General features: G+C 66.0%; 95 protein-coding genes, 1 tRNA gene and 1 other RNA gene (1 of these 97 cut by a window edge). 53 read left to right on the forward strand and 44 right to left on the reverse strand.

Going from position 1 to position 108,657, the window contains the following annotated elements; genetic code table 11:
- On the forward strand, window positions 1-1,248 hold the 3' portion of the coding sequence (locus tag AC1KVE_RS10060; RefSeq protein ID WP_024938907.1) for a DHA2 family efflux MFS transporter permease subunit. The gene continues 333 nt to the left of window position 1, outside the view; 1,248 of the gene's 1,581 nt are visible here — the last part of the coding sequence; its start codon lies beyond the left edge, outside the window; the stop codon is at window positions 1,246-1,248.
- Window positions 1,249-1,530: 282 nt separating this feature from the next.
- The gene (locus tag AC1KVE_RS10065) at window positions 1,531-1,707 is read left to right on the forward strand and encodes a hypothetical protein (protein ID WP_481092665.1); all 177 of its coding nucleotides are present in this window, start codon (window positions 1,531-1,533) and stop codon (window positions 1,705-1,707) included.
- Window positions 1,708-1,728: 21 nt separating this feature from the next.
- Here the strand turns inward: AC1KVE_RS10065 and AC1KVE_RS10070 are convergent, their stop codons facing one another.
- The 4 genes from AC1KVE_RS10070 to AC1KVE_RS10085 all read right to left on the reverse strand — a co-directional run bounded on the left by AC1KVE_RS10070 (window position 1,729) and on the right by AC1KVE_RS10085 (window position 7,160).
- Entirely contained in the window at window positions 1,729-2,634 is a 906-nt protein-coding gene (locus AC1KVE_RS10070) for a DUF2884 family protein (RefSeq protein ID WP_481092666.1), read from the reverse strand.
- A 167-nt stretch (window positions 2,635-2,801) separates the two neighbouring features.
- Window positions 2,802-2,888, reverse strand: a tRNA-Leu gene (locus AC1KVE_RS10075).
- 142 nt (window positions 2,889-3,030) lie between these two features.
- A complete protein-coding gene (locus tag AC1KVE_RS10080; RefSeq protein WP_481092667.1) occupies window positions 3,031-5,268 on the reverse strand; it encodes a beta-glucosidase family protein in 2,238 nt (745 codons plus the stop codon).
- Between the two features lie 122 nt (window positions 5,269-5,390).
- On the reverse strand, window positions 5,391-7,160 hold the full coding sequence (locus AC1KVE_RS10085) for a M14 family metallopeptidase (RefSeq protein ID WP_481092668.1): 1,770 nt from the start codon (window positions 7,158-7,160) through the stop codon (window positions 5,391-5,393).
- Between the two features lie 291 nt (window positions 7,161-7,451).
- Here AC1KVE_RS10085 and AC1KVE_RS10090 point away from each other — a divergent pair, with 291 nt between their 5' ends.
- Together AC1KVE_RS10090 and AC1KVE_RS10095 are read left to right on the forward strand one after the other, a co-directional pair.
- On the forward strand, window positions 7,452-9,017 hold the full coding sequence (locus tag AC1KVE_RS10090) for a POT-type proton-dependent oligopeptide transporter (RefSeq protein ID WP_184455491.1): 1,566 nt from the start codon (window positions 7,452-7,454) through the stop codon (window positions 9,015-9,017).
- A gap of 7 nt (window positions 9,018-9,024) precedes the next feature.
- Window positions 9,025-9,633 (forward strand): rhomboid family intramembrane serine protease, encoded by a 609-nt coding sequence (locus AC1KVE_RS10095; RefSeq protein WP_046342189.1) that lies wholly within the window; start codon window positions 9,025-9,027, stop codon window positions 9,631-9,633.
- Window positions 9,634-9,776: 143 nt separating this feature from the next.
- On the opposite strand, the gene AC1KVE_RS10100 is transcribed toward AC1KVE_RS10095, so the two are convergent.
- The gene (locus AC1KVE_RS10100; RefSeq protein ID WP_046342190.1) at window positions 9,777-9,977 is read right to left on the reverse strand and encodes a hypothetical protein; all 201 of its coding nucleotides are present in this window, start codon (window positions 9,975-9,977) and stop codon (window positions 9,777-9,779) included.
- Window positions 9,978-10,193: 216 nt separating this feature from the next.
- Here AC1KVE_RS10100 and AC1KVE_RS10105 point away from each other — a divergent pair, with 216 nt between their 5' ends.
- The 3 genes from AC1KVE_RS10105 to AC1KVE_RS10115 all read left to right on the forward strand — a co-directional run bounded on the left by AC1KVE_RS10105 (window position 10,194) and on the right by AC1KVE_RS10115 (window position 11,939).
- Window positions 10,194-10,478, forward strand: coding sequence for a GNAT family N-acetyltransferase (locus tag AC1KVE_RS10105; protein ID WP_024938914.1), 285 nt, complete (start codon window positions 10,194-10,196; stop codon window positions 10,476-10,478).
- A 48-nt stretch (window positions 10,479-10,526) separates the two neighbouring features.
- Complete coding sequence (locus AC1KVE_RS10110) at window positions 10,527-11,372, forward strand: DUF3298 and DUF4163 domain-containing protein (protein ID WP_160954880.1); 846 nt, start codon at window positions 10,527-10,529, stop codon at window positions 11,370-11,372.
- A gap of 66 nt (window positions 11,373-11,438) precedes the next feature.
- Window positions 11,439-11,939 (forward strand): MarR family winged helix-turn-helix transcriptional regulator, encoded by a 501-nt coding sequence (locus AC1KVE_RS10115; RefSeq protein WP_024938916.1) that lies wholly within the window; start codon window positions 11,439-11,441, stop codon window positions 11,937-11,939.
- A 97-nt stretch (window positions 11,940-12,036) separates the two neighbouring features.
- On the opposite strand, the gene AC1KVE_RS10120 is transcribed toward AC1KVE_RS10115, so the two are convergent.
- Window positions 12,037-14,235 carry a M3 family metallopeptidase gene (locus AC1KVE_RS10120; RefSeq protein WP_172837930.1) on the reverse strand — a complete coding sequence of 733 codons (2,199 nt, stop codon included), beginning with the start codon at window positions 14,233-14,235 and terminating at the stop codon, window positions 12,037-12,039.
- Window positions 14,236-14,665: 430 nt separating this feature from the next.
- On the opposite strand from AC1KVE_RS10120, the gene AC1KVE_RS10125 reads away from it, so the two are divergent.
- Window positions 14,666-15,154: a glutathione peroxidase gene (locus AC1KVE_RS10125; RefSeq protein ID WP_184455493.1), complete on the forward strand. Its 489-nt coding sequence runs from the start codon at window positions 14,666-14,668 to the stop codon at window positions 15,152-15,154.
- 131 nt (window positions 15,155-15,285) lie between these two features.
- Here the strand turns inward: AC1KVE_RS10125 and AC1KVE_RS10130 are convergent, their stop codons facing one another.
- Window positions 15,286-16,065 (reverse strand): ferredoxin--NADP reductase, encoded by a 780-nt coding sequence (locus AC1KVE_RS10130; protein WP_024938919.1) that lies wholly within the window; start codon window positions 16,063-16,065, stop codon window positions 15,286-15,288.
- A 201-nt stretch (window positions 16,066-16,266) separates the two neighbouring features.
- The gene (locus AC1KVE_RS10135) at window positions 16,267-18,147 is read right to left on the reverse strand and encodes an ABC transporter ATP-binding protein (RefSeq protein WP_184379994.1); all 1,881 of its coding nucleotides are present in this window, start codon (window positions 18,145-18,147) and stop codon (window positions 16,267-16,269) included.
- 251 nt (window positions 18,148-18,398) lie between these two features.
- Between AC1KVE_RS10135 and AC1KVE_RS10140 the strand changes: the two genes are divergently transcribed.
- The 3 genes from AC1KVE_RS10140 (at window position 18,399) to AC1KVE_RS10150 (ending at window position 21,640) form a co-directional block, all read left to right on the forward strand.
- A complete protein-coding gene (locus tag AC1KVE_RS10140) occupies window positions 18,399-19,916 on the forward strand; it encodes a fumarate hydratase (RefSeq protein WP_039809645.1) in 1,518 nt (505 codons plus the stop codon).
- Between the two features lie 262 nt (window positions 19,917-20,178).
- Window positions 20,179-20,814 carry a glutathione S-transferase family protein gene (locus tag AC1KVE_RS10145; protein ID WP_024938922.1) on the forward strand — a complete coding sequence of 212 codons (636 nt, stop codon included), beginning with the start codon at window positions 20,179-20,181 and terminating at the stop codon, window positions 20,812-20,814.
- 187 nt (window positions 20,815-21,001) lie between these two features.
- Window positions 21,002-21,640, forward strand: a complete 639-nt coding sequence (locus AC1KVE_RS10150; RefSeq protein ID WP_180969661.1) for a carbonic anhydrase — start codon at window positions 21,002-21,004, stop codon at window positions 21,638-21,640.
- A gap of 337 nt (window positions 21,641-21,977) precedes the next feature.
- On the opposite strand, the gene AC1KVE_RS10155 is transcribed toward AC1KVE_RS10150, so the two are convergent.
- Both AC1KVE_RS10155 and AC1KVE_RS10160 read right to left on the reverse strand, forming a co-directional pair.
- Entirely contained in the window at window positions 21,978-23,111 is a 1,134-nt protein-coding gene (locus AC1KVE_RS10155) for a phospholipase A (protein WP_016902704.1), read from the reverse strand.
- Window positions 23,112-23,317: 206 nt separating this feature from the next.
- The gene (locus AC1KVE_RS10160) at window positions 23,318-23,803 is read right to left on the reverse strand and encodes a DUF456 domain-containing protein (RefSeq protein WP_184455495.1); all 486 of its coding nucleotides are present in this window, start codon (window positions 23,801-23,803) and stop codon (window positions 23,318-23,320) included.
- A 227-nt stretch (window positions 23,804-24,030) separates the two neighbouring features.
- On the opposite strand from AC1KVE_RS10160, the gene AC1KVE_RS10165 reads away from it, so the two are divergent.
- Window positions 24,031-24,246 carry a cold-shock protein gene (locus AC1KVE_RS10165; protein WP_003483561.1) on the forward strand — a complete coding sequence of 72 codons (216 nt, stop codon included), beginning with the start codon at window positions 24,031-24,033 and terminating at the stop codon, window positions 24,244-24,246.
- A gap of 221 nt (window positions 24,247-24,467) precedes the next feature.
- Here the strand turns inward: AC1KVE_RS10165 and AC1KVE_RS10170 are convergent, their stop codons facing one another.
- Both AC1KVE_RS10170 and AC1KVE_RS10175 read right to left on the reverse strand, forming a co-directional pair.
- Window positions 24,468-24,950 carry a glycine zipper 2TM domain-containing protein gene (locus AC1KVE_RS10170; protein WP_016902706.1) on the reverse strand — a complete coding sequence of 161 codons (483 nt, stop codon included), beginning with the start codon at window positions 24,948-24,950 and terminating at the stop codon, window positions 24,468-24,470.
- A gap of 167 nt (window positions 24,951-25,117) precedes the next feature.
- Complete coding sequence (locus AC1KVE_RS10175; RefSeq protein WP_166771125.1) at window positions 25,118-25,546, reverse strand: cytochrome c; 429 nt, start codon at window positions 25,544-25,546, stop codon at window positions 25,118-25,120.
- 74 nt (window positions 25,547-25,620) lie between these two features.
- On the opposite strand from AC1KVE_RS10175, the gene AC1KVE_RS10180 reads away from it, so the two are divergent.
- Entirely contained in the window at window positions 25,621-26,451 is an 831-nt protein-coding gene (locus AC1KVE_RS10180) for a tRNA threonylcarbamoyladenosine dehydratase (protein WP_104570554.1), read from the forward strand.
- Window positions 26,452-26,491: 40 nt separating this feature from the next.
- Here the strand turns inward: AC1KVE_RS10180 and AC1KVE_RS10185 are convergent, their stop codons facing one another.
- Together AC1KVE_RS10185 and AC1KVE_RS10190 are read right to left on the reverse strand one after the other, a co-directional pair.
- The gene (locus tag AC1KVE_RS10185; protein ID WP_184455498.1) at window positions 26,492-27,259 is read right to left on the reverse strand and encodes a TatD family hydrolase; all 768 of its coding nucleotides are present in this window, start codon (window positions 27,257-27,259) and stop codon (window positions 26,492-26,494) included.
- The gene (locus AC1KVE_RS10190; protein ID WP_024938927.1) at window positions 27,259-27,474 is read right to left on the reverse strand and encodes a DUF6116 family protein; all 216 of its coding nucleotides are present in this window, start codon (window positions 27,472-27,474) and stop codon (window positions 27,259-27,261) included. Before AC1KVE_RS10190 ends, AC1KVE_RS10185 begins: the two co-directional genes overlap by 1 nt.
- Before the next feature lie 145 nt (window positions 27,475-27,619).
- Between AC1KVE_RS10190 and AC1KVE_RS10195 the strand changes: the two genes are divergently transcribed.
- The 9 genes from AC1KVE_RS10195 to AC1KVE_RS10235 all read left to right on the forward strand — a co-directional run bounded on the left by AC1KVE_RS10195 (window position 27,620) and on the right by AC1KVE_RS10235 (window position 39,937).
- The gene (locus tag AC1KVE_RS10195; RefSeq protein ID WP_006451921.1) at window positions 27,620-28,411 is read left to right on the forward strand and encodes a glycine zipper 2TM domain-containing protein; all 792 of its coding nucleotides are present in this window, start codon (window positions 27,620-27,622) and stop codon (window positions 28,409-28,411) included.
- Window positions 28,412-28,570: 159 nt separating this feature from the next.
- Complete coding sequence (locus AC1KVE_RS10200; protein WP_481092669.1) at window positions 28,571-29,746, forward strand: acyl-CoA dehydrogenase family protein; 1,176 nt, start codon at window positions 28,571-28,573, stop codon at window positions 29,744-29,746.
- Window positions 29,747-29,804: 58 nt separating this feature from the next.
- A complete protein-coding gene (locus tag AC1KVE_RS10205; RefSeq protein WP_184456467.1) occupies window positions 29,805-32,375 on the forward strand; it encodes a DUF3857 domain-containing transglutaminase family protein in 2,571 nt (856 codons plus the stop codon).
- A gap of 134 nt (window positions 32,376-32,509) precedes the next feature.
- Window positions 32,510-33,154 (forward strand): glutathione S-transferase family protein, encoded by a 645-nt coding sequence (locus AC1KVE_RS10210; protein WP_184455502.1) that lies wholly within the window; start codon window positions 32,510-32,512, stop codon window positions 33,152-33,154.
- A 31-nt stretch (window positions 33,155-33,185) separates the two neighbouring features.
- Window positions 33,186-35,126: an asparagine synthase (glutamine-hydrolyzing) gene (gene asnB, locus AC1KVE_RS10215; RefSeq protein ID WP_024938930.1), complete on the forward strand. Its 1,941-nt coding sequence runs from the start codon at window positions 33,186-33,188 to the stop codon at window positions 35,124-35,126.
- Between the two features lie 76 nt (window positions 35,127-35,202).
- Window positions 35,203-35,757, forward strand: coding sequence for an NADPH-dependent FMN reductase (locus AC1KVE_RS10220; RefSeq protein ID WP_054591582.1), 555 nt, complete (start codon window positions 35,203-35,205; stop codon window positions 35,755-35,757).
- Window positions 35,758-35,979: 222 nt separating this feature from the next.
- Window positions 35,980-37,410 carry a replicative DNA helicase gene (locus AC1KVE_RS10225; protein ID WP_047130779.1) on the forward strand — a complete coding sequence of 477 codons (1,431 nt, stop codon included), beginning with the start codon at window positions 35,980-35,982 and terminating at the stop codon, window positions 37,408-37,410.
- Window positions 37,411-37,512: 102 nt separating this feature from the next.
- Window positions 37,513-38,931: a cryptochrome/photolyase family protein gene (locus tag AC1KVE_RS10230; RefSeq protein ID WP_184455504.1), complete on the forward strand. Its 1,419-nt coding sequence runs from the start codon at window positions 37,513-37,515 to the stop codon at window positions 38,929-38,931.
- Between the two features lie 280 nt (window positions 38,932-39,211).
- Window positions 39,212-39,937: a YiaD family glycine zipper/OmpA-like lipoprotein gene (locus AC1KVE_RS10235; RefSeq protein ID WP_184455506.1), complete on the forward strand. Its 726-nt coding sequence runs from the start codon at window positions 39,212-39,214 to the stop codon at window positions 39,935-39,937.
- A gap of 904 nt (window positions 39,938-40,841) precedes the next feature.
- On the opposite strand, the gene AC1KVE_RS10240 is transcribed toward AC1KVE_RS10235, so the two are convergent.
- Window positions 40,842-41,876, reverse strand: coding sequence for an XC_2801 family transcriptional regulator (locus AC1KVE_RS10240; RefSeq protein ID WP_054592674.1), 1,035 nt, complete (start codon window positions 41,874-41,876; stop codon window positions 40,842-40,844).
- Window positions 41,877-42,005: 129 nt separating this feature from the next.
- Here AC1KVE_RS10240 and AC1KVE_RS10245 point away from each other — a divergent pair, with 129 nt between their 5' ends.
- The 6 genes from AC1KVE_RS10245 to AC1KVE_RS10270 all read left to right on the forward strand — a co-directional run bounded on the left by AC1KVE_RS10245 (window position 42,006) and on the right by AC1KVE_RS10270 (window position 49,659).
- A complete protein-coding gene (locus tag AC1KVE_RS10245) occupies window positions 42,006-42,233 on the forward strand; it encodes a hypothetical protein (RefSeq protein WP_080960786.1) in 228 nt (75 codons plus the stop codon).
- On the forward strand, window positions 42,230-43,003 hold the full coding sequence (locus AC1KVE_RS10250) for an SDR family NAD(P)-dependent oxidoreductase (protein ID WP_046342206.1): 774 nt from the start codon (window positions 42,230-42,232) through the stop codon (window positions 43,001-43,003). The genes AC1KVE_RS10245 and AC1KVE_RS10250 overlap by 4 nt, the downstream gene beginning before the upstream one ends.
- Complete coding sequence (locus tag AC1KVE_RS10255; RefSeq protein ID WP_184455508.1) at window positions 43,000-44,190, forward strand: efflux RND transporter periplasmic adaptor subunit; 1,191 nt, start codon at window positions 43,000-43,002, stop codon at window positions 44,188-44,190. Before AC1KVE_RS10250 ends, AC1KVE_RS10255 begins: the two co-directional genes overlap by 4 nt.
- Window positions 44,191-44,295: 105 nt before the next feature.
- Entirely contained in the window at window positions 44,296-47,466 is a 3,171-nt protein-coding gene (locus tag AC1KVE_RS10260) for an efflux RND transporter permease subunit (protein WP_184455510.1), read from the forward strand.
- Window positions 47,467-47,509: 43 nt separating this feature from the next.
- Entirely contained in the window at window positions 47,510-48,241 is a 732-nt protein-coding gene (locus AC1KVE_RS10265) for an SDR family oxidoreductase (RefSeq protein WP_016904913.1), read from the forward strand.
- Window positions 48,235-49,659 carry an efflux transporter outer membrane subunit gene (locus tag AC1KVE_RS10270; protein ID WP_481092670.1) on the forward strand — a complete coding sequence of 475 codons (1,425 nt, stop codon included), beginning with the start codon at window positions 48,235-48,237 and terminating at the stop codon, window positions 49,657-49,659. The genes AC1KVE_RS10265 and AC1KVE_RS10270 overlap by 7 nt, the downstream gene beginning before the upstream one ends.
- A 136-nt stretch (window positions 49,660-49,795) precedes the next feature.
- On the opposite strand, the gene AC1KVE_RS10275 is transcribed toward AC1KVE_RS10270, so the two are convergent.
- Complete coding sequence (locus tag AC1KVE_RS10275; RefSeq protein ID WP_065032447.1) at window positions 49,796-50,770, reverse strand: GGDEF domain-containing protein; 975 nt, start codon at window positions 50,768-50,770, stop codon at window positions 49,796-49,798.
- A 94-nt stretch (window positions 50,771-50,864) separates the two neighbouring features.
- Here AC1KVE_RS10275 and AC1KVE_RS10280 point away from each other — a divergent pair, with 94 nt between their 5' ends.
- Window positions 50,865-51,170 (forward strand): hypothetical protein, encoded by a 306-nt coding sequence (locus AC1KVE_RS10280; RefSeq protein WP_167708712.1) that lies wholly within the window; start codon window positions 50,865-50,867, stop codon window positions 51,168-51,170.
- Between the two features lie 97 nt (window positions 51,171-51,267).
- Here the strand turns inward: AC1KVE_RS10280 and AC1KVE_RS10285 are convergent, their stop codons facing one another.
- Window positions 51,268-52,965 carry a sensor domain-containing diguanylate cyclase gene (locus tag AC1KVE_RS10285; RefSeq protein WP_184610911.1) on the reverse strand — a complete coding sequence of 566 codons (1,698 nt, stop codon included), beginning with the start codon at window positions 52,963-52,965 and terminating at the stop codon, window positions 51,268-51,270.
- A gap of 155 nt (window positions 52,966-53,120) precedes the next feature.
- On the opposite strand from AC1KVE_RS10285, the gene AC1KVE_RS10290 reads away from it, so the two are divergent.
- Together AC1KVE_RS10290 and AC1KVE_RS10295 are read left to right on the forward strand one after the other, a co-directional pair.
- Window positions 53,121-53,369, forward strand: coding sequence for a hypothetical protein (locus AC1KVE_RS10290; protein ID WP_065032450.1), 249 nt, complete (start codon window positions 53,121-53,123; stop codon window positions 53,367-53,369).
- 107 nt (window positions 53,370-53,476) lie between these two features.
- On the forward strand, window positions 53,477-53,647 hold the full coding sequence (locus AC1KVE_RS10295; RefSeq protein ID WP_166771132.1) for a hypothetical protein: 171 nt from the start codon (window positions 53,477-53,479) through the stop codon (window positions 53,645-53,647).
- Between the two features lie 187 nt (window positions 53,648-53,834).
- On the opposite strand, the gene ssrA is transcribed toward AC1KVE_RS10295, so the two are convergent.
- Window positions 53,835-54,231: a transfer-messenger RNA gene (ssrA, locus tag AC1KVE_RS10300) on the reverse strand.
- A gap of 133 nt (window positions 54,232-54,364) precedes the next feature.
- On the opposite strand from ssrA, the gene AC1KVE_RS10305 reads away from it, so the two are divergent.
- Entirely contained in the window at window positions 54,365-56,821 is a 2,457-nt protein-coding gene (locus tag AC1KVE_RS10305) for a S8 family peptidase (RefSeq protein ID WP_481092722.1), read from the forward strand.
- 142 nt (window positions 56,822-56,963) lie between these two features.
- Here AC1KVE_RS10305 and smpB read toward each other — a convergent pair whose 3' ends face one another.
- Complete coding sequence (gene smpB, locus AC1KVE_RS10310) at window positions 56,964-57,467, reverse strand: SsrA-binding protein SmpB (protein ID WP_006449452.1); 504 nt, start codon at window positions 57,465-57,467, stop codon at window positions 56,964-56,966.
- A 60-nt stretch (window positions 57,468-57,527) separates the two neighbouring features.
- Between smpB and AC1KVE_RS10315 the strand changes: the two genes are divergently transcribed.
- Both AC1KVE_RS10315 and AC1KVE_RS10320 read left to right on the forward strand, forming a co-directional pair.
- Entirely contained in the window at window positions 57,528-57,959 is a 432-nt protein-coding gene (locus AC1KVE_RS10315; protein ID WP_481092723.1) for a type II toxin-antitoxin system RatA family toxin, read from the forward strand.
- A gap of 2 nt (window positions 57,960-57,961) precedes the next feature.
- On the forward strand, window positions 57,962-58,237 hold the full coding sequence (locus AC1KVE_RS10320; protein WP_481092724.1) for an RnfH family protein: 276 nt from the start codon (window positions 57,962-57,964) through the stop codon (window positions 58,235-58,237).
- A gap of 276 nt (window positions 58,238-58,513) precedes the next feature.
- Here AC1KVE_RS10320 and AC1KVE_RS10325 read toward each other — a convergent pair whose 3' ends face one another.
- The gene (locus AC1KVE_RS10325; protein ID WP_039528130.1) at window positions 58,514-58,909 is read right to left on the reverse strand and encodes an outer membrane protein assembly factor BamE; all 396 of its coding nucleotides are present in this window, start codon (window positions 58,907-58,909) and stop codon (window positions 58,514-58,516) included.
- 104 nt (window positions 58,910-59,013) lie between these two features.
- Between AC1KVE_RS10325 and fur the strand changes: the two genes are divergently transcribed.
- Complete coding sequence (gene fur / locus AC1KVE_RS10330; protein ID WP_016901564.1) at window positions 59,014-59,424, forward strand: ferric iron uptake transcriptional regulator; 411 nt, start codon at window positions 59,014-59,016, stop codon at window positions 59,422-59,424.
- A gap of 112 nt (window positions 59,425-59,536) precedes the next feature.
- On the opposite strand, the gene recN is transcribed toward fur, so the two are convergent.
- A complete protein-coding gene (gene recN / locus AC1KVE_RS10335) occupies window positions 59,537-61,201 on the reverse strand; it encodes a DNA repair protein RecN (RefSeq protein ID WP_039528123.1) in 1,665 nt (554 codons plus the stop codon).
- A gap of 116 nt (window positions 61,202-61,317) precedes the next feature.
- Between recN and hrcA the strand changes: the two genes are divergently transcribed.
- The 6 genes from hrcA to AC1KVE_RS10365 all read left to right on the forward strand — a co-directional run bounded on the left by hrcA (window position 61,318) and on the right by AC1KVE_RS10365 (window position 68,716).
- Window positions 61,318-62,370 (forward strand): heat-inducible transcriptional repressor HrcA, encoded by a 1,053-nt coding sequence (gene hrcA / locus AC1KVE_RS10340; protein ID WP_024939315.1) that lies wholly within the window; start codon window positions 61,318-61,320, stop codon window positions 62,368-62,370.
- A gap of 99 nt (window positions 62,371-62,469) precedes the next feature.
- Window positions 62,470-62,988: a nucleotide exchange factor GrpE gene (gene grpE, locus AC1KVE_RS10345; RefSeq protein ID WP_010366360.1), complete on the forward strand. Its 519-nt coding sequence runs from the start codon at window positions 62,470-62,472 to the stop codon at window positions 62,986-62,988.
- Between the two features lie 142 nt (window positions 62,989-63,130).
- Window positions 63,131-65,056 carry a molecular chaperone DnaK gene (gene dnaK, locus AC1KVE_RS10350; protein WP_016901561.1) on the forward strand — a complete coding sequence of 642 codons (1,926 nt, stop codon included), beginning with the start codon at window positions 63,131-63,133 and terminating at the stop codon, window positions 65,054-65,056.
- Between the two features lie 159 nt (window positions 65,057-65,215).
- The gene (gene dnaJ, locus AC1KVE_RS10355) at window positions 65,216-66,343 is read left to right on the forward strand and encodes a molecular chaperone DnaJ (RefSeq protein WP_024939317.1); all 1,128 of its coding nucleotides are present in this window, start codon (window positions 65,216-65,218) and stop codon (window positions 66,341-66,343) included.
- A gap of 340 nt (window positions 66,344-66,683) precedes the next feature.
- The gene (gene pdxY / locus AC1KVE_RS10360; protein WP_481092725.1) at window positions 66,684-67,592 is read left to right on the forward strand and encodes a pyridoxal kinase; all 909 of its coding nucleotides are present in this window, start codon (window positions 66,684-66,686) and stop codon (window positions 67,590-67,592) included.
- Window positions 67,589-68,716: a prephenate dehydrogenase gene (locus AC1KVE_RS10365; RefSeq protein WP_102580989.1), complete on the forward strand. Its 1,128-nt coding sequence runs from the start codon at window positions 67,589-67,591 to the stop codon at window positions 68,714-68,716. Before pdxY ends, AC1KVE_RS10365 begins: the two co-directional genes overlap by 4 nt.
- 270 nt (window positions 68,717-68,986) lie before the next feature.
- Here AC1KVE_RS10365 and AC1KVE_RS10370 read toward each other — a convergent pair whose 3' ends face one another.
- The 16 genes from AC1KVE_RS10370 to AC1KVE_RS10445 all read right to left on the reverse strand — a co-directional run bounded on the left by AC1KVE_RS10370 (window position 68,987) and on the right by AC1KVE_RS10445 (window position 89,996).
- Window positions 68,987-69,199: a hypothetical protein gene (locus tag AC1KVE_RS10370; RefSeq protein ID WP_024939320.1), complete on the reverse strand. Its 213-nt coding sequence runs from the start codon at window positions 69,197-69,199 to the stop codon at window positions 68,987-68,989.
- A gap of 152 nt (window positions 69,200-69,351) precedes the next feature.
- Window positions 69,352-70,755 carry a TolC family protein gene (locus tag AC1KVE_RS10375; protein WP_481092726.1) on the reverse strand — a complete coding sequence of 468 codons (1,404 nt, stop codon included), beginning with the start codon at window positions 70,753-70,755 and terminating at the stop codon, window positions 69,352-69,354.
- Window positions 70,752-71,837: an HlyD family secretion protein gene (locus AC1KVE_RS10380; RefSeq protein ID WP_024939322.1), complete on the reverse strand. Its 1,086-nt coding sequence runs from the start codon at window positions 71,835-71,837 to the stop codon at window positions 70,752-70,754. Before AC1KVE_RS10380 ends, AC1KVE_RS10375 begins: the two co-directional genes overlap by 4 nt.
- Window positions 71,821-73,509 carry an ATP-binding cassette domain-containing protein gene (locus AC1KVE_RS10385; RefSeq protein WP_104543065.1) on the reverse strand — a complete coding sequence of 563 codons (1,689 nt, stop codon included), beginning with the start codon at window positions 73,507-73,509 and terminating at the stop codon, window positions 71,821-71,823. The genes AC1KVE_RS10380 and AC1KVE_RS10385 overlap by 17 nt, the downstream gene beginning before the upstream one ends.
- Before the next feature lie 88 nt (window positions 73,510-73,597).
- Window positions 73,598-74,497, reverse strand: a complete 900-nt coding sequence (locus tag AC1KVE_RS10390) for a hydrogen peroxide-inducible genes activator (protein WP_481092727.1) — start codon at window positions 74,495-74,497, stop codon at window positions 73,598-73,600.
- A gap of 100 nt (window positions 74,498-74,597) precedes the next feature.
- On the reverse strand, window positions 74,598-76,367 hold the full coding sequence (locus tag AC1KVE_RS10395; RefSeq protein ID WP_481092728.1) for an ABC transporter transmembrane domain-containing protein: 1,770 nt from the start codon (window positions 76,365-76,367) through the stop codon (window positions 74,598-74,600).
- Window positions 76,364-76,966 (reverse strand): IMPACT family protein, encoded by a 603-nt coding sequence (locus AC1KVE_RS10400; RefSeq protein WP_024939326.1) that lies wholly within the window; start codon window positions 76,964-76,966, stop codon window positions 76,364-76,366. Before AC1KVE_RS10400 ends, AC1KVE_RS10395 begins: the two co-directional genes overlap by 4 nt.
- A 376-nt stretch (window positions 76,967-77,342) precedes the next feature.
- The gene (locus tag AC1KVE_RS10405) at window positions 77,343-77,936 is read right to left on the reverse strand and encodes an LOG family protein (RefSeq protein WP_184434101.1); all 594 of its coding nucleotides are present in this window, start codon (window positions 77,934-77,936) and stop codon (window positions 77,343-77,345) included.
- A gap of 216 nt (window positions 77,937-78,152) precedes the next feature.
- A complete protein-coding gene (lpdA, locus tag AC1KVE_RS10410; protein WP_104608029.1) occupies window positions 78,153-79,595 on the reverse strand; it encodes a dihydrolipoyl dehydrogenase in 1,443 nt (480 codons plus the stop codon).
- Between the two features lie 111 nt (window positions 79,596-79,706).
- Window positions 79,707-80,921, reverse strand: coding sequence for a dihydrolipoyllysine-residue succinyltransferase (gene sucB / locus AC1KVE_RS10415; protein ID WP_065048889.1), 1,215 nt, complete (start codon window positions 80,919-80,921; stop codon window positions 79,707-79,709).
- A gap of 42 nt (window positions 80,922-80,963) precedes the next feature.
- Window positions 80,964-83,792 (reverse strand): 2-oxoglutarate dehydrogenase E1 component, encoded by a 2,829-nt coding sequence (locus AC1KVE_RS10420; protein ID WP_049818127.1) that lies wholly within the window; start codon window positions 83,790-83,792, stop codon window positions 80,964-80,966.
- A 180-nt stretch (window positions 83,793-83,972) separates the two neighbouring features.
- Window positions 83,973-84,902, reverse strand: coding sequence for a GNAT family N-acetyltransferase (locus AC1KVE_RS10425; protein ID WP_166771146.1), 930 nt, complete (start codon window positions 84,900-84,902; stop codon window positions 83,973-83,975).
- Window positions 84,899-86,386: a ribosomal protein uL16 3-hydroxylase gene (locus tag AC1KVE_RS10430; RefSeq protein ID WP_481092732.1), complete on the reverse strand. Its 1,488-nt coding sequence runs from the start codon at window positions 86,384-86,386 to the stop codon at window positions 84,899-84,901. Before AC1KVE_RS10430 ends, AC1KVE_RS10425 begins: the two co-directional genes overlap by 4 nt.
- 192 nt (window positions 86,387-86,578) lie before the next feature.
- On the reverse strand, window positions 86,579-87,211 hold the full coding sequence (locus AC1KVE_RS10435) for a DUF3060 domain-containing protein (RefSeq protein WP_481092729.1): 633 nt from the start codon (window positions 87,209-87,211) through the stop codon (window positions 86,579-86,581).
- 58 nt (window positions 87,212-87,269) lie between these two features.
- The gene (gene purB, locus AC1KVE_RS10440) at window positions 87,270-88,637 is read right to left on the reverse strand and encodes an adenylosuccinate lyase (RefSeq protein WP_104593500.1); all 1,368 of its coding nucleotides are present in this window, start codon (window positions 88,635-88,637) and stop codon (window positions 87,270-87,272) included.
- A 36-nt stretch (window positions 88,638-88,673) separates the two neighbouring features.
- The gene (locus AC1KVE_RS10445; protein ID WP_481092730.1) at window positions 88,674-89,996 is read right to left on the reverse strand and encodes a hemolysin family protein; all 1,323 of its coding nucleotides are present in this window, start codon (window positions 89,994-89,996) and stop codon (window positions 88,674-88,676) included.
- 289 nt (window positions 89,997-90,285) lie between these two features.
- Here AC1KVE_RS10445 and AC1KVE_RS10450 point away from each other — a divergent pair, with 289 nt between their 5' ends.
- The gene (locus tag AC1KVE_RS10450; protein WP_046342251.1) at window positions 90,286-91,692 is read left to right on the forward strand and encodes a class II fumarate hydratase; all 1,407 of its coding nucleotides are present in this window, start codon (window positions 90,286-90,288) and stop codon (window positions 91,690-91,692) included.
- A 120-nt stretch (window positions 91,693-91,812) separates the two neighbouring features.
- On the opposite strand, the gene AC1KVE_RS10455 is transcribed toward AC1KVE_RS10450, so the two are convergent.
- The 7 genes from AC1KVE_RS10455 to AC1KVE_RS10485 form a co-directional block, all read right to left on the reverse strand.
- Window positions 91,813-92,235 (reverse strand): hypothetical protein, encoded by a 423-nt coding sequence (locus tag AC1KVE_RS10455; RefSeq protein WP_016901538.1) that lies wholly within the window; start codon window positions 92,233-92,235, stop codon window positions 91,813-91,815.
- 196 nt (window positions 92,236-92,431) lie between these two features.
- Complete coding sequence (locus AC1KVE_RS10460) at window positions 92,432-92,962, reverse strand: DUF2884 family protein (protein ID WP_115043276.1); 531 nt, start codon at window positions 92,960-92,962, stop codon at window positions 92,432-92,434.
- Window positions 92,963-92,996: 34 nt separating this feature from the next.
- Window positions 92,997-93,821 carry a GIN domain-containing protein gene (locus AC1KVE_RS10465; RefSeq protein ID WP_065032429.1) on the reverse strand — a complete coding sequence of 275 codons (825 nt, stop codon included), beginning with the start codon at window positions 93,819-93,821 and terminating at the stop codon, window positions 92,997-92,999.
- Between the two features lie 10 nt (window positions 93,822-93,831).
- Window positions 93,832-94,818: a hypothetical protein gene (locus AC1KVE_RS10470; protein ID WP_024939339.1), complete on the reverse strand. Its 987-nt coding sequence runs from the start codon at window positions 94,816-94,818 to the stop codon at window positions 93,832-93,834.
- Window positions 94,815-95,690 (reverse strand): ABC transporter ATP-binding protein, encoded by an 876-nt coding sequence (locus AC1KVE_RS10475; protein WP_046342254.1) that lies wholly within the window; start codon window positions 95,688-95,690, stop codon window positions 94,815-94,817. Before AC1KVE_RS10475 ends, AC1KVE_RS10470 begins: the two co-directional genes overlap by 4 nt.
- A complete protein-coding gene (locus AC1KVE_RS10480) occupies window positions 95,687-96,049 on the reverse strand; it encodes a GntR family transcriptional regulator (RefSeq protein WP_003483692.1) in 363 nt (120 codons plus the stop codon). Before AC1KVE_RS10480 ends, AC1KVE_RS10475 begins: the two co-directional genes overlap by 4 nt.
- A gap of 2 nt (window positions 96,050-96,051) precedes the next feature.
- Window positions 96,052-96,300: a hypothetical protein gene (locus AC1KVE_RS10485; RefSeq protein WP_024939341.1), complete on the reverse strand. Its 249-nt coding sequence runs from the start codon at window positions 96,298-96,300 to the stop codon at window positions 96,052-96,054.
- Between the two features lie 135 nt (window positions 96,301-96,435).
- Between AC1KVE_RS10485 and AC1KVE_RS10490 the strand changes: the two genes are divergently transcribed.
- The 11 genes from AC1KVE_RS10490 to AC1KVE_RS10540 all read left to right on the forward strand — a co-directional run bounded on the left by AC1KVE_RS10490 (window position 96,436) and on the right by AC1KVE_RS10540 (window position 108,510).
- A complete protein-coding gene (locus AC1KVE_RS10490; RefSeq protein WP_024939342.1) occupies window positions 96,436-96,993 on the forward strand; it encodes a glutathione peroxidase in 558 nt (185 codons plus the stop codon).
- 90 nt (window positions 96,994-97,083) lie between these two features.
- Complete coding sequence (locus AC1KVE_RS10495) at window positions 97,084-98,055, forward strand: FKBP-type peptidyl-prolyl cis-trans isomerase (RefSeq protein WP_016901531.1); 972 nt, start codon at window positions 97,084-97,086, stop codon at window positions 98,053-98,055.
- A gap of 24 nt (window positions 98,056-98,079) precedes the next feature.
- The gene (locus tag AC1KVE_RS10500) at window positions 98,080-99,429 is read left to right on the forward strand and encodes a UDP-glucose dehydrogenase family protein (RefSeq protein WP_024939343.1); all 1,350 of its coding nucleotides are present in this window, start codon (window positions 98,080-98,082) and stop codon (window positions 99,427-99,429) included.
- Window positions 99,422-99,658 carry a SlyX family protein gene (locus AC1KVE_RS10505; protein ID WP_024939344.1) on the forward strand — a complete coding sequence of 79 codons (237 nt, stop codon included), beginning with the start codon at window positions 99,422-99,424 and terminating at the stop codon, window positions 99,656-99,658. The genes AC1KVE_RS10500 and AC1KVE_RS10505 overlap by 8 nt, the downstream gene beginning before the upstream one ends.
- Before the next feature lie 18 nt (window positions 99,659-99,676).
- Entirely contained in the window at window positions 99,677-100,414 is a 738-nt protein-coding gene (locus AC1KVE_RS10510; protein WP_323808440.1) for a DUF2058 domain-containing protein, read from the forward strand.
- Window positions 100,415-100,642: 228 nt separating this feature from the next.
- On the forward strand, window positions 100,643-102,739 hold the full coding sequence (locus tag AC1KVE_RS10515; protein ID WP_481092731.1) for an acyltransferase family protein: 2,097 nt from the start codon (window positions 100,643-100,645) through the stop codon (window positions 102,737-102,739).
- Window positions 102,740-102,874: 135 nt separating this feature from the next.
- Window positions 102,875-103,720 carry a transporter gene (locus AC1KVE_RS10520; protein ID WP_126965575.1) on the forward strand — a complete coding sequence of 282 codons (846 nt, stop codon included), beginning with the start codon at window positions 102,875-102,877 and terminating at the stop codon, window positions 103,718-103,720.
- A 108-nt stretch (window positions 103,721-103,828) separates the two neighbouring features.
- Complete coding sequence (locus tag AC1KVE_RS10525; RefSeq protein ID WP_184576920.1) at window positions 103,829-105,001, forward strand: LacI family DNA-binding transcriptional regulator; 1,173 nt, start codon at window positions 103,829-103,831, stop codon at window positions 104,999-105,001.
- Between the two features lie 13 nt (window positions 105,002-105,014).
- Window positions 105,015-106,325: an L-fucose:H+ symporter permease gene (fucP, locus tag AC1KVE_RS10530; protein WP_039812780.1), complete on the forward strand. Its 1,311-nt coding sequence runs from the start codon at window positions 105,015-105,017 to the stop codon at window positions 106,323-106,325.
- The gene (locus AC1KVE_RS10535) at window positions 106,322-107,308 is read left to right on the forward strand and encodes a carbohydrate kinase family protein (RefSeq protein ID WP_184576809.1); all 987 of its coding nucleotides are present in this window, start codon (window positions 106,322-106,324) and stop codon (window positions 107,306-107,308) included. Before fucP ends, AC1KVE_RS10535 begins: the two co-directional genes overlap by 4 nt.
- Complete coding sequence (locus AC1KVE_RS10540; protein ID WP_184627294.1) at window positions 107,305-108,510, forward strand: AGE family epimerase/isomerase; 1,206 nt, start codon at window positions 107,305-107,307, stop codon at window positions 108,508-108,510. Before AC1KVE_RS10535 ends, AC1KVE_RS10540 begins: the two co-directional genes overlap by 4 nt.
- Window positions 108,511-108,657: the final 147 nt, after the last annotated feature.

Here is a 108,657-nt window from a genome sequence, read left to right on the forward strand (position 1 = left end):
CTGGCCCAGAGCATGGGCATGCTGGTAGTGTCGCGCGCGCTGCAGGGGTTTGTTGCCGGGCCGATGTACCCGATCACCCAGAGCCTGCTGGTGTCGATCTACCCGCGCGAAAAACGCGGGCAGGCGCTCGCCTTGCTGGCGATGATCACCGTGGTGGCGCCGATCGCCGGGCCGATCCTGGGTGGCTGGATCACCGACAACTACAGCTGGGAATGGATATTCCTGATCAATGTGCCGTTGGGCATCATCGCCAGCAGTATTGTCGGTTCGCAGTTGCGCCATCGCCCCGAGCAGCTGGAAAAGCCGCGCATGGACTACATCGGCCTGATCCTGCTGGTGGTCGGCGTCGGTGCGCTGCAGCTGGTGCTGGACCTGGGCAACGACGAGGACTGGTTCTCTTCCGACAAGATCGTGGTGCTGGCCTGCGTCGCTGCCGTGGCGCTGGTGGTGTTCGTGATCTGGGAACTCACCGACAAGGATCCCATCGTCGATCTCAAGCTGTTCCGGCATCGCAACTTCCGCGCCGGCACGCTGGCGATGGTGGTGGCCTATGCGGCGTTTTTCAGCGTGAGCCTGCTGATCCCGCAATGGCTGCAACGCGACATGGGCTACACCGCGATCTGGGCCGGCCTTGCCACCGCGCCGATCGGCATCCTGCCGGTGCTGATGACGCCATTCGTGGGCAAGTACGCGCTGCGTTTCGACCTGCGCATGCTCGCCACCGTCGCCTTCATCTTCCTGTCGTTCACCAGCTTCCTGCGCTCCAACTTCAACCTGCAGGTGGACTTCAGCCATGTGGCCACCGTGCAATTGGTGATGGGCGTGGGTGTGGCCTTGTTCTTCATGCCGGTGCTGCAGATTCTGCTCTCGGACCTGGACGGTCGCGAGATCGCCGCAGGTTCCGGCCTGGCCACCTTCCTGCGCACCCTAGGCGGCAGCTTCGCCGCATCGCTGACCACCTATCTGTGGGCACGCCGCACCCAGGTGCACCACGCGCACATCACCGAACACATCTCGGTCTACACCCCGGGCATGCAGGAGCAGGTCACCGCGATGGGGCAGGGCGACCTGCAACGCGGCGCGGCCTCGCTCAACAACATGATCAATCACCAGGCCTCGCAGATGGGCTTCAACGACATCTTCTACCTGCTCGGCTGGACCTTCCTGGCGATCATCTTCTTCCTGTGGCTGGCCAAACCGCCGTTCGGTGCGGGCGCAGGTGGCGCAGCGGCGGCGGGTGGGCATTAGGCGCCGGCTGTGAAGGCGCGCGGCTGTACTACGAGCGGCGAAGACAACGACTTCATTCCGGTCTAGTGCAGAGCGGGTGATCTGCGACTTGGCTGCAGGGCCCTTGCCCGCCCACCCTCGCAGGACACGCCGCAAGTACGTTCTTGTAGGCGCTTATGCGGCATCCATGCCGCGTAAGGTCCCGCGACGGTGGGCGGGCAAGAGCCAGTCAATATGGTCGGTGTGCGTAGCGCTTCGCAGAGCAACCAGTAAACCGTTTGGAGCGGTGAGGGCGCTGCAGCCTTGACCGACGCAGATGCGGCGATTCGTGTGTTCGCGCTCAATGTGTTGCTGTTTCCGGCGTCCCGCAATGCGCTGAACAGTCTTGCCGAGGCGTATGAGGTAAGCGGAGATCTCGCCCGTTCGAGCGCCATCCGGCAGGGCATCAAGGACATGCCCGCCCCGCCCGGGAAACAATGATCCGACCGAGGGCGTGAGGCCTCAGCTGTTTGTTGCTGGTTGCAGCCCGACTGCGCGGTTCGGTGGTGCGTCGCCGTTGTGGGGCTTCGGTTCGGCCTGTTCGGTGTCTTGGCGCGGCGTGTCGTCCTGCAGGGGCGCGAGCAGTTGCAGCGGCTTGCCCTGGTAGCGGAACTCGAGGGCGCCCTCTAACTGACGCAGTGCCTGCACCTGGGTGCACAGCGCGTTGGCGCTGGCCTCGATGGTGGACGCCTGGGCATCCAGCCTTGCATCCAGTTGGCCCTCCATCTGTTGGGCGCGTTTGTCGATTCCGTCCGAACGCCCGGTGACGATCTGCCAGAGCATGTGGCGCGCGATGCTGCCCTTGAATTGCTCGGCTTCGTCTTCGACGTAGTTTGCGAAGTTGCCGTCGAAGGCCTTCTGCTCCCAACGCCCCTTGCCCAGGGTGCCGTCGACATATGCGCGTGCGCGTTTGCGCAGCCGTTCGATCTTGCGGGCGTTGAGCGCACTGCCGGTCATGACCTCGATGACACCACCGAGCGCGTCGTAACTGAGGTCGATCACCTGATAGGCAATGCCGGCAACCTGCGGCATCAGTGCGCGGGTGCGCTGTTCCATCTCCCCAAGGCGTCGTGCATCGGCCGTGCTGGTCTGCTGCAGCTTGTGGTCGATGCTCAGTTCGCCGCCGTGGAAGAAAATTTCGCGTGGCCAATCGCTATCGCGATAAAGCCAGATGCCGCCGCTGTCGGCGAGCACGTTGAACGGCGTGCCGAGACCGCATTGCTGCGAAGACACCTGCGCGCGATGGCGCGGGGCATCGTGTTTGTCGGTCTGCTGTGCCCGTGCATGCGGACTGACAACGGCCGGCAGCAGGGCAAGCCAGAGGAGGATGCGCATGGAGCGTGCTGCCGTCGTGGAGGCGTTGCGCATGGTCGCTACAGCGGCAACAGCTGGTCGCGTGTCGAAAGTCATTGGCGCCGCACCCTTGCGACGCTGCCGATCTGCAGACATCACCGATGCCGACCATCGTGCAATCGCATGGCCCAGACGCAAAAAACCCCGCCTGAGCGGGGTTTTTTACGATCTACCGTGAGTCGTGGTGCCCAGGAGAGGACTCGAACCTCCACGAAGTTGCCCCCGCTAGCACCTGAAGCTAGTGCGTCTACCAATTCCGCCACCTGGGCGACTCAGGACGCGAATTGTGCAAGTTGCGCGCGACGCTGTCAACGCATCCGGCACAAATTTTTCGTGGTGGCCGGTGTCTGCTGGCGAAAGGAGAAGACGGCGTGGCGGACATGCGCACTGCATGCCCGCCACCACACCGGATTACGGCAGCTGCGCCGCCTGCAAGCTGACCTCTGCACTCTGCACCGGTTCGCCTGCCGAGCGTGCCAGCTGCACGCGATAGGTGCCGGCGGCAATCGTCCAGTGACGCGCCTTGGCATCGAAGTCGGCCAGCGTCTTGGGTTCGGCGATCACCTGCACGGCGCGTTTTTCGCCAGGCTTGAGCGTGAGCTTCTGCCAGCCGATCAGGCGCAGCGGGGTGGCATGGCCGTCGGGCAGGGTGACGTAGAGCTGCGGCACGGCGGCGCCTTCGCGCTGGCCGATGTTTTCCACCTCGAAGTTCGCCGTGAGCTGGCTGCCGTTGGCTTCCACGCGCAGCCCGCCCATGCGGAACTGCGTGTACGACAGGCCATGGCCGAATGGATAACGCGGGGTCAGCTTGCGGGCGGCAAACCACTTGTAGCCGACGTTGGCGCCCTCGATGGCGTAGTCGATGCTGTCTTCGCCCGGCTTGGCCGGCTTGAAGCCCAGGCCCGGGATCGAGGGACGCGGCAGCTGCGATTCGTCCACCGGCCAGGTCACCGGCAGATGGCCGGACGGGTTCACCGCGCCGGTCAGCAGGTTGGCGATCGCCTCACCGCCGCCGATACCGGGATACCACGCCTGCAATACCGCCGGCACGCGCTCGGCCCAGGGCATGCGCACCGGGCCGTTGGTTTCCAGCACCACGGTGGTCTTGGGGTTGGCCTTGGCCACCGCCTCGATCAAGGCGTCCTGGTTGTCGGGCAATTGCATGTCCGGCAGGTCCACCGATTCGGCCGACCATTGGGTGGCGAACACGATCGCCACATCGGCGGCCTTGGCCGCGCGTGCCGCGGCAGCGCGGTCCTTGCCGTCGACATAATCGATCTGCACGTTCGGCAACGCGGCGCGCAGTGCCTGCAGCGGCGAGGACGGATGGATGATCACCGGGCCGGGCCAGGTGGTCGGATTGAGGCCGGGTACGGCGTTACCACCGTTGATGGTGTAGTCCACACGCGAGGAACCACCGCCGGACATCACGCCCTTGTCGGCATACCCACCGATCACCGCGATGCGGCGCACCTCCTTCGATAGCGGCAAGGTGGCCTGCTCGTTACGCAGCAGCACGCTGCCTTCCTCGGCAACATGCTGCGCGGACAGCTGCCCGGCCTTGCCATCGATCGGCTGGCGCTGGGTGGGATGATCGAACGCGCCATGCGCGAACAGGCTGCGCAGCACGCGCTTGACCATGTCGTCAAAGCGCGCGCGCGGCACCACGCCGGCCGACACCGCCATGCGCAACGGTGCGTCGAAGAACACCGCCGCGTCGAACACTTCGCCAGCCGATTGCTGATCGAGTCCGGCCAGGGCCGCCTTGGAGCCGCTGTGCACGCCGCCCCAGTCGGACATCACGTAGCCGGGGTATTTCCATTCCTGCTTGAGCACCTGGTTGAGCAGGTAATCGTGCTCGCAGCCGTAGATGCCGTTGATCTTGTTGTAGGAGCACATCACCGAGGCCGGGTCGCCGATCTTCAAGGCGATCTCGAATGCCAGCAGGTCCGATTCGTGCATCGCCTGCTCGCCGATCTCGGCGCTGTGGAAATTGCGGCGCGTCTCCATGTCGTTGAGCGCGTAGTGCTTCATCGTCGACAGCACGTGCTCGCTCTGCACGCCGCGGATCGACTCGCCGACCATGGTGCCGGCCAGCAGCGGGTCTTCGCCGGCATATTCGAAATTGCGTCCGTTGCGCGGGTCGCGCTGCAGGTTGACGCTGCCAGCCAGCAGCACATTGAAGCCCTGCTGCCAGGATTCACGGCCCATGGTCTTGCCGCCGGCATAGGCCAGCTGTGGATTCCAGCTCGACGCGGTCGAGGGGCCGGACGGCATCGCGGTGGCGAAGTCGCCCTTGCGGATGCCGCCGGGATTGGTCACGCCCACGCCGGCATCGGCCAGTTGCTGCGCCGGGATGCCCAGCCGTGGGACGCCGGGGACATAGCCGGCCGAGCCCAGCGCGCCCTCGGGCTTGGGAATCTTGTCGGTGCCCAGGCCGAAGTAGCTGCGCAGCATCTGGAATTTTTCGTCCTCGCTCATCTGCGCGAGCAGACGGTCGGCGCGCTGGTCCGCGGTCAGCGCGGTGTCCATCCACGGCTGCGCTGCGGCGGCGGTCTGTGCGCCGAGCGGGGCGGCAAACGCGGTGCTGACGCCAAGGGCGATGGCCAACGCAAGACGGCGTGGACTGGTGGGTGTAAACGGTTTCATATCGAGATGTGGCACGGGTGGTCCTTGTGGTGCGGTTGCAATCAGGGAGGGCACCGCGGTGCCCGGGTTCGAAAGGCGCGCGTGCGCGCCGAATCAGGTGCTTGCCGGAAGCGGGCGCCGGCTCAGAACTGGGTCTGTGCCGTGCGTAGCACTGGATACAGGCGGTAGCGCTCGTCCCAGGAGGCGTGCAGGCGCGCGAAGAATTCCAGGCGTGCTTTCGGGTCGGCCGCGAAGGCCGCATCGCTGGCCAGGCGCTGTTCGAATTGCGCCTTCACTGCCGGGTCGCGTTCGAGCATGTCGCGCGCAACCTCTTCGGCGACGTAGTCCTCCATGTATTCCTTGCGCTCGAATGCGGTGTTGAACAGGCCCCACTGCAGCAGCGAATCCGGCGCCTGCGGTTCCAGCATCGCCATCACCAGGCGCGACCTGGCCTGGGCGATCGGAACGAACAAGGAGCCGGCCGGCAAGGTGCGGGTTTCATCGCGCCATTGCCCGGTGATCTCCAGGTTCTGGTGGCCTTCGTTGGAACGCGCGGCAAACGTTGCCTTGTCGGCACGGAAGCTCTGCACCGGATGGGCGGCAGTGGTGGCGATGGTGTCGAAGGCGATGCCGTGCAGGCGCAGTTTCTCCGCCACCAGCGCCGCTTGCGCGGCAGGCACCAGGTAGCCGCCGCGTGGCGCATCGACCACCACGTCCGGCTTGATCTGATCGCGTAACGGCACCTTCCAGAGTTGTGGCCTGGTCTCGTCGTAGCGCGTCATCAACGCGCCGGAAATCGGCGAGGGCGTACGCGTGTAGGCGTAACCACGGAAGGCCACGGTGCGTGCGGCCGGGCCGGCAGCGAAGCTCAACGGCTCCATCTCGCCGGCCAGCCTGGTGGCGCGTTGATCGGCCGCCAGCGCATCGGCGCGCCAGCGGGCGCCGTTGCGCGCGGCCTGCTGCAGCACCGACACGATGGCGTTGCGGGTGACGCGTACGCGCACCGGGTAGGTCTTCCACGAGTGCGTTTCCACCAACATGCCGAAGCGGTTGCGCAGCAGGAAATAGCCATGCGAAAACCGCGGCGGCGACACGTCGTCGGCAAAGCCCGAGGTCGGGTCGTCCTCGTGCACGAACGAGGGGTAATACGGCAGCGGCAGCGAGCCCTGTCTGGACAGGTCGGCAATCACCGCATCGCGCCAGCGCGTGCCGTCGCGTTGCAGCGTGGCATCGCCGGCGTGCACGGGCTCCACCTGCACCGATACGTCGTGCTCGAACTTGGCACCATCGGTGACGTGCAGGTCCACGTACATCAACGGATCCCACTGCTGCACCAGTCGCAGCATCGCCTGCATTTCCGGCGCGTCGGCCTTGAGGTAGTCGCGATTGAGATTGAGGTTCTGCGCAGTGGTGCGCCAGCCCATCTGCTCGGGGCCGCGCTGATTGGGTCGGTTCCAGGCGCCGAAGCGCTCATGGCCGTCGACGTTGAACACCGGCACGAACACCCAGACCAGTTTGTCGAGCACGCCTTTGCCGGTTTTGCCGTCCAGCAATTCGCGCAGGGCCAGAAAGCCCGCGTCCTTGCCGTCGATCTCGCCGGCATGGATGCCGCCTTGCACCAGCACCACCGGTAACTTGCGCTGCGCAGCGCTGTCGGCATCCAGTGCGCCGCTGGTGGAGACGATCAGCGCCTTCATCGGCCGGCCTTCCGGGGTGGTACCGAATTCGATGCAGCGCACCGCCTTCGGGTAGCGCTGCGCAAAGGCATCGCAGAGCGCGATGACTTCATCGTAGCGTCCGGTTTGCACAAACCCGCTGCGCTCGGCCTGGGTGGTCAGCGGTTCGGCGGCCAGTGCGGCAGGGGCGGTGGTCAGCAGCAACAGGCTCAGGGCCAGGCGGGTGAAGCGGGGCATCCAGCGGTCCAGTGTTCCAGGAAAACGTTTGCAATGTAGCCGAGCCGGCGCAGCAGGCCAATCTGCACTGCGTCATGACTTGCGTGTGATCGGCGTGGTTGCGGCGTACCGACAGGTTTTTTTGGCACGCCTGGGCCGGACGACGTGTCAGGCGCACCGCAACGGCGGCAACGAGCGCAGCGGCGTCGATGCATGCAGCGCGCATCCAAGGCCTTATCCCATGGTCGCGATGGCGGCCAACCGGCGGCCGCCGGTACGATAGCGCGTGTTTTCTGCTCGACCGGACTGCCCTTGACCACTTCCACCTTGCCGGGCCCCACTGCCGGTGCGCGGCTGCCGCGCCAGATACCCTTCATCATCGGCAACGAAGCCTGCGAGCGTTTCAGCTTCTACGGGATGCGCAACATCCTGGTGCAGTTCCTGATCACCTCGCTGCTGTTGCAGGAGGTCAGCGGACCCGGCCGCGAGGCCGAGGCCAAGCACATCCTGCACAGCTTCATGATCGGGGTGTTTTTCTTCCCGTTGCTCGGCGGTTGGCTGGCCGATCGCTTCTTCGGCAAATACAACACCATCCTGTGGTTCAGCCTGGTGTATTGCGCCGGGCATGCCTGCCTGGCGCTGTTCGAAGGCAGCCGCAACGGCTTCTTCCTCGGGCTGGGCCTGATCGCGCTGGGTGCGGGCGGCATCAAGCCGTTGGTGGCCTCGTTCATGGGCGACCAGTTCGACCAGTCCAACAAGCACCTGGCCAAGGTGGTGTTCGACGGCTTCTACTGGATCATCAACTTCGGCTCGTTGTTCGCCTCGTTGTTGATCCCGCTGGCGCTGAAGAACCTGGGCCCGGCGTGGGCATTTGGCATTCCCGGCATCCTGATGTTCGTGGCCACGCTGGTGTTCTGGCTGGGCCGCAGGCGCTATGTGCGGGTGCCGTTGCCGCCGAAGGACCCGCACGGCTTCGGTGCGGTGGTGCGCACCGCACTGCTGACACAGGCGCCGGGGCAGGGCCGCCCGGGGCTGATGCTGGCAGTGCTGTCGGTACTGCTGGCGCTGGCCTGCTTTGCGCTGGTCGACCAGCTCGGCATCGTCATCTGCCTGTGCATGGCGCTGGTGCTGTTGCTGGCCGGCATCGGCGGCGGCACCTGGTGGCAGCTGGAGCGCGCGCGCGGCATCCATCCCGATACCGCGGTCGAAGGCGTGCGCGCGCTGCTGCGGGTGCTGGTGATCTTCGCGCTGGTGACGCCGTTCTTTTCACTGTTCGACCAGAAGGCCTCGACCTGGGTCCTGCAGGGGCGCGAGATGACGATGCCGGCCTGGTTCACCGCCTCGCAGATGCAGGCGCTCAATCCGCTGCTGGTGATGCTGCTGATCCCGTTCAACAATCTGGTGTTGTATCCGCTGCTGCGGCGTGGCGGTTGGGAGCCGACCGCGCTGCGCCGCATGACCTGCGGCATCGCCTTCGGCGGCCTGGCCTGGATCGCGGTCGGCGCCATCCAGATCAGCATGGACGGCGGCGAGCCGATGCATATCGCCTGGCAGATCCTGCCCTATGCGCTGCTGACCTTCGGCGAGGTGCTGGTGTCGGCCACCGGGATCGAGTTCGCCTACAGCCAGGCGCCGCCGTCCATGAAGGGCGTGGTGATGAGCTTCTGGTATCTGACCACCACGGTGGGCAATCTATGGGTGCTGCTGTCGAACGTGGCAGTGCGCAACGCCACGGTGACCTCCCACATCGCCGATACTGGGCTCAGCGAAGCGGCATTTTTGATGTTCTTCTTCGCGGCCTTCGCGTTCCTGGCGGCACTGGCCTTCGGCCTGTACGCGCGCGGGTATCGCATGGTCGACAATTACCGTTCTGCCTGAGGTCCGCATGATTACCCTGATCCTGATCGCCATCACCGGCATCGTCTCGTGGATGGCGTTCAACAACCGCAAGCTGGCCGACCGCCTGATCCTGTGGCCGCCGGCGCTGGACAAGCACAAGCAGTACGACCGCCTGGTCACCTACGGTTTCATCCATGCCGACCTGGGCCACCTGGTCTTCAACATGATCACGCTGTTCTTCTTTGGCCGGGTGATCGAAAACGTGATGACCCAGCTGACCGGCAGCGTGCTGACCTATCCGCTGTTCTATCTGGCGGCGCTGGTGGTCTCGATCCTGCCCAGCTATCTGAAGAACCAGAAGAACCCGAACTATCTCAGCCTGGGCGCCTCCGGCGCGGTGTCGGCGGTGTTGTTCGCCTTCATCCTGCTGCAGCCGTGGACCATCATCCTGGTGCTGTTCATTCCGGCGCCGGCGATCATCTATGCGGTGTTCTATGTCGGCTACAGCCTGTGGATGGACCGCCGCGGCGGCGATCGCATCAACCACAGCGCGCACCTGGCCGGTGCCGCGTTCGGCGTGATGTTCATGCTGATCATGGAGCCGCGCGTGCTGCAGGTATTCCTGGAGCAGCTGTCCCATCCGCGTTTCGGCTGACCGGTTGGCAAACCGAGCGCCGGTCGCCGGTGGCACGCGCGGTTAGGTCAAAGGTGTCGGGATGGGCGGGTCGCCTCGGGCGACCGGACCAGGACCATCGCGGCGAGTGCGCGAGCGGTCCTGGCGAGTGATGCGATGCCGGCTCAGGCCGCGTCGCGGTTCTGGTCGCCAGCGACGCTGCCGGTGGGCACCGACCCGTAGGCCTGCTGCAGGCGCTGGTACACCGTGTCGTTGAGCTGCGCGAAGTCGGGGTTGTGGGTGTCGCCCTTGATGGCGAACTGGAACAGGCCTTCCAGCAGCGAGCTATCGCTGTCTGCGCCGTGTCCTGCCGAATCGTTGTGCATGCGGTGACTCCTCGTAGATAAGGCGAAGGCATCGGCGGTCGCGCCGGCCCGGCTTGCAACGGGCGCCTTCGGCTCAGCTATCGGCGCGGTGCGAGCGAACTTAAGTGCCGGTTCGGCAGGCTGCGCGTGCGGTCACAGCATCGATTCATTTTCACGCAGGCGCGGCGCCGCGCTGGTCACACTGCTCGCCATCGTCACTGCCTCGTGCAGACCACCATGGAGGCAGCGACAGTGCAGGCAGACCACGATTCCACGCAGCAGCGCTTCAGCGTAGACACCGATGGACAGCATGCCGAACTGGCATACCGTCTGGAAGGTGAGCGCATGACCATCACCCATACGCATGTGCCCGACGCGATCGGTGGACGCGGTATTGCCGCAGTGCTGGTGGAGGCTGCCTTGGCACATGCGCGCCAGCAGGGCTACAAGGTCGTGCCTGCCTGCAGTTACGCCGAGGCGTATGTCCGGCGGCACCAACAGTTTCAGGATCTGCTGGCCTGATCGCCGGCAGCGTGTCTTTGCAGATGTATCGATGGGGAGCAGGTGGGAATGGGGCGGTTGTCAGGAGTGAACGCAGTCCGGGGCTTGCTGGTGCTGGCCGTGTTGGCAGGATGTACGCAGCGCGAGCCGACGACGGCCGAATCGGCACAGCCGGCCGCTGACGCCGCCGCCGCCGCGGCACCGCCGGCCGAGCCCGTGCTGGTGCAAAGCGGCCCGCTGGAGGATGTGATCGAGCACGCGCCCGCCTATATGGTGGGTATCAGTTATCCGCGCGGGCTGGACGCGTTTCCCGAGCTGACCGCACTGATCCGCAGCTATGCGCAGGCAGCACGTACCGAGCTCATGGAAGCGGTCTCCGGGCTCGGCAACGACAAGCCGGCCGCACCCTACGAGTTGTCGCTGGCGTTCGAGACCGTGTTGCAGACACCGGACCTGATCGTCGTATCCGCCGACGGCAGCCGCTATACCGGTGGTGCACATGGCGAGCCGTTGGTGGCGCGCTTCGTCTGGCTGGTCAAGGAGCGCAAGCAATTGACCGCGCAGGCCTTGATTCCGGATCCGGCAGGCTGGGAAAGGATCGGGCGCGAGGTGGCCGTGCAATTGCACAACGCCGCCAGCCAGCGCGTGGAGGCCGATCGCGTGCCGGTCGAAGAACAGGCCGAGCAGCTGGCCTCTGCCGATCGCATGATTGCCGAAGGCACTGCCGCGCAGGTCGACAACTTTGCCCAGTTCGTACCGGTGCTCAATCCGGCAGGGCAGATCACCGCGCTTCGGTTCGTGTTTCCGCCATATCAGGTGGGGCCGTATTCGGATGGGACGCAAACGGCCGAGGTCGCTGCCTCGACAGTATTGGCGTCGGTCGCGCCGGAATATGTACATCTCTTCGCACGCTGAGGTGTCACCCCACAGATGATGTGATTGAATGGCTTGGCCATTCAGTAATGTAAGCAAACGGGTGATATGAGTAGTTTCGATCCAACCGCAAGTCGCGTGGACCACACCTGTGTGCGCTATCCGGCGTTTCCGCGTGAACCGGCCGTCCTGGTGCGGCTGATCAAGCACCTCTACAAGCGACTGCATACGCAGGGGTGCGCGCGGTTGAAGCCATACGGCATCAGCCCGCCGGAATACGAGATTCTGATGATGCTCTACGGCACCCCGGAGCAGGCGATCACGCCCACCGAAGTGGCCGAAGCCGCCAGCGAAAAGCCGGCCAACATCACCCGGCTCACCGACCAGTTGTGCGAGAAGGGCCTGATCGCGCGTGGCAGCAGCCCGGACGATCGGCGCAAGATCATGCTGACCTTGCAGCCGGCAGGCCTGGCGTTGATCAACAGCCTGCTTCCCGACGCCTGCACGCTGCTCAATGCAGAGACCTCCAGCATCAGTGATGCCGAGCAGGTGCGGCTGGAAAAGCTGTTGAGGAAATTGCTCGACGGCGTGGATTCGGTCGAGCTCTGAGCACGGCGTCTGCGGCTCGCGCAGCCCGCTTCATCGCGACCATCAAAAACGCCGCCCGGATCGCTCCGGGCGGCGTCTTGGTTTCAACGCAGTGCGATTACGGCTTGGACTGCGGCGCTTCCGGCGTGGCGCCATCGCCACCTTGCGCACTCAGGCCGCGCTTCTCGAGCAGGGGCTCGATCTGCGGCGCATGGCCGGCAAAGTTCTGGAACAGTTCCATCGCATCGACGCTGCCGCCGCGCGAGAGCAGGGTCTGACGGAAGCGATCGCCGTTGGCGCGGCTCAGCCCGCCGTGCTGCTTGAACCACTGCTGGGTGTTGGCGTCGAGCACTTCCGACCAGATGTAGGCGTAATAGCCGGCCGCGTAACCGCCCATGATGTGACTGAAATACGGGGTCTTGTAGCGCGGCGGCACCGGCGCGTAGGCGATGCCGTCCTGCTGCAGGGCCTTGGCTTCGAATGCCATCACGCCTGCTGCGTCGGGCACCTGGCTGGCGCTGATCTGGTGCCAGTTCTGATCGAGCATGGCCGCACCCAGATACTCGGTGGTGGCAAAGCCCTGGTTGAACTTGGAGGCGGCAATCACCTTGTCCAGCAGCGCCTGCGGCATCGGCGTGCCGTTCTGGTAATGCTTGGCGTAGTTCTTCAGGATCGACGGCTCGTCGGCCCACATCTCGTTGACCTGCGAGGGGAACTCGACGAAGTCGCGCGGCACGCTGGTGCCGGAGAAATACGGGTATTTGACGTCCGAGAACATGCCGTGCAGCGCATGGCCGAACTCATGGAACATGGTGGTCACCTCGTCCCAGGTCAGCAGCGTCGGCTGGCCGGCCGGCGGCTTGGGGATGTTGAGGTGATTGGCGACCACCGGCTTGAAACCGGTCAGCGCCGACTGCGACACGTAGGAGTTCATCCAGGCACCGCCGCGCTTGGATTCGCGTGCATACATGTCGGCGATGAAGATCGCCAGCTGCTTGCCGTCGGCGTCGAACACGTCATAGACGGTGATGTCGTCGCGGTAGGTCGGCAGGTCGGTGCGCTGCTTGAAGGTCAGGCCGTATTCCTGATTGGCCGCATAGAACACGCCGTTTTCCAGCACGTTCTTCAGCTCGAAGTACGGCTTGAGCTGGGATTCGTCGAAGTTGTACTTGGCCTGGCGCACCTTCTCGCTGTAGTAGGCCCAGTCCCAGGCTTCGAGCTTGAACGTCGGCTTGCGCGCGGCCTTTTGCTCCTTGTCGATCATCGCCTGCAGATCGGCCGCCTCGCGCTTGGCATTGGCCACCGCCGCCGGCGCCAGCTTGCCCAGCATCGCGTTGACCGCCTCCGGTGTCTTGGCGGTCTGGTTTTCCAGCGAATAGGCAGCGTAGGTCGGGAAGCCGAGCAGCTTGGCCTTGTCGGCACGCAGCTTCATGATGCGCGCCACCAGTGCGGTGTTGTCGTACTGGCCACCGTGGCTGCCACGCGACACCGAGGCGTCGTAGATCTTCTTGCGCAGTTCGCGATTCTTCAGCTGCGTCAGCGGCGGCTGGCCGGTGGTGTTGAGCAGCGCGATCACGTACTTGCCGTCGAGCTTGCGCGCCTTGGCGGCTTCAGCGGCAGCGGCAATCTGCTCTTCGGACAGGCCATCGAGCTGCTTGACGTCATCGACGACAACGGCGGCGGCATTCACTTCCGCCAGCACGTTCTGGCTGAAGGTGGTGCCCAGGTTGGCCAGCTCGGCATTCATCGCCTTGAGCGTGGTCTTGTCGGCATCGGAGAGCTTGGCGCCGTCGCGTACGAAATCGCTGTAGTACTTCTCGACCAGGCGCACGCCCTGGGCGTCCAGGCCCAGCTTGCTGCGTTGGTCGTACAGGGTCTGGATACGCGCGAACAGCTTGCCATTGAGCGAGATCGCATCGCGGTGCGCGGCGAACTTCGCCGAATAGTCGGCCTGCAGTTTCTTGCGCGCGTCGTTGGTGTCGGCACCGACCAGGTTGAAGAACACCGTGGTGGCGCGATCCAGCGTGGCGCCGCTTTTTTCCAGCGCGATGAGGGTGTTGTCGAAGCTCGGCTTGGCCTTCTGGTTGGCGATCTTTTCCACTTCCTTCAACTGCTCGGTCATGCCGGCGTCGAAGGCGGGTGCGAAATCGCTGTCCTTGATCTTGTCGAACTGCGGGTAGTGCAGCGGCAGCGTGCTGTCGGCAAAGAAGGGGTTGGCTTGGGTGGCGGCCTGCGTGGTGGCGGGTGCGGCGATGCTGTAGGACGGCATGGCAAGTCCCAGGGAGGCGGCCAGGGCAAAGGCGAGACGGGTGGTCAAGAGGATGGCTCCAAAGTGCGAACCGCCGAGGCTACCCCAGCCGGGCCGGACAGGCGTGTGACAAAAGGCATGGCTGCACGGTCATTACGATGCCATCAGGCGGGCACGAGCGGTGCTGGTCTTGTGGGCACACGACCGATGACACCATGCGCGTGCCGCCGCCGGGCGGGCGCTGCCTGTCTACGGTGCGGCGTGTTCCACCCGGCTGCATTCCGGCTGCTCGGCGGGCAGCGATGTCTCGATCGGTCTGCCTGACGGATGCTGGCCGGTAGCGCGCCGTGGCAACGGCCGGGACCAGCAGGAAGGGTCAGCTGGCTGCGGCGACGCATCCGTTGAAAACCGCCTCTCCCGGCTGACGCGCTCGGCGACCGCGATGCGACGCTGCCGGCTGCTGGGTTACGCTGCCCACCTCGCATACTTCAGGGCAGCCATGAGCGATATCTCCACGTTCGAATTCACCGACCTGGAAGGCCGGCCCCGCTCGATGCGCGATTACGCCGGCAAGGTGGTGCTGGTGGTCAATGTCGCTTCGAAATGCGGATTTACTCCGCAGTACGCAGGCCTGCAGGCGCTGTGGCAGCGCTATCGCGAGCGTGGTCTGGTGGTGATCGGGTTTCCCTGCGATCAGTTCGGTCATCAGGAGCCGGGCGATGCCGCGCAGATCCGCCAGTTCTGCTCGCTCGATTACGCGGTGGATTTTCCGCTGGCCGAGAAGGTCGAAGTCAATGGCAGCGGCGCGCATCCGCTGTGGCAATGGCTCAAGCGCGAACAGCGCGGCGTGCTGGGATCGGAGGCGATCAAGTGGAATTTCACCAAGTTCCTGATCGGCCGCGATGGCACGGTGCTGGAGCGTTACGCCCCGGCCACCAAACCGGACGCGCTGGCTGCGGACATCGAGCGCGCGCTAGTTGAATCGTAGGAGCGCACCTGGGCGCGATGAAGCCTTCCCGGGAACGCTTCGTCTCGCCCGGGTGCGCTCCTACGACAGTGCATGCCGGCGTCGCGGTCTGCGTAAACGCCGCATCGCGCTGACTTCTCACGCGCGCCGCATCACTTCTCGACGAAGGCGCGCTCGAACACGTAATGCCCCGGCGTGCCGATGCGCGGCGAGGTCTGGAAGCCACGTGCATCCAGCAGGCTGCGCAGGTCGGCCAGCATCTGCGGGCTGCCGCAGATCATGAAGCGGTCGTTGGCCGGATCCAGCGGCGGCAACCCGAGCGTCTGCTGCATGCGGCCGTCGGCCATCAGCTCGGTCAGGCGGCCCTGGTTGGCGAACGCCTCACGCGTCACCGCCGGGTAGTACAACAACTTCTCGCGCAGGATGTCGCCGAGGAATTCGTGCTGCGGCAGCTCGCGCTCGAAGTAGTCGCGATAGGCCAGATCCTGCACGAAGCGTACGCCCTGGGTCAGGATCACCTTGTCGAAACGCTCGTAGGTTTCCGGGTCCTTGATCACCGACAACCACGGCGCCAGACCGGTACCGGTGCCCAGCAGGTACAGGTTGCGGCCTGGGTGCAGGTCGCTGATCAGCAGCGTGCCGGTGGGCTTCTTGCCGACCAGTACCTTGTCGCCCGGCTGGATGTGCTGCAGCCGCGAGGTCAGCGGGCCGTCCGGCACCTTGATGCTGAAGAACTCCAGGTGTTCTTCCCAGTTGGCGCTGGCGATCGAGTACGCACGCAGCAGCGGCCGCGTCTCGGTCTCCAGACCGATCATCACGAACTGCCCGTTCTCGAAGCGGAAACCGGCGTCGCGGGTGGTGGTGAAGCTGAAGTAGGCATCGGTCCAGTGACGGACCTCAAGCACCGTTTCGGCGCCGAAAGCGGAAGACATACCGGTAAGTGTCGTGGGAAGAGTACCCGGCAATTCTACCTCAAGCCGGCCAAATGAGAGGGGCTCTCATTTGGCCGGCTGGGATTCGGGAGTCGGGATTGGGGATTCGCAAGAGCAGATCCTGTGTTCTGGACGCATCGGGCTCGCGGATGAGCCGGCAGCTCTTACCAATCCCCAATCCCGAATGCCCAATCCCCGGCCTCACCGATACCCCGCCGCCTGCAATTCGAACAGCTCCGCATAGCGCCCGCCCTGGGCCATCAGTTCGGCATGGGTGCCGTTGGCCTCGATGCGGCCTGCGGCCAGTACCAGGATGCGGTCGGCCATGCGCACGCTGGAGAAGCGGTGCGAGATCAGCACCGCGGTGCGGTTGTCCGACAGCTCCTTGAAGCGCTGGAACACCTCGAACTCGCTGCGCGCATCCAGGGCGGCGGTGGGTTCGTCCAGGATCATTAGCTGCGCATCGCGCATGTAGGCGCGCGCGATGGCGATCTTCTGCCATTGTCCGCCGGACAGGTCCACGCTGTTCTTGAAACGGCGCCCGACCAGTTGGTCGTAGCCATCGGGCAGGCTATCGATCAGCTCGCCAGCCATCGCACGCTGCGCGGCGGCGCGGATGCGTGGCGCATCGTCCATCGCATCGACCTGGCCGACACCGATGTTCTCGCCCACGCTCAGGTGATAGCGCACGAAGTCCTGAAAGATCACGCCCAGGTTGGCGCGCACATCGTCCAGGTCGTAGTCGCGCAGGTCGCGGCCATCGAGCAGGATACGGCCCTCGTCCGGGTCGTACAGCCGCGCCAGCAGCTTGACCAGTGTGGTCTTGCCGGCGCCGTTTTCGCCGACCAGCGCCAGCACTTCGCCGGCACGCAGTTCGAAATCCAGATGCCGCACCGTCCACTGTTCGGCATCCGGGTAGCGGAAGCCCACGTCCTCGAACACGAAGCCCTGGCGGATCGGTCGCGGCACCGGCAGCGCGTTCGGGCGCGAGCGGATCTCCGGCACGATGTTGAAGAACGAATACAGATCGTCCAGATACAAGGCCTGGCCGGCGACCTGCGAGAACCCGATCAGCAGGCCTTCGAGCAACTGGCGCAGGCGCAGGAAACTGCCGGCCAGGAAAGTTAGATCGCCGATGCTGAAATCGCCGCGCACGGTGCGCCAGGCGATGTAGCCATAGGCCATGTAGTAGCCCAGGGTGCCCAGCGCAGCCAGCAATGCGCCCCACAGCGCACGCTTGCGCGCCAGCGCGCGATTGGCCTGGAAGAACTTGTCGGCCAGACGGCGATAGCGTGCGATCAGGAAGCGGTGCAGGTTGAGGATCTTGACTTCTTTGGCGGTCTCGACGCTCGCGCCGACCTGGCGCAGGTAGTCGAGCTGGCGCCGCTCCGGTGTCCACTGGAAGTTGAGCGAATAGCCCAGCGCATTGAAATGCGCCTCGCCGATGAAGGCCGGGATCAGCGCGATCGCCAGCAGCAGGATCAACCACGGCGCGTACACCACCAGGCCCACCGCCAGGCTGACCACGGTGATGGCGTCCTGCACCTGGCCGAACAGCTGGCTCATCAGGTTCATGCGGTTCATGGTCTGGCGCCGCGCGCGATCCAGCTTGTCCTGCCGGTCGGGGTCTTCGAAGTCCTCCAGATCCAGCTGCGCGGCATGCTCCATCAGGCGCACGCTGGCGGCGTTGTTGAACAGCTCCGACAACAAGGCATCGGCGTAGCCGACCAGCCGGCCCAGCAGGTCCGAGCCGACCGCCAGGGCCAGTTCCAGCGCCAGCAATTCCAGCAGCCGGTTCAGCCGGCCGCTGCCCAGCGCCTGCGTCAGCGAGTCGAAGGCCGGCGGTTGACCGACCAGGTGGATCGCCTCGTCGATGATCAGTTTGCCGATATACAACGAGGCCACCGGCATCAACGCGCGCAGCACGCGCAAGCCGATGCTGCTGGCGCTCAGCCAGCGGCTGGTCTGCCAGATCTGGCGCAGGAAGGGCGGCAGGTTGCGCAGCGCATCCAGGCGCTCGCGCAGGGTGGGGCCGGTACGGGGAGCGGCAGGCGCAGGGGCGCCGGAACGGGAGGCTGACATCGGCTTAGTGTGCAGCGCCACGCGTCGGCGCGGGGTGTTGGAGGTGCGCCGCGCCTACGGCGGAATGGGTGCGCTGCCGACTGCACGCGTGCAAGGCAGTGCGGTCGATGGCCTGCAGCGTGCCCATACTGCGGGGCAGCTACGCGCGCGATCGCAGGCCCGATCAATCGCCTCGATTGACGCGACGCCCGGACACGCCGGGAGTTTCGACTAAAATGGCCGGATTGCCCCCGCCAGCCGTAGAGCCAGCCGTGACCTCGATCAAGCAGGAAGACCTCATCCAGTCCGTCGCCGACGCGTTGCAGTACATCAGCTACTACCACCCGGTCGACTACATCAGGAACCTGTCCGCTGCCTACGAGCGCGAAGAGTCGCCGGCGGCCAAGGACGCCATCGCGCAGATCCTGATCAACTCGCGCATGTGCGCGGAAGGCCATCGCCCGATCTGCCAGGACACCGGCATCGTCACCGTGTTCCTGGAGATCGGCATGCAGGTGCGCTGGGACGACGCCACGATGGGCGTGGAAGACATGGTCAACGAAGGCGTGCGCCGCGCCTACAACCACCCCGACAACAAGCTGCGCGCCAGCGTGCTGGCCGACCCGGCCGGCAAGCGCACCAACACCCGCGACAACACCCCGGCCGTGGTCAACACCAAGATCGTGCCCGGCCACCATGTCGAAGTGATCGTCGCGGCCAAGGGCGGCGGTTCGGAGGCCAAGAGCAAGTTCGCCATGCTCAACCCGTCCGACTCCATCGTCGACTGGGTGCTCAAGACCGTGCCGACCATGGGCGCCGGCTGGTGCCCGCCGGGCATGCTCGGCATCGGCATCGGCGGCACTGCCGAAAAGGCCATGCTGCTGGCCAAGGAAGCGCTGATGGAGCCGATCGACATCGTCGACCTGCAGGCGCGCGGCGCCTCCAATCGCGCCGAAGAGCTGCGGCTGGAACTCTACGAAAAGGTCAACGCGCTCGGCATTGGCGCGCAGGGCCTGGGCGGCCTGACCACGGTGCTGGACATCAAGGTCAAGGATTACCCGACCCACGCCGCCAACCTGCCGGTGGCGCTGATTCCCAACTGCGCGGCCACCCGCCATGCGCACTTCACCCTGGATGGCAGCGGCCCGGTGATGCTGGACCCGCCGTCGCTGGAAGACTGGCCCAAGCTCACCTACAACCCGACCAATGCGCGCCGGGTCAACCTGGACACCATCACCAAGGAAGAGGTCGCCAGTTTCAAGCCGGGCGAGGTGGTGCTGCTCAACGGCAAGCTGCTGACCGGCCGCGACGCAGCGCACAAGCGCATGATCGACATGCTCAACAAGGGCGAAACCTTGCCGGTCGACTTCACCAACCGCTTCATCTACTACGTCGGCCCGGTCGACCCGGTGCGCGATGAAGTGGTCGGCCCGGCCGGCCCGACTACCGCCACGCGAATGGACAAGTTCACCCGCCAGATGCTGGAGCAGACCGGCCTGCTGGGCATGGTCGGCAAGTCCGAGCGCGGCGATGCGGCGATCGAGGCGATCCGCGACAACAAGGCCGTGTATCTGATGGCGGTCGGCGGCTCGGCGTACCTGGTGTCCAAGGCGATCAAGGCCGCACGCGTGCTGGCATTCGAAGACCTGGGCATGGAAGCGATCTACGAATTCGAGGTCAAGGACATGCCGGTCACCGTGGCGGTGGATTCCACCGGCGAATCGGTGCACAAGACCGGCCCGCGGCAATGGCAGTCGCGCATCGGCAAGATTCCGGTGGTGGTGGAATAAGGGCACCAGCCAGCGCGCCCGCAGTGGCGGGCTGTTGCATCGCGCAGTGCAACCAGAGTGCCAGGCAATGCCGCGCCGACCGGGCCGGCGAGCGCAGGTGCAGCGCCGCGGTGGCGCCGCGCTGAAACCGCTGTGACGATGTACGGAATCCGTCGCAGCGGGCCAACTGCCCCCGCCCGGATCTTCGATGGCATCCACCAGGGCGAGGACAATCGCTGTGAACCACGCAAGCTCGCCTGCACCAACCGACTCAGGAATCCGTATGAGCGCCACGCTGTACCACACCCCCAGCACCGCAGCCCTGGTCGTGCATTGGCTGCTGATCGAACTCGACGTACCGCACGTACTGCATCCGCTGGATTTCGAACGTGCCGAACAGAAATCGCCGCAGTATCTGGCGCTCAATCCGGCCGGCGTGGTGCCGACGCTGGTGCTCGACGGACACGTGCTGACCGAGGCGGCCGCGATCGTGCTGCATCTGGCCGACCTGCATCCGCAGGCAGGGCTGGCACCGCCGCTCGGCACTCCCGAGCGTGCGGCGTACTACCAGTGGATGTTCTTCTGCGCCAACACCTTGCAGCCGGCGTACCGGGCCTGGTTCTATCCGGACGAGCCGGCCGGTGCCGCGCACGCCGAAGCCGCGCAATCCCAGGCGCGCGCCAGACTGGAGGCGGCCTGGGCCCGGGTCGATACGCACCTGCAGGCCAACGGCCCGTATCTGCTCGGGCAGACCCTGTCGGCGGCCGATTTCATGCTAACCATGATGATGCGTTGGTCGCGCAACATGCCCCGTCCCAGCGATAGCTGGCCGGCCTTGCAGGCGCATGCGCAGCGAATGAAAGCCCGCCCGGCATTTCAGGAAACCTATCGCCGCGAGGGGCTGACGGACTGGACCTGAACCCGGGGGGGACGGGCTGCGAAATCGTGTCGACATAAGCTCCAGCCACGCCGTGGTGCGGCGCCTGCCGCGGTGTACGATCGCGCCACAACCAGAGAGCAGGGGCTCGTCCATGTCGCATTCCGCATCCCGTCGAAAACTGCTGCAATGTGCCTGTTGTGCGCCGATCGCGGCCGCCGCCGCGTCACTGCCGTTCGCCGCAGGCGCGGCGCCGTCGAAGAAGACCGATCTCAATGCCGAGCAGGCATTGCAGGTGCTGCGTGACGGCAACGCCGCCTTCGTGGAAAACCGCCCCAAGAAGGTCATTTCCGACAGCAAGCGCCGTCTGGAACTGGCGCTGGGGCAGACCCCGTTTGTGATTCTGGTGTCGTGCTCGGATTCGCGCGTGCCGCCGGAGCTGCTGTTCGGGCGCGGCCTGGGCGAGATGTTCATCGTCCGCAATGCCGGCAATACCGTCGACACCACGGCATTGGGCTCGATCGAATACGCGGTCAGCCAGCTTGGCGTGCCGCTGGTGGTGGTGATGGGCCACGAGAGCTGTGGCGCGGTCGCTGCGGCGGTGTCGGTGGTGGAAAAGAACGCATTCTTCCCGGGCGCGATCGGCGCGATGATCGAGCCGATCGTCCCGGCCGTGCTGACCGCCAAGAGTAAGGGCGGCGACGACCTGCTGGCGGCCTCGGTCAAGGCCAACGTCAAGCGCACCGTCGACCGCCTGCGCGGCGCGTCCGAGCCGGCGCTGCTCGAACCGCTGCGCGCGGGCAATGTTCGCGTCGTCGGTGCGTACTACACCTTGAAGGACGGCAAGGTCGATTTCTTCGACGTCTGATCGCTGCCAAAACCGTTTCATGAAGACAGCGCAGGATGATCTCCTGCGCTGTTTTTTTTATATGTGCGGAGGGTGCGGAGCAGCCTATATATATGCGGGGCAGCGTGATCGTCAGCGCTGCAGAACCTGAAGCGGCTATCAAACTGCTGCGCTCATCGCCAGGCAGGCGTGGGCCGCGTCCTGAATCGGCATGCGCTGCAATTCCTGCGCGCCGAGCTGACGACTGCCTGCCACGTCTACCGCTCCAGGCCTGCAATCCGGACGCAAAAAAGCCGGCATGCGCGCATGCCGGCTTTTCAATGGTCTCGACGTTGCTCAGCGCAGCGGTGCGATGTGCTTAGAACCACTCCAGCAACGACACGCCCAGGCCGATGTAGGTGGCCTTGTGGTTGTAGTCGATCAGGCTTTCGCCGTAGCCGTCGAACACCTGCACGTGACCACGCAGCAGGTTGGTGATCGGGAAGCCGTAATCCAGCTGCACCGAGCCATGCGAGCGGTCGCCGCCGCGCAGCGAATGCCGCGCAATCAACGCCACTTCATGCCCGTCCTTGTTGTAGACCAGGGTGGCGTCGCCACGGCCCATGTAATCCTCGATATCGGGATTATTGTCGTCGGCGCGGTCTTCCTTGATGCGGAACCACGGGCGCAGCGTCAGTGCCCAGTTCTCGCGATCCAGCCCGATGTTGAGGATGACCCGGTTCCAGGAGCGCGACAGCGGATCTTCGCGGCCGTTGGACATGTGGTTGATGCTGATGCCGCTCATGCGGCCCTTCCAGCCGAACAGGCTGTAGTTGTTGCGGAACACCAGCATCGCTTCCGGCTCGTAATTGGTTTCGCGGAACGGGCGCGAGGCATCGGTGTTGTAGGCCTGCCAGCGCGAGCTCTGGGTGTAGCCCATCCAGATGTCGCCATTGTCGCCGAACAGATCCTCGACCACCTTGGTCTTGAAGCTGAGCTGGAACTTCAGTTCGGTGCTGTCCAGTTGCTGCGGGGTGGACACCGAGTTGGCCGGGTTCGGCGACTGCGGGGTGCGGTTGGAGTCGCTGGTCCAGAATGCCGGCAGCAGGTAGACCGGCTTGTAGCCGCGCAACTGGAAGGTGCCCAGCTTGGAGTCCTTGGCCAGCTCCCAGCGGCGGTCCAGCAACGAACCGCGGCCAGCGTTGGCGACCGCCTCGGCCTTGGGCTGATCCTGGCCGTCGGCACGGAAGAAGTCGCCAACGCGGCTGATGGCGCGTTCGTCCTGCGGCTTGGACTCTTTTTGCTTGGCGATCTGCGCAGCGGCATCGGCTTCGGCGGTCAGCTGCGGGGTATAGCCCAGCGCCTGGTCATAGCAGGCCAGGCGTGCCGCGTCCGAGGTGACGGAGGTGCAGGCCTGCGGCGAAGCGGGGGTGGGGGCGATTTCCTGTGCGTGCGCCAGTGGCGCCGCCGCCAGGGCAATCAGCATCAAGGGACGGGTGCGGTGCTTGGACATGGGCAGTCTGGCCGAATAAAGGCGCCAGGCAGGCGCGTCAGATGCGAAGCTTAACGGTCGCGCCTGCATACGCGGTGTGTACACGGTGGCATAACATCCGGGCGACGCCTGCAATCGGCAGCTGTCTGCGACCGCGTGGGTGCCTGCGTCGTCAGTGTCCGGGAGACAAGTCGACCCAATCACCGTCTGTGAACGCTGGAAATCCGCTAGAAAAACCAGGCGATGGCGAACACGCCCAGCATGCACAGGCCCAGTGCCAGCTTGGTCGCGGTGCCGAACACGATGCCCAGCCAGGTGCCGAAGCCGACCTTGGTGGCCTGGTCGGATTTGCGGGTCTGCCAATACTCGCCGAGCCACGCGCCGGCGAACGGCCCGACGAACAAGCCGACCGGCATGAAGAAGATGCCGACGACCGAGCCGATCACCGAGCCCCACAGTGCCGCCTTGCTGGCGCCGACCCGCTGGGCGCCATACACGGTGGCAAGGAAGTCGATCGCAAACGACAACGCCGTCATCAGGCCCAGAATCACCAGCGCCACCCAACCGACGTGGGCAAAGCCATCGGCCCAGGCCGCCACCAGCAGTCCCGCGAACACCAGTGGCAGGCCTGGCAGCGCCGGCAGGACGACCCCGGCAAGGCCGATCAGGACCAGCACGCCAGCCAGGATGTAGTAGACGACGGTGATGTCCATGATGTTTAAAAATGTCCTGTTTCAGGCTTGACAAAATTGCGCAAGAGGTGCTTGAAAATTCGTTTGGTGCGGGTTAAGTTGCCAGCGCTGCTGTTTGCAACGGTCACCGTGAATCGTGGCCTGATGCGGTAGATCGTTCGATCCGCTACATCCTTGTACCTCGCTTCCTCCTTGCAATCACAGCCACCACCGTCAGTCCATCACAGTGTCGTAGGGAGTCAGTCGAGATGTCCAATATCGAACGCGAGAATGGTGTCGTGAAGTGGTTCAACGACGCCAAGGGTTTTGGCTTCATCAGTCGCGAAAACGGCGAGGACGTCTTCGTCCACTTCCGTGCGATCCAGATCCAGGGCTTCAAGAGTCTCAAGGAAGGCCAGAAGGTCAGCTTCACCGTGGTGCAGGGACAGAAGGGCCTGCAGGCCGATGCGGTGCAGGTGGTCTGAGCGCGGCGCAACACCGCGGCCATCGTGCAGACAGCAGAAAGGCCCGTCGCCGGGCCTTTCTGTCATTCGCCAACACTGGTGAATCGAACGTAGCGAGCAGTCGTCAGGCGGGCACGAAGAAATCGAAGTACACGTGGATGCATGTCGATTCCGGGTGCCGACTGCGCGGTCCTAGCGGTGAGCGCAGTGGTTTTACTGGCCGCTACTGGTAAGCGCGCCGATCAGCGCAGCACGACCTTGCCGTTGACCACGCGCACGTAGGCGTTTTCGCGCACGCCAGCCAGGTCGCGCTGGTTCACCACGATCACGCGGCCGTCGTCCATGCGCACCTGCACATCGAAGCTGTCGCTGGTGACGTTGTTCTGGATCGCATTGCCCGCCAGCGCGCCGGCGGCGGCACCGGCCACGGCCGAGACGTTCTTGTTGCCCTTGCTGCCACCGGTCTCCTTGGAGATCTGGCGACCGGCCACCGCGCCGACGATGCCGCCGAGCACCGCACCGGTGCCGGTGGGAGCGCTGCGGGTCGGGCCGACTTCATCGATACGGGTCACGATGCCGCAATCCACGCAGCGTGCCTGCGGCTGCGAGTAGCCCTGGTCGTAGCCGCGGTCGCCGCGGTAGCTGCCGTACTGGGGCTGGGAGGTGGCGCAGCCAACCAGCGTCGCGGTTGCAGCCAGGCCAATGACGAGCAGTCGGGTCTTCATGAGGTCTCTCCGGGGTGGTTCGAAAAAGCGGTCAGGGCCGCGGCGACGTCATCCTGGGTTGGTCAGGGTGAACGGCCTGCCAACTGGATCACTCCAGGCTTAACGAAACCCGAGCGTCCTGTTCACTACCCCCGCCGTGAGCATCGATGCGGCGGTGCGATGGCGGGTCAGCGGAAGTCGCGATGACAGGCCTCGCAGGCGTCATTGATCTGTGGCCTGAGTGCGGCAAGCGCGGCGCAATCCGCTGGCGGCGTGCGCTGTGCCTGGTCCAGGACCGTGCGCAGGGCGCTGGCATGCTCGCCGAAGCGGCGGTCCTCGCCGATGTCCGGAAAGGCCGGCTCCAGTTCGCCGGCAAGCAGGCGCAACGATTGCAGTCGCGCTCGCTGGCGTGTGGAGTTGCAGCCACCATCGGTATCGGCTTGCAGGGCGCGCATTTGGTAAGCCATCACCTGCATCAAGCTGTCCGGCACCGGGTTGCGTCTGGCCTGCAGCACGCGCGCCACCATCACCGTGCACACCAGCCCGATCAGGATGCCCAGCACCAGCAGGAAGGCATAGCGGGACGCGCGCGATTGTTCGGTGGGCGGGGCGGGCATGGACGGAACTCCGGTGGACGCGGGCTTCAATAGGTCGATGGGCGCGCGCTGAGCGGCGCGCGTAAAATAGGCTGATGAAAGCACAATGGCGTGAACGCTTTGCCGGTATCGACCGGCTGTACGGAGTCGGCACGGTGGAGCGGCTGGCCGCCTGCCGCGTGGCGGTGGTGGGGATGGGCGGCGTGGGTTCGTGGGTGGTCGAGGCGCTGGCGCGTACCGGCGTTGGCCATATCCGCCTGATCGATGCCGACGACCTGTGCGTGTCCAACACCAACCGGCAGCTGCCGGCGCTGGCCGGGCAGTACGGACGCAACAAGGCGCGCGCGATGGCCGAACGCTGCGTGGCGATCAACCCGGAAATCGACGCCGATGCGGTGGAGTCGTTCCTCACCGCCGGCAATATCGAACAGCTGCTCGGCGATGCGTTCGACCTGGTGATCGATGCCTGCGACAGCTTCCGGGTGAAGGTGGAAACCATCGCCTGGTGCCGTCGACGCAAGCTGCCGCTTCTCACCGTGGGCGCCGCTGGCGGGCGCACCGATCCCACCCTGGTGCGGGTACGCGATGTCTCGCGCACCGAACACGACGCGATGCTGGCGCTGATCCGCAAGAAGCTGCGCAGCGAGTTCAATTTCCCCAAGAATCCGCAGCGCTATTTCGGCGTGCCGGCGGTGTACTCGCTGGAGAACGTCAAATACCCGCAGGCCGATGGCAGCGTCTGCGGCATTCGCCCGCAACTGGATGCCGACGCCACGCTCAAGCTGGATTGCGGGGCCGGGCTGGGCGCAGCCACGCATATCACCGGCACCTTTGCGTTTGTCGCGGTGGGCAAGGCGCTGGAGATGTTGCTCAAGCCGAAGGTGGCTGCGGCCAGGCCTGTTGCCGAGGCCGCCTCGGCGGGGTGAGTGCGCGTGTTGCCGCGTCATGCGGCAACGGGCAGTGTAATCAGCCCGGCAACCCGAACAACCGCCGCGCGTTGGCGCTGGTCTGCGCGGCGATGTGCTCGGCCGCCTCGCCGCGTAGCTGTGCGATGCAGTCCAGCACCGTGCGCAGGTAGGCCGGCTCGTTGCGTTGGCCGCGGATGCTGGCGTCGGGCTGATCCGGCGCATCGGTTTCCAGCAGTAGCCAGTCCAGCGGCATCGTTGCGGCCAGGCCGCGCAGGCGATTGGCACGCGGGTAGGTCACCGGGCCGCCCAAGCCGATCATGAAATCCAGCTTCCACAATTGCTGCGCCTGTTCGGGGCTGCCGGCAAAGCTGTGCACCACACCACGCAGGCCGCCCACGGCCTTGATGCGGGCGATGACCTCTTCGGTGGCGCGCCGCGCATGCACGATCAGCGGCAGCTCGAAGCGCTTGGCCAGCTGCAGTTGCCCGTCGAAATAATCGCGCTGCATCTGCGCGTCCAGCCCGTCCAGATAGAAGTCCAGCCCGCACTCGCCGATAGCGCAGGGCCGCTCGCGCTCGATCCACTCGGCCAGCAGCTCCAGATGCTCGGGGCGGTGCTGATCGAGAAAGATCGGGTGCAGCCCGTAGGCGGGGTGCAACCCGGGGGCCTGGGTGCAGACGGAGCGCAGCGCCGGCCAGCTGGCGGCGGTGATCGCCGGGATCACCTGCTGTACGACACCGGCTGCCCGCGCGCGCGCGATCACCGCGGCGCGGTCGTGGTCGAACTCGCCGGCATCCAGATGGCAGTGGCTATCGACCAGCTGCATCAATCGCGGCGCACCGGCGCGGGCAGCGGTGCCTTGCGGGTCTTCCAGTTGGCGAGTAACAGCGTGGTCAGGCCGAACAGCAGCTCGTCCAGGAACGGGATCGGGTCCGGGAGCACCAGGTCGACCAGAAACAGCGCCGCCGCCAGCTTGAACAAGGTGGGGTAGCGCAGGGTGCTGGCCCACTCCAGGGCGCGCGAGGTGACGGGATTGCGCATGCGGATGCTCCGGCTGTTAGAAGTGCATGAAATAACCGCTAGCTGAACTTAACTGCGGCGTTCATGAGCGAGGGCGTTTTTGTTCAGGGTTCGCGTGCTGGAATCACGCCGTCAACAACGCGGCGTGTCCGCACGGAGCTGGATCATGAAGAGCAATACGACAACTATACTGGTCGCTGCTGGTGCGTTGCTGGTTGGAGGCGTGGCCACGGCCGCCTTCATGAACAATCGCCCGTCGTCCGGCGATTTCGTTGCCAACGGCGAGCCGGCACCGCGTGGTCTGGAATATGCCGACGTGGTCAAGGTCGCCCCGATCACCGAGCGCGAGCCGCAGTACGCGCAGGTCGTCAACAGCGCTGCCATCCGCGAAACCACCACCAGCTCCTCGCCGCGCGAAGTCTGCCGCGACGTGGTGGTGCAGGAACGTCTGCCCGAGCGCGATGGCAATGTTGGCGGCACCGTCGCCGGTGCGGTGATCGGCGGTCTGCTCGGCAACCAGGTCGGCGGCGGCAACGGCCGCAAGCTGGCCACGGTGGCCGGTGCGGTCGGTGGCGGCATGGTCGGTAATCGCGTGGACCGCAATCATGTCGGCGGCCGCGTGGTGGATCGCACCGAGCGCCAGTGCCATACCGAAAATGCCAATTCGCAGTCCTCGCGCGTGGTCGGCTACGACGTGACCTACCGCAATGCCGACGGCACCACCGGCACCATGCGCATGGACAGCAAGCCGGGCGAGCGCATCTCGCTGGGCGATGCCGACAACGTGGTGGCCTACGACGTGACCTACCGCTACGACGGTTTCGAGAAGACCGTGCGCATGAACGACAAGCCGGCCAGCGATCGCCTGCCAGTGGTCGACGGTCAGCTGGTGACCCAGACCGCTTCGACCGCCGGTGACAGGGGCGTTCGTGTGGATGCGGGCAGCACGCGTCAATAAACCGCTGGCAGCGATCCGCCCAGGATCGCTGGTTGGCAAGAGAGGAGCCGGCATTGCCGGCTCTTTTCGTTTTCAGGCGCTGGTGACGACGTCCGTGCGCTGAACAGGTCGCCGCCATGTTCGGCCGGCAACTGGCTGATAATCGCCACTTCTCCTGGAGTGGAAGCCGACATGCCGGTGCGCCCCGATGATCTGTTCGATGTACGTGCGCTGCTGACCGACGAAGAGCGGGCAGTGCAGGATGCGGTGGCGCGCTTCACCGATACGCGGGTGCTGCCGGCGATCGGCGATGCCTTCGATGCAGGGCGCTTTCCGCGCGAATGGGTACCGGAACTGGCGGAGCTCGGCCTGCTGGGCGCCAGCCTGCCGGTCCGCGATGGCGGCGCGGGCCTGGGCGCGGTGGCGTACGGATTGATCTGCCAGGAACTGGAGCGCGGCGACAGCGGCCTGCGCAGCTTCGTCAGCGTGCAGTCCTCGCTGTGCATGTACCCGATCCATGCCTACGGCAGCGACGAGCAGCGCCAGCGCTGGTTGCCGGAGATGGCAGCCGGCCGCCTGATCGGCTGTTTCGGGCTGAGCGAAGCGCAGGGCGGCTCGGATCCGGCCGCGATGACCACGCGCGCGGTGCGGCAGGGCGACGGCTGGCGCTTGAACGGGGCCAAGATGTGGATCACCAACGGCAGCATTGCCGGCCTGGCGATCATCTGGGCGCATACCGATGACGGCGTGTGCGGCTTTCTGGTGGAGAGCGGCAGCGCCGGCTTCAGTGCACAGGACATCGCGCACAAGATGAGCCTGCGCGCATCGGTGACCTCGGGCTTGTTCCTGGACAACGTCTACGTGCCAGAGCAGATGCGCCTGCCGAACGCGGCCGGTCTGAAGGCGCCGCTGGGGTGCCTCAATCAGGCGCGCTACGGCATCGCCTGGGGCGCGATCGGCGCGGCGGTGGCCTGTCTGCGCGAGGCATTGGCCTACAGCGGGCAGCGCATCCTGTTCGGCCGGCCGCTGGCGGCCACGCAGAGCGCGCAGATCAAGCTGGCCGACATGGCGCGGCGGATTTCCACCGCGCAGCTGCTGGCGCTGCAGCTCGGGCGGCTGAAGCAGGCCGGCCAGCTGCGGCCGGAACAGATCTCGCTGGCAAAGTGGAATAATTGCCGCATGGCCCTGGAGGTGGCGCGCGAGTGCCGCGATCTGCTGGGCGCGGCCGGCATCACCACCGAACATGTGGCGATCAGGCATGCGCTGAACCTGGAATCGGTGATCACCTACGAGGGGACCGAGACCGTGCATCAGTTGGTGGTCGGGCGTGCGCTGACGGGACTCAATGCGTTTTGACGAGGAGTGGGTGTTGATCGACAGGGATGGGAGGCGACGCCTGCGTGGCGTGTTCTGGATGAGTTGCGTGCTGGCCGTGGTTGCGAGCGTGATCGCACCGGCACGGGCCAGCGAGGCGCCGCGCATGGCGCCGCCACCGGACTGGGTCATCGCCGATGCGGTGCCCGACAAGGTGCCCGGTGCCAGCGGGCTGCGCTATGAGCTGGTATCCGACCAGGTCGATCTGACCGGCGCGGCGCCGCAGGCGTATCGCCGCCTCAGTTACACCGTGCAGCGTGCGAAAAGTCTGGACGAGGCCGGGCAGATCTCCATCGATTACCAGCCGCAGTACCAGCAGCTGGCGCTCAACAGCCTGGAGGTCTGGCGCGACGGCAAGCGCATCGACATGCGCAAACAGGCGCACTACGCCCGGTTGCGCCGCGAAAGCGGACTGGAAGACGGTCTGATCGATGGCGCGCTGACGCTGTCGATCACCTTGCCGGACCTGCGCGTGGGCGACCGGGTCGATTACGGCGTGACCATCACCGGCAGCAATCCGGTGTTCGGCAAGGGCTATTACGACGTGTTCGATGCGCGCTACGGCGTAGCGCTGGGCGAGCGCCGGGTGCGGGTGCGGCATCCGGCCGGCATGGGATTGCAGTGGCGGGTGACTGCGCCAGGCTTCAGCCGCAACGTCAGCCGCACCGGCGATGTGGCGACACTGGACATCGCCGCACGCGACCTGCCCGCCGTGCAGGAGGAAAAGGACACCCCGGAGGATGTCGATCCGTATGGCCGGATCGAAGTCTCCACTGCCGGCAACTGGGCGGCAGTGGCGGCATGGGCAGCGCAGTTGTATCCGCACGCGTTCAAGGACGCGCGCGTTGCCGACGGGATGGTGCAGAACCTGCAGCTGCGCCGCGACGACCCGCAGGGTGCACTGCTGCGTGCAGTGGCCTTCGTGCAGGGCGAGATCCGCTACGTCGGCCTGGACATGGGCGAGAACTCCCACGCGCCGCATACACCGGAAGTGACGCTGCGCAATCGCTACGGCGACTGCAAGGACAAGGCGACGCTGTTGATCGCGCTGCTGCAGCTGGCCGGCATCCGCGCCGAGCCGGTGCTGGTCAGCAGCGACAAGGGCCACGGGCTGGATCTGCGCTTGCCCAGTCCCTACGCGTTCGACCACGTGGTGGTGCGCGCGCACCTGCCGCAGGGCGAGGTATGGGTGGATGCCACGCGCGACCGCGAAGAGGGCCCGCTGGCGCAACGCCGGCCGTTGCCGTTCGTGCGTGGCCTGCCGGTCGTGGCCGGGCAGCGCGATCTGGTGGCGGTGCCATCGCCGATGCCGACGCTGCCGCAGGTCGAGGTGGACGAGGAGGTCGTGATCTCGCTGCGCAAGCCGCAGCGCGTGGCGACCTTCACCGTGGACACCACGTATCGCCAGGGACGCGGCGAGCGCGTGGCGACCAGCTTCGACGACAACGGTGCGCAGGCGGTCGGCGAGCACTACCTGGAATTCATGCAGCAGTACTACACCGCGCTGACCCAGGTCGGCGTGCCGACCATCGACGCGGCCGATGTGTTGAACGTGCGTACGCACGAGGCCTACCGCCTGGAGTGGCCGACCGACGAGGGCGACGAGCTGGGCTTTCCGCTGTTCCAGCTCGGCGAATGGATGGACGCCCTGCCCACGGCGGCGCGCAAGAGCCCGCTGGCGCTGGGCGGCCCGCGGCTGGCGCGGCAGACGGTGCGGGTGCGGGTCGACCCGGCGGTGCGGGTGGAAGCCGATACGCAGGTGGTCGCCAACCCGTGGTTCCGGTTCTCGCGCACGGTCTCCACGCACGAAGGACGCATCGTCATCGTCGGCGAGTGGCAGCGGCTGTCCGACCGCATTCCCGCCGGCGGCGTGAAGCGCGCAGCTGCCGACATGGAGCGTGCCCGCGACCTGCTGTACTTCAATCACGACCTCAAGCCGCAGCCGCGCAGACAGCCGCTGGAGATGCACGTCTTCGTCTATCCGCTGGCCGCGCTGCTGGCGCTGATCGTGCTGGTGCTGGCATGCCTGGCCTGGTGGCGCGGCGGTGGCTTGGGCGGGATGCTGTTCGATCCGCACGCCGTTGCGCAGCGCCTGCACACGCAGGCCGGCGCGCGCCGGAGCGCGTGGTGCGTGTTCGGCCTGATCGTGGTGCTCTCGAGCTGGATGTGGGTGTCTCCGCAGCCGTTGTGGGTGCACGCCATCGCCGTGGCGATCATGCTGGCCATCGCGCTGGTGGGCTGCGTGCTGTTGCAGTGGATGCTGCGCTGGATGGGCGGCACTGCGGAGTTTGCGGTGTTGCTGCCGGCGCTGCTGGGCAGTGCCTTGCCATGGCTGGTCTGCCTGCTGGCGGCACTGGCCGCGGTTGGCGGCGATATCGTCCTGTTCGGAACCGGTGTGCATGATCCGGCCGGGCTGGCGCAGGTGACCATGGCGGTGCTGATGTTGCTGCTGGGCGGGCTGTGGTGGTCGATCGCTGCGGTCCAGGCGGTTGCCGGTGCGACCGGCTGCGCACGCTCGCGGGCCTTCGGTGCGCTGGCATTGACGTTGTCGGTGCTGGGCATGCTGGTCGCCGTGCTGGGTGTGCCGGTGGCGCTGGTGGTGATGCGCTGAGCCGCGCTGAGCCGCGCTGCCGGCAGCGCACGCAACCGCGGCCACGCCTTGCAGCAGAATCGGTGCAGGGCTTTGCAAAGGCCCCCGGGGCTGTGACACTGCCAGCCCCTCGTTGCTGCCGCGGAGCCAGCTTGATGTCGACCGTGCGTCCCCCGTTGACCGTCCATGGCATGTCCAGTTCCGGCAACTGCTACAAAGTGCGCCTGCTGCTGGAGCAACTGGGCAGCCGCTATCACTGGGTCGAGGTCGACAGCGTCGCCGGCGAAACCCGCACGCCCGCGTATCTGGCCAAGAATCCCAACGGCAAGGTGCCGATGGTGGAGCGCGACGACGGCCGCGTGCTGACCGAATCCAACGCGATCCTGTTCTGGCTGGCCGAAGGCACTCCGTATCTGCCCACCGACGCGTGGCAGCGCGCGCAGGCCTTGAGCTGGATGTTCTTCGAGCAATACAGCCATGAGCCGTACATCGCGGTGGCGCGGTTCATCAGCCTGTGGACGCCGCGCGATGCCGCGCGCCGCGCCGAACTGCCGCAGCTGCGCGCCCGCGGCGAGCAGGCGCTGGCCGTGATGGAGCAGCATCTGCAGCAGCACCGCTGGTTTACCGGCAGCGACTACGGCATCGCCGATATCGCGCTGTTTGCCTACACCCATTGCGCCGAGGACGGCGGCTTCGATCTGGAGCGCTGGCCGGCGATTGGTGCCTGGCTGCAGCGCGTGCAGGCAGTACCCGGTTTTATCGCAATGCCGGCGCCTGCGCCCGGCGCGGTGACGGCATGAGCGGCATGCGCTGCCGGCAGGAGCACTGACGATGTGCGGATTGGCTGGACTGCTGCTGGCCTCGCCACGCATGCATGGCGAACAACTCGATGCGCTGGTGCGGCCGATGGGCGCGGCCTTGCGTCATCGCGGCCCCGACGATGCCGGCACCTGGTGCGATGCGCAGGCCGGCGTGGCGCTGGCGCATCAACGCTTGAGCATCCTGGATCTGTCTCCGCTGGGCCATCAGCCGATGCGCTCGGCCGATGGCCGTTATGTGCTGGCCTACAACGGCGAGATCTACAACTTCGCGCAACTGCGCGCGGCGCTGTCCGCACTCGGGCACCGCTTCCGTGGTCATTCCGATACCGAAGTGCTGTTGGCGGCGGTGGTGGAGTGGGGGCTGGACGACACCCTGACCCGCTGCAACGGCATGTTCGCGCTGGCGTTGTGGGACGAGCGCGACAACTGCCTGTATCTGGCCCGCGACCGCGTCGGCAAGAAGCCGCTGTACTACGGCTGGGCCGGCGACACCCTGGTGTTCGGCTCCGAACTCAAGGCGCTGTGGCAGCATCCGGACTTCGATAACGGGGTCGATCGCAATGCGCTGACCTTGCTGCTGCGGCTGGGCTACATCCCGGCGCCGGCCTGCATCCACGAGCGCACCTTCAAGTTGATGCCCGGGCGGGTGCTGCGGCTGGATGCGCAGATGGTGGCGGCCGGCGCGGCGGCGCATCGGCCGGACCAGGCGCAGCAGCCGTTCTGGAACGCGCGCGAGGCGATGCAGCGCGCGCTGGCGGCGCCGTTCACCGGCAGCGATGCACAGGCCGAGGAACAGCTCGACGCAGTGCTGCGCGATGCGGTGGCGCTGCGCATGGTGGCCGACGTGCCGGTGGGCGTGTTCCTGTCCGGCGGCACCGATTCGTCGATCGTCACCGCGATGATGCAGGCGCAGAGCACCCAGCCGGTGCATACCTTCAGCATCGGCTTCGAAGGTTCGCATCACGACGAAGCGCCGCTGGCGCGCGAAGTGGCCACGCATCTGCACACCGACCACACCGAGCTGTATGTCAGCGGCGCCGACGCGCTGGCGGTGGTGCCGACCCTGCCGGACATGTTCGACGAGCCCTTCGCCGATGCCTCGCAGGTGCCGACCGCGCTGGTCGCACGGCTGGCGCGCGGCGGGGTGACGGTGGCGCTGTCCGGCGATGGCGGCGACGAGTTGTTCTTCGGCTACGGCCGTTACCAGCGTGCGCTGCGCAACTGGCGCATGCATGGGCTGGTGCCGGGGCCGCTGCGGCGGTTGATGGCGCTGGCGGCACGCCGCAACGGCGAGTCTTCGCGCACCGGCGGCCTGGCCGCGTTGGTGGCCGAGGCCGGCGCACGCGGCATCGGCGACATCTATCGCAACCGCATCTCGCGCTGGCGCGATCCGGCCGCGGTGGTGCTGGGCGCGACCGAGCCCGACAGTTTCTACAGCCTGGCCGACCCACTGCACGGTTCCGGCACGCCGGCCGACGCGATGATGCTGGCCGACTTCGCCGCCTATCTGCCCGACGATCTGTTGTGCAAGGTGGACCGCACCACCATGGCAGTGGGGCTGGAAGCGCGCGCACCGTTGCTGGACTGGCGGGTGGCCGAGTTCGCCTGGTCGCTGCCGCTGTCGCTGAAGTACCGCGACGGGGTCAGCAAGTACCTGCTCAAGCGCGTGCTGTGCCGCTATCTGCCCGACCCGATGGTCTACCGCGGCAAGCGCGGGTTCGGCGCGCCGGTCAGTGCCTGGCTGCGTGGCGACCTGCACGGCTGGGCCGACGATCTGCTGGCGCACGCCACGCTCGAGCGCGACGGCGTGTTCGCCGCCGACACCGTGGCCGGGCTGTGGCGGGACTTCAACGGCGGCGAGCGCAAATGGCATACGCACCTGTGGACGGTGCTGATGTTCCAGGCCTGGCAGGTGCATTGGCGCGCCCAACGCGCCGCGATCGGCCGCTGAGGCAGGCGCGCTTCACCGGGTCTGAGCGCCAGGCTCACTAGAGTCGGGCGCTGATTCCCCCAATGGAGCGTTCCCCATGAGCAAGATCACCATCGCCGTGCTGGTCGGCAGCCTGCGTGCCGCGTCCTACAACCGCCAACTGGCGCATGCGCTGGAGCATCTGGCCGGCGACAAGGCCGTGTTCGAGTATGTGGAGATCGGCGACATCCCGCTGTACAACCAGGACCATGATGGCGATTACCCGGCTGAGGGCACGCGGCTGAAGCAACAGATCCGGTCGGCTGACGCGGTGCTGTTCGTCACCCCGGAGTACAACCGCTCGATTCCCGGCGTGCTCAAGAACGCCCTCGATACCGGCTCGCGCCCCTACGGCGACAGCGCGTTTGCGGGCAAGCCGGCCGCCGTGGTCGGCATCTCGGTCGGGGCGATCGGCACCGCCACAGCGCAGCAGCACCTGCGTAATGTGCTGTCGTATCTGGACATGCGGGTGCTTGGCCAGCCGGAAGTCTTCCTGCAGTACAAGGACGGCCTGTTCGGCGCCGACGACCAGGTCGCCAACGCCGACAGCCGCAAGTTCCTGCAGGGCTTCGTCGACGCCTTCCTGGGCCTGGTCGAACAGTCCAAGCGTTGAGTTGACCACAGCGGCGTTGGGCCTGGAGACAGCCGCCAACCGGCACCGGTGACGCGGTGCAAACCCCGGCGCAGCAAGCGTCTCGGCGGTTGCGACAGCCGCCGCGTAGAACGGTGATGCACCGGCTGTCCACCAGTTATCCACAGAGTTGTGCATGGTCGTCGGCGCCGCCGATGACTATGCTTCCTGCCCTCGTCTCCCTCGCGTCAGGTCTGTTTGTCCATGTCCGCTCGTCCTGGTTTCCGTTCCAAGCGCAATCGCGATCGCGACGACGACGATTACGATCGTCCCGAGCCGCGACTTGACCAGTTGCGGGTACCGCCGCATTCGGTCGAGGCCGAGCAGGCCGTGCTCGGCGGGTTGATGCTGGCGCCGGATGCGTTCGACCGGGTCAATGACCAGCTGACCGAAAACGACTTTTACCGCCGCGATCACCGGCTGATCTACCGTGCGATTCGCGAACTGAACGAGAAGGACCGCCCCTTCGATGCGGTGACCCTGGGCGAGTGGTTCGAATCGCAGGGCAAGCTGGAGCAGGTCGGCGATGGCGCGTACCTGATCGAGCTGGCCAGCACCACGCCTTCGGCAGCCAATATCGCCGCATACGCGGAGATCGTACGTGACAAGGCGGTGTTGCGGCAGCTGATCGAAGTGGGCACCACCATCGTCAACGACGGCTTCCAACCGGAGGGGCGCGACAGCGTGGAGTTGCTGTCGTCGGCGGAAAAGGCGGTGTTCAAGATCGCCGAGGCCGGCGCGCGCGGGCGCACCGACTTCGTGGCGATGCCGGGCGCGCTGAAGGACGCCTTTGAGGAATTGCGCAGCCGTTTCGAAAACGGCGGCAACATCACCGGCCTGCCGACCGGCTACAACGATTTCGACGCGATGACCTCCGGCCTGCAGCCGACCGACCTGATCATCCTGGCCGCGCGTCCGGCGATGGGCAAGACCACGTTCGCGCTGAATATCGCCGAATATGCCGCGATCAAATCCAAGAAGGGCGTGGCGGTATTCTCGATGGAAATGTCGGCATCGCAGCTGGCGATGCGCCTGATCTCGTCCAATGGCCGCATCAATGCGCAACGCTTGCGTACCGGCGCACTGGAAGACGAGGACTGGGCGCGCGTGACCGGCGCGATCAAGATGCTGAAGGAAACCAAGATCTTCATCGACGACACGCCGGGCGTGTCGCCGGAAGTGCTGCGCTCCAAGTGCCGCCGACTCAAGCGCGAGCACGACCTGGGCCTGATCGTCATCGACTACCTGCAGCTGATGTCGGTACCGGGTAACAGCGAAAACCGCGCGACCGAAATTTCGGAAATCTCGCGTTCGCTCAAGGGCCTTGCCAAGGAGCTCAACGTGCCGGTGATTGCGTTGTCGCAGCTCAACCGCTCGCTGGAAACACGTACCGACAAGCGCCCGGTGATGGCCGACTTGCGCGAATCCGGCGCGATCGAGCAGGACGCGGACATGATCGTGTTCATCTATCGCGACGACTACTACAACAAGGAAAATTCGCCGGACAAGGGCCTGGCCGAGATCATCATCGGCAAGCACCGCGGTGGACCGACCGGGTCGTGCAAGCTCAAGTTCTTCGGCGAATACACCCGGTTCGACAATCTGGCCCACGATTCGGTGGGCAGTTTCGAATAAATCTCCTGCGTGATGCCGGGCGACAATCCGTCGCTGCGGCATCGCGCCATCCTTGCATCTGCTGGCTTATGCTGCGCGCCTCATCGCCTCTGCCGAGCTTGTATGTCCTACGCCATCGTCTGGTTCCGTCGCGATCTGCGCCTGCAGGACAACCCGGCCTTGCAGGCTGCGCTGGATGCAGGGCACCAGCCGATTCCGCTGTATATCGATGCGCCGCACGAAGAGGGCGAGTGGACGCCGGGCGCCGCCTCGCGGAGCTGGCGGCATCGCTCGCTTGCGGCGCTGGATGCGGCCCTGCGCGCGCTCGGCAGCGGTCTGGTGATGCGCGCCGGTGACAGTGCGCAGGTGCTGGATGAGGTGATCGCGCAGACCAAGGCGGTGGCGGTGTACTGGAACCGCAAGTACGAGCCGGCCACGCAGCCGCGCGATGCGCAGATCAAGCGCAGCCTGCGCGAGCGCGGGATCGAAGTGCAGAGCTGCAACTCCGCACTGATGGTCGAACCATGGCAGTTGACGACGCAGCAGGGCGGCCCCTACAAGGTGTTCACCCCGTTCTGGCGCAATGCGCTTACGCAGCTGCAATTGCCGGCTGCCGTGCCGGCACCGCGCAGCCTGCCGCCGTTGCCTGCGCACTTGAAGAGCGCTGCGCTGGACACGCTGGGGCTGCTGCCGGCGCTGGACTGGGACCGAGGCTTCTGGGAACACTGGCAGCCCGGCGAGGCCGGCGCGTACGAGATGCTGGAAATCTTCATCGACGGCGCGCTGTCCGGGTATCGCGAAAACCGCGACCGGCCCGACCGGGTCGGCACCTCGCAGTTGTCGCCGCATCTGCATTTCGGCGAGATTGCGCCGTGGCGGATCGCCAGCACGCTGGAAGCCAATCGCAATGCACGCAACGGTGCCGAGATCGACGGCTATATCCGCCAACTGGGCTGGCGCGATTTTGCGTATCACCTGCTGCACCATTTTCCCGACACCACAAACCAGAATCTCAACCCGCGTTTCGAAGGCTTTGACTGGGCCAAGGTAGACCCGGTCGCATTGCAGGCCTGGCAGCGGGGCCGCACTGGCATTCCGATCGTCGATGCCGGCATGCGCCAGCTCTGGCACACCGGCTGGATGCACAACCGCGTGCGCATGATCGTGGCGAGCCTGTTGTGCAAGCATCTGCGCGTGCACTGGATCGAAGGCGCGCGCTGGTTCTGGGACACGCTGGTGGATGCGGACCTGGCCAACAACACCCTGGGTTGGCAATGGGTGGCCGGTACCGGCGCCGATGCAGCGCCGTATTTCCGTGTGTTCAATCCGGTCACGCAGGCGGAAAAGTTCGATCCGCAGGCCGCCTACATCACGCGCTGGGTACCTGAGCTCGGCAAGCTTGCGGTGAAGGAGCGCTTCGCACCGTGGCTGCATCCGTTGTCGCTGGCGCGTCTGGCACCGAAGTATCCGCGCACGCCGATCATCGGCCTGGCCGAAGGCCGCGATGCGGCGCTGGCGGCGTATGCAAAAACGCGCGGCTAAGCGCGAGCGACATCCTGATTGCGTGGTCAGCTGATGCTCGCTTCTGCGTGTTCTCTTGTGCAAGGCTGCGGCGTTGCATGCGTGTGCTGCGACGCTTGTTTCGTACATCAGCGAATACGTGACGCGGATACATGGTGCTGTCCACGCAGAAAACGGTTTCCTGAATGCAGCACTAGCTACGCGCGATTGGAGGTCGGTTTCATCATGCGCCAGTCGCGTTGGCCTGTTTATCCTCGCCGACACGATTGAGTGCCGGATGGTCCGGCCACAGGAGAACACCATGTCCCCAGCAGCCATAAAGAGCCTTGCCGTTGCCCTGGCCAGCGCCATTGCGTTGTCCGCCTGCGCAACCGGCGGCTCGTATGTGCAGCGCGACCAGTACGGCGAGCAGACCCAACAGCAGAACCGCACCGGCCGCAATGCGCTGATTGGCACAGCGATCGGCGTGGCCGCTGGTCTGCTGACCGGCGACAGCGCCACCGAGCGTCGCCAGCATGCGATGGTCGGCGCCGGCATCGGCGCGCTCAGCGGCGCGGCGGTTGGCCAGTATCAGGATCGTCAGGAGCGCGCACTGCGTGAGCGCACCGCCAACACCGGCATCGAAGTGCAGCGCCAGGGCGACAACATCACCCTGAACCTGCCCGACGGCATCACCTTCGACTTCGGCAAGTCTGCATTGAAGCCGCAGTTCTACAGCGCGCTCAATGGCGTGGCGTCCACACTGCGCGAGTACAACCAGACCATGGTGGAAGTGGTCGGTCACACCGACAGCGTCGGCAGCGACGCGGTCAACCAGCGTCTGTCCGAAGAACGCGCCGGCGCGGTCGCGCAATATCTGACCGCACAAGGCGTGCAGCGTGAGCGCATGGAAACCATGGGCGCCGGCAAGCGTTACCCGATCGCCGACAACAGCACCGATGCCGGCCGCGCACAGAACCGCCGCGTCGAAATCCGCCTGATCCCGCTGCGCTCGGAGGGTGCCGGGAACAACACGGGCATGCGTTGAGTTTGCCGCACTGAATCGTGGCGAGTCGATCGACGAGCCGCGATGGGTAAGCAAGACAGGCCGCGAAAGCGGCCTGTTTTTTTTGCGCTGCGAATTTTCTGATCAGGCGCATCAGGTGCAAAGCTGCCGATCTGAGGGTTTTCTGCAGGGCCCTTGCCCGCCCACCATCGCGGGACACGCCGCAAGTACGTCCGTGTAGGCTCTTACGCGGCATCCATGCCGCGTAAGGTCCCGCGACGGTGGGCGGGCAAGGACCTGTCGGGATGGTCGGTGTGCGTGGTTGCAAGCAAGGCAAGCCGTAGGTTGCTCGGAGCACTAAGTGTTCGATCAACCTCTCGCCATTTTCCCATCGCAAACCGAGCAACAAACGGACTTTCAACACGCAAGCTACAAACGTCGCATCTGCTATCGCAAGCCGAGCAACAATCTTTAAAAAAGCAGCCGACCAACTCTCTGGTGCGGTGTCCTTGCTGGTTGCGGGACCCTCGGCGGCATGGATGCCGCCGAGGAGCCTCCACGGACGGATTCACGGCGTGTCCCGCAAGCGGTGAGGGCACCGCGCACTCGACCGACTGATCTTTTGACTTGCAGCTAGACGTTATCGCTAGGCATTGACCAACGCAGCTTCGGATCTCCAGACCACGCTAAAGCGCGCGCGCGCGGTCGCTTCAAGATTGCATCGGTCGACAGCGGTATGGTGACTTCGCCACGACCAAAAGTGCCGGCGCTTGATGGACTCGACACTGCTGCAGAAATTCGGGATTCGGGATTCGGGATTCGGGATTCGAGATTTGTAGCAGCCGGGAAGTTTTCGCTTGTACGGGCAAGGCCTCCTCATCCGCCATTCGGACACCTTCTCCCGAGGGGAGAAGGGTGCTCCGTTAGGCGACTATTCGAGTACGAACTACGCCGTGACGTTTTCCAGGATGCGCTTGCCTTCTGCACGCAGTTCCGCGTCTGCGCCGACCTCGATCTTTGCATCGTTGTCGGCCTTTTGCGCGGCCAGACGCGCGGGGCACTGCGCCATCATGTAGTCCGCGTCGAAGTTCATCCGCGTCACCAGGAAATCCACGAAGGCGCGCACTTTCGGCGAGACCAGGCGGCCGCCGGCGAACACCGCGTTGAAGTCCACCTCCGGCCCGGTCCAACCCGCGAGCACCCGGCGCACCAGACCCGATTGCACGAACGGCTTGGCCATCACATCGCCGGTCAACAGCAAGCCTTCGCCGCATAACACCGCGCCATTGAGCGCAGCCGGATCGTTGGCCACCATCAACGGATTGACCGGGAAATCGCGCACATCGCTGCCGTCGCTGAGCGACCAGAAAAAGCGGTTGTTGTGCACGTTGCGGTTCTTGCGCAGCGCCAGCGTGCGATGGAACTGCAGCTCGTCCGGATGCAGCGGCTCGCCATAGCGCTCGATGTAGGACGGGCTGGCGAAGACCTGCGTGCGCAGGCTGCCGAGCTTGCGCGCCACCAGATTGGAATCGGGCAGCGCGCCGACGCGCAGTGCCAGATCGGCTTCGCCGCCGATCAGGTCCAGCTTCTCGTTGCCCAGATGCATGTCCAGCTGGATTTCCGGGTATTGCGCATGGAACTCGCCCAGCAACGGCGCGATCCAGGTGATGCCCAGCGAGTAGGGCACGGTGAAGCGCAGCCAGCCGCGCGGACCAGACTGCAATTGCCCGACGGCGCTCTCGGCCTCTTCCAGTTCGCGTGCGATGCGTTGGCAATGTTCGTGATAGACCGAGCCGGCTTCGGTCAGGCCGATGCGGCGCGTGGTCCGGTGCAGCAGGCGGGCACCCAGGCGGGTTTCCAGTTCCTGCACCTTGCGGCTGACGGTGGTCTTGGGCAGGCCAAGCGCGTTGGCGGCGGCGATGAAGCTGCCTTGTTCGACCACCTTGACGAAGATCAGGGTGTCGTTGAGATCGTGAGTCATGGGACTGCCTTCCGGGGGTCAGGAGGGATTAGACCGCTTACGGGACGATTATTCCCCTAAATCCGGACTAATCAAGTGCTGGTTTGGGGCCTAACTTATGCGGCATCCCCTCCATGCAGGAGCACGGCCATGTGGTTGTGCAATGTTTTCGGCTTGTCGTCGACATCGCGTAGCGCCATCGAAGGTGCCTTCGATCCAGTGGTTTCCACAGCGAGAGGCCCGCGTGCCGGCGTTTCGCGCACTTTCTCGGCATCGCCCCGGCGTCAGGCCGGCGGCGCGCCGACACAGCGGACTGGACTGTCGGCGCGTCTGGCGCAGCGCGGAATTGTCCCGATGTCGGGAGTGAAAGTCCCATGACCGGGATGGTCCAATCCGAGACGGCCGTCATTGGCGGCGCGGGCAATGTCGGCGCCGGTATCGTCGCCGCCTTGCTCGATGCCCGGATGCCGGTGCTGGTGATTGGACGCGACGCCGCCAAGCTCGACGCGCTGCGCGCGCAGCATGGCAATACACCGCTGCTGGAAACCTTGCAGGGCTCGGTCGCCGACGACGCTTCGGCGCAGGCGCTGGCCGGCGAGCTGGCCCAGCGCCCGCGTCCGCTGGCGGCGGTGATCGCCAGCGTGGGCAGCCCGCTCAAGGCCGGCCGCCTGCTGGACCGCCCGGTCACTGCGCTGCGTCGCCGCATCGAGCGCGACGTGCTGCCGCACCTGGCGGCCGCGCGGCATCTGCTGCCGCTGCTGGCCGAGGCCGAGGGCGGCGGCCGCTATCTGCTGCTGGGTAGCCCCTGCGCGCTGCGCGCCTGGGCCGCGCACGGCGATACCTCGATCGCCGCTGCCGCCACCCGCATGCTCGCCCAGGTCCTGCACGAGGAAGCCAAGCCGCTCGGCGTCCGCGTGCACCTGCTGTCGGTCGAGCAGCCGGTGTGTACGCCGGGCCGTGCCAAGGATGCGTGTCCGGAATGGATCCGCGCCGTGGATGTCGGCCGCGCGGCGGTCTCGCTGATCGCCGGGCCTGGCCAGCCCGGGCAAGCCATCGTGACCGTCAGCCGTCGCCTGCACGCCGCTCCATCGGCCGACCGGCTCGCCGGTCTGCATTTTCCCATCCCCACCCGAGAGATTTCCCCATGACCCCGAACGCCACCCCGTTCCGTTTTCCCTTGCGTACTGTGTTGACGGGCGCCGTACTCGCGGTTGTGCTGGCCGGTTGCGGCAGCAAGGCTGCCGAGACCGGCGCGCCGCCGCCGCCCAGCGTCAGCGTCGCCCCGGTGTTGCTGAAGGAGATCAGCCAGTGGGACGAATTCAGCGGCCGCATCGAGCCGGTGGAAAGCGTCGAGCTGCGCCCGCGCGTGTCCGGCTACATCGACAAGGTCAACTACGTCGAAGGCGCCGAAGTGAAGAAGGGCGATGTGCTCTTCAGCATCGACGACCGCAGCTACCGTGCCGAATTCGCGCGCGCCAACGCGGCGCTGGTGCGTGCACGCACGCAGTCCACGCTGGCCCGCAGCGAAGCGGCACGCGCCCGCAAATTGTCCGACCAGCAGGCCATTTCGACCGAGACTTGGGAGCAGCGCCGCGCTGCCGCCGATCAGGCCGACGCCGATCTGCTGGCCGCACAGGCCGCGCTGGATACCGCCAAGCTCAACCTGGACTGGACCCGCGTGCGTGCGCCGATCGATGGCCGCGCCGGGCGTGCGATGGTCACCGCCGGCAATCTGGTCACCGCCAGCGACAGCGCCAGCGTGCTGACCACGCTGGTGTCGCTGGACAAGGTGTTCGTGTACTTCGATGCCGACGAAGGCACCTTCCTGCGTTATTCGCAGATGGCGCGCAACGGCGAGCGTCCGGATGCGCGCGGCGGCGAGTTGCCGGTGCGCATCGGCCTGGTCGGCGAACAGGGCTTCCCGCACACCGGGCGTGTGGATTTCCTGGATAACCAGGTGACCCGCAGCACCGGCACCATCCGCGTGCGCGCGGTGCTGGACAACGCGCAGCGCCAGTTCACGCCGGGCCTGTATGCACACGTGCAGTTGCTGGGCAGCGGCCAGTTCAAGGCCATGCTGGTCGACGAAAAGGCCGTGCTGACCGATCAGGACCGCAAGTACGTGTACGTGGTCGACAAGGACGGCAAGGCGCAACGGCGCGACATCGAGCTGGGCCGCAGTGCCGACGGCCTGCGCATCGTGCGCAAGGGACTGGTCGCCGGCGACCGCGTGGTGGTCGATGGCGTGCAGAAGATCTTCATGCCCGGCATGCCGGTCGATGCCAAGACCGTGGCCATGGCCACCGCACCGGACAAGCGCACCGCCTCGAACTGATTCATCGCTGCATCGCACCCGTGACCACCGGCCTTGAAACAAGGCCGGTCCGGGGCCGCTGTGCCGCGCCGCCACCCGGCGGCAACCTCTTTCAGGACCACCCCAATGGACTTTTCCCGTTTTTTCATCGACCGGCCGATCTTTGCCGCGGTGCTGTCGATCATCATCTTCGCTGCCGGCCTGATCGCCATGCCGCTGCTGCCCATCAGCGAGTACCCGGAAGTGGTACCGCCGAGCGTGCAGGTGCGTGCGGTGTATCCGGGCGCCAACCCCAAGGTCATCGCCGAGACCGTCGCCACGCCGCTTGAGGAAGCCATCAACGGCGTGGAAGACATGATGTACATGAAGTCGGTCGCCGGCTCCGATGGCGTGCTGGTGGTCACCGTGACCTTCAAGCCGGGCACCGATCCGGACCAGGCGCAGGTGCAGGTGCAGAACCGCGTCAGTCAGGCGCAGGCGCGTCTGCCCGAGGACGTACGGCGCCAGGGCGTGACCACGCAGAAGCAGTCGCCGACGCTGACCATGGTCGTGCATCTGACCTCGCCCAAGGGCAAGTACGACTCGCTGTACCTGAGCAACTACGCCACCTTGAAGGTCAAGGACGAACTGTCGCGCCTGCCGGGCGTGGGCCAGATCCAGATCTTCGGTGCCGGCGATTACGCCATGCGCATCTGGCTGGATCCGGACAAGGTCGCCGCGCGCGGGCTGACCGCCAGCGACGTTGTGGCGGCCATCCGCGAGCAGAACGTGCAGGTTTCTGCCGGCCAGCTCGGTGCCGAGCCGATGCCCAACAAGAGCGACTTCCTGCTGTCGATCAATGCGCAGGGCCGCCTGACCACCGAAGAAGAGTTCGGCAACATCGTGATCCGCAGCGGCAACAGCGGCGAGATCGTGCGCCTGTCGGATGTGGCGCGTCTGGAACTGGGTGCGGGCAACTACACCCTGCGCTCGCAGCTGGACAACAAGAACGCGGTGGGCATGGGCGTGTTCCAGTCGCCGGGTGCCAACGCGATCGAATTGTCCGATGCGGTGCGCGCCAAGATGGCGGAGCTGGAAAAGCAGTTCCCGCAGGACATGGCGTGGTCGGCTGCGTACGACCCGACCGTGTTCGTGCGCGACTCGATCAGCGCGGTGGTGCACACGCTGCTGGAAGCGGTGCTGCTGGTGGTGCTGGTGGTGATCCTGTTCCTGCAGACCTGGCGCGCCTCGATCATTCCGTTGCTGGCAGTGCCGGTGTCGGTGGTCGGTACGTTCGCCGCGCTCTACCTGCTGGGTTTTTCGATCAACACGCTGAGCCTGTTCGGCCTGGTGCTGGCGATCGGCATCGTGGTCGACGATGCGATCGTGGTGGTGGAAAACGTCGAGCGCAACATCGAAGAAGGGCTGGCCCCATTGGCTGCTGCGCATCAGGCGATGCGCGAGGTGTCCGGGCCGATCATCGCCATCGCGCTGGTACTGTGCGCGGTGTTCGTGCCGATGGCGTTCCTGTCGGGCGTGACCGGCCAGTTCTACAAGCAGTTCGCGGTGACCATCGCCATTTCCACGGTGATTTCGGCGATCAATTCGCTGACCCTGTCGCCGGCACTGGCCGCCATGCTGCTCAAGCCGCATGACGCACCGAAGGATGGCCCGTCGCGGTTGATCGATCGCTTGTTCGGCTGGTTGTTCCGTCCGTTCAATCGCTTCTTCAACAGCAGTTCGCACAAGTACCAGGGCGCGGTCTCGCGCACCCTGGGCAAGCGTGGCGCGGTGTTCGCGGTGTATGTGCTGCTGCTGGTGGTCACCGGTTTCATGTTCAAGGTGGTGCCGGGCGGCTTCATTCCGACCCAGGACAAGCTGTACCTGATTGCCGGTACCAAGTTGCCGGAAGGCGCCTCGCTGGAACGCACCAACGAAGTGATCCGTCAGATCACCCAGATCGCGCTGCAGACCGAAGGCGTGGACCACGCGATTGCGTTCCCGGGCCTAAACCCGCTGCAGTTCACCAACACGCCCAATACCGGCACGGTGTTCCTGACGCTCAAGCCGTTCAGCCAGCGCAGCCGCACTGCGGCGCAGATCAATGCGGAGATCAACGCCCGCATCAGCCAGATCCAGCAGGGTTTTGCGTTTGCGTTCATGCCGCCGCCGATCCTGGGCCTGGGGCAGGGCTCGGGCTACTCGCTGTACATCCAGGACCGCGCCGGTCTGGGCTATGGCCAGTTGCAGAGTGCGGTCAATGCGATGTCCGGTGCGATCTCGCAGACGCCGGGCATGCAGTTCCCGATCGGCACGTATCAGGCCAATGTGCCGCAGCTCGATGCCAAGGTCGATCGCGACAAGGCCAAGGCGCAGGGCGTGCCGCTGACCAACCTGTTCGACACCTTGCAGACCTATCTGGGTTCGTCCTACATCAACGACTTCAATCGCTTCGGTCGCACCTATCAGGTGATCGCCCAGGCCGACGGACAGTTCCGCGACAGCGTCGAAGACATCGCCAACCTGCGCACCCGCAACGATCGCGGGCAGATGGTGCCGATCGGCAGCATGGTCACGCTGGGCCAGACCTACGGCCCGGATCCGGTGATCCGCTACAACGGCTACCCGGCGGCCGACCTGATCGGTGAAGCGGACCCGCGCGTGCTCTCCTCCGCCCAGGCGATGCAGACGCTGGCCGGCATGGCGCCGAAGGTGTTGCCCAACGGCATGAACATCGAGTGGACCGATCTGAGCTATCAGCAGTCCACCCAGGGCAACTCGGCGTTGATCGTGTTCCCGATGGCGGTGTTGCTGGCATTCCTGGTGCTGGCCGCGTTGTACGAGAGCTGGACGCTGCCGCTGGCGGTGATCCTGATCGTGCCGATGACCTTGCTGTCGGCCTTGTTTGGTGTGTGGCTCACCGGCGGCGACAACAACGTGTTCGTGCAGGTGGGGTTGGTGGTGCTGATGGGCCTCGCGTGCAAGAACGCGATCCTGATCGTGGAGTTCGCCCGCGAACTCGAAATGCACGGCAAGGGCATCGTTGAGGCCGCGCTCGAAGCCTGCCGCCTGCGTCTGCGTCCGATCGTGATGACCTCCATCGCCTTCATCGCCGGCACCGTGCCGCTGGTGTTCGGGCATGGCGCCGGCGCCGAAGTGCGCTCGGTCACCGGCATCACCGTGTTCGCCGGCATGCTCGGTGTGACCTTGTTCGGCCTGTTCCTGACCCCGGTGTTCTACGTGGCACTGCGCAAGTGGGTCACCCGTCGCGAACCCGCTGCACCGGCCACCGTTGCGCACGATCACGTCAAGGCGTGAGTGCGTCGTCCCCAATCCCCATTCGCAGTACAAGGACATTGAAATGAGCAACCACAAGATCGCATTGGTCACCGGCGCCACCCGCGGCATCGGCCTGGAAACCGTTCGGCAACTGGCCCAGGCCGGCGTGCATACGCTGCTGGCCGGGCGCAAGCGCGACGATGCCGTCGCCGCCGCACTCAAGCTGCAGGCCGAAGGCCTGCCGGTGGAAGCCATCCAGCTCGACGTCAACGACGACATCAGCATCGCCGCGGCAGTCGGCACGGTGGAGCAGCGCCATGGCCACCTGGACATCCTGATCAACAACGCCGGCATCATGATCGAGGACATGCAGCGCACGCCGTCGCAGCAGAGCCTGGAGGTGTGGAAGCGCACCTTCGACACCAACCTGTTCGCGGTCGTCAGCGTCACCAAGGCGTTCCTGCCGCTGCTGCGTCGCTCGCTGGCTGGGCGCATCGTCAATGTGTCCAGCATGCTCGGCTCGCTAACCCTGCATACCCAGCCCGGTTCGCCGATCTACGACTTCAAGATTCCCGCCTACGACGCCTCCAAGAGCGCGGTCAACAGCTGGACGGTGCACCTGGCCCATGAGCTGCGCGACACCGCCATCAAGGTCAACACCGTGCATCCGGGCTACGTCAAAACCGACATGAACGGTGGCGGCGGCGAGATCGAGGTGGAGCAGGGCGCGCACAGCAGCGTGCAGATGGCATTGCTCGACGCGCACGGCGCCACCGGCAGCTTTACGCATCTGGGAGAAGTGTTGCCATGGTAAGAACCTTTCTGAGCGTGGCACTGGCCGCGCTGGTGCTCAGCGGCTGCGCGGTGGGGCCGGATTACCGGCCCGACCCGCCGGCCGCGGTGACCTTGCAGGGCGCGCAGGATGCGGCCTTCAGCGGCGAATCGCCGGTCGGTAACTGGTGGTCGCAGTTCGACGACCCGGTGCTGGAACAACTGGTGCGCGATGCCTTGTTCGCCAACCACGATCTGCGCATCGCCGTGTCGCGCGTCAAGCAGGCACGCGCGGTGTTCGTCGAGCGTCGCCTCGACCAGGCCCCGCACATCACCGCGCAGGGTAGCTTCGATCGACGCGAACAACAGCAGGTGGTTGCCGGCAACCAGCGCTTCCTCACCGAGCAGACCACCCTGGGCCTGGATGCGGCCTGGGAGCTGGATCTGTTCGGCCGTCAGCGGCGCGCCTCGGAAGCGGCGCGTGCGGATCTGGAAGCCGAGCAGGCCGGCCTGCTCGACGTGCAGGTCACCGTCGCTGCCGAAGTGGCGCGCAACTACTTCGAGTTGCGCGGCACGCAAAAGCAGCTGGAGGTGTCCAAGCGCACGCTGACCAACCTGCACGACACCCAGCGGCTGACGCAGACGCGTTGGGACCTGGGCGCCGGCAGCGAACTGGATGTGCAGAGCAGCCTGGCGCGCCTGAAGGCGATCGAGGCGGACATTCCGTTGCTGGAAACCGCCGAGGCGCAGTACCGCCATCGCATGGCGGTGCTGCTCGGCCAGCCGCCCAATGCCCTGGACGCCACCCTGGTAGCGCGCACCACGCCCGCGTTCGCACGTGCATTACCGCTGGGCGATACCGCCGGCTTGTTGCGTCAGCGCCCGGACGTGCGCAGCGCCGAACGTCGCCTGGCAGCGGCCACCGCGCAGGTCGGCGTGGCCACCGCGGATCTGTTCCCGCGCATCAGCGTCAGCGGCTTTGTCGGCTTCCTGTCCGGCGACGCGGCCAGGCTGACCGAGGGCAGCGGCAAGGCCTGGTCGATCACCCCGTCGATCAGCTGGGCGGCATTCGACTTCGGCACCGTGCGTGCACGCCTGCGTGCCAGCAAGGCGCAGGCCGACGGTGCCTTGGCGCAATACCAGCAGACCGTGTTGCTGGCGCTGGAAGACACCGAGAACGCCTTGATCGGCTACGGCCGCCAGCAGGCGCGCCTGGCGATCGTGGTGGAGCAGGCCAATGCGGCGCGGCGTGCCGAACAACTGGCGCAGATCCGCTACCGCGAGGGCTCGGAAGACTTCCTGACCCTGCTGGACGCGCAACGCACCCAGCTGGCCGCCGACGATGCGTTGGCGCAGGCCGAGGCCGCGGTGAATGTCGGCGTGGTCGGTGTGTACAAGGCGCTGGGCGGCTGGAAGCAGGGCGAAGCACCTGCGGCACCGGTGGCCGTGCTCAATCGGTGAGGCAGGCCTGCAGGGCGACCGTCAGGTTGCCCTGCAGGCACCCGGCTGCGCCAACGCCTCGTCGGCCGATACGGCGGCTGGATTCCGGGCGACCGTCGGCATGCCTGCCGACCGGCTGATCACACAAGGGCTGCGCTCAGTCGGCCACCCGCACGCTGTCGCGGCCGCCGTTCTTGGCCAGATACAGCGCTGCATCGGCACGCGAAAACCAGTCCTGCCAATGCGTTTCGCCGTCATGGCGGGCCGCGCCCAGCGACACCGTGATCCGCCCGCCGGGGCCACGCAGCCCGTTGCGGATCACCTTGCGCAGGCGCTCGGTGGCCGCTTCCAGTTCCTGCAGGGAGCCGGCACGCAACAGCACCACGAATTCTTCGCCGCCGAAGCGGAACACCTGGTGTGGCTCGCGCACTTCGAAGCGCAGGATGGTGGCCAGATCCGACAACGCAGCGTCGCCTGCGGCGTGCCCGTAGAGATCATTGACCTCCTTGAAATGGTCCAGATCCAGAATGATCAGGCTGTTGAGCCGTTCATTCGGCTGGCGTCGGTCGATCTGATGGGTGAGCGCACGCTCGAGCATGCGTCGGTTGGGCAGGCCGGTCAGCGCATCCAGCGAGGCCAGCTCTTCCAGATGCACGCGGTCGTCCTGCATGCGCAGCGAAAACGCGTACCCCACCGCCAGCGTCACCAGCGTCACCACGACCGTCGACACGCCCTGGCCGGGGCTGACGATCAGGCCCGGCAACAGCAGCAGCGCCGCCAGCAGCGGCAGGCTCAGCAGCACGGCGCGTTGCGGGCCGCACAGGAAGTAATTGGTGGCCAGCACTGGAAACAGCCAGGGCAGGGCGCCATCGCCGCCGGTCCAGCAGGCCACCAGACAGCCGCCCACATTGATCGAGGCCAGCCACACGCCGCCAGCGCCGGTGCGCTCTGCATCGCGCATCTTCCAGCCACGCCATATCGCAAGCACACCGAGCGATGCGGTGATCAGGCAGGCCAGCGCCTGACCGGTAATGGCCAGGTACACCGCATAGAGGCAAAGCAACAGCGCGGTGATCGGCCCCAGCATCTTGACGATGCCGAGACGGAAATCCCGCCGCAGGTGGAGGATCACAGGGAAGGTTCTATAGGAGTCGGCATCATTATCGGCGGAGCCTTGCGAAAGTTGAGCGTGCACGCGCCGCGGCAGCGGGTCGGAAAATGAAGCGTTGCCGGGTCGGGCTTCGCACATCCTTGACGGCCGTGCCGCAACCGTAGCGTCTTTGCCGTCGGAGTCTGCCATGCCCACACGCGAAGAACTCGACATGCGCCTGGACGCGCTGCAGGACGAACTGCCGCAGCTATCGGCCGATGAAGACGCGGATTTCGACTATCTCGATTTTCAGGCGCGTGCCCAGGCCGTGCTCAGCAGTGCCGCGGCCGAGGACGCGGCCTATGTGCGGACCCGCGTCGACAACATGCTGGCGGGTGCCGGCCTGATTCCAACCGATGCGCATGGGCGCAGTTGCGCTTGATGCCCGCTGTGCGCGGTCAGTGCAATGCCTGCATTGCGGGCGCGCGTGGCGCGTCGGTATGCCCGCAGACGCAGGTCCAATCTGATAACGGCATGTCTCAGCCTGCGGCTGCGGTGCCCGCACTCACTACCTGATTGCGTCCGGCCTGCTTGGCGCGGTACAGCGCCTCGTCCGCGCGACGCAGCAACTGCGCCATATTGCCCGCATGTTGGGGAAAGCTGGCCGCACCGAAGGAGGCGCTGACCTTCGGCAACGACACGCCATCGGCCATCACCTGCAGCGTTTCGATGCCGGCACGCAGCTTCTCGGCCATCCTGCAGGCGGTCGCCAGATCCACTTCCGGCAGGATGATCGTCAACTCCTCGCCGCCATAGCGGCAGCAGATGTCTTCGCCGCGCGTCTGCGCCAGCAGGAATTCGCCGATCGCCGCCAGCACGCGGTCGCCGCCGCTGTGGCCGTGCAGATCGTTGAACTGCTTGAAGTGGTCCACGTCCAGCATCAGCACCGACAAGGGGAGGGCCCGCCGCGTGCAGCGCGCCAGTTCGTGATTGAGCGCTTCTTCGAGATAACGGCGGTTGTACAGACCGGTCAACGGATCGCGAATGGATTGCTGGCGCAGCGTCTCGCGCAGGCGCAGGTTGTGCAGCGCCAGCGACAGTTGTTCGGCTGCGGCCTCGGCCACGGTCAACGAGGCCAGATCGCGCGGATCCTCGCTGCGTAGCGCCAGCATCCCCAGTTGCGTGCCCTGAGCCGATAGCGGGATGCAGGCGGTGCTCGCATGCGCCGGAAGATTGGCGCCGACGTGTTGGCAGAGCATGCCCTGGCTGGCGTCTTCCACCACATGCGTGCGGTCGCGGCGCAAGGCCCAGCACGTGTCCGGCGCGATGCTGGCGCTGTCGTCGTCGGCCATCGTGCCCCAGGCCACCACCTGTTCGGCACGATCGCGCGAGGCGCGCAGCAAATAGACCGCGCCGGCCGCGCCCGGGATCAGCGGAGCGATCGTGCGGGCGGTGATTTCCAGCGCTTCCTCGGCATTGCGGCAGTTCTGCAGCAGGCCCGAGTAACGTGCCAGCGCCTCCAGCCCGGCCGACGTGCGTTCGAGCGTGGCGAACGATTCGATCAGGCGTTCGCTGGTCGTGCTGGCCGCGTCTTCGGCGAGCACGCGTCGTTCCAGTTCGCGCGACAGCAACCGGTAGGCCAGCAACATCACCAGCAAGCCGCTGAAAATCCCGACCACCGTCACCCACAGCACCCACTGCGCGCTGCGCGCATTGGTGTCGGTACGCTTCACCAGTTGCTGGCGCTCCAGTTCCGTCATGGTCTGCACCTGGCGGCGCAGCGACGACGAGGTCTGGAACACGCCGCGTGCGATCGAGGCGCGCGCGCCATCCAGGCCCTGCTTGCGATAGCTGTGCAACAGGTCATTGATCTGGACCAGGCGCATGTCCACCAGGCGTCCGAGCGCCACGACGTTGCGCCGCTGCACCGGGTTGTCCTGCACCAGGGCATCCAGCCGCACGATGCGCTCTGGAAGCCGCCCGATCGCATCGGCGTACACCCCGAGAAACGCTTCATTGTCGGTCAGGACATAGCCACGCACCGACGACTCTGCCGACAGCATCCCGGCCTGGATCTCGTCGATGCTGGCGATCACTTCCTGCGTATGCGTCACCCAGCCGGCATCGGCCAGCGAGCGCTGCGTGGTGAAATAACCGCCCACCCCGATCAGGACGAAGATCACCCCGCCAAGCAACAAGGCGCCGGCGGCGTGACGTTTTGCGTTCCTGGTTAACACCGTGTTCCCCTGACATCGATTGTCTGGTTGAGGCTGATGCAAGTCGCGTGCCCATGCTCCACTTCGCTTGTCAGTCAGCTGCGGGACGGGCTTGAGGTCGCTCCGGCGCCGGCACGACGGTATCCTTCATGCTCGTCACCGAGCCGGGCAACAGAGTGGTCATTTTCCTTGGTAGCTATCGATTGACCTGTCGCGCTGCCCGGGGCGATGGCCCCAGCCGCGGCTGGGTCGCCGACTGGCAGATCGCCCAGATTGGGGCCGGCAGCGCCGGCGACCTGGCGGGCAGCGCCCTGTCGGCCACGTTTCCCGACCACCGCAGCGCCATGGCCGCCGCCCGGGTTGCCGGCATGGTGACGCTGGAAGCGATGCATGCCGAAGCGCAGCGGCAGCTCGAGTCCGCGTGAGCGGCATGCGTGCCCGGTCGCATCGACCACGCCGGCACCGCACCAGCTGGCATACGGTTTGCTTCCAGCCCTGAGCAACGCTGGGGAGCGTCTTGGACGGAAGCGACATGCAAGAGCCCAACAAAAGTGCCCTGGCCCTGCTGCAGCAGGAAGCCACCGAACTGCTCGCGCTATTCGATCAACTGCGTGGCGATGCAGTGCCGGCGCATGACGCGGACAGCGTCGTCGCAACCGCATCCACCGAATGCACCGAACAGACCGCCCACGTCACTAATTGACTCAGCAGGTAAGCCCGCCGACGTCTGCGATGCAGGGGCTGTCGGGCGAGACGCGATGCGACATTCTGTCAGCGCGATGTCGCTGCCGATCATGCGTCACCACGGCAGGGTATCGCCCATGAAAAAGGCCGGAAGCCCTCTGCATCGAGGAGTCCCGGCCTTAGTCGGTCGTCTTAGGACCGTTATTTGGTGGAGGTGGGCGGAATCGAACCGCCGTCCGGAAGCACTCCATCCCCAGCACTACATGCTTAGCCCTCCGTTGGATCTCATTCCCAGGCAGCACGGTTGGCAAAGCGCACCTGGAAACTAGCCTGCTTTATCTAACCGGTAGCTGACAGGCAGCCACTACCGATGGTTCCGTGATAATGACCCTACACCTACGAGCACGGGCACAAGTAGGTTCGGGGGTTCGCCTTAGGCGGCTGTAGAACTACAACTAAAGCCAATTAAGCGGCGATAGCGAAGTCCGAACCGTAGTTGTCATCGTTGGCAACTAAAAGTTTGCTGCTGGATTAACGAGGAAAGCTGCCCCCTCGGCATGCGCCAAGCGACTTCGCGACCCCCGTCGAAACCAGTGCACCCCCGGGGAAAGCATCAAAACGCTGACCTGGTCAGTGTAGGGATCGGAGCGCCCTGTCACAAGTGGTGAGACGTGCAGCGCTTACAGTGGCTTCAGTCCTATCGGACGGAAAAGTCTGGTAATCAAGGAGCGAAGCGATGGCGACAGGCAAGCCCCCAGGTCCGCGGCAGGCAAGCAGCACGCCCCGCAAACGCGCATCGGGCGTCGACGCCCCCAGGCCTCGACGCGCAGCCAAGGCTGCGCAGCAGCAAGCGCAGGACACCGTACTGACGCGCGTGCAGGGCAAGGCGCGCACCGTGATCTACATCCATGGCATCGGCAACAAGCCGCCGGCCGAGGTGTTGCGCTGTCAGTGGGACAAGGCCTTGTTCGGGCGGCCGATGGGCGAGCGCACGCGCCTGGCGTACTGGGTCAATCGCGAGCGCTATCCGGTTGCCGAACCCGGTAACTGCGACGCACGCGATGTCGGCCCGGCGCTCAATCAGAGCGTGCAGCGCGCCTTGAGCACGCTTGGGCTGGTGCCAGGCGAGCAGGATCTGCATCTGCTCGCCGATGCCTTGGCGCAGAGCGAGCAAGAGCGTGTCGATCTGCACCGCTTGCTGGACGAACTGGATGCCGCGCCCGCGATGCCGGCGGCGGGCCAGGTGCAGGCCAAAGGTCCGATCGATGCGATCAACCGCGTGCTGCTGCGGCTGATCTCCGCCGCGCTGCTGCAGGACGTGCACGATTTGTTCTTCGTGCCCGAGCGTGCGGCGCTGATGCGCGAGAGCCTGACGCAGCGGTTGCGCTCGGGTGGCGGGCCGTTTGTGGTGGTGGCGCACAGCCAGGGATCGATGATCGCCTTTGACGTGTTGCGTCAGCTCCAGGCGGCCGAGTGCGAGGTCAGCCTGTTCCTGACCCTGGGCTCGCCCTTGGGCCTGCCGCAGGTGCGCAGCATGTTCAAGCGCTGGACCGGCACGCGCAAGCTGCCCTTTCCCGCGTGCGTGCGGCGCTGGATCAACGTGGCCGACACGCGCGACCCGATCGCGCTGGATCCGGATCTCGGCGACGACATCGCCAATGCCAAGGGGCGCTTCGAAAACCTCGCGGGCGCGCGCTTGAATCCGGACTGGCAGCACAACGCGCATTCGGGTTCGGGCTATCTGTCGATTCCGCAGGTGCGCGCGGCGGTGCGCGAAGCGGTGGGCGTCGGCTTCGACCAACCGGTCTCCAATGCGGTGCTGATCAAGGATCTCAGCGAGCAGCTGGAAGCACATGGCGCCGAGTACCGGCACGAAGTGCTGATCGAGCTGGATCGCCGGTTGCTGGGCGACGACCCGGCCGCCACGCGTGCGCTGCTGTTGGCGCAGTTGCGCCAGACGGCTGCAGCGACCACCGGCTTGAGCGGCGATGCGCTGGACGAGGCGATCGAGCTGGAAGATGGCTTGCAGCGGTTCGTGTCGGCGCGGCTGACGCGGTTCGAGATCGAATCGCTGCAGGACCGCTACCGCGCGCTGGGATTCCGGCGCGTGTGGCGCGATGCCGGCAAGCGCGCGTTGATCAACGTGTCCGGCAACGTCCTGCATGCCGATGCGGCGCGCACCGCGTATCGCGCGCGCGGGCAACAGATCGGCTGGGCGGTGCTGGACACCGGTATCGCAGCCAGTCACCCGCATTTCTTCGTAAAGGGGGAGCGCGACACGGTGGTCGCGCAATGGGATTGCACGCGGCGGGGTGCAGCCAGGCGATTGACGCGCGCCGACGGCGATGCCTTCGCTCGGCTGGATCGTCACGGGCACGGCACGCATATCGCCGGGATCATCGCCGGCCATAGCCGCGCGGTGATTCCCGACGCGCAGGGCAACCCGGGCAAACCGCTGGAGTTTGCCGGCATGGCGCCGGACACCCAGCTGTACGGGTTCAAGGTGCTGGACGATGCCGGTAACGGCCGTGATTCGTGGATGATCAAGGCGGTGCAGCAGGTGGCAGCGATCAACGAGCGCGCCGGCGAGCTGGTCATCCACGGCGTCAATCTGAGCCTGGGCGGTTACTTCGATCCGGAGAGCTACGGCTGCGGTTTTACGCCGCTGTGCAACGAGTTGCGGCGGCTATGGCGGCAAGGCGTGCTGGTGGTGGTGGCCGCCGGCAACGAAGGTCTGGCCTGGTTGATGCGCAACGATGGCGATGCGTATCCGGCCAACATGGATCTGTCGATCAGCGACCCGGGCAATCTGGAAGACGCCATCGTGGTCGGCTCGGTGCACAAGAGCAGCCCGCACAATTACGGCGTGTCGTATTTTTCGTCGCGCGGGCCGACCGCCGATGGACGCGGCAAGCCGGATGTCGTGGCGCCGGGCGAAAAGATCCTATCGGCCTATTACGATTTCGACCCGAAAGATCCGGCCAGCCTGATGGTGGAGATGAGCGGCACCAGCATGGCCGCACCGCACGTCTCCGGCGTGCTGGCCGGCTTCCTCTCCGCCCGCCGCGAGTTCATCGGCTTCCCGGATCGGGTCAAGCAGCTGATGCTGGACACCAGCACCGACCTGCAACGCGATCGCTATGTGCAGGGCAGGGGAGTGCCGAATTTGATGCGGATGCTTGGAGCGACGTGATTCGGGATTAGGAATTGGGGATTCGCAAGAGCATGGGTTCTACGCGCCGCGTTGCTCGCCGGGGCCGAGAGCCATGCAAACGCCGGCTGCGAATGGCTTTGCCTTTACCAATCCCCAACGCCGAATCCCCAATCCCGGCTACTCACGCATCCCGGTTATGCCGCCGCATCACGCGCTGCTTGTCGCGTTGCCAGTCACGGTCCTTGGCGGCGTCGCGCTTGTCGTGGTTCTGCTTGCCCTTGGCCAGCGCGATTTCCAGCTTGACCTTGTTGTTGCTCCAGTACAGCGCTGTCGGCACCAGGGTGTAGCCGTCGCGTTCGACGCTGCTCAGCACCTTGTCGATTTCCCGGCGGTGCAGCAGCAGCTTGCGATCGCGGCGTTCCACCGGCACGGTGTGGCTGGAGGCCTGGATCAGCGGGGTGATCTGCGCGCCGATCAGGAAGATCTCGCCGGAGCGCACATAGGCGTAGCCGTCGATGATGTTGGCGCGGCCGGCGCGGATCGCCTTGACCTCCCAGCCCTGCAGGGCCAGGCCGGCTTCGTAGCGCTCTTCCAGGTGGTATTCATGGCGCGCACGCTTGTTCAGCGCGATGGTTTTCGTGGCCGTCGCGCCGTTTGCTTTATCCTTGGCTGGTTTCTTGCTCATGCCGCCATTGTCGCCGATTCGGCGTCATCAAACGATCTTCTGTCTTTCACAAGTTAGCGAATGCCTACCATCCGTCGCAGCGCCCTGGTCGAACACAGCGCCACCCGCATGTTCGATCTGGTCAATGATGTTGCCGCCTATCCGCGCCGTTTCGGCTGGTGTGATGCTGCGCAGGTGCTTGAACAGGACCAGGCGCATATCGTGGCGCGGCTGGATCTGGGGTTGGGGTCGTTCCGCACCTGGTTCACCACCGAAAACGTGCTCGAACGTCCGCAGCGCATCGTCATGCATCTGCGCGACGGGCCGTTCAAGCGCCTGGAAGGCCTGTGGGAGTTTCAGTCGCTGGGCGAGAACGCCTGCAAGGTCAGCCTGACCCTGGACGTGGAAACCAGCTCGCGGCTGTTGGGTCCGGCGCTGGCGCTGGGCTTTCAAGGCCTGGCCGACCGCATGGTCAACGATTTCGTGCGGGTCGCCGATCGCGGCGACGTCTGAGCATGCGGATCGACGTCGTGCTGGCCTGGCCGGACCGCTGCAGTTCGGTATCGCTGGAGCTGGCCGAGGGCGCTACCGTGGCCGAGGCGATTGCCGCCTCCGGTCTGGCACCGGATCGACCGCCTGCCGCGCAGGCGATCCATGGGCTCATCGCACGCGCGGATCAGGTGCTGCATGACGGCGACCGGGTCGAATTGCTCAGGCCGCTGCTGCTGGATCCGAAGGAGGCGCGGCGTCGCCGTGCCGGACCGAGCAAAAAGGCCGGTCCCAACGGATAGCTGTTGGCCGGCACTGCGATGCATGTGCGCTGTGCGCAACAGCGAGCTCTTCTGTTGAGCGATCTGGATAAGCGAGCGCAGCCGGTAGCTTGAACAGGCGCATGTCGCCGCAAGACGGCTGACAGAAAACCGCGGATGTCGATATCCAGATCAGCGCTGCAGTTCCTGACCGAACACGTCTCTGCGACCAGGCAAATAAAAAACGCATCCGTTCAAACGGATGCGTTTTCTGGTGCGGCGACACTCAGGCGATCGCGCAGTGCGCGACCGAGCGCATCAACGGCCGCGCTGCTTTTTCTTGTCGCGGGCCAGATTGCGACCGAACTGCTTGGGTGCCGACTTGGCCAGCTGCTCGTCCTGCGACGGGAAATAATCGCCTTCCCAGCGAACGACCTGCTCGTTCTCGAAGAACACGGTGAAGTTCTTGATCTCGGTGCGCGCCAGACGGTCCACGCGCTGGGTGGAGGTGTAGTCCCAGCGCTGCGAATGGAATGGATCGGGGATCGAGGGGGTACCCAGCAACGCGCTGACCTGCTGCTTGCTCTGGCCTACCTGCAGTTGCTCCACGGCATTCTGTTTGATCAGATTGCCCTGGTAGATCGGCTGCTTGTAGATGATGCCGCAGCCAGCGGTGGAAAGAGCAACGGCGGCGACCAGCAGGAGATTACGCATCGGGGATTAAGTGCTGAGGAAATCACGCCGATGATACACTCCCGCCGGTCGCCGCGACCCGTTTGATGGCAGCTGGCGCTAAATCGCCAATGAACGGAGAACATATGGAAACCCACGACCTGCGCAAAGTCGGGCTCAAGGTGACCCACCCGCGGATGCGGATCCTGGAGTTGCTCGAGCAGAAGAGCAACCAGCACCACCTCAGCGCAGAAGACATCTACCGGCAGCTGCTCGACCATGGCGACGAAATCGGTCTGGCCACGGTGTATCGGGTGCTGACCCAGTTCGAGGCCGCCGGTCTGGTGCTGAAGCACAATTTCGAAGGCGGTCAGGCGGTCTATGAGCTGGATCGTGGCGGCCATCACGACCATATGGTCGACGTGGATACAGGTCACGTGATCGAGTTCGAGAGCGAAGAGATCGAGGCCTTGCAGCGGCAGATCGCCGCCCAGCATGGCTATGAGCTGGAAGAGCACTCGCTGGTGCTGTACGTGCGCAAGAAGCGTCCGCGCTGACGGCAAGCCGGTGGTAGTGCGGTAACGACAAGGCGGCTTCGGCCGCCTTGTGCGTTTGCCGCCATCGGCTGCCTGGGCAACCCCGATGGCGGCCGAGACAGCGCCCGGCGGCTCAGGCGCTCTGCAGCAGCTTGCGTGCCGCCGCGCGGGCCTCCTTGCTGACTTCCACCCCGCCCAGCATGCGCGCCAGTTCTTCCTGGCGCGCCTGCGGGCCGAGCAGTTCGACCGCGCTCTGGGTCATGCCGTCCACCGGCGCCTTGCTGACCCGATAGTGCGCGTGGCCCTTGGCGGCCACCTGCGGCAAGTGGGTCACGCACAGCACCTGGCGCTCTTCGCCCAGGGCGCGCAGTTTTTGCCCCACGATGTCGGCCACCGCGCCGCCGATGCCGGAATCCACTTCGTCGAAGACCATGGTCGGCACGCTGTCCAGCCCGAGCGCGGCGACCTCGATCGCCAGCGAAATCCGTGACAGCTCGCCGCCGGAGGCGACCTTGCGCAACGCGCGCGGCGGCTGCCCGGCGTTGGCGGCGACCAGGAATTCCACCCGCTCGGCGCCGTTGGGGTCAGGGCGCAGGGTGTCCTGCGGCTGCAGCTGGATCAGGAACTGCCCGCCGCCCATGCCCAGCTCGCCGATCAGCGTGGTGGTGGCGGCCGACAAGGCCTCGGCAGCGGTGGTGCGGCTGGCGCTGAGGCTGCTGGCCGCGCTGCGCCAGACGCCGATCGCCGCCTCGATATGCTTGTCCAACTGCTGCAGGCGCTCGTCGGCGCCGCGCAGGCTCTCCACTTCCAGGCTCATGCGGTCGCGCTGGGCGGCCAGTTCGTCCGGGGTGACGCGGTGCTTGCGGGCCAGATCGTGCAGGCGGCCGAGCCGGCGCTCCATCGCCTCGAACTGGGCCGGGTCGGCCTCCAGGTCGTCGCGCACGCGGTCGAGCAGGGCCAGCGCCTCCTCGATCTGGATGACCGCGCTGTCCAGCAGTGCATCGACCTCGCCCAGGCGTGGCTCGTGCTCGGCCACGCGCGCCAGGTCATGGCGGCTGTCCTGCAGCAGGCCCAGTGCGGAGGCGCCGTCGTCGCCGTTGAGCTGCAGGGCCACGCTGTCGCAGGCGCCGATCAATGCGGTGGCGTGCGCCTGGCGGCGATGATTGACGTCCAGCGCGGCGATCGCGGCCGGATCCAGGTCCTCGCGTTCCAGTTCGCCTAGCTGGTGTTCCAGAAAGCCGATGCGGTCGGAGACATCGCCCTGCGCGGACAGCGCATCGCGTTCGTCCAGCAGGGCCTGCCAGCGCTGGCTGGCCTGGCGCACCTGCTCGCGCTGCGCGCCGTTGCGGGCGTAGGCGTCGAGCAGGGCGAGCTGGCTGTGGCGGGCCATCAAGGCCTGGTGTTCGTGCTGGCCGTGAATCTCCACCAGCCGCGAGGCCAGCTCCGCCAGTTGCGAAGAGGTCACCGGGCGGCCGTTGATCCAGGCACGCGAGCCGCCATCGGCACGGATGATCCGGCGCAGCTGGCATTGCGCGTCGTCGTCGAGTTCGTTGTCCGACAGCCAGGTCAGGCCCGGGTGCTGGGCCGGCAGCTGGAATTCGGCCGACAGTTCGGCGCGGTCGGCACCGTGGCGGACCACGCCGCTGTCGGCGCGCAGCCCGGACAGGAAGCCCAGCGCGTCCACCATCAGCGACTTGCCGGCGCCGGTTTCGCCGGAAACCACGGTCATGCCTGGCCCGAATTCCAGTTCGGTGGCGCGGACGACGGCGAAATCCTTGATGGAGAGGTGTCTGAGCATGGGATCGAGTGTGAACGCTTTGGGGAAGCTTAGGGTGGGAGCGGCGGGCAGGGAATAAGACGCTTGCCAACCGCAGGGCCAGACATTATCTATGCCCAGTCTCACCGGATGATCCCATGCGCGCGTCACAGTCCCCAACGCTCGATCCCCGCGCACGCCAATTGCTGCGGACGCTGATTGCCCGCTACATCCGCGATGGCGAGCCGGTGGGCTCCAAGACGCTGGCCCAGCATGCGGGGCTGGACGTCAGCCCGGCCACCATCCGCAACATCCTGGCCGACCTGGAGGATGTGGGGCTGCTCAGCTCTCCGCATACCTCGGCCGGGCGGGTGCCCACCGCGCACGGTTACCGGGTGTTCGTCGACAGCCTGGTGCAGATGCAGCCGCCCGGCGAGGAAGAAGTGCGCCGCCTGCGCGCGGAGCTTGCCAGCGGCAACGGCACCCAGTCGCTGCTGGGCAGCGCCTCGCAGATGCTGTCGGCGATGAGCCATTTCGTCGGCGTGGTCAGCGCACCGCGGCGCGAGCAGTTCGCGTTCCGGCATATCGACTTCGTGGCGCTGGACGCGCGCCGGGTGCTGGCGATCCTGGTGTTTGCCGACAACGAGGTGCAGAACCGGGTGATCGAGCCGCGCCGGGCCTACGAGCCGGCCGAGCTGGAGCGGGTGGCCAATTACCTCAATGCGCAATTTGCCGGGCGCGCGCTGTCGGACATCCGCGCTTCGCTGCTGCGCGAGCTGCGCATGGCCAAGAACGAGATGGAGCAGCTGCTGGCGCACAGCGTGGATCTGGCCAGCGAGGCGCTGGTGCCGGCCGACGCCGACGACATGGTGATGGCCGGGCAGACCCGCCTGATGGGCGTGCAGGACCTGTCGGACCTGGACCGGTTGCGCGAGCTGTTCGAGGCCTTCGCCAGCAAGCGCGAGATCCTGCAGCTGCTCGAACGCACCATCCAGGCGCCGGGCGTGCGCATCTTCATCGGCGAAGAGACCGGCATGCTGTCGCTGGACGATGTCTCGCTGGTCACCGCGCCGTATGCCGCCAATGGCCAGGTGCTGGGCGTGCTGGGCGTGATCGGGCCCAAACGCATGGCCTACGACCGGGTGATTCCGCTGGTGCAGACTGCCGCCCAGGTGCTGGGCGCGGCCATGGAACCGCCCGGCACGCGATAAGCGGCAGCGATCGATACGATCGTTTTGCTTGAAACGCGCGCGCGCGCCCACATACGGGGTGACGTTGGGGCGGGCGTTCCGCTTGCCCGGGAACTGCACATGAACCAAGACCACCCCGAATTCGACTCCGAAGACCTGTCCCAGAACCCACCCGAGACCGATCCGCTCAAGGCCGAGATCGAGTCGCTGCGCAGCGAGATTGCGCTGGTCAAGGCCGATGCCCTGCGCGAGCGGGCCGATCTGGAAAACCAGCGCAAGCGCATCGCCCGCGATGTCGAGAACGCGCGCAAGTTCGCCAACGAGAAGCTGCTGGGCGAGCTGCTGCCGGTGTTCGATAGCCTGGATGCCGGCCTGACTGCGGCCGGTACCGAGCCCAGCCCGCTGCGCGATGGCCTGGACATGACCTACAAGCAGTTGCTCAAGGTCGCGGCCGACAACGGCCTGACCCTGCTCGACCCGGTCGGCCAGCCGTTCAACCCGGACCAGCACCAGGCGATCAGCCAGGGCGAGGCCGAGGGCATCGCCCCGGGCCACGTGGTGCAGGTGTTCCAGAAAGGCTATCTGCTCAACGAGCGTCTGCTGCGCCCGGCCCTGGTGGTCGTGGCCAAGCACGACTGAACCGCAGCGCCCGGCTGAACTGCCGGGCGCATGCGCGAAACGCAGATTCGTGCAGGTGGCTTGAACACCTGCGCACCACCCCCACATCTCAGCCAGACCCGGCGTCGCCGGACACAGCTACAGAATCATCAGGAGCGTATCCATGGGCAAGATCATTGGTATTGACCTCGGCACCACGAACTCGTGCGTGTCGATCATGGACGGCGGCAAGGCCCGCGTCATCGAAAATTCCGAGGGCGACCGCACCACGCCTTCGATCGTCGCCTACACCAAGGACGGCGAAGTGCTGGTCGGCGCCTCGGCCAAGCGCCAGGCGGTGACCAACCCGAAGAACACCTTCTACGCGGTGAAGCGCCTGATCGGCCGCAAGTTCACCGACGCCGAAGTGCAGAAGGACATCTCTCACGTGCCGTACGGCATCCTTGCCCACGACAACGGCGATGCCTGGGTGCAGACCAGCGATGGCAAGCGCATGGCGCCGCAGGAAATCTCTGCGCGCGTGCTGGAAAAGATGAAGAAGACCGCCGAGGACTTCCTGGGCGAGAAGGTCACCGAGGCGGTGATCACGGTGCCGGCCTACTTCAACGACAGCCAGCGTCAGGCCACCAAGGACGCCGGCCGCATCGCCGGTCTGGACGTCAAGCGCATCATCAACGAGCCGACCGCGGCCGCCCTGGCCTATGGCCTGGACAAGAACGGCGGCGACCGCAAGATCGCCGTGTACGACCTGGGCGGCGGCACCTTCGACGTGTCGATCATCGAAATTGCTGAAGTCGATGGCGAGAAGCAGTTCGAAGTGCTGGCCACCAACGGCGACACCTTCCTGGGCGGCGAAGACTTCGACAACCGTGTCATCGAGTACCTGGTCGACGAATTCAACAAGGATCAGGGCATCGATCTGCGCAAGGATCCGTTGGCACTGCAGCGCCTGAAGGACGCCGCAGAGCGCGCCAAGATCGAGCTGTCGACCAGCCAGCAGACCGAAGTGAACCTGCCGTACGTCACCGCCGATGCCTCGGGCCCGAAGCACCTCAACATCAAGCTGACCCGTGCCAAGCTCGAAGCGCTGGTGGAAGACCTGGTCAAGAAGTCGATCGAGCCGTGCCGCACCGCGTTGAACGATGCCGGCCTGCGCGCCAGCGACATCAACGAAGTGATCCTGGTCGGCGGTCAGACCCGCATGCCGAAGGTGCAGCAGGCGGTTGCCGATTTCTTCGGCAAGGAACCGCGCAAGGACGTCAACCCGGATGAAGCCGTGGCCGTGGGCGCTGCGATCCAGGGCGGCGTGCTGGCCGGCGACGTCAAGGACGTGCTGCTGCTGGACGTGACCCCGCTGTCGCTGGGTATCGAAACCATGGGCGGCGTGTTCACCAAGATCATCGAAAAGAACACCACCATCCCGACCAAGGCCTCGCAGACCTTCTCCACCGCCGAGGACAACCAGTCAGCCGTGACCGTGCACGTGCTGCAGGGTGAGCGCGAGCAGGCCCGCTTCAACAAGTCGCTGGCCAAGTTCGACCTGTCCGGCATCGAGCCGGCGCCGCGCGGCATGCCGCAGGTGGAAGTGTCCTTCGACATCGACGCCAACGGCATCCTGCACGTGTCGGCCAAGGACAAGAAGACCAACAAGGAACAGAAGGTCGAGATCAAGGCCGGTTCGGGTCTGTCGGACGAAGAGATCCAGCGCATGGTCGCCGACGCGGAAGCCAACCGCGAGGAAGACAAGAAGTTCCAGGAACTGGTGCAGGCCCGTAACCAGGCCGATGGCCTGATCCACGCCACCCGTACCGCGATCACCGAGCATGGCAGCAAGGTCGGTGGCGATGTGATCGGCAAGGTGGAAGCGGCGCTGTCGGATCTGGAAACCGCCATGAAGAGCGATGACAAGGCGCAGATCGAGGCCCGCAGCAAGACCCTGGAAGAAGCCGGCCAGTCGCTGTACGCCGCCGCCGCAGCGGCAGAGCAGGGCGGCAACGCCGATGCGGCCAGCGGCAACGCGCAGGCCTCCAAGGCCGCCGACGACGTGGTGGACGCCGAGTTCACCGAGGTCAAGGACGACAAGAAGTAAGCCGTGATTTGGGAGTCGGGAGTGGGGATTGGCAGCCGCTAAAGCTGCCGATCCCCATCCCGATATCCTTTACGCGTCGCGTCGCCAAGGCGGACCAGCGCATGCTGTCCGCTTTTGCGTTTCAACGAATCTCAAATCACGAATCCCCAATACCGGCTTATGAGCAAACGCGATTACTACGAAGTGCTGGGCGTTGCCCGTGGCGCCAGCGACGAGGAGCTGAAGAAGGCGTATCGGCGCTGTGCGATGAAGCACCACCCGGACCGCAATCCAGGCGACGCTGCTGCCGAGGCGATGTTCAAGGAGTGCAAGGAAGCCTATGAAGTGTTGTCGGATGGCAACAAGCGCCGTGCCTACGATGCGCATGGCCACGCTGCGTTCGAGCACGGCATGGGCGGTGGTGGTGGGCCGGGTGGCCCGGACATGGGAGATATCTTTGGCGATATCTTCGGCAATATTTTCGGCGGTGGCGCCGCCGGTCCGCGCGCTGCGCGACGTGGCGCCGACGTCGGTTACGTGTTGGAACTGGATCTGGAAGAAGCCGTCGCTGGCATCGAGCGCCGCATCGAGATCCCGACCCTGATCGAGTGCGAGCCCTGCCACGGCAGCGGTTCGGAAGACGGCAAGGTGGAAGTGTGCGGGACCTGCCACGGACGCGGCCAGGTACGCATCCAGCGCGGCATCTTCGCCATGCAGCAGAGCTGCCCGCATTGCGACGGGCGCGGCACGCTGATCCAGAATCCGTGCAAGACCTGCCACGGCGCCGGTCGCGTGGAAGAAGACAAGGTGCTGTCGATCAAGGTGCCTGCCGGTGTGGATACCGGCGACCGCATCCGTCTGGCAGGCGAGGGCGAGGCCGGTCCGGCTGGCACGCCGCCGGGCGATCTGTATGTGGAGGTGCGCGTGCGCGAGCATGCGATCTTCCAGCGCGACGGCGACGACCTGCATTGCGAAGTGCCGATCCGCATCTCGCAGGCGGCGCTCGGCGACACCGTGCGTGTGGCGACCCTGGGCGGCGAGGCGGAAATCCGCATTCCGGCCGAAACCCAGACCGGCAAGCTGTTCCGGTTGCGCGGCAAGGGCGTGCGCTCGGTGCGTAGCCGTACCGAAGGCGACCTGTATTGCCGCGTGGTGGTCGAAACGCCGGTGAATCTGACCGCCGACCAGCGCGCGTTGCTGCAGCAGTTCGAGGCCACGTTCACCGGTGAGGATGCCCGCAAGCATTCGCCCAAGTCGGCCACGTTCATCGATGGCGTCAAGGGCTTCTGGGATCGGATGACGTCCTGAGGCTGGGAGTCGGGAGTCGGGAGTCGGGATTGGGGAATCGTAAGGGCGGCGTGACCGGGCCTGCCGAGATGGTGCGCCAGTGTGGCGATTCGGGATTCGTGGGTGTGGATGCCCGCTCCGAATGTTTGCAGAGTTGCACGGCTGAGCGAGGTTGTCCCTATGAATGCCGGCCCCAGGGGCCGGCATTTGCGTTTTTGCGGCGGGAGCCCGCAGAGGTAAGAGCAATAGCGACTGCTGCCGGCGCACAGACCGGCCTGGTGGCGGCGCGTGCAGCGGCGAGCGGACGGTGGGCGCATCGATCGACGCTGGGCGCGTCGTGGCGCTGGCGTAAAATGCGGCGATGAACAATGCCCTCGACAGTCACCTCGTCCACGGTCGCCGCCAGCGTCCAGATGGTCCTTCGCCGATCGATGTGATCTCGGTGCAATCGCAGCTGGTCTATGGCCATGCCGGCAACAGCGCGGCGGTGCCGCCGTTGCGTGCGCTGGGCCTGCGGGTGGCGGAAGTGCCCACCACGCTGCTGAGCAACGCGCCGTTCTACGCCACCTTGCGCGGCCGCATCCTGCCGGCCGACTGGTTGGCTGACCTGTTGCTGGGTGCCACCGAGCGCGGCCTGCCGCAGCGTGCGCGCATGCTGGTCTCCGGCTACTTCGGCAGCCTGGCCAATGGCGAAGCATTCGCCGACTGGCTCGAGCAGACCTTGCCGCAGGCGCCGCAGCTGCGGTATTGCCTGGACCCGGTGATCGGTGACACGCACACCGGCCCGTATGTCGAGCCTGGACTGGAGCGCGTCTTCGCCGAGCGGCTGTTGCCGCATGCCTGGCTGGTGACACCGAATGCGTTCGAGCTCGGGCGCCTGACCGGTTTGCCGAGTCTGCAGCAGGACGATGCCATCGTCGCCGCGCGCGCATTGCTGGCGCGCGGCCCGCAATGGGTGCTTGCGCACAGCGTGGCCGGTGCGACCGGCGAACTGGTGACGTTGGCGGTCAGCAACGCGGCAGTGTATCGATGGGCCACGCCGCATCTGCCGGTGGATGTGGCCGGCACCGGCGATGTGCTGATGGCCTTGCTGATCGGTTTGCTGCTGCGCGAGGTGCCGTTCGAGCAGGCGGTGGGGCACGCGCTCAGCGGCGTGCACAGCGCGCTGGAAGCGACCCTGGCTGCAGGCTTCGAAGAGTTCGATGTGCTGGCCGCCGCGCCGGCCGCACTCGCGGCCGCACCGCGCTTTGCCGTCGAGCGCTTGGCATGATGGCGCAGCCGGTGGTCGGCATCGTCGGCATCGCCGGCGCTTACGGACGCTGGCTGGCGCAGTTCCTGCGCACGCGCATGCGGCTGGAGGTGATCGGCTTCGATCCGGCAGCTGACGGCGACATCGACGAAGCCACATTGGCGCAGCGAGCGGACGTGCTGATTTTCTCTGCACCGATCCGCCACACCGCCGGCTTGATCGAGCGCTATGTGGATCTTGCCGGCCCGCGCGCCGCGTCGCAGTTGTGGATGGATGTCACCTCGATCAAGCAGGCACCGGTGGCTGCGATGCTGGCCTCGCCGGCCGAGGTCGTCGGCCTGCATCCGATGACCGCACCGCCAAAATCGCCCACCTTGAAAGGTCGGGTGATGGTGGTCTGCCAGGCACGCCTGCAGCACTGGTCCACGTGGGTACAGGCGCTGTGTACCGCGTTGCAGGCCGAGTGCGTGTACGCCACGCCCGAGCACCACGACCGCGTGATGGCGCTGGTTCAGGCAATGGTGCACGCCACCCATCTGGCGCAGGCCGGCACCTTGCGCGACTACGCGCCACTGCTCGGCGAGCTGCGCGCGCTGATGCCGTATCGCTCGGCCTCGTTCGAGCTGGATACCGCGGTGATCGCACGCATCCTCTCGCTCAATCCGGCGATCTACGAAGACATCCAGTTCGGCAACCCCTATGTCGGCGAGATGCTCGATCGTTTGTTGCTGCAACTGCAGGAGCTGCGCGCCCTGGTCGCGCAGGGCGACGATGCGGCGCGCGCGCAGTTTCGCGCCCGGTTCCTGGACGACAACGCGCAGGCGCTGCAGGGCGAATCGCTCGCGGCCGGCAACTACACATATGAGCGCGTGGGCTACCTGCTGGCCGACCTCACCGAACCGCTGACCTTGAGCGTGTATCTGCCGCAAGACCAGCCCGGCTCGTTGCGTGCCTTGCTGCATGTGTTCGAGCAGCATGGGGTGAACCTGTCGTCGATCCATTCCTCGCGCACGCCGGTGGGCGAGCTGCATTTCCGCATCGGGTTCGAGCCGGGTAGCGATCGCGCGGCGCTGGCGCAGGCGGCCAGCGAAATCGACCGCAGCGGCATCGGACGGGTGCTGGAGCGTTCCGACCGCAACGGGTAGCAACAGTGCAGGGCGGCCGTGGGCTTGCCCACTGTCGATGGCCGCAGCAGGGTGCAGATGTCAGGCGCCGATCATGTGCTGGCCGAGCGATACCGCATGCGATGCATCGAGGGCGAGGGTGATTGTCGCTCGGCGCAATGCCAAATAACGCGCACCGGTTTCATCCACACAGGGTGTGGATGAAACCTGCACAAGCATGTGGATAACTGTGCGCAGCCTTTGCGCTGCAACGGCTACGGACGGGTTGGTTAAAAAATGACCAGTGCTATTTCAGGGCGTCGACAGGCGCAGCTCGCCACCATCGGTGATGAAGCGCTGGCCCTGCCGTTGCAGGCGGCGGCCATCGGGCAGTTCGTAGCGTGGCGCCGTATGCGCTTGCATGCGGCCTTGCTGCCCGTTGCGGGATTCGAGCTCGTCGCGGAATTCGATGATGACGTAGGACTCGCCATCTGCACCGATTGCGGGAAATTGCCGGAAAGACATACGCACCTCCGAAGGATTTCAGGGTCGCAGTGCGAGCCGCCAGGGACCGCACGCCCGGCGCCGGGCCGCTGCAGGCGAGCATGCGCAGGCAGGTGTTACCCGGGCGTCATTGCGCACTGCGGCACCGTTTGGCGAGCCGGCCAGAAGCCTGCTCAACGGCTCAGCTGCAACGCGTCCCGGTCGGCCGTTGCCGCTGCCAGCTCGGCACGCGCCGAGGCAATGCGCGCCTGCGCATCGATCAGGCGCACGCGGGCATCGTTGGCGGTTTCTTCGCGCTGATTGACCAGGAAGAAATCGCCCGACCCCAGTTCGAAGCGTCGGCGCTCGGCCACGGCCAGGCGGTCGGCCAGGCTGCGTTCTTCGTCGGCGATCTTGGCCAGCCGCTCGGCAGCGGTGAGCGAAATGACGATCGACTCGACCTCCACCGTGATCTGGTCGCGCAGGTAGCGGCTGCGCTGATCCAGCGCCTCGATCTCGGCGCGTGCTTCGGCGACCTTGCCCTTGGCGGTGCGGTTTTCCAGCGGCACGCTGAAGCGGAAGCCGATGATCGCATCGGTCGGCGAGCGGTTCGGGCCACCCACACCCGGCGCCCCCAGGTCCTTGCTGACCTCGAAGCTGACATCCAGGCGTGGTTTGAGATCGTTCTGCGCCAGCATCAGCCGCGCGGTGGCCTGGTCGATCCGGGTCAGCACCGCACGGTAATCGGGGCGCTCCACCGGCGCGGTGATCCTGCTGGCACCGGCCAGACCTTCCAGCGCCGATGTATCGGCCGGCAGGCGCTCGGTGGAGACGATCAACGGCATGCCGGCATCGTCGCGCAGGTACAGCGACAAGGCATTGGCGGCGCTGGCGAAGTCCTGCTCCGAGCGCACCACCAGGGCACGCCGGCGGACCAGGTTCTGGTCGTTCTCGGTCAGCAGGATGGTGGGCCGCGCGCCCAGCGTCACCTGCCGGGAAATCGCATTGCGGCGCTGCTCGGCCAGCTGCAGCAGGTCGTTGTACGCGCGCAGCTTCAGGCCGGCCGCGACCCAGCTCTGGTAGGCATCCACCGCGCGGCGTTGCACACCGATGGCGACCATTTGCGCTTCGTACTGGGCGACATCGATATCGCCACCGGCAACGCTGCGGCGGGTGCGGCGTTCGTCGACCACGCGGTCGCGCAGCAACGCATACAGCGCGCCGACTTTCACTTCGCCGCCGCGGTCGGTGTAGGACTTGTCTTCGTAGACCGGGAACGCGCCGCGCGAGGAGCGGTAACCGCCGTAGTAGTAGCCGCCGTTGTCATCGAAGGGACGCTTGACGGTGCTTTCGATCGTGCTGCCGTCGTAGTAGCCGGCCTCGCGCGAACGGCCGTCGAGATCGAACACGGTATCGAACGCACCATCGGCCGAGATGCCCTTGCCTTCGGCCTGGCGGACCTTGGCCAGCGCTTCGACGATCTGCGGGGAAGAGCGTGCAGAGGAGCGCAGCACTTCGTCCAGCATCAGCGGGGTGGTCTGGGCGGCGACCATGCCCGGTACGAGCGCGATCAGCAAGGCGACAAGACGGCGGATCATTTCTTGCCGGTCTCGTCGTCTTCGGCCTTGGGCGCCGCCTTGGCCTTGCCCTCATCCTGCGTCGTCGTCGCTGCCGGACGGCGGCCAAACTCCAGCGGGAAATTGTTGAGCTGGCGCCACAGTTCGTAGCCCACCTTCACCGTTTCGCCCTGCACCCAGCCGCGCACCTTGCCGCCCTGGCGGGCGAATTCCTGCGCCGGCCAGGCCGGCTTGCCCGGCTGCGGTTCGACCAGGATGCGGAACAGGCCGTCGGGCGCGGCATTGGGGTCGATGGCGCGCACGCGGCCATCGAACATGCCGTGCGCCACCGACGGCCAGCCGCTGAACTGGATCGCCGGCCAGCCTTCGAACTCCAGCCGCACCGGGCGGCCGGGGCGGATCAGCGGCACGTCGCGGCCGTCGATATATAGCTCGACCGCGCGCTCCACCCGCTCCGGCGCGATCACCGCCAGCACCGTGCCGGGCGAGACCATCGCACTACCGCTGGCGGCGTTGAGCTGCTGCACGCGGCCATCGCGCGGTGCGCGCACCAACTGCGCCGACTGGCGGTTCAACTGGATGTCGATGCGGGTCAGCTTGGCGCGCGATTCGGCCAGCTTGGCATCGGCCTCGGCGACCTTGATCTGGGTCAGCTCGAAGTCGCGGCGGCCGGCCAGCCCCTCGGCGAGCAATTGCCTGCTGCGTGCCACATCGATGCTGGCAACCGCGCGCGATTGCTGGATCGCGGTGATTTCCGCCTGCACCTGGGCCCGCTCGCTGGCCAGGCGGGCGAGCAGATCCGGGTCCAGGTCGCCGACACGCGCGATCGGATCGCCGCGCGAGACATGCTGGCCGTCGTGCACATACCAGCGCTCGACCCGGCCGGGCACGAAGGCGGTGACCTGCTGCTGGCGGTCGCCCGGATCCAGCGCCACCACCTGGCCCTTGCCGCTGGCGGTCTGCACCCACGGCGCCAGCGCCAGGATCGCGCTGGCAATGACAATGCCGATCAGCAGCATCCAGGCCAGCGCCTTGGCAATGCTCGGTGGGCGCATCGCCGCCAGGGTGGGGAAGTGCGCGTTGCGATCAGTAGCGTGCTGCATCGTTTGCCTCCTGCGTGGAGGCGACCAGTTCGGTGCGGGTGGCAAAGCGCTGCTGTCGCTCGGGCTGCAGGTGGAACCAGCCATCCAGGGTGATGTCTTCCGGCCGCCCGGTGCACAGCAGCACCGTGGTGCCGGCCGCCTTCAGGCGTCGCAGCACGCCGGCCAGGCGGTCGGCGGGAATCAGGTCGTACAGCTGCGACAGCATCAGCACGCGCGGGCGCACCAGCAGCGCATTGGCCAGCTTCAAGGCCATCACTTCACCGATCCACAGCGGGTAGCCGGAGGCGGCCAGCCGCGTGTCCAGGCCCTGCGGCAGCGCGGCGATACGGGTGCGCAAGCCCACCGCATCGATCGCCTCCAGCATCGCTTCGGAGTTCACATCGGCCGACGCCAGCGCCAGATATTCGCGGATGGTGACCTCGACAATGGTCGGCCGGTCGAGCACCGTCACTTCCGAGCGCAGCAGATACATGTCGAAGGTGGCCAGGTCCGCACCGCCCACCATGACCAGCCCGCGATCGGGGACCACGTGGCGCTTGAGGATCATCGCCAGCAGCCGCTCCGCGCCGCCATCGGCGATCGTCACCAACTGCTCGCCGGCAGCCAGCGAAAAATCGAAACGCGCGCCGTCGATCACCACCCCGTCCAGGCGCACCGCGCTGTTGCCGGGCGTCTTGCCGGGTGCCACGACCGCGCGTTCCTGCGGGATGGCGAACAGCAGCGACAGTTCCTCGGAGCTGGCCACCAGGTCGTAGAACGCGTCCAGGTACGCACCGAGTTGCGAGATGCCGTAAAAGACCGCGCTGAGGATCAGCTCGGCTGCCACCAGCTGGCCGATCGACAGCTCGCCCCGCAGGATCAGGTTGCCGCCCAGCGCCAGCAGCGCCGCGCTGGCGATCGCGTAGACCAGCAGGAACGCCACCGTCTGGGTGAAGCTGTAACGGAAGTGGCGCCGATGCCGGTCGACATAGGCGGCGGTGACGGACTCGGAGCGGTCCATCGCGAAGTTGAGGTGGCGGCTGGATTTATAGAAGCCGTTGGAGCCGCCGACACTTTCCAGCCAGCGCGCGGCCTCGTGCTTGGCATGGCTCAGGTCGACCGCGGTGCGGATCGACCCGCGCGACCAGATCATCCAGATGCCGAAGATGACCAGCAGCAGCAAGGCATTGAAGCCCAGGAAGAACGGGTGGTAGAAGCTGGTGAGTATCAGCCCGACCGCCGATTGCAGCACGATGGTGAAGGCGCCGATGGCCAGGCTCGGCACCGCTTTCTGCACCACCACCAGATCGAAGTAGCGGTTGAACATGTCGCCGCGGTTCTGGTCGGCGAAGAACGGATTCTGCGCATGCACCGCGCGCACGGTGATTTCCGACACCACGCGTGCGAACAGCCGGCGCTCGAACAGCGCCATGATCCACACCCGCATCGCGCTCAGGCCGGCGACCAGCAGCAACAGGCCCAGCAACAGGCTCGACAGGGTCCACAGCGGCGCCGCCAGCGCGGTATTGGCCACGCTGTTGATCAGCAACTGCACCGAGATCGGCGTGGCCAGCGACAGCAGGCTGATCGCGACTCCGTACACCATGGCCAGGCGCACATAGGGCATGTCCGGCCCGACGATTTCCGCCAGCCAGGCTCCCGCTTCCCGCCATCCGATCTGCTTGCCCGCCATTCGATTTCCGTTGATGAGTTCAATGAAGCATTGACGAGTTGCAGCTGGCGAACAAGGCCGCAGCGCTTATTCGAGGCATAGGATTTTCCTATGCGGCCACCGCACGCAGAAGATCGGCGATCAGGCCGAAGGCCGGTGCGCGGCCTGCGCCCTGCCGCCACAACAGCCCGATCTCCCTATAGTAGCGTCCGCCTTTGATCGGCCGGACCACGACATCGTCGCCCTCGCGGATTTCCTGGCGCACATACAGGTCTGGCAGCAGTGCAAGACCCATGCCCATCCCGGCCATCTGGCGGATCGCATCCAGGCTGGTGCCTTCGTAATCGCGCAGCACATTAGCGCCGACGTCCATGGCGATCGCCGCCACCTGTTCGGCCAGGCGGTACTCGGGCATCAAGGTGAGCAGGTTGGCGCCGCGCAGATCGGCCGGCGTGATGCAGGTCTTGGCCCGCAAGGGATGATCGGCGGCCATGGTCACGTGCAGCGATTCGCGGAACAGCCGCTCGCTGTGCAGGCCGCGCCCGGCCACCGGCAATTGCGCCAGGATCAGGTCGTGCACGCCGCTGGCCAGGCCGCTGGCGAGCGCGGTCGGCAGGCCTTCGCGCACGTGCACGCGCAGTGCCGGATGTTCGCGGTGCAGGCGCGCCACCAGACTCGGCATCAGGTAGGCGCCCAGCGTTGGCGACACGCCCAGCCGGATGGTGCCGATCAAGGTGTCGGCCGAGGTGGCGCGGACCTCTTCCAGATCGGCGACGTCCAGCAGGATGCTGCGCGCGCGTTCGAGCAGGTCGCGCCCCAACGGCGTCAGGATGGCCGGCACGCCACGTTCGAACAGCGCGGCGCCGACGATGGTTTCCAGCGCACGGATCTGCTGCGACAGCGAGGGTTGCGACACGCCCATCTGCTCGGCGGCGCGGGTGAAGCTGCCGGTGTCGGCAAGCGCGACGAAATAACTGAGCTGGCGAAGGGTGGTTCTGGGGCGGGGCATGCGTGACGTCGTCAGGTGGGGCGCGTGGGGGCGCAGGATCGGCCCGGGCCGCTGCCGCGGACACGCCGGCATGACAGCACACGCCGGTGTCACCCAGGCGTCATTGATCGATGAACTGCAGCCGCGCCAGTTCGGCGTACAGGCCGCCTTCGGCGATCAACTGCGCGTGCGTGCCCTGCGCGACGATGCGGCCGGCATCCATCACCACGATGCGGTCGGCCTTGAGCACGGTGGCCAGGCGATGGGCGATGACCAGCGTGGTGCGGCCTTCCATCAACCGGTCCAGTGCCTGCTGCACGGCGCGTTCGCTCTGCGCATCCAGCGCGCTGGTGGCCTCGTCTAGCAGCAGGATCGGCGCGTCCTTGAGCAAGGCGCGCGCGATCGCCACCCGTTGCTGCTGGCCGCCGGACAGGCGCGTGCCGCGTTCGCCGAGTTCGCTGGCGTAGCCCTGCGGCAGGGCGCGGATGAAACTGTCGGCCTCGGCGGCCGCGGCGGCGGCCTGCACCTCCGCATCGCTGGCGTCCAGGCGCCCATAGCGGATGTTGTCGGCGGCGCTGGCGGCAAACAGCGTGGGCTGCTGCGGCACCAGGGCGATGCGTTCGCGCAGCAGTACCGGGTCGGTATCGCGCAGGTCCACCTCGTCGATACGCAGGCTGCCGCTGACCGGGTCGTGGAAGCGCAGCAACATCGCCAGCACCGTGCTCTTGCCGGCGCCGGAGGGCCCGACCAGCGCCACGGTTTCGCCCGGATGGACATGCAGGTCGAAGCCATCCAGCGCCGGCGCATCGGGGCGCTGCGGATAATGGAACACCACCTGATCGAAATGGATCGCGCCGCGCAGTGGCTGCGGCAAGGGCTGCGGCGTGGCCGGGGCGACGATCGCCGGCTGCTCGTCGAGCAATTCGCCGACCCGGCCCATGCCGCCGGCCGCGCGCTGCAACTCGTTCCAGACCTCGGCCAAGGCACCGACCGACCCGCCACCGATCAGCGCGTACAACACGAACTGCCCCAGCGTGCCGGGGGTCATGCGTCCGGCGATCACATCGTGCGCGCCCAGCCACAGCACACCGACGATGGCGCCGAAGATCAGCATGATCGCCACCGCCGTCACGGTGGCCTGGGTGCGGATGCGCAGCCGTGCGGTATCGATCGCGGCGAACAGGGCCTGGCTGAACCGCTGGCTCTCGTAGCGCTCGCGCGCATGCGCCTGCACAGTGCGCACCGCGCCCAGCGTTTCGGCCGCCAGCGTGTTGGCATCGGCAACGCGGTCCTGGCTGGCGCGCGAGATCTTCTGCAGGCGGCGTGCACCCAGCACGATCGGCAGCACCGCCAGCGGAATGCCGATCAGGGTGAAGCCGGCCAGCCGCGGGCTGGTCACGAACAACATCACCATGCTGCCGATCACCGTCACCGAGCTGCGCAGCGCCACCGACATGGTGGTGCCGATCACGCCGCGCAGCAGCTCGCTGTCGGCCGACAGGCGCGACACCAACTCGCCGCTGCGGCTGCGATCATGGAAGCCGGCGTCCAGTCCGATCAGATGCGCATACAGGCGGCCGCGCAGGTCGGCCACCACTTTTTCGCCCAGCAACGCGACGAAATAAAACCGCGCGGCCGTTGCCACCGCCAGCACCACCGCCACCGCGAACAACAGTGCGAAGGCGTGGTTGATCTGCGAGCCGCCGGAGAAACCATGGTCGATCATCTGCTTGACCGCCGCCGGCAGGCTCAACGTGGCGGCCGAGGAAATGGCCAGTGCGATCAGCCAGGCGGCGAACAGGCCACGCTGGCGCTGCACGAACGGCCACAAGGTGCGCAGGCTGCCAAGCTTCCGCAACGGGTTGGGCCTGGCGGCGGCTGGCTGGTTCATGCGGCTTCCGGTGATGAGAGATGGACACGGTTGCGAGTGGCGTCGCACAGGCGCGTTTTCAAGCCGGCCAGTTGATCGGCAGGCAGTTGCACGCGCAGTGCCGCGCCCTGCGCGTCGAAGCGCTCGTCCAGCTTGTCGGCGTGGAAGGCGCTCAAGGCAGCATGCACCAGGCCCAGGTCGTCGAACCGGCATTGCAGGTCGAGCAGCGACAACGCAATCAATGGCTGTCGCGCCGCCAGTCGCAGGCATTCGGCTGCGGCGCCGCCGTAGGCACGCACCAGCCCACCGGCACCGAGCTTGATGCCGCCATACCAGCGTGTGACCACCACCACCACGCGGTCGTAGCCCTGGCCATCGATGGCCGCGAGAATTGGCCGCCCGGCGGTGCCGCTGGGCTCGCCATCGTCGCTGGAACGGTAGTCCTGCCCGAATCGGTAGGCCCAGCAGTTGTGGGTGGCATCGGCAACGGACACGCGCTGCACGATCTCCAGCGCCTGCGCGGGAGAGTCCAGTGCCGCAGCGTTGGCCAGAAAGCGACTGTGCTTGATGTCCAGGCTGTGGTGCGCGTCAGCGGCGAGGGTATCGAGCATCGTCGCCATTCTATGCGAGCCGCTCGCGCCGGACGCCGCAGCCATCGTGACTGCCGTTGCAAGCTTGCAGATCGGCAGGGGGTTGGGCGGTGCGTTGCGACCGGGCGGATGTGCAATGAGCGCGCGAGCTCCCGGGCGGTTGCGCCGGGGCGCTGTCGTTGCTCTGTCGACCTGGCGAGCAACGTGACGCACGATTCGGGTCGTGGCAGGCGCCGCCGGGTGCGGCATCGCGCCGAGCGATGGCCGCATAAGTGGGACATGGCCCGGTGCGTGGCTACTTCCACACAGCTGACGTATGACTACAGCGCCGCTGCGTGCCTCCTGAGGCGCGTGCCTGACGCCGGGCCTGGCCTGCGATGGGACAGGGAGCGTGCGTCGCCCCGCATCACACCAGGGTGGAGCGGCGCTTCTCGTCGATCCACTTGGAAGCCTGCGCCGGCGTGTAATGCTGCATCCACTCCAGCATCTGTTCGATATCGGCGCCGTACCACAGGTCGCTGCGCTGGTCCGGATGCAGGAAGCGCTCTTCCACCATGCGATCGATCATGCCGATCAGCGGTGCGTAAAACCCTTCGATATCCAGGAACGCGCAAGGCTTGTTGCCGATGCCGAGCTGGCGCCAGGTGAGCATCTCAAAGATCTCTTCCATGGTGCCGAAGCCGCCGGGCAGGGCGACAAAGGCATCGGACAGCTCGAACATGCGCATCTTGCGCTCATGCATGGAGCCAACGATTTCCAGCGTGGTCAGCCCACGGTGCGCCACTTCCCAATCGGCCAGCTGCTGCGGAATCACCCCGGTCACCTCGCCACCAGCCGCCAGCACCGCATTGGCCACGGTGCCCATCAGCCCGACATTGCCGCCGCCATACACCAGCCGCAGGCCCTGCTCGGCGATGCGCTGGCCCAGCGCAGTGGCGCGCTCGGCGTAGGCGGATTTGTTGCCGGCATTGGAGCCGCAGTAGACGCAGATGCTTTTCATGGGATTCGGGGGTTGGGATTGGAGATTGGTAAAAGCGAGGCTGCGCTGCTGATTGCAGGTGATGCCATCGGCAGGGGGCGCGCTGAATTGTTTGAGTTCTTGCCTGGCTTGAAAAACATAACGCCGGGTTTTCACCCGGCGCCATGTCATTGCCGGAGAGGGCCGGGACGGAGAGCCGCAGTTGCGAATCCCCAATCCCGAATCCACCAATCCCGGTCAGTTGGCCTTATGAATCGCGCGCTTGCTCACTGCCATCGCGGCATCGTGGATCGCTTCGGACAGCGTCGGGTGGGCGTGGCAGATGCGAGCCAGGTCGTCGGCCGAGCCGTTGAATTCCATCGTCAGCACGCCTTCGTGGACCAGCTCGGAGACGCCCACACCGACCAGGTGCATGCCCAGCACGCGGTCGGTTTCGGCATCGGCGATGACCTTGACGAAGCCGGCCGGCTCGCCCATGGCCACGGCACGGCCGATCGCCGCGAACGGGAAGCTGCCGGCCTTGTAGGCGACGCCTTCGGCCTTCAACTGCTGCTCGGTCTTGCCGACCCAGGCAATCTCCGGCTCGGTGTAGATGACCCACGGAATGGTGTCGAAGTTGACGTGGCCGGGCAGGCCGGCGATCAGCTCGGCGACCGCGATGCCTTCCTCGAAGCCCTTGTGCGCCAGCATCGGCCCGCGCACGCAGTCGCCGATGGCCCACACGCCGTCGACGCCGGTATGGCAATGGCCATCGACCTCGATCTGGCCGCGGTCGGTCACCTTGACGCCGGTGCCGTCAGCCAGCAGGTTCTTGGTGGCGGCCTTGCGGCCCACGGCCACCAGCAGCTTGTCCACGGTCAGGGTCTGCTCGCCGGCGCTGTCGGTGTAGCTGAGCACCACCTGCTTGGCATCGCCGCTGCCGGTGATCTCGGTCTTGCTGACCTTGGCGCCCAGCTTGATATCCAGGCCCTGCTTCTTGAATTCCTTCAGCGCGGTCTTGGCCACTTCGGCATCGGCCAGCGCCAGGAAATCCGGCAGCGCTTCGAGGATGGTGACCTCGGCGCCCAGGCGCTTCCACACGCTGCCCAGTTCCAGGCCGATCACGCCGGCGCCGATCACGGCCAGGCGCTTGGGCACGGCGGTGAAGTCCAGGCCGCCGACGTTGTCGACGATGGTGTCGCCGTCGAACTTGGCGAACGGCAGCTCGATCGATTCCGAGCCGGCCGCAAGGATCACGTTGGTGCCCTTGAGTTCGATCTCGCCGCCTTCGTGCTGTGCGACCTTGACGATGTTGCCCGGCAGCAGCTGGCCGAAGCCGTAATACGGGGTGATCTTGTTCGCCTTGAACAGCATCGCGATGCCGCCGGTGAACTGCTTCACGATCTTGTCCTTGCGGCCGATCATGGTGGGCACGTCCATCTTGGCGTCGTTGAAGCTGATGCCGTGGTCGCCGAACAGGTGGCCCATGTTCCAGAACTGGCGCGAGGAATCCAGCAGCGCCTTGGACGGAATGCAGCCCACGCGCAGGCAGGTACCGCCCAGCGCCGGCTTGCCATCCTTACCGATAGCCGCGTCGATGCAGGCGACCTTCATGCCCAGCTGGGCCGCGCGAATCGCAGCGTGATAACCGGCCGGACCGGCACCGATGACGACGACGTCGAATTGTTCTTGTTCGCTCATTCTTCGCTCACGAGATTGGGAATTGGGGATTGGGGATTCGTAAAAGCGGGATGCTCGGGAAAGGGCGGCTCTCGCCAATCCCCAATCCCGAATCCCCAATCCCGGCTTTCATCACAGACCGAACAACATCCGGCCCGGGTTTTCCAGCTGATTCTTGATGTCGACCAGGAACTGCACCGAGTCCTTGCCGTCGATGATGCGGTGGTCGTAGGACAGCGCCAGATACATCATCGGGGCGATCACGACCTGGCCGTTCTCGGCGATCGGGCGCTCCTTGATCGCGTGCATGCCCAGGATGGCGCTCTGCGGCGGGTTGATGATCGGGGTCGACAGCAGCGAGCCGAAGGTGCCGCCGTTGGTGATGGTGAAGGTGCCACCCTGCAGATCGTCCAGGCCCAGCTTGCCGGCGCGGGCCTTGGCGGCGTAGTCGGCAATGCCCTGTTCGACGTCGGCAAACGACTGGCGCTCGACGTTACGCAGCACCGGCGTGACCAGGCCCTTGTCGGTGGACACGGCGATGGAGATGTCGCTGTAGCCGTGATAGATGATGTCGTCGCCGTCGATCGAGGCGTTGACCAGCGGGAAGCGCTGCAGCGCGTTGGCGGCGGCCTTGACGAAGAAGCTCATGAAACCGAGCTTGATGCCGTGCGCCTTCTGGAACTCGTCCTGCAGTTCCTTGCGTGCGGCCGAGACCTTGGCCAGGTTGACCTCGTTGAAGGTGGTCAGCATCGCGGTGGAGTTCTTGGACTCCATCAGGCGCTTGGCGATGGTCTTGCGCACGCGGGTCATCGGCACGCGCTCTTCCGGACGGGCGCCGGACGCCTTGCCCACGCCGCCGGCCTTGGCGAAGTTGACGATGTCTTCCTTGGTCACCGCGCCACGACGGCCGGTGCCTTCGACCTGGGCCGGATCCACACCCTGGGTGATCGCGGAAAAACGCGCACCCGGCGGCAGCGCATCGGCAGCGGACTTGGATGCAGCCGCAGGCGCAGCGGCAGCAGCCGGGGCCGGCGCGGCGGCCGGGGCAGCAGCGGCAGGCGCCGGTGCCTCGGCCTTCTTCTCGTCGGCCGGTGCGGCCGCAGCCACGGCGCCTTCTTCGATGATCGCCAGGATCTGGTTGCTGGTGACGGTGCTGCCGGCTTCGAACTTGATTTCCTTCAGCACGCCGTCGACCGGCGAAGGAACTTCCAACACGACCTTGTCGGTTTCCAGGTCGACCAGATTCTCGTCGCGCTTGACCGCTTCACCGGCCTTCTTGTGCCAGCTGGCGATGGTGGCGTCGGAAACGGATTCGGGCAGTACCGGAACTTTGACTTCGGTGGCCATTCGGGGAGCGTCCTAGGGTTTTCGTTCTTTGGGGAAGGTGAGTTATTCAGCGACTTGGTCGTTGAACGGATTGAGGAGCGCATCGGCGACCAGCTTCTGCTGTTCGACGATGTGGTCGGCCATATGGCCGGCGGCAGGCGAGGGCGAACGGGCACGGCCGGCGTAATGCAGGCTCTGGCCGCTGGCCAGGCAGAAGTTCAGGTGGTGGCGGATCTGGTACCACGCACCCTGGTTCTGCGGTTCTTCCTGGCACCACACCACGTCGGTGGCGTTGGCATAGGCCTTGAGCTCGGCGGCCAGCTGCGCACGCGGGAACGGATACAGCTGCTCCACGCGCAGGATGGCGACGTCGTCCTGACCACGCTTGGTCTGGTCTTCGAGCAGGTCGTAATAGACCTTGCCCGAGCACAGCACCACGCGCTTGACCTTGCCGGCATCGGCCTTGGCGTCGGGAATCAGATGCTGGAACTCGCCCTCGGCCAGTTCTTCCAGGCTCGACACCGCCAGCTTGTGGCGCAGCAACGACTTGGGCGTCATCACCACCAGCGGCTTGCGGGTGGTCATGCGCATCTGGCGGCGGATCATGTGGAAGCACTGCGCCGGCGTGGTCGGCACGCAGACCAGCATGTTCTCCAGCGCGCACAACTGCAGAAAGCGCTCCAGACGCGCGGAGCTGTGCTCCGGGCCCTGGCCTTCATAGCCGTGCGGCAGGAACAGCGACAGGCCCGCGATGCGGCCCCACTTGGCTTCGCCAGCGGCGATGAACTGGTCGATCACCACCTGCGCGCCGTTGGCGAAGTCGCCGAACTGCGCTTCCCAGATGCACAGCGCATTCGGGTCGGTGGTGGAGTAACCGTACTCGAAGCCCATCACCGCTTCTTCGCTGAGCAGCGAGTCGATGATGGTGGCGTCTTCGGGGTTCTGCACCAGCTGGCGCAGCGGCAGGTGATAGCTGTCGGTCTTCTGGTCATGCAGGATCGCGTGACGGTGGAAGAACGTGCCGCGACCGGCGTCCTGGCCGACCAGGCGCAGCTTGTGGCCTTCGGCCAGCAAGGTGGCATAGGCCAGGTTTTCGGCAAAGCCCCAGTCGCCGGCCTGCTCGCCGGCGGCCATCTTGACGCGGTCGTCGTAGATCTTGCCGACGCGCGCATGCAGCTCGACGCCTTCCGGAATCGTGGTGATCAGCTTGGCCAGACGGTCCAGCTGCTCGCGCTTGACGCGGGTGTCGACCGGATCGGCAGCGGTGCCGACCAGATACTTGGACCAGTCGATGGCGAATTCGTCCGGCTTGCGCGTCGCCAGTTCGGTGGTGTACTCGCCCGAATCGAGCTTGTTGCGGTAACCGTCGACCAGCGCCTTGGCCTCGTCGGCGCTCAGCACGCCGTCGCTTTCCAGCTTGGCGGCGTACAGCTCGCGGGTGGTCTTGTGCTTGCGGATGGTCTGGTACATCACCGGCTGGGTCGCTGCCGGTTCGTCGGCCTCGTTATGGCCCCAACGGCGGTAGCAGACCAGGTCGATGACCACGTCCTTCTTGAACTGCTGGCGGAATTCGTAGGCCAGCTTGGACACGAACATCACCGCATCCGGGTCGTCGCCGTTCACGTGGAAGACCGGCGCGCCGATCATCTTGGCCACGTCGGTGCAGTACAGCGTGGAACGGGCGTCGTCGCGGGCGCTGGTGGTGAAGCCGATCTGGTTGTTGACCACGATGTGCACGGTGCCGCCGACGGCGAAACCGCGCGCCTGCGACATCTGGAACAGTTCCATCACCACGCCCTGGCCGGCGAATGCGGCATCGCCGTGGATCAGGATCGGCAGCACGGTCTTGCGCTCGGCATCGCCGAAGCGTTCCTGACGCGAACGCACGCTGCCGACCACGACCGGGTCGACGATTTCCAGGTGCGAGGGGTTGAAGGCCAGCGCCAGATGCACCTGCTTGTCGCCACCGACCGCGATGTCGGCCGAGAAGCCCATGTGGTACTTCACGTCGCCGGTGTGGGCGCGGTCGTCGTGGGCGTGCTCGAACTTGCCTTCGAACTCGTCGAACAGCTTGCGCGGGTTCTTGCCCAGCGTATTGACCAGCACGTTGAGGCGGCCGCGGTGGGCCATGCCGATCACGATGTCCTTGACCTGATCGTTGCCGGACTGGCGAATGATCTCGTCCATCATCGGGATCAGCGCGTCGCCGCCTTCCAGCGAGAAGCGCTTCTGGCCGACGTACTTGGTGTGCAGGTAGCGCTCCAGGCCTTCGGCGGCGGTGAGCCGCTCCAGCGTGCGCTTGCGGCTGGCCGCGTCGCCGGCGATCTTGCCGCCGGCATCTTCCAGGCGCTTGTAGATCCACTGGCGCTGGTCGAATTCCTGGATGTGCATGAACTCTGCGCCGATGGTGCTGGCGTAGGTCGCCTTCAGGCGGGCCAGCAGGTCCTTCAGCTTCATGCGCGGCTGGCCGCCGACGCCGCCGGTGCTGAACTCGCTGTCCAGATCCGCCTGCGACAGGCTGTGGAACGGCAGGTCCAGATCGGGCGGGTTGACCGGCGGGGTCAGGCCGAGCGGGTCGAGCTGCGCGCCGAGGTGGCCACGCGCACGGTAGGCGGTGATCAGGCGGCCGACGTTGCGCTCGCGCTCGTCACTGGCCGCGGCGCCGGTGCCGGCGTTGGCAGCCTGCTTGGAGGCGGTGAGGATGTGGGCAATGGCCGCCGAGTGCGGCACATCACCGGCATCGTGACCCTTGAAGCCATCGAAATAGCTCTTCCACTTCGGGTCAACACTGTCCGGGGCGACGAGGTACTGCTCGTACAGATCCTCGATATAGGCGGCGTTGCCGCCGGCGAGCTGCGATGACTGTGCGAACTGCTTTAGGAGATTATCCACGATGGTAAGTCGGGTCTGCTGTGGGGATGATTGTGCGGAAGCGGCGGGGCGAGATGCCCTGTCGGTCGGTCTCAAATCTCGAAAAATTATACCCCCTTGCGCTAGTGAGGGGGCGTCTGCCAGCTGACCGGACGGGTAGGTGCAAGCGCCTGGCGCCTACGTGCGAAGGGCGCTGCGGTCTCAGATGCCGAGTGCGCGTGGTTCGTTCCAAAGCGCGCTGCGCTCCCATATCTGCGCGAATTCGCGCTCCAGCTGGCGGCTGCGCGCCGCGCCCGACAGCCAGGTTTCGCCATCGTCGAAGCGATGGCCTGTTGGACGAAAGTAGTAGGCGTCATCGCCCACCACATAGGCCGACGCGTAGCTGGCATCGACCGGATCGCTGACCGCACGGAACCGGAACACGCTGGGCAGGCGCTGGGCCAGCCGCAGCATCGCACTGCTGTTGGCGCCCGCGACGGCGGTGTCCTGCACCAGCACCTGCACGCGCTTGTCGTGGCGGGCGGTGGCGAAGCGGCGCAGCGCATCGAGCACTGCGGGGTTGTCGAACAGCGGCGGATCCAGTGCCCGCGTATAGATCAGCACCTGGCGGCGTGCGGCGCACAGCAGGCCGGTGGTGGCAGCCAGGGCCGCGCGCAGGTCGTCCACCGCCATCGGGCCGTCGAGACGGCGGTGCAGGGGCCTGCCCGGGCGATCGCCCGCCGTTGCCGCGCGAGCGGGGTGCAGGTCGGCAGAGGTGTCCGGCAGGAAGCCCAGGCGTGCGAACACGGCCTCGGCGTCTGTGTTCACGCGGGTTTGCAGGCCGGGCCAGCCGCGTTGTTGTGCGGTGGCGACGGCGGCTGCGAGCAACCGGTCGGCCAGGCCGCGGCGGCGCCAGCCCGGCAGCACGCCGAGCCGGTCGATGCGCCGATCCGCCGTCAGCCGCACCGAGCCGATCAACTGGCCGTCCTCGCTGCGCAGCGCCAGGTGCAGGCTGAGCGGGTCCAGGGCGTCCCAGTCGGCAGCGCTGTCCTCGGTGCTGCCGGTGCCGCAGGCCAGGCGCAGCGCACGCAGGGCTGCAGCGTCGGACGCCGCATCCAGCGAAACGATCTGCAGCCCGGCGTGGGAACTCATGCGCGCTGGTCGGACCCGTCGTCGCCAGCGTCCGATGCCGCGTCGTCGTCGGCCAGCCCGCTGTCGTCGTCCTGGTCGGCATCCTCGCCTTGTTCGGCCTCCTCAGCCTGGGCCGGACCGTCCGCGGCATCGGCGACCTGCTCGACGTCGGCCTCGGCGTCGATGTCATCGTCCGCGTCCGGCGTGTCGGCCCCGGCGTCGGCATCGTCGTGGTCGCCCGACAGGCTCAGGACGTGGCCCTGGTCGTCGTCGATGTCCTCGATGTCGTCCTCCGCGTCCTCGTGGGCGCGCTGGTAATGGCCCTGCGCCAGCAGCTCCAGCACCACCTCGCGGCCACGGTTGGACAGCTGCGCATACAGCGTGCCGTCGATCTCTTCGGCTGCGGCCAGACGTGCGGCATCCTTGGCCGACAGCGCGAATTCCAGGCCGCTGCAGAACAGGGTGGCGCCACGCTTGGCGCGCCGCCAGGCCAGCCGCGACCAGGGGTGACGGTGCAGCAGCACGCCTTCTTCCAGCGCCTGCTCGACCGCCTCGCGGGGAATCGGTTCGGGTGCCGGCACCACGTCGCCGGAGGCGCGGTAGGTGGTCATGAAGCGGCCGAACCAGTCGCCCAGGCGATCCGGGTCGTTCATGCGCAGCGCGTTGAGCGCTTCGACCACGCGGTTCATCGCGGTGACGTCGATCTCGTACGGATCGGCCGGCACCTTGAGGTCTTCGTCGTGATAGCGCACCGCCTCGTCGGCATCGGCGATCAAGGTGTCCAGATAGTCGCCGATCAGCTCGGCCGAGGACGGCGCGCGGGTGCCGATGGAGAAGGTCAGGCAGGCGTCTTCGGCCACGCCGTGGTGCGGCACCAGCGGCGGCAGGTACAGCATGTCGCCAGGGCCCAGCACCCAGTCGTGGGTGGGCTTGAAGTCGCGCAGCAGCTTGAGCTCGACATCGTCGCGGAACGCCAGCGGCGCGGCCTTGCGGCCCTGCTGCGCGCGTGCGTCGATCTGCCAGCGGCGGTGGCCCTGGCCCTGCAGCAGGAACACGTCGTAATGGTCGACATGCGCGCCGACCGAGCCGCCGGTGGCGGCGAAGCTGATCATGATGTCGTCGATGCGCCAGCGCGGCAGGAAGCGGAACTGTTCCAGCAATGCGCGTACGTCGGCGTCCCACTTGTCCACGTCCTGCACCAGCAGGGTCCAGTCATGGTCGGGCAGGCCGGGGAAGTCGGTTTCCTGGAACGGGCCGGTGCGCACGTTCCAGTCGTCGGTGGCGCGGTCGTGGCTGATCAGGCGTGCCAGCACGCCGTCTTCGCAGGCCAGGCCGGCCAGGTCTTCGGGCTGCAGCGGGGACTGGAAGTCCGCAAACGCGTTGCGGATCAGCAGCGGGTGCTTGTGCCAGTAGTTGCGCAGGAAGCGCTCGACCGGCATGCCCAGCGGCTGGTCGCGGGTGGCATGGATCTCGAAGGGCAGTGGCGCGCCTTTCCTGGCGGCGATCTTTTTTGCGGGGGTCTTTTTCATGGTGTCACGGGTCCGACTGGAGGGCCGGCGCGGTGCGGCCGGCGAGGTGGCTTATTGTCGCCCAGCCCGCCATGCGCTGCCTTGCATGCGGGTGTCGCGGTGAGGTTGCGGTGCGCGTCCGGGCCATGCACGGCCGGGGATGCACCTGGGTGTCTCGGTGTCAGCAGATCAGCGGGTGGAGATCTGGTTGTTGCTGCCGTAGTCGTTGACCATCGCAGTGCCGGATTGCTGAGTGATGCGGTTGCCGCGGCCGTGCAGCGTGGCGGAGGCGATCGCCTGCGCCTGTACCTGGTTGTCGTCGCCCGGCACCAGCAGCGTGCCGATGCGGCCGGCCTTGAGTGTGGAGGTGCGGCTGAACAGTTCGATGGTGCTGGCATCGCCGGCAAGGGTGACCTGGGCATCGTTGCCGACCATGCGCACTGCCTCGGCGCGCTCGATCTGCACGATCGCATGCTGGCCCAGTACTGCGATCGTGCCGCAGTCACCCTTGAGGACCAGATTGGCGTTATGGCCGGTCAGATCGACGTTATGGCCGTCGCAGCTGACCGTGCCGCTGGTCGAGGTGACCATCAGTGTCGGCCGCTCGCTATTGCTGGCGACCTGGGTGGCGCCGTCCATGCTCGGAACCGACGGAACAGACGGAACAGACGGAACCGGTGCGGCCGTCACGCCGGCCGGCGCGTGCGGCACGGCAGCGGCGGAGTCGGGCTGCGAGTCGGGAGTGGCCTGCTTCCCGCAGGCCAGCAATCCGCAGGCCACCGACGCAAGCAGGGAGACAGACAGCAGCGCGCGCAATGCCATGGCAATACTCCTGACAGCTGGATACAAGGGCGTGATACCGGTGGATGGATACCGCTGCTTAGATCGCGCGCGCCAGCTGTTCGGCCAGCCCGGTGTAGGCACCCGGTGTCAGCGCCCGCAGCCGCTGCTTGTCCTGCTCCGGCAACTGCAGGCTCTCGACAAAGGCCTGCATGGACGCGGCAGTGATGCCCTGGCCGCGGGTCAGCGCCTTGAGCTGTTCGTAGGGGTTGGGCAGGCCGTGGCGACGCATCACCGTCTGCACGGCTTCGGCCAGTACTTCCCAGGCCGCATCCAGATCGGCATCCAGGCGTTCGGGATTGACGGTCAGCTTGCCCAGGCCCTTGGCCAGCGAATCCAGCGCGACCTGGGTATGGCCGAACGCGGTGCCGAGCGCGCGCAGCACGGTGGAGTCGGTGAGGTCGCGCTGCCAGCGGCTGATCGGCAGCTTGGCGGAAAAATGTTCGAACAGCGCATTGGCGATGCCGAAATTGCCTTCGGCATTTTCGAAGTCGATCGGGTTGACCTTGTGCGGCATGGTCGAGGAGCCGACTTCGCCCTCCTTGAGCTTCTGCTTGAAGTAGCCCAGCGAGATGTAGCCCCAGATGTCGCGCGACAGGTCGATCAGGATGGTGTTGACGCGGCGGCTGGCGTCGCCGATTTCGGCCACATTGTCGTGCGGCTCGATCTGGGTGGTGTAGGGGTTGAACACCAGGCCCAGGCTCTCGACGAAGCGCTGCGCAAATCCGGCCCAGTCCAGCTCCGGGTACGACACCAGGTGCGCGTTGTAGTTGCCGACCGCGCCGTTGATCTTGCCGGTCAGTTCGACCGCGGCGATCTGCTTGCGCTGCCGCTCCAGGCGCGCGACCACATTGGCGATTTCCTTGCCCAGCGTGGTGGGCGAGGCGGTCTGGCCATGCGTGCGCGACAGCATCGGCTGGCCGGCCTGGGCATGGGCGAGGGTGCGCAGGCTGGCGGTGATGCCGTCCAGCGTGGGCAGCAGCACCTCGCGGCGCGCCTGCTCCAGCATCAGGCCATAGCTGAGGTTGTTGATGTCCTCGCTGGTGCAGGCGAAATGCACGAATTCCAGCGCCGGGCCCAGCTCGGCATCGTCCTTGAGCTGTTCCTTGATGAAGTACTCCACCGCCTTGACGTCGTGGTTGGTGGTGCGCTCGATCTGCTTGACCCGCGCGGCATCGCTGACGCTGAAGTCGTCGGCCAGGCGGCGCAGGGTCTGGGTGGCGGCGGCCGAGAACGGCGCCAGCTCGGCGATGCCCGGCTCGGCGGCCAGCGCCAGCAGCCATTCGATCTCGACCTTGACCCGCGCCCTGATCAGGCCGTATTCGGAGAAGATCGGGCGCAGCGCATCCACTTTGGAAGCGTAGCGGCCGTCGAGCGGGGACAGGGCGAGCAGGGCGGAATCCGACATGGGCAGGGCACTGGGAGGCTGGCGGGGGTGCGTATTCTACGCCGCCCCGGCGCCGGCTTCGCCGATTGGCCGCACCGTGATGGCCTGGATCCGGTGCCCGGCCATGCGCCGCACCGTCAGTGCGTGGCCGTCCAGCTCCAGGGTTTCGCCTTCTTCGGGCAGCCGCTGCAATTGGTGCACGATCAGCCCGCCGACCGAATTGACGTGGTCCGGCGCGCTCAGGTCCTGGCCCAGCAGACGTTCCAGGCGGAAGATCGAGGTGCTGCCGGCCACCAGCAGCGAGCCATCCTGGCTGCGGATCGGGGCATCGCGTACCACGTGGCGGTGCTCGTCCTCGATCTCGCCGACCACCACTTCCAGCAGGTCTTCCAGGGTGAAAAAGCCCAGGATGCGGCCCTCCTCCCCCACGCACAGCGCCAGATGGGTGGTGCCGGTGCGGAACTGCTCCAGCGCGCTGGGGATCGGGGTTTCCAGGGTCAGCAGGGTAGGCGGGCGCAGCAACGGGCGCAGATCGTCCAGGTCCTGGCTGCGTGCCATCGCCACCAACAGATCCTTGGTATGCAGGATGCCCAGCACCTGCTCGCCATCGGCGTCGAACCACGGGTAGCGGCTGTAGCGCGACTCGCTGAACTCGGCCAGCACCGATTCCAGCGTCATGCCTTCGCGCAGGCCGCGCAGGTGCTCGCGCGGACGCATCAGGTCGCCGGCGACCAGGTCGGGCAGTTCCAATGCATGGCTCATCAGGGCCAGCCCGTGATCGGGCGTGGCGGCGTTGGGATCCTGGCGGCCGACGATCAGCATCAGCTCCTCGCGCGAATAGCGATGCGACTGGTGCTCAACATCGCCCCAGCCCAGCACCCGCAGCAGGCGGTTGGCGCTGGTGTTAAGCACCCAGATCGCCGGGTACATCAGCCAATAGAACACGTAGAGCGGCGCGGCGGTCCACAGCGACATCCGCTCCGGGCGGCGGATCGCCATGGTCTTGGGCGCCAGTTCGCCCAGCACGATGTGCAGGAACGAAATCAGGCTGAAGGCGATCGCCAGTGCGGTGAACTGTGCCGCTTCCGGCGACAGGCCGGCGGTGTCGAACAACGGCTGCAGCAGATGCGCAAAGGCCGGCTCGCCGACCCAGCCCAGGCCGAGCGAGGCCAGGGTGATGCCGAGCTGGCACGCCGACAGGTAGGCATCCAGATGCGCATGTACCCCGAGCAACAACCGCCCACGCCAACCGTTGTTCTGCGCCAGGCCCACCGCTTGCGTGTGGCGCAGCTTGACCAGCGCGAACTCGGCGGCGACGAAGAAGCCGTTCAACAGCACCAGCAGCAATGCGACGAACAACAGCAGCACATTACCCAACATGGCGTCCGCCTCCATGGCGCGTACCGGCGGTGACGCGGTATGTCAGCGGCTGCGCGTCGGTGCCGGGGCAGTGTGCAAGCAAGCAAGACGCAAACGATGCGTTTCTACAATCAGGGTCGTCGCCCATGGCGGCGTGGTACCTCGTATGGATCATTGGGCAGTCTAGCCCACGGCTTGCGACGACACGGTCGCAACGCCGCGAGCGAGTATCGTAGGCAGCCTCGCCAGCGTGGGCACGCCCGCTGCCAGCCATCCATCACCACAAACCAACCATGTGCGGAGAGTGCAGATGAGCGAACGTTTCAGGACCGAACACGACAGCATGGGTGAGCTGCAGGTGCCCGCCGATGCCTTGTGGGGCGCGCAGACCCAGCGTGCCGTGCAGAATTTTCCGGTGTCCGGCCAGCCGATGCCGCGCGGCTTCATCCGCGCGCTGGGGCTGATCAAGGCCGCTGCGGCCGGCGTCAATGCCGATCTCGGGCTGCTGCCCAAGTCGATCGGCAAGGCCGTGCAGGACGCGGCGCTGCAGGTCGCCGACGGCACGTATGACGCGCAGTTTCCGATCGACGTCTACCAGACCGGCTCGGGCACCTCGTCCAACATGAATGCCAACGAGGTGATCGCCACGCTGGCCACGCGCGCCGGCAAGGACGCGGTGCATCCCAACGATCACGTCAATCTCGGGCAGAGTTCCAACGACGTGGTGCCCACCGCAATCCGGGTGTCGGCGCTGCTGGCGGTGCAGGAACACCTGCAGCCGGCGCTCAAGCATCTGCGCAAGACCATCGACAAGCGCGGCAAGGGGCTGGACAAGGTGGTCAAGACCGGGCGCACGCATCTGATGGATGCGATGCCGCTGACCTTCGGCCAGGAATTCGGTGCATGGTCGGCGCAGCTGAGTTCGGCGCAGGAGCGTATCGACGATGCCCTCAAGCGCCTGCGCCGGCTGCCGCTGGGCGGCACCGCGATCGGCACCGGCATCAATGCCGATCCGCGTTTTGGCGGCAAGGTGGCCAAGGCCTTGTCGGGCCTGAGCAAGTTCAAGTTCGAGAGTGCCGACAACAAGTTCGAAGGCCTGGCTGCGCAGGACGACGCGGTGGAGTTGTCCGGTCAGCTCAATGCGCTGGCGGTGGCATTGATCAAGATCGCCAACGACCTGCGCTGGATGAATGCCGGCCCCCTGGCCGGGCTGGGCGAGATCGAGTTGCCGGCGCTGCAGCCGGGCAGTTCGATCATGCCGGGCAAGGTCAACCCGGTGATTCCCGAAGCCACCGTGATGGCCTGCGCACAGGTGATCGGCCACCACACCGCCATCACCGTGGCCGGGCAGACCGGCAACTTCCAGTTGAACGTGACGCTGCCGTTGATCGCCTACAACCTGCTGGATTCGATCAACTTGCTGGGCAATGTGGCGCGGCTGCTGGCCGATAGCGCGATTGCCGGGTTGAAGGTGCGCCAGGAGCGCGTGCGCGAGGCACTGGACCGCAATCCGATCCTGGTCACCGCGCTCAACCCGATCATCGGCTACGAGAAGGCCGCGGCGATCGCCAAGCGTGCCTACAAGGAACAGCGCCCGGTGCTGGACGTGGCGCTGGAAGACAGCGGACTCAGCGAGGCGGATCTGCGCCGTTTGCTGGATCCGGCTGCGCTGACCCGCGGTGGCATCCAGGCTGGCAGCACGGGCGGCGGTGGCTGACCACCGCAGCGTGCGCACGTAGGAGCGCACCTGGGCGCGACGGGGCTTTATCGACAACGCCCGGTCGCGCCCAGGTGCGCTCCTACACGACTTTGCGCGAATCCGCGGCGTCGCCAGGACTCAGTGCCGCTCGGCCTGAACGTTGCCGAAGCTCTCGCGGTACGGCTGCAGCGACGGGATTTCATCGAGCAATTCGCCGCTGAGCTTCTGGATCTCCGGCGTGGCCGTCAGCTTGATCGACTTGTATTCCGGGTCCGCGCCAGCCTCGTTGACGGCCTGCTGGCGCAGCATCTGCAGGTGCCCGAACAGCAGTTGCAACTTGGCGCGCGTCGGCTCTTTCTGCGGCAGCGCGATATCGTCGATCTTCAGCGTGCCGTCCGGGGTGATTTCCGCATTTGCGGCCGGTGGGCGGCGGATCATCACCGACTGGGTGGTGATGGCAACGCGCGGCTTGCCGCGTTCGGCGCGCCGCGACGACTGGTCGCCGCAGGCAGTCAGGGCGCATAGCAGGAGCGCCATGCAGAGCATCACCAACTTGTTCATGGGGTCGCCGGATTCAGGGGAGCGTACTAGTGTAATCCCGCTCCGGCCAGCCGATCGGTGCCTGCGGCACATGGCGCGGCTGACAAGATGTCGCAGGCGGTGTGGGGCGCGCGCAGCAATCGCCACCACGCTTCCTTCGGTTTCCGGTCAGCCGCTACGCCCGTCGATGTGGGCGCAGCGGCGATCAAGGCCGCGCTTACTTGCGGCAGTCGTCGACATCGTGCTGGCTGAGGGTCGAGTACGGCGCGAATGCCGGCACCAGTTGCGCGGCGGCGTCCTGCGCGTTGCGCAGCTTGGCCAGCTGATCGCAGATCTGCATCGCAGTGTGTTTGAAGGTTTCCGCCTGCGCTTCGATCTTGTCACCGATCTGGTCGGTGTTGCCGCTGAGCACGCCCTTGAGCGCTTCGCCGGCGGCATGCGCCCCGAAGGCCGCGCCCTGTGTGCCGATGTCGATGCCTTTATCGGCGACGCCCTGGATCTGCACGTAGAAACCGCGCATCGCCTGGCGCTGCGCATCGTTCAGGCTCACCGGCTTGCCGGCGATGCTGAGCGCGCCATCCGCGCCGATGGTGGCCGCGGGCAGGCCGTCGCGGTGGAGCGTCAGGCTCTTGCCGTTGAAGATCACCCCGTTCGCGTTGGTCTTGCCCGACACCACGACCGTGGGTTCGGACTTGCCGCAGCCGACCAGCAGCGCGCCCACCAGTACCGCACAAATCAACAGTTTCATCAGCCGTCCCCCTCTTGAATGGTCAATGCAATGGTCAGTTGTCGGTCGGCACGCGGGTGGTGCCGGCCACATCGCTGACGTCGATGTCGCCGCTGCCCTTGCGCGCGACGCTGACGTCGCCGCGCACCTTGTGCACGCTCAGAGCGCCGGAGTTGACCGCTTCCACGCCGACATCGCCTTGCACATCGTCGATGTCGACATCGCCGGAGCCGATCGTGCCGAACTTGACGTTGCCTGCCACGCCGCGCAGCTTGACGTCGCCCGAACCGACCTTGCCGACCTCCGCCGCGCCATGCACCTGCCTGGCCTTGAGATCGCCCGAGCCGACCGCCAGCACGCGCAGCGATCCCATCTCTTCCAGTTCGATATCGCCGGAGCCGACCTTGGCGGTGACCCGGCCCCTGGTGCGGCGGATGGCCATGTCGCCGGAACCGACATCGGCACTCACGGCGGCAGCGCCGCTGATCTCGGCGTCACCGGAGCCCACGTCGAACTGCACCAGCAGCGTGTCCGGCACGCTGCCGCGCAGGTCCAGGTACGAATAGCTGTCGCCGATGGAGATGCGCAGCGGGCGGTCGTCGGCCAGCGTGACCACCAGCTTGTCGCCGACCCGCTTCTGGGTGACGGTCAGGCCCTTGAGCAGCTCGGCCCTGGCGGCGCAGGCGCGGCCGCTCAAACGCCCGCCGTTGCCCGGCGCGGCGTCCAGATGCAGGTCGTTGGAGCCGACCTCGAACAGCACCGACTTCACTCCGCTCAGTTTCAACTCCAGGCTGCGCGGTTCGGAGAACTTGCATTGCTCCTCGGCAAACGCAGCGCCGGGCACGGCGAACAGGATGGCCAGACTCAGCAGACGACGCATGGGATGTCCTTCAGGCTTCGGAGCGCCGACGGCGCAGGTAGATGGAGGCGGCGATCAGGGCAACGCCGATTGCAGCGCCGATCCAGATGTCCGGATTGCCGTAGACCCGTGCGCTGTCGGTGTGCTGCAGCGCCCACTGCACCAGATCGCTGGGGTTCTGCATCGCGCTGCTGTCGAGGTTGCCGCTGACCGCGCGCGGCGACCAGGTGCCGGGCAGGGCGCTGAGCAGGCCGCGGTAGCCGACGATGTACCAGATCCAGCCGATCGGCAGCGAGATACCCGGCATCGCCGAGAGGATGCTCAGCATCACGCAGGCCAGCAGCGGGAACAGCACCGCCCACAGGAACGGCTTGCTGGTGGCCCAGGCCGAGCAGAACATCAGCCAGCCCACTGTCGGCAACGCCCACAGCAGACTCATCGGCACGGTCTTCAGCAACAGCCACAGCAACGCGAACGGGTGCGAATGGGTGGCCAGGGCCCAGGGGCTGGGGACGCCGGCGATCGAGGCGCCCACGATGGCGATCAGCCACAGTGCCAGGCCGACCAGCACGCCGATCACGATGGAAATCAGCGGCGCCAGCAGCAGCGCCCAGGCGGCCTTGGACAGCACCGTCTGCACATCGGACACCGGCAGCGATTTCCAGAACAGCACGCTGCGGTCGCGGCGGTCGTCGTACAGGCTGCCCAGCGAATAGAAGAACACCACGAATGCCAGGACCACCGAGGCGATGCCGATGCCGCCGAGCAGCAGGCCGTCGCCGACCTGGCCCAGGGTGCGCGTGTATTCGGCCAGATCGTCCATCGTGATGCTGTCGCCGATCATGTTGCGACGCGCGCTGATCGCGCCGATCACCGCGCCCAGCAGCGCGAAGAACACCGCGATGCCACCGGTGATGATCTGTGCCCAGACGAAACCGCCGCGGTGTTCCCAGTACTCGCGTTTGAGCAGCCAGCCGAACGTGCGTGCGGGAGAAGCTTGGTGGGTGAGTGCATTCATGCGTAGGTCCCCTTCATGACCGCAACGAACAGGTCGGCAAGGCCGGGATTGCGGGTTTCGCCAAAACGGGCGAGCTGCGCTTTCGGCACGCCGTCGAACAGCATCACGGTCTTGCCGAACGGCAGGCTGCGCTCGTCGATCGGCTGCAGGCCTCTGGCGGCGTCGAGATGCTCGGCACCCACCAGCACTTCGGTGTATCGCTCGGCCACGTTTTCCATGTCGGCGGTCAGCACGATGCGGCCGTCGCGGATGAACATCACATCGGTGAGGATGTGTTCGATCTCTTCGACCTGATGGGTGGTGACGATGATGGTCTTCTGCTCGTCGAAGTAGTCCTCCAGCAGGCGCTGGTAGAACTGCTTGCGATACAGGATGTCCAGGCCCAGGGTCGGCTCGTCCAGCACCAGGATGCGGGCATCGATCGCCATCACCAGCGCCAGGTGCAGCTGCACGATCATGCCCTTGGACAACTCGCGCACCCGCGACTTGCGGTTGAGCTGCGTATTGGCCAGGAAGCGCTCGCACTTGGCGCGATCGAAGCGCGGGTGCACGCCGGCGACGAAGTCGATCGCCTCGCCAACCCGCAGCCAGCGCGGCAGTACCGCCACGTCGGCGATGAAGCAGACCTCGTTCATCAGTGCGTTGCGCTGGGTGCGCGGATCCATGCCGAGCACGCTCAGGTCGCCATCGAAATCGGTCAGCCCCAGCACCGCCTTGAGCGCAGTGGTCTTGCCGGCGCCGTTGGGGCCGATCAGGCCGACGATGCGCCCGGCGGCGATGGTGAAGCTGGTGTTGTCCAGCGCGAGCCGATGCTTGTAAGCCTTGCGCAGGCCACGTGCGTCGACCACATGGTCGGAGGAGACGGCGGTCATGGTGTTTTTCCCTGTGGCAACAGATCGTCGATGGACAGTCCCAGGCGCTGGATGCGTTCCAGCACTGCGGGCCATTCTTCATTCAGGAAACGCTCGCGCTCGCTGCCGCGCAATTTCTGTGCGGCCTCCGGGGTCATGAACATGCCCAGGCCGCGGCGTTTCTCCACCAGGTTCTCGTCGGCCAGTTCCTGGTAGGCGCGCGAGACGGTGATGGGATTGAGTTGGTAGTCGGCCGCCACCTGCCGTACCGAGGGCAGGGCGTCGCCAGGCTTGAGGATTCCATCGAGCATCATGGCAATCACCCGTTCCTTGAGTTGGCGGTAGATGGGAGCGCCGTCGCTCCATTGGATGTCGTTCATGGTCAGCTCCGTGGGCGCAGAACCTGCGCGAAGGAGAAATAGGGCATCGACAGCGAAGCGCGCAGGTGCCGGCTGGGCCGGGTGCGCGCCTCGGGGGGAGTTGTCGCGTTTTCCGTAACCGCCTCCGACACGCCATAATCGGCGCCGGACTCCGTGACCTGACTGGAAGCGGCTCCCAGGCAACCAATGGCGAACAGGGCGCTGCCGAACAGCAGCAATGGAGCTGGTCGCGTGAAGCGTGTGCTGTTCATGCTTTCCCCCTGCGTTGGATGACTGGTGTTGTATTCAACTATAACACCGACACGCAGGCAGTCAACTGCCTGTCATACCCAACTGATGGCACCCCGCGTCGGCGGGTGGCCCGGACCTATCGAAAGGGATCGCTCATGTTGCTCAAGCGTCTGCTGGTCGTTGTATTCGCTGGCTTTTTCTCCGTCTCGGCGCTGGCCGCCGGCGCGCCGGTGCTGGATCTGGATTACCGGCCGCTGGCCGGCAAGGCGCCAATCAACCTGAACCGTACCTACGGCGGCAAGGTCCTGATGGTGGTCAATACCGCCAGCAAGTGCGGCTACACCCCGCAGTACGAAGGGCTGGAGGCGCTCAACCAGCGCTTCGGCAGCCGCGGTTTTTCGGTGCTGGGCTTTCCGTCCAACGATTTCCAGGGGCAGGAACCCGGATCTGAGAAGCAGATCCAGGAATTCTGCACGCTGACCTATGGCGTCAAGTTCCCGATGTTTGAGAAGGTGCATGTGCTGGGTGCACAGGCCACGCCGCTGTATCAGCGCCTGACCCAGGCCACGGGTGTGGCGCCGGGCTGGAACTTCCACAAGTATCTGATCGGGCGCAATGGACGGGTGGTGGCGCAGTTCCCCAGCAAGATCAAACCGGACGATCCGAGCGTGCTGGCGGCAATCGAACGCGAGCTCAACGCGCCGTCGCGCTGAGCACGGCGCTCGCAAGGCCACGCGCACATGCGACAATGCGCATTCAGCGCCGGCGTCGGCGTGTCTTTTCACTTTCGGGAAGTGCATCGAATGAAGATGGGAAAGCGCGGCGCGGCGGCGTCGCTACTGATGGTGGCACTGTCGGCATCGATGCCGGCGATGTCGCAGCAACCGGCCGCAGCGGCCACCAAGGAGAAGCCAGTTTTGAATGCATCGTCTGAGAAGAGCACGCGCGACAACGTCAGCTACGCCATCGGTATGGACGTGGCACGTTCGTTCGAGCCGATTGCCCAGGACATCGATGTGAGCGCACTGCAACGCGCCATCGAGAATGCATTCAAGGGCGGCAAGCCGCTGTTGTCCGACGAGCAGACCCAGGCTACCGACACCGCACTGCGCACCGCGCTGGCGGCGCGTAACGGCCAGCAGGTTCCGGGCATGGCGCCGGGTAGCGCGCCGGCCGCGCCGTCCAAGGAAAATGTCGGCCTGATGCTCGGCGATCGCGCGGTCGGTCCGTCGCTGGCCGGCATCAAGGACGAGATCGACCTGTCGATCCTGATGGAAGCGGTGCGCACCGTGTTCGCCAAGGGCACCACGCGTCTGACCCAGCAGGAAGCCGCTGCCACCATGCAGGCGTTCGCCTCTGCCAAGCAGGGCGCCGCCGGTGCCAAGAATCGCGAGGAAGGCAATGCCTTCCTGGCCAAGAACAAGACCGAGAAGGGCGTGATCACCACCGCGTCGGGCCTGCAGTACATGGTACTGCGCCAGGGCAGCGGCGAGCGTCCGATGCCCACCAACACGGTGCGCGTGAACTATGAAGGCAAGCTGCTCAACGGGCAGGTGTTCGACAGCTCCTACCAGCGCGGCCAGCCGGCCGAATTCGGTCTGAATCAAGTCATTGCAGGTTGGACCGAGGGCGTCGCGTTGATGCCGGTCGGTTCGAAATATCGTTTCTGGATTCCATCCAACTTGGCCTATGGCCCGAACGGCACGCAGGGGGGGCCGATCGGACCAGACGCAACGTTGACGTTCGATGTCGAACTGATGGGTATCCTTCCCTGATCCCCCACAGGAGTACCCCCACCCATGCGAGTTGCGATCTTTGGTACCGGCTATGTTGGTCTTGTCACCGGTACCTGTCTGGCGGAAGTAGGTCATCACGTTATCTGCGTGGATATCGACCAGGCGAAAGTTGATGGTCTCAATCGTGGGGTGATTCCCATCTATGAACCTGGCCTGGAGCCGATGGTGAAAGCCAACCACGCCTCTGGCCGGTTGCGCTTCACCACCGATGCGGCCGAGGCGATTGCGCACGGCGAAATCACCTTCATCGCCGTGGGCACGCCGCCGGACGAGGATGGCAGTGCCGACCTGCAGTACGTGCTGGCAGTTGCGCGTACCGTCGGTCGCCATATCGATGGCCCCTCGGTGGTCGTCAACAAGTCCACCGTGCCGGTCGGCACCGCCGACAAGGTGCGCGTTGCGATCCAGGAAGAGCTGGACGCACGCGGCGTGGACCATGAGTTCGATGTGGTCTCCAACCCTGAGTTCCTCAAGGAAGGCGACGCCGTGGCCGACTGCATGCGTCCGGATCGCATCGTGATCGGCGCCAAGAAGCCGGCGGCCATTGCCCGCATGCGTCGTCTGTATGCACCGTTCAACCGCAACCGCGACCGCATCGTGGAGATGGACGTGCGTTCGGCCGAGCTGACCAAGTACGCGGCCAACGCAATGCTGGCGACCAAGATCAGTTTCATGAACGAGATCGCCAATATTGCCGAGCGCGTCGGTGCGGACGTCGAGCACGTGCGTAACGGGATCGGTTCGGATCCGCGCATCGGCTGGCACTTCATCTATCCCGGCGCCGGTTATGGCGGCTCGTGCTTCCCGAAGGATGTGCAGGCACTGGCCAAGACCGCCGAGCAGTACGGCATGGAGCCGACCCTGCTCAACGCGGTGGAAAGCGTCAACAATGCGCAGAAGGGGCACCTGTTCGAACTGGTGCAGCGGCATTACGGCGCCGAAGGCACCGGCAGCATTGCCGGCAAGACCTTCGCGGTGTGGGGCCTGGCGTTCAAGCCCAATACCGACGACATGCGTGCCGCGTCCAGCCGCCGTTTGATGGAGCAGTTGTGGGAAGCCGGTGCCACCGTGCGTGCCTACGACCCGGAAGCGACCCATGAAGCCAAGCGCATCTTCGGCGAGCGCGACGATCTGACCTTCTGCGACGAGGCATTTGCCGCACTGGAAGGCGCCGACGCCCTGGTCGTGGTCACCGAGTGGAAGCAGTTCCGCAGCCCGGATTTCGGCAAGATCAAGCAGGCCTTGAAGGACGACGTGGTGTTCGACGGCCGCAACCTTTACGACCCGCAGGAAATCGAAGCCGCAGGTCTGGCCTACTACGCCATCGGACGAGGCCGTTCGTTGCATGCATGAGCAACTCTCGCCGCGCGACCAGGAACTGGACGCGCGGTTGGTTGAACTGGAAACGCGCCTGTCCTTTCAGGAGCAGGCGCTCAATGAACTGAGTGAAGCACTTGCGGACGCCCGTTTGACGGGCGCCCGCAATGCCGAACTGATCCGCCACCTGCTCGAGGATTTGGGCAAGGTGCGCTCCACGTTGTTTGCCGACGCAGCGGATGAACCGCCGCCTCCGCATTATTGATTGCAGATTGCCACCGCCATGAGCGATACCTTACGTGACCAGTTGCTTGGGTTGGGCTTCAAGTCCGCACCCAAGCCCGAACGCAAACCCGACGCACGGCCTGCCGCGCGTCAACATGGCAACGGTGGCAGGCCTGCGCCCGGCGGCAACAAGCCGGGTGGCCAGGGCAGGGGACCGCAGCGGCCGCATGCCGCTGCGGCGACCGACGGCAAGGGCGAGCGCAAACACGACGGCAGGCCGGAGCGTCGCAACGATGGCAAGCCGGCAGGATCGCAGCGTCCGCCGCAGTCCACGGCCGACCGCCGCGGACCCAGGCCGGCACGCACGCGTGAGGACATCGACCTGGCCAAGGCCTATGCGATCCGCGCGCAACGCGAGAAGGACGAGCGCATCGAAGCCGAGCGGCTGAAACAGGAAGAAGCACGCCTGCGTCGCGAAGCCAAGGCCAAGCTCGAAGAGCTGCTCAAGGACAAGGGGCTCAATCATGCCGATGCGGATATCGCCCGGCATTTCCCGTATGGCGGCAAGATCAAGCGTATCTACGTGACTGCCGATCAGCTCAAGGCACTCAACGCCGGCGAGCTCGGCGTGCTGCAGCTCAACGGTCGTTATCTATTGGTGACTGCCGAAGTACTGGCCGACGCCGAAGCGGTATTCGCACCGTCGGTGGCATTGAAGGTGGACCCGAATGCGCCGGCAGGCGAAGACCCGTATGCCGATCCCCAGTACCAGGTGCCCGACGACCTGGTCTGGTAAGGCTGCGTAGATAGGTTTGTGTTGGCACATGGGCACCTGATGGGTGCCCATCTGTTGAGTGGTGGTCAACCCGATTGCGTGGCCGCCAAGTGGATGCGGTCGATGCGTCAAGGCGGGAGATCTAGTTTTCCTGCATGGCGGCCCGTATGCGTTTTAGAGTGCGCCGGTCGGCCGTTCGCGATGAGGGGCGGCCGCTTGTGTGCAAGTGACGAAACTTCGAGGATCAGGATGACGCGCTCGGCGACAGGGAATGCTTACTTCGCGCATATCGACGGATTGCGTGCATTGGCGGTGCTGTCGGTCATCGCCTATCACCTAGACGCCAGTTGGTTGCCCGGTGGCTTCACCGGCGTCGATATATTTTTCGTTATCTCGGGGTTTGTGGTCAGTGCGTCGGTCGATCGATTACCGCGCATTGCGGTGGCCGCCGAGTTGGCGCGGTTTTATGCGCGCCGCTTGCGGCGTATCGCACCGGCCTTGCTGGTCTGCGTGCTGGTTACTGCGCTGTTTTCGACCTTGTTCATTCCCGAGTCGTGGCTGAGCGAAGCCAGCACCAAGACCGGACGCATGGCCTTGTTCGGGCTGAGCAACTGGGTGTTGGCCAGCGTCGGCCAGGATTATTTCTCGCCGCGTGCCGAGTTCAATCCGTATACGCAGACCTGGTCGCTGGGCGTGGAGGAGCAGTTCTATCTGCTGTTTCCGTGGATGTTCCTGGCCTGGATGCGTGGCGGTGCCGGACGTGCCTGGTCGCTGGGCCTGTTCGCGCTCGCCAGCGCGGCCTCGCTGGGCTATGCCTGGCAGCGCACGCAGGTGCCGGGACACGAGGTCACTTCCTTCTATCTGACCACCGCACGCTTTTGGCAACTGGGTGCCGGCGTGGTGTTGTTTCAGCTGATGGCACTGCTGCGCCGCCGCGACGGGCAGCGTGTGTTCGCAGCAGGCATCGGCCTGCCTGCACCGTTGCGCGCAGTGCTGTTGCTGTTGGCCTTGGCAGCCATCGGCAACGGACTGTGGAATGCGCGGCCTGGGCATTCGCCCTGGAGCGATGGCCTGTGGCCGGTGGTTGGCACGCTGGTGGTGTTGGCGTTGCTGCATCGGCACAGCGAGGGCTGGATCGGACGCGTGTTGTCCGCCAGGCCGGTGGTGACGATTGGGCGCATCTCGTATTCGTTGTATCTGTGGCACTGGCCGGTGCTGGTGCTGCTGCGCTGGACGATCGGGCTGGATGCGGTGGCGGCCAAGCTGCTGGCGCTGGTGCTGACGGTTGTTTGCGCGGCGGCGTCGTATCGCTGGGTGGAACTGCCCTGGCGCAATCGGCGTATGGGTGGCTGGTCGAACGTGCGCGTGGTGATGGCCGGCCTCGCTGCGTTGGTGCTGGCCGTCGGCGTGCAATCGGCAGTGATCAAGTCGACGCCGTATACCTCGTTGAGTGTGGTCAGCCGCCACCCGCTGGATTGGTATGCGTATGCGCGCGGCTTGCGCAAGGAGCTGCCGGACTGCCGTCTGATCGCCAGCAACGCATCGGTGGGCGGTCAGCCGGTGCGCATCTTCGCGCGCGGGCAGTGTTCGCGTCCTGCGGCCAGTCAGCGCCAGGTCTTTGTGATCGGCGATTCGCATGCGCTGGCCTACAACGAAATGCTGCGGCGTTTTCCGTTGCTGGAAGGCGGCAGCGTGCGCATGTATGGCGTGGCCGGGTGTGCGGTCGCATCGATGCAGCCGGGTGGTCAGGGCGCAGGTTGCAACGCGTTTCTGCGACCGGCGCTGGAGGACGTGGCGGGCAGGGCGCGTGCGGGCGATGTGCTGTTCCTGCCTGGTTTACGGGTGCCGCGGCTGGCCGAGCAGGACGTGTTGTTCGACCTGCACGGCAATATCGCCACGCTGCAGAGCGAGCCGGCACAGCGCGAGCGCGATGCGACGGTGGCGGCGACGATCGCATTGCTGGCACCGGTGCAGGCGCGGGGCGTTCTGGTTGTGTTCGAAGCGCCCAAACCGGTGCTCAGGGCACCGCCTTACCGATGTTCGGACTGGTTCAATCGTGGCAATGCGATCTGCGCCAACGGCATGCAGATCGAGCGCAAGGCGATGGAAGACTATCGCGCGCCGGCACTTGATGGATTGCGTCGCATCGCATCCGGGCTAGGGGGCGCCAGCGTCTGGGACCCGCTGCCGTCGCTGTGCGATGCGCAGGCGTGCGCGCCGACACAGCAGGGCCGGCCGCTGTTCTTCGATGCCGACCACTTGAGCGGGTATGGCAACCGTGTGCTGCTGCCGGGTTTCGCGGCGCATCTGCGTGGCTTGCCGGCGTCGGCACCGGTGGCTCAATAAAGGACGGGCTGCTCAGCAAAGGTTGACGTGCCGCTGGCGATACACGGGCCGGTCACGGCGCGCGCGGCACCATCGCCGCGTTACTGTCGACGCAGCCGGGCATGGTGCCCACTGTGTCGCTGCCCACTTCTGCCGATGGTGCCGCGTATGTCCATGTTGTCGAACGTGTTGAAGTCCCGTGCCGTTGCGTCGGTTGCCTCCACCGCGCGTGGCGCTTCGGGTTTGCAGGCGACGCGCGCCACGGTGTTGGCCGCTGCCATGTTTGCGTTATGCGGGATGAGTGGGCAGGCCGCTGCGCAGACGGAGGATGCCCCTGCGTTTGACCGTCCCGGCATTCCGTTTGCCGCCGAAGTGCTGCAGCCCGGCGTGTTCGCCTGGGAGCAGGGTCTGCCGGATGCGAGTACCGATCGCAGCGACGGGCAGCGAATCACCCAGTACACCGCCGATACAGTGCTGCGCCTGGGCCTGTTCCAGAACGTGGAACTGCAGGTCGGCAGCGACAGCTACAACTGGCAGCACGGTGGCGGTGCGCATGTGCGTGGCGGAGGCGATAGCCATATCGGCCTGAAGGTGGCATTGCCGTCGCAGTCGGATAGCTTTCATTGGGCCGCGCTCGGCAGCTACAGCGTGCCGACCGGCAGCGCTGCCTTCAGCGATGGCTACGCGCGCGAACTGGGCGTGACCGCGTCCTGGGATCTGGCCCAGCAGCGCGCACTGGCGCTATACGTCAACTATGCGCGCGACAGCGATGGGCATACCTGGACCTTCTCGCCCAACTACACGTTCTTTTCCGGCGAGCGTTTCAGCAGTTATGTCGAGGCAGGCTTCGATACCGGCAGCGAGCATTCGCGCGTGGCCGGCGCCGGCGGTGCCTGGCAGTTGCCGCATGCGATGCAGCTGGATGTCTCGGTGCTGCGCGGGCTGACCTCGGAGAGCCCGGACTGGCAGGGCGGGATCGGCCTGTCGATTGCCTTTCAGTGATGGCAAGATGGAAGGCGGCGGCAGCGTCGCGACCGCTGTCCATGTTGCACTGCCGCATGCATTGAGTGCGTGGAAAAGGCCTAATTGGATCGATCCAATCGACGCCAGATGCATGCGCACTTCTCCCATTGCAAGGTCGGCAACGTGACGCGTGCCAAACCGGCGCCCTCCGCTTCGGAGGACGGCGACGCGCGCCGCAACGGACGCGGGGCGGTGACCCTGCGCGATATCGCCAGTGCCATCGGCGTATCGCGCGCGACGGTGTCGTTGGTGCTGCGCGGCAGCCCGCTGGTGCATGCGACCACACGCGCGCGCGTGGAGGCCGAACTGGATCGGCAGCACTACGTCTACAACCGTGCTGCGGCCAATCTGCGCTGCCGCACCTCATCCAGCATCGCGCTGGTCATCAACGATCTGTCCAACCCGTTCTTTGCCGAATTCGCCGCAGGCGTGGACGAAGCGCTGGGCGCGGCCGGCTATGTGACCCTGCTCGGCAGCACCGGCGAATCGACGCAGCGCCAGCAGGCGGTGCTGACCTCGTTGATGGAGCACACCCCTGCCGGCATCATCCTGTCGCCGGCCGAGGGCAGCCAGGCACAGGCGCTGACCCAGGTGCTGGGACGTCAGCACAACGTGGTGTTGTTCAACCGCGAAGTGGAGGGCGCGGGCTGGGATCTGCTGGCGCTGGACAACGAGCAGGGCGCGTTGCTTGCCTGCGCGCATCTGATCGCGCAAGGCCATCGGCGCATCGTGTTCTTCGGTGGCCATGCCGAATCCAGTTCCTGCCGGCAACGCCGTGCCGGTTACGCGCGCGCGATGGCCGACGCCGGTCTGGCCGTGCATTACGTTGAATCCGCACCGAATCGACAGGATGCTGCGCTGTGCGCCGGTCGCATGTTGGACAGCGCCGCGCACGATCGCGCAACTGCGGCGGTCTGCTACAACGATAGCGTCGCGTTGGGCCTGATGGCCGCGCTGGCGATGCATGGCATCGTGCCGGGGCGCGACTTCGCGGTGACCGGCTTCGACGATATCGCCGAAGCCGCCTTGTTCACGCCCGCGCTGACCACGCTGGCCGCAGATCCGCGCGCGCGCGGGCGCCAGGCTGCGCAACTGGTGTTGCAGCGTATCGGGAGTCCCGCCCTTGCATCGCAGCGCCTGACCGCCGCAGTCGAATTGAAGATCCGCGCCAGCAGCGCCAGCGCGTTGAGCTCCGTGATTCCGCTTCACTCCCCCAGCGATTCCCCCGCCCATTCCCCCACCAAGGCCTCAGGCCGCTGACCAGGCAATTCCTATGGTTTCCCTTTCCACGCAGTCCACAGTGCCTAGCGGCAACAAGGCGCCCGTCAACAACGGCGTTGCGTTGTCGGTCGTCACCACGATCTTCTTCATGTGGGGCTTTCTCACCTGCCTCAACGACATCCTGATCCCGCATCTGAAGGCGGTGTTCGAGCTCAACTTCGCGCAGGCGATGCTGGTGCAGTTCACCTTCTTCGGCGCGTACTTCCTGATGTCGCTGCCGGCCGGTTGGCTGGTGGCCAGGCTTGGCTACAAGCAAGGCATCGTGGCCGGGCTGGCGGTTGCCGCGGTCGGTGCGCTGGGCTTCTGGCCTGCGGCGGAATTGCGCGTCTATGGCGCATTTCTCGGCGCGTTGTTCGTGCTGGCCACCGGCATCACCATCCTGCAGGTGGCGGCCAACCCGTATGTCGCGCTGCTGGGCCCGGAGCGCAGTGCGTCCAGCCGCTTGACCCTGGCGCAGGCGCTCAATTCGCTGGGGACCGCGATCGCGCCGCTGTTCGGTGGCTGGCTGATCCTGTCCAACACGGTGATGAGCGGCGACCAGCTCAAGGTGCTGCCGGAAGCCGAGCAACTGGCCTATCGCGTGCAGGAAGCGCAAGCCGTGCAGGGGCCGTACATCGGTCTGGGCATCGTGCTGTTTCTGCTGGCGATCTTCGTGTTCCTGTTCCGTCTGCCGGCCCTGACCGATGCGGGCGCGCAGAAGGATGAAAGCAGGCATTCGCTGCTGGATGCGCTGGCGCATCCGCATGTGCGCTTTGGTGTATTGGCGATCTTCTTCTATGTCGGTGCGGAAGTGGCGATCGGCAGCCTGATGGTCAACTATTTCTCGTTGCCGCAGATCGGCGGGTTCACCGAACGCGAAGCGACCCACTACGTGTCGGCGTACTGGACGCTGGCGATGATCGGCCGTTTCATCGGTTCGGCCTTGCTGGCCAAGTTGTCGCCGCGCGTGCTGTTGTCGGTGTTCGCCGGGATCAACGCACTGCTGCTGGGCCTGACCATGGCCAGCGGCGGCATGCTGGCGGTGTATGCGCTGGTGGCGATCGGCCTGTTCAATTCGATCATGTTCCCGACCATCTTTACGCTGGGCATCGAGCGGCTTGGCCCGCTGACCGGCCGCGCCTCGAGCCTGTTGATCATGGCCATCGTCGGCGGCGCCATCGTGCCGTATCTGCAGGGCCTGCTGGCCGATAGCATCGGTTTGCACGAGTCGTTTGTGTTGCCGCTGGTGTGCTACCTCTACATCGTGTTCTACGGCATCTGGGGTTCGCGTCTGCGCGGCGCACTGGCGGAGGCGCGCGCATGAGTGCCTTGAAGAACCGGGTGGTGTGTTTTGGCGAGGCCTTGATCGACATGCTGGCACTGCCGCAGACGGGTCCGGATGAGGCGCGCACGTTTGCGCAATACGCCGGCGGTGCGCCGGCCAATGTCGCAGTCGCGGTGGCGCGCCTGGGTGGCGCAGCGCATTTCGTCGGCATGCTGGGGCGCGACATGTTCGGCGATTTTCTGCTGCAGAGCCTGCAGCAGGCCGGTGTCGCCACCGAGGGCATCGTGCGCACCGATGAGGCGAAGACCGCGCTGGCGTTCGTGGCGTTGGATGAAGCCGGCGAACGCAGTTTCAGTTTCTACCGTCCGCCTGCGGCGGATCTGCTGTTCCGGCCGGAGCATTTCGCCGCGGACGGCTTCACGCAGGCTGCCGTGCTGCATGTGTGTTCCAACAGCATGACCGAGCCTGCGATCGCGCAATGCACGCTGGACGGCATGCGCCGCGCACGCGCCGATGGCGCCATCGTCAGCCTGGATCTCAACCTGCGCCCGATGCTGTGGCCGCAGGATGTGGACCCGGCTGCACTGCTGTGGGAGGCGTTGGCGCTGGCCGATGTGGTCAAGCTCTCGCGCGAAGAACTCGATTACCTGGCCGGCACGCTCGATGGCGACGCCAGCGCGGTCACCCGCAAGCTCTGGCAGGGCCAGGCCAGCTGGTTGCTGGTCACCGACGGTGGTGGCCCGGTGCACTGGCAGACACGCACCGATTCGGGTCAGGTGCCGGCCTTCCGCGTGCAGGTGCGCGACAGCACGGCAGCGGGCGATGCGTTCGTCGGTGGCTTGCTGTTTCAGCTGGCGACGCGTGCATCCACGCTGGAGCAGCTGTCCGGCGATGCCGCTGCGATCACCGAGGTGATCCGCTTTGCCGCGGCGGTCGGTGCGCTGGCGGTGACGCGCAAGGGCGCGTTTGCGGCCATGCCGAGCGTCGATGAAGTCCATTCCCTGATCCAGGAACAATCATGAGCCGTTTGCCTGCGAGCCCCGCACCCGATTTCCGTTCGGCCGATGTACTGCGTCAGCATATCGCCGACACCATGGCGTTCTACCACCCGCGCGCGATCGACCCGGCGGGCGGGTTTTTCCAGTATTTCCGCGACGATGGTTCGATCTACGATGCCGGGCATCGGCATCTGGTCAGCAGCACGCGCTTCGTCTTCAACTACGCGATGGCGTATCGCGAATTCGGCGATGCGCAGTACCTGCAGGCGGTGCGTCACGGCCTGAACTATCTGCGCAACGTGCATCGCAATCCGGCCACCGGCGGTTACGCATGGACATTGCGTGACGGCGTGGTCGAAGACGACATGAATCACTGCTACGGCGTGGCCTTCGTGCTGCTGGCGTATTCGTGCGGCCTGAAGGCGGGCGTCGAGGAGGCGCGCGCATGGATGGACGAGACCTGGCAGCTGCTGGAAAAGCACTTCTGGGAGCCGGAATTCGGCCTGTACCGCGACGAAGCCGATGCGCAGTTCAACTTCACCAGCTACCGCGGCCAGAACGCCAACATGCACATGTGCGAGGCGATGATCGCCGCGTACGAAGCCAGTGGCGAGCAACGCTACCTGGACCGTGCGCTGTCGCTGGCCGACACCATGACCCGGCGCCAAGCGGCCAAGGCCGACGGTCTGGTGTGGGAACACTACGATCTGCAATGGAACATCGACTGGGACTACAACCGCGACAATCCCAAACACCTGTTCCGCCCCTGGGGTTTCCAGCCGGGCCATCAGACCGAATGGGCCAAGCTGCTGATGTTGCTGGATCGCTACGCACCGACCGACTGGTTGCTGCCGACCGCGCAACACCTGTTCGATGTGGCAGTGGAGCGCTCCTGGGATGCGCAGCGTGGCGGGCTGTATTACGGCTTCGACCCGGACGGCAAGGTCTGCGATGACGACAAGTACTTCTGGGTGCAGGCCGAATCGCTGGCGGCGGCGGCGTTGCTGGCGCAGCGCAGCGGCGAGCCGCGCTATTGGCAGTGGTACGACAAGCTCTGGGCGTATTCCTGGGAGCACATGATCGACCACCGCTATGGTGCGTGGTACCGCATTCTGGATGCGGACAACCGCAAGTACAGCGACGAAAAGAGCCCCGCCGGCAAGACCGATTACCACACCATGGGCGCCTGCTACGAGGTCTTGAACGTGTTGCGGCCGGCTGCTTGATGCTAGCGTGATCAAGGGCGCCGCCGCGCAATGCGTCGGCGCCACGTAGGAGCGCACCCGGGCGCGATTGGGGCATTCCCGGTGAAGCCCATTCGCCCCCGGGGGGGGGCCGGCGGGTGTGTGGGGGGGGGGGGGGGGGTATTACGG

It is taken from the genome of Xanthomonas sp. NCPPB 2864 (assembly GCF_056675615.1).

Excerpts from the sequence above, each read along its gene's own strand:
- AC1KVE_RS10500 (WP_024939343.1), top strand. The coding sequence starts at position 98,080 with ATGCGAGTTGCGATCTTTGGTACCGGCTATGTTGGTCTTGTCACCGGT.
- AC1KVE_RS10390 (WP_481092727.1), bottom strand. The coding sequence starts at position 74,497 with ATGCCCCGCCCCAGAACCACCCTTCGCCAGCTCAGTTATTTCGTCGCG.
- asnB (WP_024938930.1), top strand. The coding sequence starts at position 33,186 with ATGTGCGGATTGGCTGGACTGCTGCTGGCCTCGCCACGCATGCATGGC.
- AC1KVE_RS10455 (WP_016901538.1), bottom strand. The coding sequence starts at position 92,235 with ATGAACAAGTTGGTGATGCTCTGCATGGCGCTCCTGCTATGCGCCCTG.
- AC1KVE_RS10395 (WP_481092728.1), bottom strand. The coding sequence starts at position 76,367 with ATGAACCAGCCAGCCGCCGCCAGGCCCAACCCGTTGCGGAAGCTTGGC.
- AC1KVE_RS10325 (WP_039528130.1), bottom strand. The coding sequence starts at position 58,909 with ATGCGTAATCTCCTGCTGGTCGCCGCCGTTGCTCTTTCCACCGCTGGC.
- AC1KVE_RS10185 (WP_184455498.1), bottom strand. The coding sequence starts at position 27,259 with ATGCAGCTGGTCGATAGCCACTGCCATCTGGATGCCGGCGAGTTCGAC.
- AC1KVE_RS10225 (WP_047130779.1), top strand. The coding sequence starts at position 35,980 with ATGTCCGCTCGTCCTGGTTTCCGTTCCAAGCGCAATCGCGATCGCGAC.
- AC1KVE_RS10480 (WP_003483692.1), bottom strand. The coding sequence starts at position 96,049 with ATGAACGACATCCAATGGAGCGACGGCGCTCCCATCTACCGCCAACTC.
- AC1KVE_RS10145 (WP_024938922.1), top strand. The coding sequence starts at position 20,179 with ATGAGCGCCACGCTGTACCACACCCCCAGCACCGCAGCCCTGGTCGTG.
- AC1KVE_RS10130 (WP_024938919.1), bottom strand. The coding sequence starts at position 16,065 with ATGTCTTCCGCTTTCGGCGCCGAAACGGTGCTTGAGGTCCGTCACTGG.
- recN (WP_039528123.1), bottom strand. The coding sequence starts at position 61,201 with ATGCTCAGACACCTCTCCATCAAGGATTTCGCCGTCGTCCGCGCCACC.
- AC1KVE_RS10195 (WP_006451921.1), top strand. The coding sequence starts at position 27,620 with ATGAAGAGCAATACGACAACTATACTGGTCGCTGCTGGTGCGTTGCTG.
- AC1KVE_RS10160 (WP_184455495.1), bottom strand. The coding sequence starts at position 23,803 with ATGGACATCACCGTCGTCTACTACATCCTGGCTGGCGTGCTGGTCCTG.
- AC1KVE_RS10380 (WP_024939322.1), bottom strand. The coding sequence starts at position 71,837 with ATGCAGCACGCTACTGATCGCAACGCGCACTTCCCCACCCTGGCGGCG.
- AC1KVE_RS10370 (WP_024939320.1), bottom strand. The coding sequence starts at position 69,199 with ATGTCTTTCCGGCAATTTCCCGCAATCGGTGCAGATGGCGAGTCCTAC.
- AC1KVE_RS10250 (WP_046342206.1), top strand. The coding sequence starts at position 42,230 with ATGACCGGGATGGTCCAATCCGAGACGGCCGTCATTGGCGGCGCGGGC.
- AC1KVE_RS10450 (WP_046342251.1), top strand. The coding sequence starts at position 90,286 with ATGAGCGAACGTTTCAGGACCGAACACGACAGCATGGGTGAGCTGCAG.
- AC1KVE_RS10085 (WP_481092668.1), bottom strand. The coding sequence starts at position 7,160 with ATGCCCCGCTTCACCCGCCTGGCCCTGAGCCTGTTGCTGCTGACCACC.
- AC1KVE_RS10305 (WP_481092722.1), top strand. The coding sequence starts at position 54,365 with ATGGCGACAGGCAAGCCCCCAGGTCCGCGGCAGGCAAGCAGCACGCCC.
- grpE (WP_010366360.1), top strand. The coding sequence starts at position 62,470 with ATGAACCAAGACCACCCCGAATTCGACTCCGAAGACCTGTCCCAGAAC.
- AC1KVE_RS10110 (WP_160954880.1), top strand. The coding sequence starts at position 10,527 with ATGGGGCGGTTGTCAGGAGTGAACGCAGTCCGGGGCTTGCTGGTGCTG.
- AC1KVE_RS10095 (WP_046342189.1), top strand. The coding sequence starts at position 9,025 with ATGATTACCCTGATCCTGATCGCCATCACCGGCATCGTCTCGTGGATG.
- AC1KVE_RS10490 (WP_024939342.1), top strand. The coding sequence starts at position 96,436 with ATGTTGCTCAAGCGTCTGCTGGTCGTTGTATTCGCTGGCTTTTTCTCC.
- pdxY (WP_481092725.1), top strand. The coding sequence starts at position 66,684 with ATGAACAATGCCCTCGACAGTCACCTCGTCCACGGTCGCCGCCAGCGT.
- AC1KVE_RS10470 (WP_024939339.1), bottom strand. The coding sequence starts at position 94,818 with ATGAATGCACTCACCCACCAAGCTTCTCCCGCACGCACGTTCGGCTGG.
- AC1KVE_RS10170 (WP_016902706.1), bottom strand. The coding sequence starts at position 24,950 with ATGAAGACCCGACTGCTCGTCATTGGCCTGGCTGCAACCGCGACGCTG.
- AC1KVE_RS10460 (WP_115043276.1), bottom strand. The coding sequence starts at position 92,962 with ATGAAACTGTTGATTTGTGCGGTACTGGTGGGCGCGCTGCTGGTCGGC.
- AC1KVE_RS10155 (WP_016902704.1), bottom strand. The coding sequence starts at position 23,111 with ATGTCCAAGCACCGCACCCGTCCCTTGATGCTGATTGCCCTGGCGGCG.
- fur (WP_016901564.1), top strand. The coding sequence starts at position 59,014 with ATGGAAACCCACGACCTGCGCAAAGTCGGGCTCAAGGTGACCCACCCG.
- AC1KVE_RS10175 (WP_166771125.1), bottom strand. The coding sequence starts at position 25,546 with ATGCCCGCCCCGCCCACCGAACAATCGCGCGCGTCCCGCTATGCCTTC.
- AC1KVE_RS10180 (WP_104570554.1), top strand. The coding sequence starts at position 25,621 with ATGAAAGCACAATGGCGTGAACGCTTTGCCGGTATCGACCGGCTGTAC.
- AC1KVE_RS10125 (WP_184455493.1), top strand. The coding sequence starts at position 14,666 with ATGAGCGATATCTCCACGTTCGAATTCACCGACCTGGAAGGCCGGCCC.
- AC1KVE_RS10365 (WP_102580989.1), top strand. The coding sequence starts at position 67,589 with ATGATGGCGCAGCCGGTGGTCGGCATCGTCGGCATCGCCGGCGCTTAC.
- AC1KVE_RS10505 (WP_024939344.1), top strand. The coding sequence starts at position 99,422 with ATGCATGAGCAACTCTCGCCGCGCGACCAGGAACTGGACGCGCGGTTG.
- dnaJ (WP_024939317.1), top strand. The coding sequence starts at position 65,216 with ATGAGCAAACGCGATTACTACGAAGTGCTGGGCGTTGCCCGTGGCGCC.
- AC1KVE_RS10205 (WP_184456467.1), top strand. The coding sequence starts at position 29,805 with ATGAGTTGCGTGCTGGCCGTGGTTGCGAGCGTGATCGCACCGGCACGG.
- AC1KVE_RS10230 (WP_184455504.1), top strand. The coding sequence starts at position 37,513 with ATGTCCTACGCCATCGTCTGGTTCCGTCGCGATCTGCGCCTGCAGGAC.
- AC1KVE_RS10260 (WP_184455510.1), top strand. The coding sequence starts at position 44,296 with ATGGACTTTTCCCGTTTTTTCATCGACCGGCCGATCTTTGCCGCGGTG.
- AC1KVE_RS10245 (WP_080960786.1), top strand. The coding sequence starts at position 42,006 with ATGTGGTTGTGCAATGTTTTCGGCTTGTCGTCGACATCGCGTAGCGCC.
- hrcA (WP_024939315.1), top strand. The coding sequence starts at position 61,318 with ATGCGCGCGTCACAGTCCCCAACGCTCGATCCCCGCGCACGCCAATTG.
- dnaK (WP_016901561.1), top strand. The coding sequence starts at position 63,131 with ATGGGCAAGATCATTGGTATTGACCTCGGCACCACGAACTCGTGCGTG.
- AC1KVE_RS10105 (WP_024938914.1), top strand. The coding sequence starts at position 10,194 with ATGGAGGCAGCGACAGTGCAGGCAGACCACGATTCCACGCAGCAGCGC.
- AC1KVE_RS10220 (WP_054591582.1), top strand. The coding sequence starts at position 35,203 with ATGAGCAAGATCACCATCGCCGTGCTGGTCGGCAGCCTGCGTGCCGCG.
- smpB (WP_006449452.1), bottom strand. The coding sequence starts at position 57,467 with ATGAGCAAGAAACCAGCCAAGGATAAAGCAAACGGCGCGACGGCCACG.
- AC1KVE_RS10375 (WP_481092726.1), bottom strand. The coding sequence starts at position 70,755 with ATGATCCGCCGTCTTGTCGCCTTGCTGATCGCGCTCGTACCGGGCATG.
- lpdA (WP_104608029.1), bottom strand. The coding sequence starts at position 79,595 with ATGAGCGAACAAGAACAATTCGACGTCGTCGTCATCGGTGCCGGTCCG.
- AC1KVE_RS10265 (WP_016904913.1), top strand. The coding sequence starts at position 47,510 with ATGAGCAACCACAAGATCGCATTGGTCACCGGCGCCACCCGCGGCATC.
- AC1KVE_RS10295 (WP_166771132.1), top strand. The coding sequence starts at position 53,477 with ATGCAAGAGCCCAACAAAAGTGCCCTGGCCCTGCTGCAGCAGGAAGCC.
- AC1KVE_RS10385 (WP_104543065.1), bottom strand. The coding sequence starts at position 73,509 with ATGGCGGGCAAGCAGATCGGATGGCGGGAAGCGGGAGCCTGGCTGGCG.
- AC1KVE_RS10425 (WP_166771146.1), bottom strand. The coding sequence starts at position 84,902 with ATGAGTTCCCACGCCGGGCTGCAGATCGTTTCGCTGGATGCGGCGTCC.
- AC1KVE_RS10405 (WP_184434101.1), bottom strand. The coding sequence starts at position 77,936 with ATGAAAAGCATCTGCGTCTACTGCGGCTCCAATGCCGGCAACAAATCC.
- AC1KVE_RS10190 (WP_024938927.1), bottom strand. The coding sequence starts at position 27,474 with ATGCGCAATCCCGTCACCTCGCGCGCCCTGGAGTGGGCCAGCACCCTG.
- AC1KVE_RS10255 (WP_184455508.1), top strand. The coding sequence starts at position 43,000 with ATGACCCCGAACGCCACCCCGTTCCGTTTTCCCTTGCGTACTGTGTTG.
- AC1KVE_RS10210 (WP_184455502.1), top strand. The coding sequence starts at position 32,510 with ATGTCGACCGTGCGTCCCCCGTTGACCGTCCATGGCATGTCCAGTTCC.
- purB (WP_104593500.1), bottom strand. The coding sequence starts at position 88,637 with ATGTCGGATTCCGCCCTGCTCGCCCTGTCCCCGCTCGACGGCCGCTAC.
- AC1KVE_RS10525 (WP_184576920.1), top strand. The coding sequence starts at position 103,829 with ATGCATGCGCACTTCTCCCATTGCAAGGTCGGCAACGTGACGCGTGCC.
- AC1KVE_RS10315 (WP_481092723.1), top strand. The coding sequence starts at position 57,528 with ATGCCTACCATCCGTCGCAGCGCCCTGGTCGAACACAGCGCCACCCGC.
- AC1KVE_RS10070 (WP_481092666.1), bottom strand. The coding sequence starts at position 2,634 with ATGCGCAACGCCTCCACGACGGCAGCACGCTCCATGCGCATCCTCCTC.
- AC1KVE_RS10465 (WP_065032429.1), bottom strand. The coding sequence starts at position 93,821 with ATGCGTCGTCTGCTGAGTCTGGCCATCCTGTTCGCCGTGCCCGGCGCT.
- AC1KVE_RS10100 (WP_046342190.1), bottom strand. The coding sequence starts at position 9,977 with ATGCACAACGATTCGGCAGGACACGGCGCAGACAGCGATAGCTCGCTG.
- AC1KVE_RS10540 (WP_184627294.1), top strand. The coding sequence starts at position 107,305 with ATGAGCCGTTTGCCTGCGAGCCCCGCACCCGATTTCCGTTCGGCCGAT.
- AC1KVE_RS10270 (WP_481092670.1), top strand. The coding sequence starts at position 48,235 with ATGGTAAGAACCTTTCTGAGCGTGGCACTGGCCGCGCTGGTGCTCAGC.
- AC1KVE_RS10135 (WP_184379994.1), bottom strand. The coding sequence starts at position 18,147 with ATGTCAGCCTCCCGTTCCGGCGCCCCTGCGCCTGCCGCTCCCCGTACC.
- AC1KVE_RS10535 (WP_184576809.1), top strand. The coding sequence starts at position 106,322 with ATGAGTGCCTTGAAGAACCGGGTGGTGTGTTTTGGCGAGGCCTTGATC.
- AC1KVE_RS10320 (WP_481092724.1), top strand. The coding sequence starts at position 57,962 with ATGCGGATCGACGTCGTGCTGGCCTGGCCGGACCGCTGCAGTTCGGTA.
- AC1KVE_RS10165 (WP_003483561.1), top strand. The coding sequence starts at position 24,031 with ATGTCCAATATCGAACGCGAGAATGGTGTCGTGAAGTGGTTCAACGAC.
- AC1KVE_RS10520 (WP_126965575.1), top strand. The coding sequence starts at position 102,875 with ATGGTGCCGCGTATGTCCATGTTGTCGAACGTGTTGAAGTCCCGTGCC.
- fucP (WP_039812780.1), top strand. The coding sequence starts at position 105,015 with ATGGTTTCCCTTTCCACGCAGTCCACAGTGCCTAGCGGCAACAAGGCG.
- AC1KVE_RS10235 (WP_184455506.1), top strand. The coding sequence starts at position 39,212 with ATGTCCCCAGCAGCCATAAAGAGCCTTGCCGTTGCCCTGGCCAGCGCC.
- AC1KVE_RS10240 (WP_054592674.1), bottom strand. The coding sequence starts at position 41,876 with ATGACTCACGATCTCAACGACACCCTGATCTTCGTCAAGGTGGTCGAA.
- AC1KVE_RS10495 (WP_016901531.1), top strand. The coding sequence starts at position 97,084 with ATGAAGATGGGAAAGCGCGGCGCGGCGGCGTCGCTACTGATGGTGGCA.
- AC1KVE_RS10510 (WP_323808440.1), top strand. The coding sequence starts at position 99,677 with ATGAGCGATACCTTACGTGACCAGTTGCTTGGGTTGGGCTTCAAGTCC.
- AC1KVE_RS10435 (WP_481092729.1), bottom strand. The coding sequence starts at position 87,211 with ATGGCATTGCGCGCGCTGCTGTCTGTCTCCCTGCTTGCGTCGGTGGCC.
- AC1KVE_RS10400 (WP_024939326.1), bottom strand. The coding sequence starts at position 76,966 with ATGGCGACGATGCTCGATACCCTCGCCGCTGACGCGCACCACAGCCTG.
- AC1KVE_RS10080 (WP_481092667.1), bottom strand. The coding sequence starts at position 5,268 with ATGAAACCGTTTACACCCACCAGTCCACGCCGTCTTGCGTTGGCCATC.
- AC1KVE_RS10115 (WP_024938916.1), top strand. The coding sequence starts at position 11,439 with ATGAGTAGTTTCGATCCAACCGCAAGTCGCGTGGACCACACCTGTGTG.
- AC1KVE_RS10445 (WP_481092730.1), bottom strand. The coding sequence starts at position 89,996 with ATGTTGGGTAATGTGCTGCTGTTGTTCGTCGCATTGCTGCTGGTGCTG.
- AC1KVE_RS10485 (WP_024939341.1), bottom strand. The coding sequence starts at position 96,300 with ATGAACAGCACACGCTTCACGCGACCAGCTCCATTGCTGCTGTTCGGC.
- sucB (WP_065048889.1), bottom strand. The coding sequence starts at position 80,921 with ATGGCCACCGAAGTCAAAGTTCCGGTACTGCCCGAATCCGTTTCCGAC.
- AC1KVE_RS10515 (WP_481092731.1), top strand. The coding sequence starts at position 100,643 with ATGACGCGCTCGGCGACAGGGAATGCTTACTTCGCGCATATCGACGGA.
- AC1KVE_RS10475 (WP_046342254.1), bottom strand. The coding sequence starts at position 95,690 with ATGACCGCCGTCTCCTCCGACCATGTGGTCGACGCACGTGGCCTGCGC.